Consider the following 114,777-nt stretch of genomic DNA (forward strand, 5'->3'; position numbering starts at 1 on the left):
TCACGGCATCACCTGCTCGATGAGCCGGTCCGGCAATGTCTGGGAGTTCAAGCCGATCCGCGACAGCGGACAAAACGATCCAGCGGATCGTTTTGAGGTGCAGAACGCGGCGATGGAGAGCTTCTTCTCCTCGCTCAAGACCGAACGCACCGCCCGCAAGGTCTATCGCACCAGGGACGATGCCAAGGCCGATGTGTTCGACTATATCGAGCGCTTCTACAACCCGAGGCGCCGACACTCGACACTGGGCTATCTCAGCCCCGTGGAATACGAAGAGCAAGCTAAGCTAGCCTAACTTCGTGTCCACCGAACCGGCAGCAGCTCATAATCCCGAAGCTCCCGGTCGATCTGCTCTTGCCTCTCAGCCTTATCTCTCTGAACGAGTAGCTGCGTTTGCTCAGCCATGAAGGCCACGTTGTTCCTTGCCTCTAGGACTTGAGCCTCAGCCACCTCTCGAGAGTCCTTGAGCTCCTGTCGCTGAGCGGCAAGTTCGCTTCGCTGTAGCAATACGGCGGTTACCAACCAGATGAACGCTACTGGCGCAAATGCACCGGCAGATGTGTCGCCAATCGCGTTAGGCTCGAGGCAAGCTAACCGATCTATGAGCTCTTGCCCGTCAGGGCAGGTAGAAGTTTGATTTAGCAACCATGCAAACGCGGTCAGTAGAATCAAAGTGAGCAATATTGCGATGATGATGAGCGCCCAAGCGCCCAAATTACCTTTATTAAGGTTTTTCATAAGCCGCTTCCCACGCGTGCTGCCGTCCGATCTGCGCTGGCAGACCGTGTCGATATTTTCTAAACTTTACCCATGAGAAAAGCACTCGAGTCGTTCTTTGGCACGATAGCGGTGAAATCCGTATTCGGCGTGCGTAGTCTAGTAACGTGGTGGCAGAGTGGTTGGCCTGTGGACAAAGCGGCAGTTGTTCAGAAAGTCGACTCTGACAAGCCATTTTCGACTTTGCGAACCATATACTGACGCTGGTTGGGTTGTGGGTAGCCGTGTTTCTCGGTTGGCGTTTTTTACCAAACACACCGGTAGTTCCATTCGCTCAGGACAATACATCGGTGACAATTGGGCTTTCGCTGCTGACAGCCTTCTCGGCCCTTGTCTCGATGAAGTTCTTTTGGACAACATCGGAGGTGCTGAGGATTGTTTCAGACGGTTGGTGGCGTTCACCTTGGTGGCCAGTCAGACTGTTGTCTTTGTTGCCTCGGGTGCTGATCATGTTCCTACTCTGGGGAGTGGTGGCGCTGGTCATCGCGGCCATTCAGTCTGCGTGAAAGTGCTATCCGACTGCTCCAAAAAGGTGGCCCACTTTGGCCCATTTTTTTGACGCCCACCTTGCTAATTCCTTGAACAAACTACACTACTCTCGACATTGGGAGTGTCCCGGTTCCCCAGCCAAAATTTCCTTAAATCAAATCAGCGGTGTAACTGGTCTGCGGTGGCGGAGATGTGGTCGCTCTCGTTGGCGGCACGCCTGTAGATCGTCATGTGTGCCGCCAGCCTTGATGGCTAGAGGCGTTCCACGCACATGGCTATGCCCATGCCGCCCCCTATACAGAGGGTAGCGAGGCCTTTGCTGAGGCGGTTGCGGTTCAGGTCGTGGAGCAAGGTGACGAGGATGCGGGCGCCCGAGGCACCGATGGGGTGGCCGAGGGCAATTGCTCCGCCGTTGACGTTGACGATGTCGCGATCCCACCCCATGCCGGCATTGACGGCGCAAGCCTGGGCCGCGAAGGCTTCGTTTGCTTCGATACGGTCGAGGTCGTCCAGAGACCAGCCGGCCTTGCGAAGCGCCTTTTGCGAAGCGGGAATCGGGCCGGTGCCCATGATCGCAGGATCAACGCCTGCGGTGGCCCAGCCGGCGATGCGCGCCAGTGGCGAGAGACCGCGGCGGGCGGCTTCGTCCTCGTGCATGAGCACCAATGCCGCCGCGCCATCATTGAGTCCCGAGGCATTGCCGGCGGTGACGCTGCCCTGCTTGTCGAAGGCGGGGCGCAGTTTTGCCAGGGCTTCGGCGCTGGTTTCGGGCCGCAGATGGTCATCCAGGTCGATCATGGTCGTGCCCTTGCGGGTCTCGATGCTGACCGGCGCGATCTCGGCGCCAAAATGCCCGGCGGCTTGCGCTGCCGCCGCCTTGCGCTGGCTCGCGAGGGCAAAATCGTCCTGTTGTTCGCGGGAGATGCCGAACTGGCGGGCGACGTTCTCGGCCGTGATGCCCATGTGATAGCCGCCAAAGGCGTCAATCAGCCCATCGACGACCATGGTGTCGACCAGACTGATATTGCCCATTTTGGCCCCGGCCCGCAGGGCCTGGCAATGCGGCGAGAGCGACATGGACTCCTGTCCGCCAGCCACGACGACATCGGCATCGCCGTTCATGATCTGTTGCATGCCCAGCGCCACGGCGCGCAGGCCGGAACCGCAGACCTGATTGATGCCGAAAGCCGTGGCGGACTTGGGAATGCCGGCTTTCACCGCGGCTTGCCGGGCCGGATTTTGGCCGGCGCCGGCGGTGAGCACCTGGCCCAGAATGACTTCATTGACGTCGTCAGGCGAAACACCGGCGCGCTGGAGGGCGGCGCTGATGGCCGTGGCGCCCAGATCATGGGCCGGGACGGCGCTCAATGGCCCGAGAAAGCTGCCGACGGGGGTGCGGGCGGCGCCGACAATGACGATGCTGCTCATGCGGCTTTCTCCTCCAAGGCAAGGGTAAACCGCGCTTCGGTCTTGGCGGTGATTTCATCAAGGCTGACGCCATCGGCCAGTTCAATCAGCCGCATGTCAGTCTCGCCGCGGCGGGCGATGGAAAACACGCCCAGATCGGTAATGACGAGATCGGCCACGCGCTTGCCGGTGAGCGGCAGATTGCATTCCCGCAGCAGTTTGGCCTGGCCCTTGGCCTCGTGCTCCATGACCACGACGACGCGCTTGACGCCGGCGACCAGGTCCATGGCGCCGCCCATGCCCTTGACCATCTTGCCCGGGATCATCCAATTGGCGAGATCGCCGTTCTCGGCCACCTGCATGGCGCCCAGGATGGAGAGGTCGATATGGCCGCCCCGGATCATGCCAAAACTGTCGGCGCTGGAGAAAAAGCTGGTTTCCGGCAGGGCAGTAATGGTTTGCTTGCCGGCATTGATGAGGTCGGCATCTTCCTCCCCGGCATAGGGGAATGGGCCCATGCCCAGCATGCCGTTTTCGCTCTGCAAGCGGACGTCCATGCCCTCGGGAATGAAATTGGCCACCAGCGTCGGGATGCCGATGCCGAGGTTGACGTAGAAACCGTCTTGAAGTTCGCGGGCGGCGCGGGCCGCCATCTGGTCTCGGGTCCAGGCCATTATGCCACCTCCTCGCCGCGCTGGCGCACGGTGCGCTGTTCGATGTGCTTGGTCGGGTTGGCGACATGGATCAGCCTGTCCACGAAGATGCCCGGCGTATGGATATGGTCGGGATCAAAGCTGCCGGTCTCGACCAGGTGCTCGACCTCGGCAATCGTCACCTTGCCGGCCGTCGCCATCATCGGATTGAAGTTCCGCGCCGTCATGCGGTAGACCAGATTGCCTTCCGGGTCGCCCTTCCAGGCGTGCACAATCGACACGTCGGCGACAAGGCCCGTTTCCATCACATAGTCATCCTCGCCGAAGCGGCGCACTTCCTTGCCCTCGGCAATCAGGGTGCCGACGCCGGTCTTGGTGAAAAAGGCCGGAATGCCGGCACCGCCGGCGCGGATGCGCTCGGCCAATGTTCCCTGCGGGTTGAATTCGAGCTCCAGTTCGCCCGAGAGATATTGCTCGGCAAAGAGCTTGTTCTCGCCCACATAGGAGGAAATCATCTTCCTAATCTGACGCGTGGCGAGCAGGCGGCCAAGACCGATGCCATCGACCCCCGCATTGTTGGAAATGACGGTCAACCCCTTGGCGCCCGAGGCCTCGATGCCCTCGATCAGCGCTTCGGGAATGCCGCAGAGGCCAAAGCCCCCCGACATGATTGTCATGCCGTCAGCCAGCACATCGGCCAGCGCCTCTGCGGCGTTTGATCGAACCTTGCGCATGCCGGGTCCTCCTCCCTTGGTGTTCTTTCGCCAACGCTAGGACTTGCCGGGCGGGAGTGGTTAGTCGTATTTCTACGACATGACTGCACCGGTTCAATTCGCTCTGGCCGACATTCCCGTGCCCATGGTTTTTGCCATGCATCGCATCATCCGCGACTGCAACGAGGAGTTCGCAGGGCTGTTTGGCTATCGCCGGGCTGACCTTGTGGACACAAGCTTCTCCCGGCTTTACCCGGCCATTGCCGACTTTGTTCGCACCGGCGAAATGTGGCGTCATCACCTTCCGGGCGGCGCCGTCTATTATGACGAGCGGATCATGGCCGGCGCGGATGGCAAGCGCTTCTGGTGCCAGGTCAATGGGCGCTCGCGCGACAAGAGCGATCCATTCGCGGCGGCGCTCTACTGCTTTGAACCGATGAGCCGGCCGGTGACGGAAACGACCCTGAAGCTGTCCGGGCGGCAGCGGCAAATCCTGACCCTGGTGGCCCAGGGCAAGACCAATGCGGTGATCGCCGAACAGATCGGGCTGTCCCAACGCACCGTGGAAGCGCATCGGCTTCGGCTGGCGCGATCGGTTGGGGTATCCAACTCGGCGCAGCTGGTCGCCTGGTTTTTGTCCCAGAAGGCCGTTTAGGACCAGTCGCCAGTCAGCTCAGGCTCGGCCGAGAATGTCGATTTTCGAGAACGGGAGCGTAGACATCAGTTTACTGGCGGTTGGTCCTGGTCTCCTACCCCGCAATCATGTCCAGCATGGCCTTGACCGCAGTGGCGTAGCCGCGCGCACCGAGCCCGGCGATGACGGCGTCGGCGCGCATCGAGACGTAGGAGCGATGGTAGATCTGCTCGCGCTTATGGATGTTGGAGATGTGCAGCTCGATGACGGGCGCCTCGACCATCTTGAGGGCATCGAGCAGGGCCAGGGACGTGAAGGTGAAGGCGGCAGGGTTGATGATGATGCCGCTCGCTTCATCGATGGCCTCATGCACCCAGTTGATCAGCGCCTCTTCGCTATTGGTCTGGTGGAAGACCACAGGGCAATCGCCCGCTGCCGCACGGCAATTGGCCTCAACCTCGGCCAGCGTGGTGCTGCCGTAGATGTGCGGCTCGCGCTTGCCCAGCCGATTGAGGTTGGGGCCATTGAGAACATAGATCGGCTTCACAGCAGCATCCCCTGATATCCGAACAGTTTGGGCAGCCAGAGAACGGTCTCGGGCACGAAGGTAAAGAGCGCCAAGGCCAGCAGCAGCCCGATCAGGAAGGGCATTACATCGCTGATCAGGGCCTTCATGGGCGAGCCGGAAATGCGGGTCATGATGAACAGCAATAGCCCATAGGGCGGCGTGATCAGCCCAAGCATGATGTTGACAACCACGACTACGCCGAAGTGCACGAGGTCGATGCCCAATGCCTGCGCGGTCGGGATGAGCACCGGCACGATAACCAGGAGGATCGTCGTTCCTTCGAGCACGCAGCCGAGCACCAGCAGGATGACGTTGACGATGATGAGGAACATCAACGGGTCAAGGTCCCAGGACAGCAGCAGCAGGGAAAGGCTGCGCGGGATATTCTCGATGGTCACCACATAGTTGAACACCAGCGCTCCGGCGATCAGCATGCCGATGGAGGCCGTGGTCTTGGCGCTCAGCAACAGCGAGCGATAGAAATCGCGGGCGCGGACACTACGATAGACGACGATGGAGACGACCAAGGCGTAGGCGGCGGCAACCGCAGCGGCCTCGGTGGGCGTGGTGACCCCGCCATAAATGCCCCACATCAAAACCACCGGCATCATCAACACCGGCAAGGCTTCCCAGGTCATCCTGGGCAGCTGACGCAGCGGTACGGGCGGCTCGACAGGGAATTTCTTGAGCCGGGCAGTGACGCCGATTTGCACCATGAGGAAGCCGGACATCAAGAGGCCCGGAACGACACCGCCGAGGAACAGGTAGCCGATGGAGGTATCGGCCACCAAAGCGTAGAGCACCATGGGAATGGAGGGCGGGATGATCGGGCCGATCACCGCCGTCGCGGCGGTCAGGGCGGCTGCATAGGAGGGCGTGTATTTGCCGTCCTTGGTCATCATGTGCTGCATCATCTTGCCCGAGCCAGCGGCGTCGGCCACGGCCGAACCGCTCATGCCGGCAAAGACGATGGACTGGAGCACATTAACCTGGGCGAGCCCGCCCCGGAAACGCCCGACCAGCGCATCGCACCACTTGAGGAGGCGATCCGAGAGCGAGCCGGAGTTCATGATTTCGGCGGCCAGAATGAACAGCGGCACGGCCAGCATGATATAGTTGGAATACATGCCGTTGAGAAACTGCTCAGCAGCAATCCCCATGTCCTGCCCCCGCATCAGCAGGTAGAGGATCGAGCCGGAAATCATCGCCAGGCCCATGGGCAGGCCGAAGAACGCGAGAAAGGTGATCAGCCCAAGGGCGACCATAAACGCCAGAGAAACAGTCATACGCCCGACCCTGACCTGGTTGGATCAAAGCTCTCTTCGTCCTTGCCCCAGACGGCGCGTCCCGTCAGCCAGAGTTGGCGCACGATCATGGCGAGGGCGAAAATACCGTAGATGGAATAGAGATAGTCGAAGCGGATATCGAGATAGGCGGTCTTTTCCACCTTCATGAAGGTGATGTAGTCCACCACCGCCGGCAGCGAGATGGAAAACAGCGCCACAAAAATCAGCCCAGTGGTCGCCACCATGGCGCGCCTCAACCGGCCGCGCGCGGCGCCATAGAGAATATCAAAGCGGATCTCTTCACTGTCGCGCACCACAAAGGCCGAGCCGAACAGCACCATCCATATCCACATGATGACACTGACCTCATGGGTCCAGCCGATGGGGAAATTCAGCAGGTAGCGAAAAACGATCTGCAGAATGAAGACGGTGAACATGATGCCGAGCATCAGCGCCAGCAGGTTTTCCGCCCTGGCGTGTAGCCAAGTGCCGATACGCACAAGAGAAGTGGGCATGAAGGACTCCGCATTTGGTCGGCCAGACAGGCCGAAAATGCCGTAAAAATGGCGACGGCGCCATGGGCGCCGCCGCCGTGTCAGAATGACAATCAGAGGGCGTTGATACGGTCGACCACGCCTTCGGGCCAGTCCTTGGCCAAGTCAGAGTCGAGATACATCTGCTGGGCGTGGGAGCGGAAGGCATCCTGGTCGGGTTCATAGACTTTGAGCCCGGCATCCTTGAACCGCTCGACCAGCTCGGCCTCGCGCTTGAGATGTTCTTCCTGGCTGAAGTCGATAGCCACATTGGCGGCTGCCTCGAACTCGGCCTGGTCTTCCGGGCTCATGGCGTCCCATGCGGCCTTGGAGATGACCAGGAGGTCATAGCCAACCAGGTGTGAGGTCAGAACGATCTGGTCCATGACTTCGTAGAACTTCATGTTCTCGACGTTGGGTAGCGGGTTGTCCTGGCCATCGATGGCGCCGGTCTGGAGGCCCGTGTACACCTCGGCATAGGCCATTGGCGTCGGATTGGCACCCAGCGACTGACCCAGGAACTGCCAGGCATCGCCGCCGGGCATGCGCAGCTTGACACCGGCCAGATCGGCCGGGGTGGTGATCTGCTTGTCGCCGCGCAGACCCACCTGACGGGCGCCGAAATAGGTCGGCCCCAGAATGTGGATGCCAAGCTGATCTTCAGCCATCTGCTTGAATTCGGCGCCAACATCGCTGTTGAAGAACGCACGCAGATGCGCGGCATCGCGGAAGAGATAGGCCGAGGTCAGAACCGACCAGGCCGGGATCTGGTTTGAGACGTCCTGCGGGGCGATATTGCCCATCTCGAGGTTACCGCGCTGGAGCGCGACAAGCTCGGTGCCCTGCTTGAACAGATTGCCACCCAGATAGGTCTCGATGGTGACATCCTCTGCGACCTGCGCAGAAAGCAGGTTCATCATCTCGGCGCGGATGTCCTGCTCGGAGAACACGGCAGAGAAGCGCAGAACCGGCTTGTCCTGTGCCATTGCCGGCAAGGCCGCCGCCAATAAAAGCCCACCCACCATGAGTGCGCGACGCGAAAGCGAAATGGTCATAAATGTTCCTCCCTGGAGTGCCCTGCACTCCATCTCCTGGTTGCGCATCAGCTGGTCCGAGACCGATCGGCTGGTGCCGGCCCGATGCCTTGGGGGCAACGGCCCCGCTCAGACCCCTGTGGCCTGAGGCCGATGACCTCCCGCCACCAGCTTGCGCTCACTTTGTACGAAACAGTTCGTTCATGTCAACGGCCTGCAAGAAGGAAAGATCGGCGCGCTTTCCTTTTCTCTCATTTTTTGATATTTAGCAGATAAATTTGATTTTGCCAGATGTAATCCATGAGTGACCTGAACGAAGCAGCCATCCCCACCGTGGGTGAGGCGACCTATCTCCGTATGCGCGAGGACATTATCGCGTGCCGGCTGGCGCCCGGGCATAAACTGCGTCTTGACGCGCTGCGGGAGCGCTATGACGTGGGGGTGAGCACGCTGCGCGAAATCCTCAACCGGCTTGCGAGCGAATCGCTGGTGGTGGCAGAGGGACAGAAGGGTTTTGCGGTTGCCCCGGTGACCGTGCAGGACCTGCGCGAGATTGCCGACCTTCGATTGCTGCTCGAAAGCCATGCCCTTGGTCTGTCACTGGCGGGTGGGGACCTCGAGTGGGAGGGGCGCATCGTGGCGGCGCACCACAAGCTGGCGGCGACCGAAAAGCGGCTGCTGGCGGGCCAGGAGCGGCATACCGTCAATTGGGTGCGCTATGACTTTGCCTTCCACAACGCGCTGATCTCGGCCTGCGGATCACAGGTGTTGCTGGACCTGCACGCCGCAATATTTGACCGGTTCCTGCGCTATCACACGCTGGCGGTGAGCTTTCGTGGCGCCGGGGTGGTCGAGGACCATCGGGCGCTGTTCGACATGGCCCTTAATCGCGATGTTCAGGGCGCCCTTGCCATGCTAGCCCGCCACGTCAATTCCGGCGTCGAGCATGTGCTTTCGACCGGGAAGCTTGCGCCTTAGGCATAGGCCGCGAAAGTCTTGCCCATTGCGGTGCTGTCGGGCTCGATGCCGGTGAAGAGGCGGAAGGCGCGGACGGCCTGATAGATGGCCATGCCGCCGCCGGGCAAGGTGCGGCAGCCGATTGCGGCGGCGCGGCGGAGCAATTCGGTCTCGCGGGGAAAATAGACCAGGTCAGCCACCCACTGCCGCCGGCGCAGCAGCGCCGGATCAAAGGGCAGGCCGGGGTGTTTTTCCATGCCCACGGGCGTCGCATTAACCACCCCGGCGGCGAGGCCAATGACTTCGCTGAGCTGATCGGGGGTGAGCGCCTGGGTTCGGGCGCTTGTGGTGCGCGCCACCTGGGCGGCGAGAGCCTCGGCCCTGCCGAGGTCGGCATCGACGATGTCAATGGACATGGTGCCCAGTTGCACCAGCGCATGGGCAATGGCGGCCCCTGCCCCGCCGGCGCCAACCTGCACCACATGGTCGAGTTGTACGGCGCCAAGGCCGGTGCGCATGCTTTGGGCAAAGCCCCAACAGTCGGTGTTGTGGCCCATGCAGGCGCCTTCGCGGAGGACGACGGTATTGACCGCGCCTATGGCATCGGCTTCGGGGGCCAGATCATCGAGAATTGGCACGATGGCCTGCTTGAACGGATAGGTGACGTTGAGGCCCCAGTAATTGCGAGCGCGGGCGCCATCAAGCACCGCTTCGAGATCCTCATCCAAGAGGCCCAGGCGGTCGAAATCGATAAGGTCGTAGCGGTAGGCAAGGCCGTGCCGGCGGCCCTCGGTCTCGTGCATGACCGGGGAGAGCGACGAGCCGATGCCCCGGCCCAGAAGACCGATGCGGACGGTGGTGGTGCCGTCGCTGACGATGGGCGGACGTTCGGCATCAATGTCCGCAAAAGCGTCACGGACGCGATCCTCTTGAGTTGACACAGCAAAGCTCCTCGGGGCGGCCGGTATCCGCCCTTGTTTTCGCCTACGACTGCCCGGTAAAAGAACGTCAGGCGATTTGCACCACAATGTACGAACTGGTTAGTTTGGTCAATTGCGGGCGGGACCAGGAAAGGCATTGTGCCCATGTCGGAGAGCGGGTCAGAGGTGCGCAAGGCGGCGCGAAAGGTTTCGACGCGCCAGCAGGACCCCGAGGGGACGCGGCAGAACATCATCGAAGTCGCCAGCCAGGAATTCGCGCTCAATGGCTTGTCGGGCGCGCGCATCGACGAAATCGCCGCCAAGACGCGCTCGTCCAAGCGCATGATCTATTATTATTTCGGCGACAAGGAAGGGCTCTATCTCAGCGCGCTGGAAAGCGCCTATGCCACGGTGCGCGAGGGCGAAGCCGAACTCGATATCGCGGGCCTTTCTGCCGTGGATGGGCTGCGGCGACTGGTTGAGTTCACCTTCACCCACCATCACCAGCACGAGGATTTCATCCGCATGGTGATGATCGAGAACATCCACCACGGACAATATCTGGAGCGCTCGAGCGTGGTGCGTGACCTCAATGTCACCGCCATCGCCCATATCAAGGACCTTTATGAGCGGGGCCTGGTCGAAGGGCAGTTCCGCCCCGGCCTCGATCCGCTGGAAATCCACTGGCAGATCAGTGCGCTGTGCTTTTTCAATGTGTCGAACCGCGCCACCTTCTCACGGCTCTTCGCCCGCGATTTCGGCGCGCCGGACATGCTGGAACGCTTGAAACAAAACACCGTGGAAATGGTGCTGCGCTATGTGGCCAAGCCGGGGGCGCTTGGCGAATAGGGCTTCCCGTCCGCACGGATGCCGCGTGTTATCGGCGGGAACGAGGGTGATCCGGGGAAAACCCGGTCACCTCGTTTTTGCCGCCGGGCCCAAACTAGATCATTTCACACTCAGGCGGACGCGGTTCCATCGCCTCCCGCCCCCTGGTGGGGAGGGACCGAGGGTGGGGGTGTCGGCATGCCCTCTTGCTCGCAGCCTTTGGAGGTCGCGTCACCCCCACCCCAGCTCTGCTATGGCCTGTCGGCCTAGCGTCGCTACCCTCCCCACAAGGGGGAGGGAGGAAAAAGGGCAGCGCGTTCAGCTAAACGTGAAACGGTCTAAGTTCTGGAGGCGAAGCGTTCGACCAGTTGGGTTTCGCCCAGGACGATGAGCAGATCGTCCTTCTGCACAACCGTATTTGCCTGAGCGTAGGTGAAGTCTTCGCCGGAGCGCTTGATGCCGACAATGGTCACACCGTATTCCTGCCTGACCTTGGCCTGTTCGAGTGTTTTGCCGACAAGATCGTGGGGCGCGCGCGTTTTGACCATGGCAAAATCGTTATCCAGGTCAACGAAGTCCATCATCTTGCCGGTGAGGATATGGGCCACCATCTGCCCCATGCGCGCCTCTGGATAGACAACGTTCTTGACCCCGATACTCTTGAGTATCTTGCCGTGCCGCTCGTTGTTGGCCTTGGCCCAGATGGTCGGAACGCCGGCCTCGATGACCGCCAGAGCGGTGAGAATGCTCGCCTCAAGGTCACCGCCGATGGCGATAACAACAGTCTTGAAGTCACCTATGCCGATCTGACGCAGGGACTCGGGATTGGCGCAGTCGGCCTGCACGACATGGGTAAGTTGGCTCGCCGCGTCCTGGACAATCGCCGCGTTCTCATCAACGCCGAGCACTTCGTGTCCCATGCGTACCAGCGAACTCGCGACCGAGCTTCCGAAACGACCGAGACCAATAACCAGGATTGTCTCGGCTTTGGTGCGATTGGAGAGTTTAACCAACGATAGGGCGCTCCTCTGGATAATGTAGTGCGCTTCGTCCTCTGCCGAGGGCAAGGGCCGTGGCTATGGTGATGGTTCCCACTCTGCCGATGAGCATCAGCACGATCAGGACCAGTTCGGCAACGGGTGGCAGTTGGCCGGTAATACCGGTCGAAAGCCCGACCGTAGCAAAGGCCGAAATCGTTTCGAACAGCACATCCACCAGCGGGTATTCAGTTACCGACAGAATGACCATGGTTCCCAAGGATATCAACGCCAGGGACAGCAGCACCACGCTCAGCGCCTGGCGTTCGATGGATGTGCTGATGCGCCTGCCGAACAGGGCCGCTTCTCGCTCGCCACGCGCCTCTGACCACACAACGATGGCGAGCACGAAGAAGGTGGTGATCTTGATCCCGCCGGCGGTTCCGGCACTGCCGCCACCGACGAACATCAGCAAATAGGTAACTGCCAGGGTTTCGTCGTTGAAAGCACCGATATCGAGCGCATTGAAGCCGGTGGTGCGGGTGGTGACGGATTGAAAGGCACTGTTGAGCAGTTTGCCACCCAGACCCATCGGGCCCAGCGTGTCTGGGTTATTCCATTCCACGGCCAGAACAGTCACAAATCCGACGACCAGGAAAATGGCGGTTCCGAGGAGCGTGATCTTGGTATGCAGCGTCCAGGGTCGACCATGGTCCGTGGTAGCCCGGGTCTGAAGCTCATGGATCACTGGAAACCCGAGGGAGCTGAAAACAATCGCGAGCATGATTGGCATCAGGAACAACCAATCGTTCTGAAACCCGATCAAGCTGTCGGAGTAGGTCGAAAAGCCGGCATTGTTGAACGCGGAGACGGCGTGAAAAAGTCCATGCCAGGCGGCCACCGCCCAGTCCTGGCCATAGGAAAAATGCAGGCGAAGGGTAAGCGCCAGGGCCAATGTCGCTTCGACGGTCACAGTGACCAGCAGAATCAAGCGGAGCACGCTCCGGGCGTCCACCATCTCAAAGAAGCTGCGTTCCACCTGTGTCCGCAGCCGGTCCTTCAACCGGAATCCCCGGCCAGCCAGCAGACCCAACAGGGTGGCGGCCGCCATAATCCCGAAGCCCCCGATCTGGAACAGGACGAGGATCACCACCTGGCCAAAGGTGGACCAATATACCGGAGTATCGACAACGATGAGGCCTGTGACGCAGACCGCCGAGGTCGCGGTAAACAGGGCTGTCAGGAAAGGTGCATAACCGGGTCCCTCATGAGACAGCGGCAGCATTAGCAGGGCTGTCCCAATCGCAATTGCGGCCATGAAGGCAATGGGCACCAGTCGTGTCGGGTGATTCACATTGGCAAGCACGCGGTGCTCCAATTTGTGGTTCCGAGCGTCCCAGGATGGTGATCCCGATCGGCACCGGATGACGGCGGCTGTATATTGGATGGCTCACGAAGGCGCAATGGCGTGGTCAAGCCAGCTGCATTGAGCGGTGCAAATCGCCTCTGTCAGGCCAACATCCGGGACAGTGGGCCCTCGCCAAAAGCTGCCGATCCACTTCCTGCCCATTGCTGCTTCTCCCTCTCTTTCTGCCTCTCTCTGCCTCTGCTCTCTCTGCCTCTGCTATCTCCGCCTCTGCCCTCCCTCCCACCTTCCCCTCATTGACCCCGGCCGCGCCACCATCTATTTTTGTACGAACTAGTTAGTTCGCTCCGGATAGGTGCCATGAAAACCTCTATTGCTACCGTTTCTATCAGCGGGGACCTGCGCGAGAAGCTCGAAGCGATTGCGGCGGCGGGGTTTGATGGGGTCGAGATTTTCGAGAACGACTTTTTGGCCTTTGACCGGAGCCCGGCCGAGGTGCGTGGGATGGTGGCGGACCTGGGGTTGGAGATTACGCTGTTCCAGCCGTTTCGGGACTTTGAGGGCCTACCCGAGCCGCAGCGGGGGCAGGCGTTTGATCGGGCGGAGCGCAAGTTTGACCTGATGGAGGAGCTGGGCGCGCCACTGGTGCTGGTGTGTTCGAGCGTGGCGCCGGCGGCGTTGGGAGGCATTGACCGGGCGGCGGCGGATTTTCGGGAATTGGGAGAGCGGGCGGCCAAGCGCGGGCTGAAAGTGGGCTATGAGGCGTTGGCCTGGGGGCGCCATGTGAACGACCATCGCGACAGCTGGGAGGTGGTGCGGCGGGCCGACCACCCCAATGTCGGGCTGATCCTTGACAGTTTTCATAGCCTGTCGCGGCGTATTTCGTCGGACACGATCCGTTCGATTCCGGGCGACAAGATTTTCATCGTGCAATTGGCCGATGCGCCGGCGCTGGACATGGACCTGCTCTACTGGAGCCGGCATTTCCGCAATATGCCGGGCGAAGGCGACCTGCCGGTGGTGGATTTTGCCCGCGCCGTGGCGGCCACCGGCTATAATGGACCACTGTCGCTCGAAATCTTCAACGACCAGTTCCGCTCCGGCTCGCCGCGCACCATTGCGCTCGACGGGCACCGGTCGCTGATTTTCCTGATGGACCAGGTGCGCGAGGCCGAGCCGGCCGTGGCGCCCAAGGTGCCCGCCCTGCCCCCGCGGGTTTCGGTAAAAGGTGTGTCCTTCGTTGAATTTACCGCCGACGAAACGGAGGCCGATACCCTCCGCGCCATGCTGGGAAAGCTCGGCTTTGCCCGCACCGGCAAGCACAAGAGCAAGAGCGTCGAGCGGTTCAGCCAGGGCGCGATCAATATCGTGGTCAATACCGAGCGCGAGGGGCTGGCGCATGCCGCTTACCTGACGCATGGCACATCGGCCTATGCCATGGGCCTCCTGGTGGACGACGCGCAGGCGACGCTGGCGCGGGCGAAGGCGCTGGATGCGCAACCCTTTGCCCAGCGTGTGGCGCCCGGCGAGCTGGCCATTCCCGCCGTGCGCGGCGTGGGTGGCGGGGTGATCTATTTCCTCGACGAGCACACCGACCTCAAGCGGGTGTGGGACGTGGAATTCGAGGCGGAGCCGGGCAGCGGCAATGACGCCGGACTGATGGGCTTCGACCACATCGCCCAGACCATGAACTACGAGGAAATGCTGACCTGGATCCTGTTTTACCGCGCCATTTTCGTGGTGGATAAAGGGCCCATGGTGGATGTGGTCGATCCCTCGGGGTTGGTGCGCAGCCAGGTGATCGAGAACAGCGCCGGCAGCCTGCGGCTGACACTGAACGGCGCGGAAAGCCACCGCACGCTGGCGGGTCATTTCATCGCCGAAACCTTCGGCTCCAGCGTCCAGCATATCGCTTTTTCGAGTGCTGATATTTTCGCGACGGCGCAGGCGCTCAAGGCCAATGGGCTGATACCGCTGCAGATTTCGGCAAATTACTATGACGATCTACAGGCACGCCTGAGCCTTGATGCTGATTTCGTGGCACGGCTGGCCGAATGCAATATTCTTTATGACCGCGACGCGGGGGGCGAGTTCTTCCAGCTCTATACGCCCAATTTTGGCGAAGGGTTCTTTTTCGAGATTGTCGAGCGCCGGGGCCGCTATGCCGGCTATGGCGCAGTCAATGCGCCGTTCCGCATCGCCGCCCAGAAGCGCTCGATCCGGCCGCCGACGATCCCTTCAAAATAGGAGAGGTCAGCGGTTCTGGTTGTCGGCCGCAGCGTGAGGCGCGGCCTGATTTTCGACGCCCATTTCCTTGAGTACCCACAAGGCTGCCGCCCTGCCCGGCCCCCGCGTAAACCATGCTGGCAGGCGTGTGCTGACAAGACCGACGCGCGCCGTTAAGGTTTCATCAACCATGATGGAGGCAGCCATGCGCGTACCCAATGCCGGTCAGCCGCTCGACGAGCGCCGCATCGTGCGCGAAGGCAAGCAATTGGCCGCGGCCATGCTGGCGAACCATGCCGATCCGTCGTGGTTCGAGCGCAATGGCTTTGCCCGTCAGGCGAGCCTTTGGGGACAGCAGCTGATGGGCGCACTGCGCAGGCTGCCGGTGAAAGACTAGGGTCTTTCTTGCTGCACTTATGAACCGCAAACACAGGGCAGTTTTGCGGGAAACGCCCTAGATGCGCTCTGAGACCATCGCCTTCCAGCACATGTCGGCCACCAGCGTCCGCTCCTCGTCTGACAGGGGCGCGGGATTGTAGCGGCGGCGCTTGAGCGCGTTGCGAATGGCGCCGCGCATGAAACTGGCCAGCATGGTGGGCGACCCAGCGCGGATATCCCCCGCCGCCTGCCCGTCGCTGATCATATCGATGGCATAATCGACAAAGGCGCCAAAGATGTCCTTGGCGTCGGCCAGGGTGATCAACGGGTTGTTTTCGAGATAATCGAACAGCCGGGCGCGCTGCGGGTCGATCCAGATGAAATCGACATATTCGGCGATGTAGTGCCGGACGCGCTCGGCGGGCGTTTTCGCCGGATCGGGCGGCACCGACAGGCGTTCGGTCATCTGCTCGGCCATGCGGCCATAGACGCCGCGCACCAGCGCTTCCTTGGATTCGAAATAATTGTAGAGCGAGCCGGTGGCAACGCCCGCCTCCTCGGCAATGGCGGCCATGGAGCACTGCAGGCCATTGCGCACGATCAGTCTTGAGGCGGCAGCGATGATGCGTTCGCGCTTGTCGGGGACTACGTCCATAAACTGAATGAACCTTCATTCACCTGTCATGTTGGAAGGCTAGCTAGGCATCAGTTCCGGCGCAAGAGGGAAATGTCCCAATTTAAGCCACCGGATCCAAAAATCGCCGAAAGTCATTGATTTTCAGCCTTAATGCCGCAGGAGAGCGCCATGTCCGACCTCGTCACTTTCGTCCACCTCACCGATCTGCACGTCGGCGACCCGAATGTCGCAGACGACCACCTTTATTCCGACACCAATGCGACCCTTGCCGCCATCCTGGCCGACGTAAAGAAGCTGGTGCCGCAGCCTAAATTCATCGTGGCCAGTGGCGACCTGACCAATCGCGGCGACGAAGCGAGCTATGAAGCCCTCAAGGCAATCTTTGCCGAGGCCGAGCTTTCGATGCCGGTGCTGTTTGCCCTGGGCAATCACGACAAGCGCGAGGGTTTCTACCCGGCCGTGCTCGGCAAGACCGACCATGAAATGGCGCCCTATGACCATGCGCAGGTGATCGACGGCGTGCATGTCATTGTCATCGACACCTCCGCGCCGAACAAGGTTGGCGGTTCGTTCGAGCCGGGCCAGCTGGAGTGGCTTGAGGCCGAACTGGCGAGCCACGACGACCTGCCCAAGCTGATCGTGATGCACCACGCCCCGGCGCTGGACGACAACCCGATGATGGAATGGGAATCACTCTCGATTGCCGACACCGAGGCGCTGCGCCTGGCCGTCCAGGGCAAGAATGTCATCGGCATGGTATCGGGTCATATTCACTATGACCGCGTGTCCAACTGGTACGGTATCCCCGTCGTGGTCGGTATCGGCCACCACGGCCCTACCGATGTGCTGTGGCTGCACGAAGGCCTGCGCATGCTCGAAGGCGCGTCCTTTGCCATCGGCACCCTGCGTCCATCCGGCCTGACCATTACCTTCGCCCCGCTGCGCAAGGACCCCAAGGAAGTCATGAGCTTCCGCTTCGCCGACTTCGCCGGAATGCTGAAGAAATACGAAGAGAACCAGGTCGTGGCCGCCGAATAGGCCCCGCAGTTTCCCCAATCGGGGCGCCGGCAATGGCGCCCCCTCACTATCCTCAACTGGAGTATTGCGATGAACCGCAAGTCCTTCCTGCTGGGCGCCCTGGCGCTCGCCGTGTCGACCCCGGTGCTGGCCCAGATGGCGCCCGCCATTGACCAGCCCGTCACCATCACTTTCTACAATTACAACCTCGCCAGCGCAGGTCTGGGCGGTCAGGCCACCCAGAACCTGATCGACGAGTTCATGGCAGCCAATCCCAATGTGACCGTTGAAGGTGTGCCCTATTCCAGCGCCGATGGCAGCCGCATCCAGGCTGACCTGGCCGCCGGCTTACCGGTGGATCTGGTGCAGACCGTGTTCAGCGATCTCGATTTCTCGGTGACCAATTTTGGCGCCAAGGCACTCGAAGACATCACCACCGATGGTGAACTTGAAGCCCATATGGCGGGTATGCACCCCAATGGCACCAAGCTGGGCGTGCTCAACGGCAAGACCTACGGCATGGCCTATACCTTCTCGACCCCGGTGCTGTTCTACAATGCCGACCTGTTCCGCGCCGCTGGGCTGGACCCCGATAATCCGCCCCAAACCTGGGCAGAGGTGAAGGAAGCGGCCCTCGCCATCGAGGAAAAGACCGACGCTGAAGGCTTCACCGGCGGCATTACCGGCCCGGGCGCCGTCGACTGGCTGTTCCAGGGCGTGGTCCGTTCCAATAATGGCGAAGTGATTTCGCGCGACCGCACGACGCTCAAGTTCGCCGAGCCGGAATCGGTGGAGGCCGTCGCCATGCTGCGCGATCTCTACGACGCCGGCGTCTATGAGAACTACGACTATAGCGGCGCAATGGAGGGCATGGCCTCGGGTCATCTGGGCATGTACCTGCAGACCAGCGCCCTGCAGGGTTCGCTGGTGTCTGGCGCCGAGGGCAATTACGAGCTGCGCGCCACCACCATGCCGCGCTTTGGCGACAAGCCGACCCGCCCGAACAATTCGGGTTCGGCCCTGACCATCCACACCGCCGACCCGCTCAAGCAGCGCGCCGCCTGGGAGCTGATGAAGTTCCTGACGTCCGAATACGGCTACACCATCATCACCTCGCAGATCGGCTACCTGCCGCTGCGTCCGGCCATCGTCGATGATCCGAAATACCTCAAGGACTGGATTGCCGAGCACCCGCTGGTCGAGCCCAACCTCGAGCAGCTTGATCGTCTCGAACCTTGGGACCCGATGCCCGGCCCGAACTATCGCCAGGTCGTCAAGACCATGATGGACGCCGTTGAAATGTCGATCTTCGGTGGCGCCGACATCGAGCCGACGCTGATCGATGCCCAGGCCAATGCCCAGGCGCTGATGCCCTAGGGCAACCGGGGTGAGAGCGACGACTGTTGCTCACCCCATCCTCATTCCCTCCCCTCAGGGGGAGCGAGACGACGAACCGCGGCGCCCCAGCCTTGCATCTCCCTTCCCTTGTGAGGGGAGATCATGGGTGGGGGCCTTCAACTCAAAAGGATCGGACAATGGCCATAGCCGCTTCCGCCCCAGTTCAGCGACGCCGGATCAATCAGGCCCGCTTCTCGCCCTGGCTCTATCTGGCGCCGGCGATTCTGACGCTGGTGGTCTGGATCTACTGGCCGCTGGTGGACGCGTTCCGCCTGAGCTTTTTCCAGTGGAACATGCTGCCCACCTCCCCCCAGACCTTTGTGGGCTGGGACAATTACCAGCGCATTTTCGCACTGCCCAAGTTCTGGCAGGCGCTGCGCAACACCGGCATCTATGTGCTGGGACTATTGCCGCTGGCGGTGCTGATCCCGCTGGCCCTGGCCATCTACACGCACGACCTGTCGCCGCGACTGCGCAATATCTACCGGGCCATCATCTTCGTGCCGATGATCATTGCGCCGGTGGTTGCTGCCGCCGTGTGGCGCTGGCTGCTCGATCCCAACTACGGCATGGTCAATGCGCTGATCGAGTGGTTCGGCGCCGAACCGGTCAAGTTCCTCAGCGATCCCAAGGTCGCCATCTGGACGATCATCGCCATCACGGGCTGGAAGCTGATCGGCTTTTCGACGCTGATCCTTTCGGCGGCCAATGCCAATATCAATCCGGCGCTACTGGAGGCTGCCCGCATGGATGGCGCCAGCAAGTGGGAGATCATCCGGGACATCCGCCTGCCGCTGCTCAGCTCTTCAGTGCTGTTCCTCGTGATGATGACGATCCTGCTCGGAGCGCAGTGGAGCTTTGGCTATATCAATGTGCTGACCGGCGGCGGTCCGCTCGGCGCCACCACGAACATCTATTACCTGCTGTGGGATTTCGGCTTCTCGACCATGTCGGTCGGCTGGGGCTCGGCTGCGGCGGTGATCCTGTTCCTCGGCTTTGGCGCCCTCGCCTTCGTGCTGTTCCGCCTCATCGACAGGTATTCGTTCCATGACAACTGATGCAATCAAGGCGCAGCTTACCCTGGCGCGTCCGCTCCGCCGCAAGGCCGCAGAGGGTATCGGGCTCAATAGCGCCGCCGGCCATCTGGTCATGGTGCTGCTCTCGATCGTCTGCCTGTTCCCGGTCTATTGGATGGTCGCCACCTCGCTGCGCCCGGCCAATGCCATTTTCGAAACGAGCCTCTGGCCGACCACGATGTCGCTCGAGAACTACACCTATGCGCTCGACAGCATTCCGATCCTGCGCATGTTGATCAATACGCTGGTGGTGTCGGCGCTCACGACCGTGGTGCAGCTGCTGACAGGACTTCTTGCCGCCTATGCTTTCGCCCGCTGGCGCTTTCGCTTCGATAGCCTGGTCTATACTGCCGTGGCGCTGACCTGGCTGGTGCCGTTCCAGGTGGTGATGATCCCCAATTATCTGCTGATCGCGCAGATGGGGCTGCTCGACACCATTTCGGCGCTGATCCTGCCCAACTTTGCTTCGGCGCTGGCGATCCTGCTGCTGGCCCAGGCCATGCGCAGCTTTCCCAAGGAAGTGGTGGAGGCCGCCCGCATGGACGGCGCCGGCAGCTGGCGCATCCTCTGGGGCGTTATGGTGCCCAATCTGCGCGGCACCATCGCCTCGTTGGCCATCCTCATCTTCATCTCGACCTGGAACGAGTATTTCTGGCCCCTGCTGCTGACCCGCACCGCGGACAACAGTGTGATCCAGATCGGTATCCAGATGTTCATGACCTCGGAAGGCAACCAGTGGGGGCCGCTGATGGCTGCCTCGACGCTGGCCAGCCTGCCGGTGCTGGTCATCTACATCGTGCTGCAGCGCCAGGTCATCCAGTCCTTCATGAAATCGGGAATCCGCTGATGAACATTCATCTCAACCGCCATCTGCCAGTCAAAGGCACTTTCAACGTCCGCGATCTGGGCGGCTATGCCACGCCCTCGGGCGAAACCCGCTGGCGGCGCGTGCTGCGGGCCGATGGGCTGCACCGTCTCGATGACGAGGGCATGGGCGCATTGGTGGCCGAAGGCGTTACCACGGTCATCGACCTGCGCCACCCCGGCGAACTCGAAACCCAGCCCAATCCGTTCCATGCCAATCCGGCCGTGCGCTACCACAATGTCTCGCTGTTCGACCAATTGGCGCCGACCCCAGTGCCGGGCCAGGACATCTTGCTCGAACTCTACAAGCTGGCGCTCGACAACCGGCAGAGTGCCGTGGCCGAAGTGCTGACCATTATTGCTGAGGCGCCCGAAGGCGCGGTGCTGTTCCATTGCACCGCCGGCAAGGATCGCACGGGTATTGTTTCGGCGCTGCTGCTGGCGGTTGCCGGCGTCGAGGCGACGCTGATCGTTGACGACTACGCCCTGACCGGGCCGATGATTGCCCCGATGGTCGAGGAAATCATCGCCCATGCGGTTGCCCGTGGGGCCGATATCGAAGCCTTCCGCCCGATGCTGGCCTCAGAACCGGCCACCATGCTGGCGACCATTGCCCATATCGAAACCAATTATGGCTCGGCCTCGGCTTACCTCGAACGCATCGGCATGGACGTCGCTGCCATCGAGCGTCTGCGCCAACGCCTTGTGGGAGACATCTGATGGCTGATCTGGTTCTCAAGCACCTGAAGAAGACCTATGACGCCAAGCAGGTTCTGCATGGCGTGGACGTGACCATTCCCGATGGCAGCTTCGTCGTGATGGTCGGACCCTCGGGCTGCGGCAAGTCCACGCTGCTGCGCATGATCGCTGGGCTCGAAGACATCAACGAGGGCACGCTGACCATTGGCGGCGTCACCATGAACGACATTGATCCGGCCGACCGGGGCTGTGCCATGGTGTTCCAGAACTATGCGCTCTATCCGCATATGACCGTGCGCCAGAACATCGGCTATCCGCTGAAAATTGCGAAAATGCCGGCGGCCGAGCGCGACAGGCGCATCCAGGAAGCGGCTGCCATCCTCAATCTCACCGATTATCTCGACCGCCGCCCGGCGCAGCTTTCAGGCGGGCAGAGGCAGCGCGTGGCCATGGGCCGGGCAATCGTGCGGGAGCCGGAGGTGTTTCTGTTCGACGAGCCACTGAGCAATCTCGACGCGCTGCTGCGGGTGCAGATGCGCATCGAGATCAAGCGGCTACACAAGCGCCTCAAGGCCACGTCGATCTTTGTGACCCACGATCAGGTCGAGGCGATGACCCTGGCCGATATGCTGATCGTCATGAATGCGGGGCGGATCGAACAGGTGGGAACACCCGCCGAAGTCTATCGCAAGCCTGCCTCGGTGTTCGTCGCCGGCTTCATGGGATCACCGGCCATGAACCTGATGGAGGCGACGATGGGTGCCGATGGCCAGGTCACGCTGGACGTAGCCGGGGGTCGCCCCATGCTGCGCCTCGCCGGGCTGGCGGAAGGTACCCCGCTGACCGTGGGCGTTCGCCCCGAAGCCATCACCCTTATGCCCGAAGGCGCCGATGGATTGCAGGCGACAGTCGAGCTGGTTGAGGAACTGGGCGGTTCGCGCATTGCCTATTGCGCGCTCAAGGGCAGCGAAATCGCGGTTGTGCTGCCACCCGGCGACGAACCCTATGAAGGCCGGCAGGTGACGCTGAGCTTTGACCAGCGCGATCTGCACCTTTTCGACCGGATCACTGGCCTCCGGGTCGAGATCGAACCGAGCAGGCTCGAAAAGCCTCAGCGGACCAAAGTCGCCGCGCACTGAGGCCATTCAAGGTTCCGGGCCGGGGCGGCGACGTCCCGGCCCTGTACATAGGCCGGAATTCCAACTCCCAACGCGCCGCCCAATGCTCTAGTGTCCTCACAGGAGGACGCATGCGGATATTGTTGGTGGAGGACAATGAGGACTTGGGCGAGGCCATTGAAAAGCGCCTGCGCTCGGCGGGACACTCGGTCGAATGGGTCAAGGATGGCGACGACGTGGTGCCCACGGCCGAGGCCGAACCGTTTGACGCGGTGGCACTGGACCTCATGTTGCCGCATCGCGATGGCATCAGCCTGATTGCCGAGCTGCGCAAGCGCAAGTTCAACGCGCCTATCCTGGTCATCACCGCCCGCTCGGAAATCGACGACAAGGTCAGCCTGCTCGATCTGGGCGCCGACGACTATCTGGTGAAGCCCTTTGACCTCAGGGAGCTGGAAGCGCGCTTGCGGGCGCTGTTGCGGCGCACCGGCGGGCAGGCGTCGAGCACGGTGGGCGTGGGCAATCTCGAACTGGACCTGGCGGGCCTCAATGCAGCGGTAAGCGGCAAGGCGCTGGAGCTGGGACGGCGCGAATTCCGGCTGCTGGAAATTCTCGTGGCCCATGCCGGCAAGGTGGTCGCCAAGGAACGACTGATGAACCAGCTGTTCAATTTCGACGAGAATGTCTCGGTCAATGCGCTGGAGCTGCACATCTCGCGGCTGCGCAAGAAGCTTGAGCACGCCAATGTGGAAATCGGCACGGTGCGTGGCGTGGGCTATGTGGTGCGGGTCAATGAGTGACTTTCGGTCGGCATTGATCCCCTGGCCGGCGAGGACCCGCGATTTGCGGCAAACGTCAACGCGGTGTGCGTGGCTCACCCCACCCTCGATCCCTCCCCATCAAGGGGTGGGAGGCGCAAGGCTGAGATGCCAGTGTTCATCGTCTCCCTCTCCTCTTTGGGGCGAGATCAAGGGTGGGGGCGCCTGTTCTTGACAACCAAATCCTTCTCCATTCGCCGCCGCATTTTTGCGCTGGCGGTGGCGCTGTTGCTGGCGGCGTCGGTGGTGCTGATCGTATTTATCCGCGACTATGCCGAGCGGGCGTCGGACCGGGCCTTTGACCGGCTGCTGGCGGCGTCGGCGCTGACCATTGCGGGGGCGGTGCAAGTGGAGAATGAGGCGGTGGTGGTGGAAATCCCCTTTGCCGCCTTCGCCATGTTCTCGGGGCAGGACCGGGTGTTTTATGCGGTAGAAGACCCGGATGCGCGCACCGTTACCGGCTATGAGGATCTTGCCGCGCAGATGGGCGAGACGCTATCAGCCGAACCGGCCTTCACCGACATGCTCTATCGCGGTGAGACTGTGCGAGTGGCCAGCGTCGGGCGGTTGATTTCGACGCCGAGCGACACCGGATGGGTCACTATTCATGTGGCGGAAACGCAGAACCAGCGCGAGGCGCTGTCCACTGAAATCCTGTCGAACGCGGTGCTGCCGGTGTTGGCACTGACGCTCCTGGCGGTGGCGCTGGTGTGGTTCGGCATTTCGCGCATGTTCGCGCCGCTGACGCAGCTTGAACACGAGTTGCGGGCGCGGGCGCCGGACGATCTTTCGCCCATCACGGTGCCGGTGCCAGAGGAGGTGGATCACCTGATCTCGGCGCTCAATGGCTTCATGGCGCGGCTGCAAAAGGCGATGGAGCGGGTGAGCGGGCTGGTGGCGGAGGCAGCGCATGAGGTGCGCACGCCGCTGGCTTCGCTGCGCGCCCAAGCCGAAGTAGCGATGGACGAGCACGACCCCGAGGCCCTGCGGCGGCGGGTGGGTCGTATCCATACCGGGGCCGTGCAGGCTAGCCAATTGGTCAGCCAGCTCCTGATGGAAGCGACGATTTCCCACCGCATGGAAAACCAGGAGCTGGACACAACGACCCTGATGGCAGTGATCGAGGAGGTACGGCAAAGGCTCGACCCGGATCAGGCGCGACGGCTCAATATCGACCTGGCTGCCGAGGCCGGGGATGCGCCACTGCGCGGCGACCGCGTTGCGCTGCGCGAGATGATGCGCAATGTGGTGGACAATGCGCTGGTCTATACGGATGGCGCGGTCGACATTGCCGGGCGGCTCGAGGGCGGGAGCCTTGTGATCACGGTAAGCGACCGGGGGCCGGGAATTGAGGAAGGGGAGAAGTCCAGCGTGCTGGAGCGGTTCAAGCGCGGCAAGGCGAGCACCGGCAAGATCGGCTCGGGGCTTGGTCTTTCCATCGTGGCCCGGGTTGCCGAGGCCCATCGCGGGCGGCTGGCCCTGCTGGATCGCGCCGGTGGCGGGTTGACGGTTTCCATCACCTTGCCTTCACCGAGGCGGGCGGGGGGCCAAGCGGGCATGCTGGGCATTGCCGCGGCGCTGGTGCTGAGCGGCGCGATGCTCCTTTCCGGCACGCCGGCGGAAGCGGCGACCACGACCTATCCCGCGCGGGATGGCTCGGACAGCACGGTGCTGACCATTCTGGGGGTGACGGATACGCCGCTCTTTGCCCATTTCATCGAGGCGTTCCAGACCCTGCGGAGCGATGTCACCGTCGTTTATGAGGAAACGGACTCGCTGCCGCTGTTCCAGGGGTTTCTGGCCGATGCGCTCGACAGCGACCCCGACCTCCTGATCAGTTCGGCCTCGGACCTGCAGCTGAAACTCGCCAATGACGGATATGCGCTGGCCTATGACAGTCCCTATCTGGGTGCCCTGCCCGACTGGGCGCATTGGCGCAATGAGGTGTTCGGCTTCACCTTCGAGCCGGCGGTGATCATCTATAATCGCGGGCTCATTGGCGACGATGAGGTGCCGCGCACCCATCTGACGCTGGCGGAGCTGCTGGAAACCCAGACCGAGCGCTTCCGAGGCAAGATTGCCACCTATGACATCGGGCTGTCCGGCGTGGGTTACCTGCTGGCGGCGCAGGACCAGACGATTTCCTCGACTTTCTGGCGGCTGGCCAGTGCCTTCGGGCGGGTCAATGCGCAGTTTTCGGGGTCCAGTCCGGCCATTCTGAACGGTGTTGCCGAGGGCACGCTGGCGCTGGGGTACAATGTGCTGGGCTCCTATGCCTTTGCCCGGCAGGCCGAGGGCGCGCCCATCGAAATCGTGGTGCCCGACGATTATGTGCTGGTGCTGACCCGCTCGATGCTGATCCCGCGCAATGCACCCAACGCAGAGCTGGCCAAGGCCTTCGTCGACTTTGCCTTGTCGCCCGCCGGTCAATCGGTTGCTTCTGGGCCAACAGCGCTGGGCTCGGTGGTACCGGAGGGCGCGGGCGAATGGACCAGCGAAGCCATCGCGGCGCGGGGGCGCGGTGTTATCCAGCCTATTCCGCTGGGCCCCGGCCTTCTGGTGGCGCTCGATACGCTGCGGCGGCAGCGCTTTCTCGACACCTGGCAGGAAATCGTTTCGCCCAAGCCATGACCTCTGGGCATGACCAGGTGACGGCGCGAGAAGATTTTCGCTCAGCGCATGGCTGGGGTGACCAATCAACCCCTACTGTTTTGGTCGGGTAAGGACCATCTTGTGTGCATGGAAACGACCCGGGCAGTCCGGGTTGAACTGGAAGGATTGAAAATGAGCACCCCGCGCAAGAACAAGTTCTTTGCGACCCTCGACACTTTTGCCACCGTGTTCGGCAGCGCTGCTGCTGTGTCGGCGGCAGTCGAAGCCGGACGGGCGCCCAAGGCCAAGCACCTGGACAACCTGGGCATCGACCCGGTCGCATTCCGCAACATCGGCAAGTTCTAATCTCCGCCTCGCGGCGTTGAGCGACCAGAACAAGCGCTGGGGCCAGGCTCCTCCCTCCCGGGCCCAGCGACAAAACCGATATGAAAAGCCCGGCACCAGTCCCTCCCTGGTTGCCGGGCTTTTTCGTGCACCGCGCCGTGAATGGCGCATGAATTTCGGGGTCAGCTTTGGTTCAAGCCCGCCCGGGCATCTTGCGGTCATCAAAAAACAGGTGGGGCGCGACCCCGCACTATTGAGGAGACCGACATGACCATCACCAATCTGCGGGCCACGGGCGCCACGCTACTGACCATTGGCACACTGCTTGCGCTGACTCCGCTGGCCCCGAGCATCGCCATGGCTGACGACAATGACCTGATCTGCTTTGAGTATCAGCTGCCGAACGGCGACGACGAACTGGAGTGCGACACACGTGGCAATTACAAGGCCGAATGCGCGCTGACTGACCCCGACAACACCACGGAGTTCTGCCAGGACATCAACTCGGCCTTCGAGGGACGGGACGAGGCGCCGCAGTCGCTTGTCGGTGGCGGTGGTGGAACGGTTGATCCGACCCCGCCTTCGCGTCCCCTGAGCCTCACCTTGCGCTAGAAAGCACTCGGTCCCGCCCCGCCACCAGGTGGCAAGGGCGAGACCGACTTGCGTCCGCAGGTTCTGGTCAGTCTTCGTCGGTTGCCAATTGGCTGAGCACGCCACCCTTGCCGCGCATGCGCATGATCACCGGCAGCCCCACGGCCACGATGGCAACGACATAGAGAACAATGGACACCGGCGATTGCACCAGCACCAGCAGGTCGCCCTGACTTATCGCCAGCGCCCGGCGCAATTGCTGCTCGGCCATGGGGCCAAGGATCAGCCCAACCACGACCGGGGCGATGGGATAGCCGAAGCGGCGCAGCAGATAGCCGAGCACACCGAAGGCGAGCAACAGCACCAGCTCGAAGGAAATCCGCACCGGCCCGAACCCCATGGACATGGCGCCATTGGCGCCCAAGGTGCCGAGCGTGGCAAAGGTCAGGATGCCGGCATAGAGCCAGTGCTTGGGAATGGTCAGCAGACGAACCCAAAGCCCAATCAGCGGCAGGTTGAGGACCAGCAGCATGAAATTGGCGACGAGCAAGCTGGCAATCAGAGCCCAGACAAGCGGCGCATTGTTGGCGAACAGCAGCGGGCCGGGTTGCAGACCGAACTGCTGGAAGCCCGCCAGCATGATCGCGGCGGTGGCCGTGGTCGGAAGGCCCAGCGTCAACAGCGGCACCAGCGTTCCGGCAGCAGAAGCATTGTTGGCCGCTTCGGGGCCGGCCACGCCTTCGATGGCGCCATGGCCGAACTCTTCGGGCTTTTTGGAAAAGCTCTTTTCGGCGCTGTAGGAGAGGAAGCTGGCCACATCAGCACCACCAGCCGGCATGGCGCCGATGGGAAAGCCGATGAAAGTGCCGCGCAGCCAGGCTGCCCAGGAGCGCTTCCAGTCCTCCAGGGTCATCCAGACCGAGCCTTTGACCGCCGTGACCTCGGCATTGACCTGGTCGCGGTCCGAGGCGGTCTTGAGCGTTTCGCCTATGGCAAAGAGGGCAACGGCCATGGTCGTGACTTCGATGCCGTCAAGCAGGTCCATGATCCCGAAGGCGAGGCGCGTCTGGCCCGTCTGCAAGTCAATGCCTATGAGGCCCAGGCCCAGGCCGATGAACAGGGCCGTCAACCCGCGCAGGGCAGAGTCGCCAAAGGCCGCTGAAACGGTGACGAAAGCCAGCACCATCAGTGCGAAGTAATCCCAAGGACCAAAGGCCAGGGCGAATTTCACGACGAAGGGGGCGATGAAGGCGAGGCCGAGCGTTGCCAGCAAACCGGCAACGAAGGAGCCGATGGCGGCGGTGGCGAGGGCCGGTCCGCCCCTGCCCTGCCGGGCCATCTTGTTGCCTTCGAGGGCGGTGACGATGGAGGCGCTTTCGCCCGGCGTATTGAGCAGGATCGAGGTGGTCGAGCCGCCATACATCCCGCCATAATAGATGCCGGCAAACATGATCAGCGAGCCGGCGGGGTCGAGCTTATAGGTGACCGGCAGCAGCAGGGCCACGGTCAGCGCCGGGCCGATGCCGGGCAGAACACCCACGGCAGTGCCCAGGGTCACGCCGATCAGCGCGTAAATGAGGTTGTGAACCTGCAGGGCCGAAATCAGGCCCTGGGCGAGGAGATCGAAGGTTTCCATCAGAAACTCCCCGTGGTCAGCAGGCGCTCAAGCGGACCGGCGGGCAATGACAATTGCAGGCCCTTGGCGAAGATGAACCAGACGACAAAGGAAAACACGGCGCCAATGAGTGCGGTCTGCCAGATAGGTCCGCGCCCGAATGCCTTTGCCGTGCAGGCAAAAAGCACGCCGGTGGCAATGGAGAAACCGGCCACCGAGAGCAGCATTATCTGCCCGACAAGCCCGCCGATGATCCAGAAGATCGGCGCGTAGTCATCCTTGCTGCGTTCTGGAAAGCTGCCGCGCATGGCTGAAACGACGGTGCCGATGGCAAGCAGGACAAGGCCGCTGGCGATCACATAGGGGAAGACCGTGGGGCCAACACGCTGTTGGAGCGGCGGCAGGCGCATCTGGCTGGTTTGCCAGAAAATCACCACAGCAAGGCCGGCGAGGATGGCCGCTATGACAAGCGCCGCCCCATCGGGGCGGCGCTCGCGGCTGGAGGAGCCAGTTGTCATTGGACGAGGCCAATGTCTTTCAGGATCGCTTCGGTCGCCTCGGTGTCGGCGGCCAGCTGAGCGGCAAAGGCGTCGCCATCGAGGTAGGTGTCAACCCAGCCCTTGGTTTCAAGCGCCGTCTTCCAGGTGGCGGACGTTGCCATGGCCTTCACGTCGGCAGTGATGGCAGCCTTCTGCTCGTCGGTGATGCCGGGAGCAGCGGCAACCATGCGCCAGTTCTGCACGGCCACATCGACGCCGGCTTCCATCAGCGTGGGGGCGTCAAAGCCCGGCACGCGGGTGTCGGTCGAAACCGCCAGCAGACGCAGTTCACCCGCTTCGATCTGCGAAGCGAATTCGCTGACGCCGGAGACGCCAACGGTCACCTGGCCACCCAGAATGGCGGCGAGCGCTTCACCGCCACCAGAATAGGCGATGTAGTTGACCTGGGTGGGGTCGAGACCAACTGCCTTGGCGATGAGGCCGGCGGCAATGTGGTCAACGCCGCCAGCCGAACCACCGGCCCAGGCAACGGCGCCGGTATCGGCCTTGAGCTTGGCGACCAGATCGTCGACGGTCATGATGTCGGAGTTGGCCGGAACCACCAGCGCCACGGCTTCACCGGTGAGGCGGGCGATGGGCGTGACATTGTCGAGCGAGACCGGCGACATATTGGTGAGGATGGCGCCGACCATCACATAGCCGCCAACGATCAGGGCGTTGGGGTTGCCATTTTCCTGGGTGGCAAACTGGGCCAGCCCGATTGTGCCGCCGGCGCCGGGGACATTGGTGACCTGCACATTGCCCGAAATGCCTTCAGTCTGCATGGCATCCTGCATGGTGCGGGCGGTCTGGTCCCAGCCGCCGCCGGGGCCGGCTGGCGCCATAATGGTGTAGTCGGCAGCCAATGCGGGGGTGAAAAGGGCGCCGGTAACCAGCGCCGCGAGAAGCAGCTTGTTCATAGATCCTCCCAAGAACAATTGCGAACGTCGTTGCGTTCGTGGGGAGGAGCTTAGGCCCGCTCCCTGTCACTGTCCTGTCAGGGAGGCTACGCCGGGTGATGGGGACGGGCAAGATGGGTTGGTGGGGGTGCCCAGCGTGTGCCCCACCCATCGCGCGACACCCCCACCCTAGTTTCGCTACGGCCCATCGGGCCGAGCTGCACTACCCTCCCCACAAGGGGGGGAGGCGCAAGACTGCGGCGCCTGAGTTCATCGTCTCCCTCCCCCTTGTGGGGAGAGATCAAAGGTGGGGGTCTAATCTGGCGACAAATTTCACCCGTAGCTGGGCAGGACCAGTCCGGGAGAGCTGGTGGAGAGGAATGCGCCAGCCTCGAATCGCTGGCGTTCGTTGGGGGCAATGGCGAAAGCGATGGATTGGCCGTCCCATTCCAGATTGCCCGATACCGTCCGGCTGGTGAGGCCGACGATTTCGACCAGCGCGCCAGTGCGGTCGGTGATGAGCCGGAGACCTGCGGGAAAGCGCGCAAGGAGCGTGCCATTGCGGTGGATTTCGCTGCTTTCAACAGTATTGAGCAATTCAAACTCAACCCCGTCTATTCGCCGGGCATAGGCGGTCTCCCAAAGCTCGTAGCGGTGGGTCGCGGGCTTGGGAATAAGGCCGGTGAACCAAATCGCGCCATCGGGACGTGGCAGGATGCCAGACAAGCGCTCGACGAAATCGAGGAGGCAGAGGATGGACGGCGCGTATTTTTCGGTGAACCCGGCGGCGCCGGTATAGGGGTTAAGCGTCTGCGGGAAACGGTCGGCGGTAAACAGCGCCGACAGCGTAGGTTGCATGATCCAGCTCAGTTCGACATCGCGCCCGTGATGCTCGAAGGCATGGGCAGCGCGGATGATGGACAGGAAATTGGACGGACCATCCCAGCTGTTCTGGCCGGCATTGGGGTCAAACCTGGGATCGTCCAGCGCAATCGAGGTCAGCGGGAATTTGGCGAAGAATTTGCGGGTGTTGAGCAGGTAGCGGTCCAGCGCCTCGGCAAATTTGCCGGCGTCGCCGATCTCGCAGGCAAGGACCCGCAGCAGATTGTCGGACTGGATGCGAACCAGACGACCATGGCGGTCGCGGTCGTAAAAGAAGGCGTCGTCGGGATCAAAGCACTGCGCATAAAGCGCGGTCCGGCTGGCTTCGGCCTTGTCGCGCCAGGCGTTGCCGTCGCCGCCAAGGTGATCGGCCATGGCGCCCAGATAATCGCGCTGGCAGGCGACATTGGCGGTCAGGTCCGGCGCGATGAACGGCAGGATGGGATTGTCGGGATCGTAGCGCGTCGGATCGTTTCCGAAGGGGCTGTCGGGCACATGCCAAAAACGAGACGACAGGTCGTGCCCGGTGTCATACGTGGAGAAGGCCTCCACCGCGCCGGTGCCCAGAGTGTCGCGATGGCGGGCGAGCCAGGCGTCGTAGCGGGCCATGGCGCCGAACATGTGGCTGAGCCAATCGGTATCGAGGCGGTTGAGCCGGAAGTGGTTCCACACCGAGCGGGCCAGCGGCGTGACCAGCTGGATCTGGTTGAAACCCGGACCCTGTGGGGTGATCTTGTAAGGGAACAGCCCATCGCTTCGCTGATAGCGGGCAAAGGCCGCGTAAGTCGCGGTGGTGATGGACGGCAGGAAGCGGCTGAGGAGTTCGGCATTGATAGTGCCGGTGCTTTCGAGCCAGCAGCCGTGATAGATGCCGCCTTCGTGCAGGATAGGCGTTTCGTCGGCAGCCGGGGCGATGCAATCGAACAGCTCACGCACCGCGTCATAATAGCGGCTGGTCAGTTGGTCGGCGCTTGAGACGAAGCGGACGCCGGAGCGTTGCCATTCGGCCAGCAGCGCCGTGTCGGCGGGTTTGGCCAATGGGCCGACCTTGTCGGCCACATCGAGAGCGCGGAGGGCAGTGAGTAGCGGGTGGCTCAACTCTGCGCCTCGATGCGAAGACCCTCGGCATTGAAGAAATGGGCATCGGCGGCACGGAAGCTGAGCATTACCGCCTCGCCACGCTTATGCTGGGCATTGCCCGGCGCCTGGGCCATCAGGGTCTGGCCTCCAGGCAGGGCGACATAGACGAAGAGTTCGCTGCCCAGATATTCGACCAGGGTGATGGTGCCCTCGACCGAGACATCGCCTGGCGCCCCGATGGCGAGGTGTTCGGGACGGATGCCGACGGTGACAACGCCGGTGGCGTCGAGCGTGACCGGCAATGTGCCCAAATCGGGTAGGTCGATCCCCTGCCCTCTCATCGTGCCGGTGAGCAGGTTCATCTTGGGCGAGCCGATGAAACTGGCGACAAAGAGATTGCGCGGATTGTTGTAGAGCTCGAAGGGCGTGCCAACCTGTTCGAGATTGCCCTTGTTGAGTACGGCGATGCGCGTGGCCATGGTCATGGCCTCGGTTTGGTCGTGCGTCACATAGATCATGGTGGTGCCCAGCCGGTTGTAAAGGCCGGCAAGTTCGACGCGCATCTGCACGCGCAATTCGGCATCGAGGTTGGACAGCGGCTCGTCGAAGAGAAACAGCTGGGGTTCGCGCACGATGGCGCGGCCGATGGCGACGCGCTGCTTCTGCCCGCCGGAGAGTTGGCGCGGCTTGCGGTCGAGCAGTTCCTCGATCTGCAGGATGCGGGCGGCGTCAGCGACGCGGCGGGCGATTTCGTCCTTGGGCATGCGCAGGTTGGACAGCCCAAAGGCGAGGTTCTTGCGCACGCTCATATGCGGATAGAGCGCATAGGACTGGAAGACCATGGAGAGATTGCGCTGGCTGGCCGGCAGGTCGTTGACGACACGGTCGCCAATCGAAATCGTGCCGTCGGTGATCTCTTCCAGACCGGCGATCATACGCAGGAGCGTGGACTTGCCGCAGCCGGATGGCCCGACCAGCACGAGAAATTCGCCCGACTGCACGTGCAGGTCGATGCCGTGAACGACCTCGAAACCGGCATAGGCCTTGCGAACTTCGGAAAGGGTAACGGATGCCATGACTACTCCGGTCGAACTGTCGTCTGTGTTGGGCACGGTTGGCTCCCTCTCCCTCTGGGGGAGAGGGTTGGGGTGAGGGGGCCTTTTGGCTGGCGCGGCGGCAAAGGCCCCCTCACCCGGCGCTGCGCGCCGACCCCCGGGTCGCGGCCCGAGGGCAGGCTCTCTCCCCCAGAGGGAGAGGTGAAGAATTGTGCCCTGCTCATCATTTCAGCCCACTCATCGCGATGCCGCGGATGATGAGCCGCTGGAAGATGAGGAAGAACAGCAGGATGGGCAGGATGGAGAGGATCGACATGGCGAACATGGGGCCATACTGGCTGACGCCGTCGGTGCTGATGAAACTGCGCAGCGCCAGGGGCACCGTGTAGTCCTTCATGTCGTTGAGATAGACCAACGGCCCCAGGAAATCCTCCCAAGTCCAGATGAAGGAAAAGATTGCCGCGGTGGCCATGGCCGGCAGGCTCAAGGGCATGATGATGGCCCAATAGATCTTGAATGGCGAGCAGCCGTCGATCATCGCCGCCTCGTCCAGTTCGCGCGGCAATTGGCGGAAAAACTGGATCATCAGGAAGATGAAGAAGGCGTCGCCGGCGAGGAACTTTGGCACGATCAGCGGCAGGTAACTGTCCACCCAGCCAAGATTGAGGAACAGGATGTACTGGGGGATCAGCACCACGTGATAGGGGATCATCAGGGTCATCATCATCAGCGCGAACCAGATGGTCTTGCCGGTGAATTCGAGACGCGCAAAGGCATAGGCCGCGAAGGAACAGGAAATGACATTGCCGATCACCGAGAGCACGGTGACGACGGTGGAATTCCAGAAGAAGGTGGTGAAACTGACCGGCAGGGCATTCCAGCCCTCCGAATAGTTCTCCCACTGGAATTGGCTGGGCCACAGGCCCAGATCGCCAAAAATCTGGTTGTCGGGCTTGAGCGAGGCGGCCAGCATCCAGATCAGCGGATAGACCATGACCAGAGAGGTCGCGATCAGGAAGATGTGCTTGAGCAAGCCAGCACGGCGGGCGCGGCGGGCTTTTTCTTGCCGGTACGCATGGGCGATGTCGGCGGTGGTTTGGGTGGGCATGGTGGTGGTCATGGCCAAACCTTCCTGACACTGTTGGTTCTTGCGCCTCCCTCCCCTCGATGGGGAGGGACCGAGGGTGGGGTGGAGCCACGCGCATCGAACTGCTGGTTGAGTGCCACCCCACCCAGCTCTGCTACGGCCTGACGGCCTAGCGCCGCTACCCTCCCCATCAAGGGGAGGGAGGTGCCCACGAAATGGGCCGATTCGGGACGGTATGATGATTTAAAGTCCATTCCCTCAGCCCCTCTCGTTTTCGTAGTGGACCCAGTATTTGCTGGTCCAGAAGGCGATGGCCGTGAAGGCGGCGATGATGAACAGCAGAACCCAGGCCAGCGCCGAGGCATAGCCCATGCGCAGGAAGCTGAAGGCCTCGTTGTAGAGATAGACGGTGAAGAACAGCAGGCTATCGAGCGGCGCGCCCGAGCCGCCGGAAATGATGAAAGCGCCTGAAAAGCTCTTGAAGGCCTCGATCATCTGGAGGACCAGATTGAAGAAAATGACCGGCGCCAGCAGCGGCACGGTGATGGCGAAGAACTTTTTCACCGGCCCGGCGGCATCGATCTCGGCGGCCTCGTAGAGTTCCTGCGGAATGGCGCGGAGGCCGGCGAGGAAGATCAGCATGGGCGACCCGAACTGCCAGACGGCGAGAACGATCAAGGTCCAGAGCGAAAACTTCGGGTCGGCCAGCCAATAAGGTCCGTCGCCACCAAAGAGGCGCAGGATGGAGTTAATGACCCCATCGTAGTTGAACAGCTGGCGCCAGAGGATGGCCACGGCAATCGAACCGCCGAGAATGGATGGCAGATAGAACAGAGCGCGATACCAGCCGATGGCGCGGATACCCTTGTCGAGCGCCATGGCGACGCCGAGCGCAAAGATCAGCTTGAGGGGCACCGAGATCACGACGAACTGGAAAGTGACCTGGAGCGCCTTGTAGAAGCGCTGGTCGAACTGGAACATGTAGACAAAGTTGTCGATGCCGATCCACTGCGGCGGGCGCACGACATTGTATTTGGTGAAGCTGAGATAGAGCGACGCCAGGATTGGCCCGATGGCCAGAAGGAAGAAACCGATCAGCCACGGCGATAGAAAGGCATAGCCGGCAAAGTTGCGGCGGAAGAATTTTTGCACGCGTGGCTCCAAAAAAGGTCGTCTCGCCCTGGCGAAACTATAACCGGATGCAGCACCTGCCGCGACCAATGGCAGGTGCCGCCTCATCCCGGGGAGATATCCGCCGCCCCGCGGGAGAGAGGGCGACGGACCGGGTTATCAGGACAGCGCCAATCCGCCTGGAGGCGACGCTGTCCCCTGGGGATCAGGCGCGGGCCAGGATGGCCTTGGCCTGAGCGAGGAAGTCGCTGGCGGTGTCGGAGATGGAGCGCTCGCCGAGCAACACGTTGACGGCCAGACGCTGGAAGGTCTGTTCCACTTCGTTCGAGCCGCTTGGGGGCGGCGGCGGCAGAACAGCCGTCTTGCCCTGAATCTTGTCGAAGAACTCGACCGAGCGGGCTTCGACATCGGTCAGCTTGGGCTGCAGGGCAGCGCGCACATCGCTCTGGCTGGGGATGCCACGTTCGAGGCCGAGGACCGCCGTCATGTCGAGATCGTTGACGAAGGCGCTCATATAGGCCGTGGCGGCCTCGGGATTGGCGCTGTCGCGGGTGAGGCAGACGAACTGGCTGGGCTGCACGATGGAGCCGGGCACCATGTCCGGGGTGTTGGGATACATTGCCGCGCCGAGCATGTCTTCGGTCAGGCCCTGCAAGCCAACCAACTGGTTGCTCCAGAGGTAGCTCATGGCCGATTTGCCCGTAACCACACCCATCTGGGCCAGATCGGAAACACCAGCGAGGCCGGCACTTTCCGGCGCCGGAGGCGTGCCGCCGGCGTTGCGGATCTTTTCCCAGGTCGACCAGTATTCCTCGACGATCTCCTGGGTCGGACCATAGGAGCCATCCTCGTTGTAGAGCATGGCGCCCTTTTGGACGACGAAGTCGGAGAAGTTCTGGTAGCCGGCGGTGTTGTCATCGGTGCCCGGAACGCCGGTGGCTTCCTTGATCGCGGCGGCAAATTCGGCCAGCTCGTCATAGGTGTAGCCATAGGGGTCGAAATCGGTGCCCGGGACAATGCCGGCTTCTTCGAACAGGCGCGTGTTGAACATGGCCATGTGGCTGTTGGCGCCAATGGAGAGGGCGTAGAACTTGCCATCCACGGTGCCGGCATCGATGGCGCTCTGGTCCATCTTGGAGATGTCGAGGCTCTTGCCGACATAATCGTCCAGCGGAACGACGGCGCCATTGGCGATATATTCGAACAGCACGCCGTAACCCTGCTGGATCACATCGGGCATGTTGCCGCCAGCGATCTGGGTCGTCAGCTTGGTGAAATAGTCACCAAAACCAAGGGTTTCGCCGGTGACTTTGATATCGGGATTCTTGGTGTTGAAAATGTCGATGACGGCAAAGGTGCGCTTGTCGCGCTCCGGGTTACCCCACCAGAAGTGACGGATTTCGGCGGCCTGGGCAAAAGCCGGGCGACCCATGGCCGCAAGCGCCAGCACCGATCCCGATGCACCCAGAAAAGTTCTTCTCGTCAGTTTGCTCATTGTGTTCCTCCCTTGAGCCTTCTTGGTCAGCTCGTCGCCGGGTCCTCAACCGGCGAACAGCCTTTTCATCCACTGACTTACGTACCTCTCGGCAGGGGTCAGCGAAATTCTTCTCCTCCCGACCACCTAACCGTTGGCGGCCAGAGGAGCCTTGTGGGGCATGACGATCCGTCGCCGCTCGGGCGTCAGCCGCGCCAGCAGCGCAGCGCTGGGGATCATGTCATGCCGGAAATAACCCCAGCTGGGGCCATAGCGATAAACGGTCATGCGGCGCTGGCCCGGATTGGTGCGGCGAGCCGAGCCGTGCATGATGGCATCGACGAACATCAGCGCGTCGCCGGCCTTCAAATGCACCTCGACCGCGCCGGCAATGCCATCCACCGAGGTCTGGGCGTCGCGCTTGTCAACCGGGACCGTCTGGGGGTGACGAAGATTGGATTTGTGGCTGCCGGGAATGACCATGGTGGCGCCGTCGCCGGGGCCGATGTCATTGAGGGCGATCAGAACATTGACCTGCCCGCAGTGAAATTTTCCCGCATGGAAGCGGTATTGCGTGCGGATGGTGCCGACATGGCCGCCTGAATGCAGGCGCAGCGCCTGGCCCGGTCCGCGCACCGAGGCGAAGCACTCGTCGATAAAAGCGGGGCCGTGGTGGCCATCGAAATTTTCAGGGTCGTCCGAGCCGATGAAATGCACCGCCTTGGCGAACCAGGACGGGTGATCGATGAGGCTTTCCCAGACCAGGCCGGCTTCATAGACCTGTTGCAGGACAAGACCTTCCTGACGGGAGGCATCGTTGTAGAGGCGGACATTGTCGTGCCAGCCGTCGCCGACGAAATCCTGATGCTGGTCGAGCGTGACATTACAGGCAGCCACCTCGGCGGGTGACAGCGCATTGGGAATGACCAGATAGCCCTGGAGGTCGAACAGATAGCGTTCGAGTTCGGTGCAAGCTGCACCGGGCACCGTCTCCATCCCTTACTCCCGCACTCTCATGCCCTGCATTGGGGCGAAGCTGGTGCGGTGCTGCTGGGAAGGTTCGTCCCGCCAACCGCGACCGCACGGTTGAGATCATTTTGCGGGCAACTCAGAAGGTCGATACGAGCAACTGTCCGTGGTTTAGCATCGGTCAGACAGCAGACGTACCGCGTAGCTCACGCTTTACCACATACCCTGGCTGGACCTCGAGGGGTCCATGACGTGTCTCCGGCCGTTCCTGAGAGGTTTTCCCCGCTCAGATTGGCCACAAGATTGTCCGATCTTCCATACAAGTCAATAGATTTGAAAGTGTCCGCGCTTGGCGGGCGCGGCCGTAAACGATACCGGTCAGGACTACCCGCCTCTTCGTCCCCCACGGCCCTGTGCATAAATGTCCCCGGAGGAAGCAATTTTTTGCGCAATGCCAGACAAGAACGCATTCGTGCGCTTTGAGCGGAATGGCGCCCGATGCTAGGGGAAGCGCCATGAGTGTCCTTGCCCGCTTTCTGCCCAATATGGTTGCCGTCAGTCCTCTCGAGCGGCTGCGTGCCGCCGTGGGCGCCTTCGTGGGCATTTTGGCGACCTCTGGCATCACTGCCCTGGCGCTGGGCCAGGGACCGGAATTGCCGCTGCTGATGGCGCCCATCGGGGCGTCGGCAGTGTTGCTGTTCGCGGTGCCGTCGAGCCCGCTGGCGCAGCCCTGGTCGATCCTTGTGGGCAATTGCCTGGCGGCCCTGGTCGGGGTTAGTTGCGCGTTGCTGCTAGGTGGTACCCCGGTGGCGGCCGCTCTGGCTGTTTCTGTCAGCATCGGGCTGATGCTGACCTTCAAATGCCTGCACCCGCCCAGCGGCGCGGTGGCGCTGACTGCCGTGATCGGCGGTCCGGCGATTGCTGAACTGGGCTATGGCTTTGTTGCCTGGCCCGTCGGCATCAATTCGGTGCTGCTGCTTCTGGCCGCCATGGCCTTCAACCGGCTGACCGGCAAGGACTATCCGCACAAACCCGTGGCCAGTCCCGCGGCCGACGCCAAGGTGGTGCCCTTCTCGCCCACGGTGAGCCTGGGGATTTCGGTCGACGACCTGAAATCGGCCATTCGTGAGCGCGACGAAGTGGTCAGTGTCGATCCGGTGGACCTTGAAGACATGCTGGAGCGGGCGGCACTGCTGGCCTTTGCCCGCCGCTCGGGCGGCATTACCGCCGCCATGGTGATGACCCGTGACGTTGCCCGGGTGCAGCCGGGCACTTCGTTGCGCGTGGCCTTGCGGACCCTACGTGGCCATGGGGTCAAGGCCTTGCCGGTGGTCGATACGGCTGGCCGGGTGGTGGGCATTCTCACCCAGACCGATCTCCTCGAGAAAGCGGAATGGGGTCCGGTGCATGCTTCATCGGGGCTTGGATGGCGCTTGCGCGCCATGACCAATTCTGACCGCCCGCTGCGCGGCAAGGTGCGTGACGTGATGACCACCCATGTGGCGACTGTCACCGAAGCCATGCCGATTGCGCTGGTGATGCGGCTGATGCTCGATTCCGGGCATCACCACCTGCCCGTATCGGCTGACAACGGCGTCCTGAGGGGCATGGTCACCCAGTCGGACCTGATCGCCGCGCTTTTTGGCAGTGAAGCCACCGAGCAGGCGCTGATCGCCTAGAGCAATCTAGCCCGCAGGATTGACCAGCACCCGGCCCTTCACTTCGCCGCGGAGGATTTGCCCGGCCTTTTCGGGCAGCGCCTCCAGGCCAACCTCCTCGACATTATCGGCATAGGCACCAAAATCGAAGAGCCCAGCCAGACGCGCCCAGGCGGCCTGTCGCGCCTCGAATGGCTGCATGACACTGTCGATGCCGGCGAGCGTCACGCCGCGCAACAGGAACGGCAGCACATTGGTGTTGAGGCCCATGCCTGCCGCATTGCCGAGGCTCGCCACAGCGCCGCCATAGGCGATCTGGCGCAGCAGCTTGCCCAGCACATCGCCGCCGACGCAGTCGATGGCGGCCGCATATTTTGCGGTTTCGAGCGGCTTGTCCGGCTGGGCCAGGAACTCGGCGCGATCCACAATGCTGGCGGCGCCCAGCGCCAAGAGCATGTCCGCATGTTGCGGGCGACCCGAAAGCGCCGCCACTGTGTAGCCAAGGCGCCTGAGGAGGGCCACGGCGATGGAGCCGACGCCGCCTGCGGCACCGGTCACCAGAACCTCGCCGCTGGCTGGAGAAATGCCGAGGGTTTCGAGACGATTGATGGCCAGCATGGCCGTGAGACCGGCGGTGCCCATGATCATGGCATCGCGTGTCGTCAGCGCTCCCGGCAGGGGCACCAGCCAATCGGCCCTGACCCGCGCCCGCTCGGCATAGCCGCCCCAATGGGCCTCGCCGACGCGCCAGCCGGTCAGCACGACGGGGTCACCAACGCGATAGCGGACGTCGCTGCTCTTACTCACCTTGCCGGCAAAATCGATGCCGGCGACATGGGGATAGGTTCGCACCAAACCGCCCTGCCCGGTCAGACACAGCCCGTCCTTGTAGTTGAGCCCCGCCCATTCGACATCGACTGTTACCTCGCCCTCGGGAAGCCGGTCATCGGAGAGCGTCTGGACAGTCGATGACACTGTGCCGTCTTCGGATTTTTCGGTCAGCAGAGCGCGGAATGACATGGGCTTTTCTCCTCTGGAACGCGTGTTTGTGACGACCATAGCGGAGCTTACGCGCCAGGCCAAAAGTTATCCCCGCACCCAAATCCTCCCCCATACTCCCACCCATCTCTCCCGTGAAAGGGCGGACTGCAGCGAACGGTTGCGGGAGGGAAAGCCGGGCGTGGGGCAGTCGCTTGCCGCCACGGTCCGGGAGGCACTGGATGATAGTCCGGATACTGTGGGCAGCACTTGGCTGCTGTCCCCGGAACAGTCCAGCAAGGCCCCCCCTAACGAGAAACTTCGCTCCGTCCCGCCGGGCAAATCTCTCCGGTGGAGAGATTTGAGGCGAGAAGGCCATAAGCGCTACGCGCGAATGGCTAGCGTCCCGAGACGGCTTTCGTTTCGCTTTTTTACCTATCCTTTGAGACGGAGGCCGTCTCGGGACCCCGCTCTACCCCCAATCCGCGAGGCCACCTGGCCGGGCGGCGCTTCAGCCTGCCTATCCCGCCGCCTCGGTTGCGGCGATTGCGGCCATATTGACGATACCGCGACTGGTGACCGTGGGCGCCAGAATGTGAGCCGGCTTGGCCGTACCCATGAGGATCGGGCCGATGTGGAGGCCGTTGTTGAGCTCCTTGAGCAGGGTCATCGACAGGTTCGCCGCTTCCAGATTGGGGAAAATCAGCAGGTTGGCTTCGCCCTTGAGCACCGAATCCGGGATGTAACGCTCGCGCAATTCGGAATTGACCGCCAGGTCGCCCTGCATTTCGCCCTCGACCACCAGATCGGGTGCGTCGCGCTTGAGACGGTCGTAGACCGCCCGCATCTTCTCGCTGCTCTCTCCATCGCGCGAGCCGAAGTTGGAATAGCTCAGCAGTGCTGCCTTGGCCTCGATGTTGAAGCGCTTGAGGTGATCGCGCGCCTGCAACGCGATGGACACCAGCTCGTCCTCGGTCGGGTCGATATTGGCGTAGGTGTCGGCCAGGAAGAACACGCCGCGATTGAGGATCAGCATGGAGAGCGCCGAGAGCTGGCGCGCGCCAGGCGCCACCCCGATAACGGAATGAATATCGCGGGCATGCTTGATGAAGCGCCCCTGCAAACCGCAGATCAGGGCATCGGCATCGCCGCGCCGCACACTGAGCGCGCCGATGACGGTGGTGTTGGTGCGCACAATGGTGCGGGCGGTATCGGGCGTTACGCCCTTGCGCCCCACCAGCGCATGGAACTCAGCGACATAGTCGCGATAGCGCGGATCGTCTTCGGGGTTGATGACCTCGAAATCCGTGCCGGGACGGATGGTTAGGCCGAAACGTTCCAATCGTGATTCAATCACCGAGGGTCGACCGATCAGGACGGGCTTGCCCAGACCATCTTCAAGGATCACCTGAGCCGCCCGCAGCACCCTCTCATCCTCGCCGTCGGCAAAGGCAATGCGCTTGCCCGACGACTGCGCCCGCTCGATCATCGGCTTCATGACGAGGCCGGAGCGGAAAACGAAGCGGCGGAGCTGATCGCGATAGGCATCGAAATCGGTGATCGGTCGGGCAGCGACGCCAGAGTCCATGGCCGCCTTGGCCACAGCCGGCGCAATGCGCAGGATCAGCCGCTGGTCGAATGGATTTGGTATCAGATAGTCCGGCCCGAAAATGGCCGGCACGCCGTGGCTGGTCGCCTCCAAGCCAGGTTCATGCGCCAGCTTGGCAATGGCGTGGGCCGCGGCGGCCTTCATTTCCTCGTTGATGATTGTAGCGCCGCAATCGAGGGCGCCGCGGAACAGAAAGGGGAAGCAGAGGACGTTGTTGACCTGGTTGGGATAGTCGCTGCGACCAGTGCAGACCAGCGCGTCGGGCCGCGCGGCCTTGGCCAGTTCGGGCATGATTTCGGGGATGGGATTGGAGAGCGCCAGGATTAGTGGATTAGCCGCCATGTCCTTCATCATCTCGGGCTTGAGCGCCCCGGCCTTGGAAAGGCCCACATAGATATCCGCCCCCGCCATAACCGCGCTAAGCTCGGTGGCGTCGGTGTCTTGTGCGAAGGCGCCCCGCCAGCGATCGACGGAGTTGTCGCGTTTTTTCGTCACGAGGCCCTTGCTATCGGCGATCCAGATATTTTCCCGCTTGGCCCCGACGGCGATCAGCATGTTCATGCAGGCAATAGCCGCCGCCCCTGCCCCAGAGGTGACGATCTTGACCTTGCCAATGTCCTTCTTGACCAGCCGCATGGCGTTGATCACGGCAGCGGCCACGATGATCGCGGTACCATGCTGATCATCATGGAACACCGGAATGTTCATCCGCTCGCGCAGCGCTTCCTCGATTTCGAAGCATTCGGGGGCCTTGATGTCCTCAAGGTTGATACCGCCGAAGCTGGGTTCGAGCGGCGCCACAATCTCGATGAAACGCTTGGGGTCCTGCTCGTTGACCTCAAGGTCGATGCTGTCGATGCCGGCGAACTTCTTGAACAGAACCGCCTTGCCTTCCATCACCGGCTTGCTCGCCAGAGCCCCGATATTGCCAAGCCCCAGCACCGCCGTGCCGTTGGAAATCACCGCCACCAGATTGCCCTTGGAGGTGTATTTGTAGGCATCAGCCGGATTGGCCGCGATCTCCTCGCAAGGGATGGCAACGCCCGGCGAATAGGCCAGCGACAGGTCGCGGGTATTGGCAAGCGGCTTGGTCGCCACGATCTCGAGCTTCCCGGGCTTGGGAAACTCATGAAAATGCAGTGCCGCTTCGCGCAGGCTGGTGGCCTTGTCGTCAGACATCGATCTCTCCCGTTGCGGCGGCGGTTCTTTCCGCACGCCAGGCCGCGTCCCCACGCGGCAAAAGTTTTCCAGACCAGTTCGGCCTTGCTAAGGGAAGTTATGCCTTAGTCGCATTCCGTGCATCTGGATTTCGGAATCACATCCACAAACCACCGCCCTCGGGTTGATTGGTTCAGAAATCCTGATAGACAATTTATTCATTCTCTTACGAGCAGCGTTGCATTCCTGTCATGAGCCGCAATTTTCTGGTTATCGACCCCGAAGAGGGTATTGACGTTCTCAAGGGGCTGGCTTCGCCTATTCGGGTGAAGATGCTCAAGCTGCTCCATATAGAGGGACCGCTCAACGGCAATGACATTGCCGAAAAGCTTGGCCTGCCACAGTCGACTGTGTCGACAAACCTGCAAATCCTGGAAGGCGCGGGGCTGATCCGCACCGAGACGCAGAAGGCCCGCAAGGGCAATCAGAAGATCTGCCACTCGACCTTTGACGAAGTGCTGGTGATGTTCAAGGACGACATCAAGCCGCTGCGCGCCAATACCATCGAAGTCTCGATGCCCCTGGGGCTTTACACAAGCTGTGAGATTTCATCGCCCTGCGGGCTGTGCTCTACAGAAGGCATTATCGGCCTGCTCGATGTGCCGGACACCTATCTCGAGCCGGATCGCATGAAGGCGGGGCTGATCTGGTTTACGCGGGGCTTCCTCGAATACCAGTTTCCCAACAATGCCAAGCTGGCGCAGAACACCATTGAATCCATGGAGTTTTCCATGGAACTGAGCTCGGAAGTGCCGGGCACCTCCGCCGACTGGCCCAGCGACATTACGCTCTCAGTCAACGGCACCGAAATCGGCACGTGGCTCTCCACCGGCGATTTTGGTGACAAGCGCGGCGTCTACACGCCGGATTGGTGGAAGCTGAAGGGGAGCCAGTACGGCAAGCTCAAGAGCTGGCGCGTCACCATGGACGGGACCTATGTGGACGGGATGAAAATCTCCCCCGTGTCGCTGCATGACCTGGATCTGGCGAACCATCATTCGATCCGGTTGCGCATCGCGGTGAAGCCCGACGCCAAGCATCCGGGCGGCATCAATATCTTTGGCCGCGGTTTTGGAAATTACGACCAGGACATCATCCTGCGCCTGCAGACCGCCCAATAGCCTTTTGGAAATTTACTTCTAAATCAAAGCGTTAAGCAGGTCCAAAACGCGGCATCTGTTGGATTTTGCACGCCTGGATCAAGCACGCAATAAATCACACAAATGATCTCGCGCACCCCTTGCGCGCCAATTCGACGCTCGCTAAAACAGCATCAATGATATAAATCAGAAAAACCGAATTAGTGGAGGGGCCAGTGAAAGCGTCCGTTGTCGCAAACAAGGATTACACGATCGCCAAAATTGATGATCGTGTCTATGGGGCATTTCTCGAGCATCTGGGCCGCGCTGTCTACGAAGGCATCTATGAGCCGGATCATCCGAGCGCCGACAAGGACGGCATGCGCGGCGACGTCGTCGAGCTGGTCAAGAAACTCAATGTGCCGGTGGTGCGCTATCCTGGCGGCAATTTCGTTTCGGCCTATAATTGGGAAGACGGCGTCGGCCCGCGCGAAGAACGTCCGACGCGACTGGACCTGGCCTGGCATACTTCCGAGAGCAATGCCGTTGGCGTGCATGAGTTCGCCGATTGGTGCGCCACGGTCGGCACCGAGATGATGCTGGCGGTGAACCTGGGTTCTCGCGGCGTCGATGATGCCCGCAATTTCCTCGAATATGTCAATCATCCGGGCGGCTCCTACTGGTCCGACTTGCGCATCAAGAACGGGCGCAAGGAGCCGTGGAATGTCAAAATGTGGTGTCTTGGCAATGAGATGGACGGGCCATGGCAGGTCGGTCACAAGGATGCCGACGAGTATGGCAAGCTGGCCGCCAACACGGCGCGGGCCATGCGCATGTTCGACAAGTCACTTGAGCTGATCGTTTGTGGCTCATCTCATTCCGACATGGCGAGCTTCCCCGATTGGGAGCGCATTGTGCTCGAGCACACCTATGAGCATGTCGACCACATCAGCCTGCACATGTATTTCGCCAATCGTGACGACAATACACCCAATTACCTTGGGCTGAGCCACAAACTGGACCGCTATATCGAGACGGTTGCCTCGACCATCAAGCAGGTCAAGCACAAGAAGCGCTCCAACAAAGACATCTATATTTCATTCGACGAATGGAATGTCTGGTATCACTCCAACAAGAAGGATCGTGAGATCCTTGATGGCAATGGCGGCTGGCCGCATGCACCGGGGTTGCTGGAAGATATCTACAATTTCGAAGACGTGCTGATGGTGGGACTGATCCTCAACACCTTCATCCGCCGTTCGGACGTGGTGAAAATCGCCTGCATTGCCCAGCTGGTGAACGTGATTGCCCCTATCATGACCGAAAAGGGCGGGCCGGCGTGGGCGCAGACAATCTACTATCCCTATTATTTTGCTTCGGTTTTTGGCCGCGGGACGGCTTTGCAGCTCAAGACCAGCTCGCCTGGTTATGAGACGACCCATGCCGCGGACACGCCGTTTGTCGACGTCTCGGGCGTTCACAATGAAGATGAGGGAACGCTGAGCTTCTTCCTGGTCAACCGCCACACCAGCGAGAGCATCGAGACCGAGGTCAGCCTGCAAGGCTTTGATAACGCAAGCATAATCGACCACCAGGTGATGACACACCCTGACCTCAAGGCCGTCAATACGGCCAAGAATCAGGACGAGGTGGCCCCGAAGAAGGGGAGCGGCGCGAAGGTCGATGGGGGCAAGCTCAGCGTCGTGTTGCCGCCGTATTCCTACCAGATGGTGCGGGTCAAGATCTGACGCCAGAGGCCTGAACACGGTCCCGGAACCCGTTGATGAACGGGTTCTGACACCAATTACTGCATGAGGCACGCCCTGACCGGGCGTGCCTCACTGCATTTTGTATCATGGTTATGGATTTACATCAGAAAACACATTGACAGTCGAAAACCCCTAGTTAAGTATGACTTATCGCAGGGTTGAGGAGCCCTGAGAAACGAAACGCCACAAGGCGCTTCACAAGGGAGGACATCGATGGATAGACGCAGTTTTCTGATCGGCACGACGGCCATTGGCGCGCTGATGGTAGCGGGCAAGGGACTGGCCCTGGCCCAGGAGGCCGAAGGCTCGGCACCCGACCTGACGCAGTTCCCGCGCAATGAAACGGTTATCGTTCACAACCCCGAGGGGATCATCCGTAATCCAGGTTGGTTCAACCTGTGGGCCGTGGGCGCCGGCAATGGCACCAGCAATGGCTTGCACAACCTGACCACCGATACGCTGTGGTTCATCGACCCTGATGCGGGCATCGAGGGCGCCAGCGAAAATGCGGTCTACAACTCGCTGGCAGACGATGTCTGGCAGTACAATGAAGACTTCTCGGAAATGACCGTGAAGCTCAAGCAGGGCATCTACTGGAGCGACGGCGTGGAATTCACCGCCGACGACGTGGTGTTCACCGTGCAGAAGCAGGCTTCCACCCCCGGCACACCCTACAATGGCGCCTTCTCGGTACAGGTTGCCGAAGTCACCGCGCCGGACAAGTACACGGTCCATTTCAAGCTCAACAAGCCGAACTCGCGTTTCCATACGCTGTTCTCGGTGCGTTGGACCGCCGCCTGGATCATGCCCAAGCATGTCTATGAAAACGTCGAAGACATTCTGAGCTACGACGCCAACCCCCCGGTCTCCATCGGCCCCTACACGCTGCATTCGTTCGACCCGAACGGCACCTGGTATATCTGGGAGAAGCGTGAGGACTGGGAACGCACGGCCATGGGCATGATCGCGGAGCCCAAGCCCAAGTACGTCATCTACCGGAACAATATTTCGACCGACAATCGCCTGATCGAGATCCGCAATGGCAATCTCGACATGGTGCATGACTTGACGCCGGAAGGCACGTTCTCGGTGGTCCAGCAGGATCCGCAAATCCAGGGCTGGTTCCCGGGCTTCCCCTATGCCCACCCCGATCCGACGCTGGTCATGGCGATCTTCAATCACCAGAACCCCAAGTTCCAGGACAAGCGCGTCCGCTGGGCCCTGGCCTTGATGCTCGATGCACGGGCGATGTCGATGGCGTCCTATCGCGGCGCGGCAACGCTCTCGGCAATCTCGGTGCCGCCAACAGGTACGCATCCGCGCGATTACCATGCACCCCTGCAGGAATTCCTGACCAATTACGAGATCGACACGGGCACCTCCAAGGTGAAGCCGTATGATCCCAATGTTGGCCTGCAGATCGCCGACATGGTGCGCCCGCAGTTCGGTGACTCGGTTCCGACCGACGAAGCCGCCGTGCGCAACGCCTTTGGCTATGGCTGGTGGAAGCAGAATATTCCAGCTGCCGAAGAACTGCTGACGGCTGCCGGTTTCACCAAGAATGGCAACCAGTGGATGATGCCGGACGGCCAGCCGTTTGAATTCTCGGTGATGGTGCCTCAGGAAGGCGTGGTCAACCGTCTCGGCGTGATCATTGCCCAAACCTGGGCCCAGAACGGCATCGGCGCCAGCGCCGAAGTGGATGCCGATACCTGGGGCCGCCAGCGCGTGGGTAATTACGAGTGTAATATTGCCTGGGCCGTGGAAACCTGGGGCGGTCACCCCGACCTCAGCTTCTTCATGGACAGCTATCACTCGGCCTATGTCGCCGCGCCGGGCGAATCCCAGCCGGATCGCAACTGGATGCGCTGGAAAGACCCGCGTCTCGACGAAATCATCGAGAAAATTCGCGGTATCGACTTCAACGATCCCAAGGGCGTGGAATATGGCCATGACTTCGTGAAGCTGCATCTCGAAGAAATGCCCAACATTCCGATCATGGCCTACAACGTGTTCTCCATTCAGTCGAACCGGTACTGGACCGGCTGGCCGGACGCGAACAACAACTATGCCAACCCGGTGACCAACTGGTCCAACGGCCGCTACATCTTCACCCAGATCAGCCCGGTGGCCAGCTAACTTCTCCCAGACGGCGCGGCTCCCAAGCCGCGTCGTCAAAAAGGGGGCGTGATGGCACATCACGCCCCTTCCGCCTTCTCTGGGCTCCTTCCGAATGGTGGAGGGGCATAGTGAGGACGGATCGAGAGGCCTAGCCAAAGCTCCTCCTCCATGCCGCGCGGCGTCGCGGAACTGTGTTTGCGGTCCGGCACCATTCTCGTGGTGACATTCCTGGCCGAGTTGAGGTGAAATCTCTGCCAGAGGCGTGGGCCAACCATGCACAGGACGGCAGAGGCCCGCGAGACCCATCGGCGGGCGTGAGGAGAATGAATGCAAAGCTATCTCTGGTTTGCGGGAAAGAGGGTGCTGCAACTTGTTGCGGTGATCTTCTTCGGTGTCTCCGCCATGTTCCTCGTGACGTATCTGTCACCGATCGATCCCGTAGAGCAGGTGCTCGGGCGACTGTCGGCGCGATCCAACCTCTCCCCTGAGGCCATCGCCTCCACCCGCATTGCGCTGACCGAAATGTTCGGCACCGGACAGCCGATGCACCAGCAATACTGGAATTTCTGGACACGCCTGTTGCGTGGCGACCTGGGCGCTTCGCTGATGGCGTTTCCCACCCCTGCGATGGAACTGGTCATGCGCGGCCTGCCCTGGACGCTGGGCCTGCTGCTGACCTCGACCTTCATCACCTTTATTGTCGGCAATCTCATGGGTGGGCTGGCCGGCTACTTTCAGAACAACCGGCTCTTCAAGGCCTTCGGCATCGTGACCATGGGCCTGCAGCCGATCCCCTATTACATCGTGGCCTTCGTCATTCTGATCATCTTCGGGTTTCTCTGGCCGGTACTGCCAATCTCGGGCGGCTTTGCCATGGATGTGCGCCCCGGCTGGACGCTGCCGTTCATGCTCTCGGTGCTGCAACACTCGCTGCTGCCGGCCCTGTCGCTGGTGCTTGTGGGTCTTGGCGGCTGGTTCATCGGCATGCGGGCGCTGGTGAGCAATATCGTCACCGAGGACTATGTGACCTATGCCGAACTCGCCGGCGTGCGGCGCGACACAATCGTGGGGGGCTATGTGATGCGCAATGCGCTGGTGCCCCAGATCACGGCCCTGGCCATGGTGATCGGCGGCGTCTTTTCGGGCACGATCATCACCGAGCAGGTTTTCAACTATCCCGGAATTGGCTCGCTTCTGGTCGATGCGGTGAACGCGGGTGACTATTCAACCGTGCTGGCCGTCTGCACCGTCTCAATCACCGCCGTCGCTACGGCAATCTTCATCGTGGACCTGCTGCATCCGCTGCTCGATCCACGCGTGCGGGCGGAGTAGTCGCCATGTTCTCCATTTTCCGCGATCTCGTTCGCTACAATGTCGAATTTGCCATCGGCCTGGTGCTGGTCGGCATCATGGTGGTGTTTGCCGGACTGTCGTTCTTCTCTCCGATAGACCCGAGCTTGATCTACATGACCATCCCCGACCAGCCGCCCTCGGCCCAGTTCTGGTTCGGCACCAATTCGCGCGGGCAGGACATGTTCTGGCAATTGTCCGCGGCCTTCAAAAACAGCCTGCAGTTCGGCATCACGGTGGCGGTGCTTAGCCGCATCATCTCGATCACCGTGGGGCTGGCCGCCGGCTATATCGGTGGCTGGGTCGACCGTGTGCTGATGTTCGTCAACGACATCTTCGTGGCCGTGCCAATCTTTCCCATCCTCGTGCTGTTCTATTTCGTGCTGCGCAACCACATGGACAGCTTCACCATGGCGCTGATCCTGGCCTGCTTCGGCTGGCCGTTCGACGCGCGGCTGATCCGCTCGGTGGCGCTGGGGCTCAAGCATCGCGAATTTACCCGCCATGCGGTGTTTGCCGGGATGAGCACGCGAAAGGTGCTGCTCGAAGAGCACCTGCCCTATGTGATGCCAATCGTATTTGCGACCTTCATGAACAACATGCTGTGGTCCATCGGCATGGAAGTGACGCTGGCCGTGCTGGGCTTCACCAATATCAATAACCCGACCATCGGCACGGTGCTCTATTGGGCCAACAGCCATTCGGCCATGGTGGTGGGCGTGTGGTGGTGGCTGGTCATTCCGGTGATCCTGATCGTCATCACGTTCCTGGGCCTGTTCCTACTGGCCATGAGCATGAACGAATATATCGACCCGCGCAGCCGGTTGCGCCGCATGGGAGCCTGAGCAATGACCCGGGAAAACGAAGTCATCCTCGAGGTCGAGAACCTCAAGGCCTATTACCAGATGAACTATTTCGGCGTGAGCCGGGAGGTTCGGGCGGTGGACGACATCACCGTGACCATGCGCAAGAATGAGGTCTATGGCATTGCCGGGGAAAGCTCCTCGGGCAAGACCAGCTTCATCAAGGTGCTGGCCGCCGCCATCCGCCCGCCGCTGCGGGTGGTGCAGGGCACGGTGAAGTACAATTTCAGCAATGGTCCGATCGATGTGGCGCATGCGACGCCCGAGCAGATCGAGACGGTGCGCTGGAAGCACCTGAGCTACATCATGCAGGGCTCGATGAGCGTGCTCAATCCGGTGCGGCGGATCGGCAAGACATTCCAGGATTTTGCGCAGCGGCCGCTGGGGCTGAAGGGCGAGGCGTTTGAAGAGCGGGTGGTGAACCATCTCGCCCGGCTGAAGCTGCCGCCGGACGTGCTGCGAGCCTATCCGCACGAGCTTTCGGGCGGCATGCGGCAGCGCGTGACCATCGGGCTGGCGACGGTGTGCCACCCCGAATTCATCATTGCCGACGAGCCGACGACGGCGCTGGACGTGGTGGTGCAGAAGGAAGTGCTGCAACTGATCCGCGACATCCAGACGGAAATGGGCGCCTCGGTGGTGTTCGTGACCCACGACATGAGCGTGCATGCCAATGTGGCCGACCGGGTGGGCATTATCTATGCGGGGCGGCTGGTCGAGGAAGGGCCGACGCGCGACATGTTCTTTGCGCCAAAGCATCCCTATACGGCGCATTTGGTGGCGAGCCTGCCGCGCATCGGTGACACGCAGCAGCGCCCGGCGCTGGAGGGACGGCCACCCAACCTGGCCGATCCACCGCAGGGATGCCGGTTCCACCCGCGTTGTCCGCTGGCCGTGGACAAGTGTCGCAAGGAGGTGCCGCCAATGGAAGTGGTGGGACCGGACCACCGCACTGCCTGCTGGCGCTGGAAGGATGTTGAACCACTGGTCAATACGACCGCACCGGCGGGGGTGATGGCATGAGTACGCTGCTTGATGTGCGCGATGTCTCCAAGCGCTTCACCATGGGCGGACTGTTTGGCCGCAAGACCATTGATGCGGTGATGGACGCCAATTTCTCGCTGAGCGCAGAGAACCCGGAAATCTTCACCATCATCGGGGAGAGTGGTTCGGGCAAGACAACGCTGGCCAGGATGATCCTGGGGCTGGAGGACCCGACAAGCGGGGAAATCCTGTTCCGCGGCGAAAAGGTGGACCGGCATGCAGGGCGCGCTGCGCGGCTCAAGTTCATGAGCCATGTGCAGCCGGTGTTCCAGAATCCGTTCGAGGCATTCAACCCGCTCAAGCAGATCGAGCGCTATCTCGAATCCACGGCGCGGCGGTTTCTGGACACCGGCGACAAGGCGGTGATCGATCGGGCGATGGACGAAGCGCTGCAGAAGGTGGGCCTCAGCCTGAAAGAAGTGCGCGGGCGGTTTCCACACGAGATGAGCGGCGGGCAATTGCAGCGCTGCGCCATTGCGCGGGCGCTGATCCCCAATCCGCCACTGCTGATTGCCGATGAGCCGGTCAGCATGGTGGATGCGAGCCTGAGGATGAGCATCGTCAACCTGCTCAAGAGCCTGCGCGACGATCTCAAGGTCTCGGTGATCTACATTACCCATGACCTGGCGACGGCCTATTACATTTCCAACCGGCTGATCATCATGCAGCGCGGGCGGATCGTGGAAATGGGCGATGCGCGCACGGTGCTGGACAATCCAGAGCATCCCTATTCGCGGCTGCTCAAGGCTTCGGTGCTGTCCACCGATGATGCGGGCGCCGGCAAGCTGATGACCGATGCGGGCATGCTCGATCTGGCCACCGACAGCGTGGGACAGGCCGGGCGGCTGGTGGACAGGGCTGACGGGCGCAGCGTGCGGGTCTATGAAGGGGTATGAGCGCACCCATATTTCGTGATCCAGTGGACGACGGCGCGGCGGACCCGGTGGTGGTGCGCCGCCAGGGCACCAATGAATGGTGGATGTTCTACACCAATCGCCGGCCCAGCGCGGAGGGTCCGAAATTCACCTGGATCCACGGCTCGCCCATCGGGCTGGCGATGAGCGTGGATGGCGGGGCAAGCTGGCATTATCGCGGTACTGTCGAGGGGCTGGATGCGCCGGGGGATGCACCGGGCGGCAACACGCATTGGGCGCCGGAGGTGATTTACGCGGAGGGGCAGTATCACATGTTCCTCAGCTATATCACCGGGGTGCCCGATGACTGGCGCGGCATAACGCGGACCATCACCCATTTCACCAGTGCCGACATGGCGCGCTGGGAGCGGATCGGGCCAATCCGGCTGTCCAGCCAACGGGTCATCGATGCCTGCGTGTATCGGTGTCCCGACGGGCTGTGGCGCATGTGGTACAAGGACGAAAGTGCCGGATCGAGCACATGGAGCGCGTCGAGCAAGGATCTGTTCGAGTGGCAGGTCGAAGGCCGGGTGCTGGCCGGATCGCCCTATGGCGACCCGCATGAGGGGCCGAATGTCTTCGAGCTGGGCGGCTATTACTGGCTGATCGTTGATGAATGGCACGGCCAGGGCGTCCATCGGTCCGATGATGCGCGGCTGTGGAAGCGGCAGGGCCTCATCGGAAACGAGCCAGGCGAGGACGAGGCCGACCGGCGCTTTGTGCGCCACGCCGATGTGGTCGCGTTCAAGGATTACGCGGTGCTGTTCTATTTCACCCATCCCGAATGGGACGAGCGGAGCCAGGCGGCAGGACCGCCCGATGTGGCGGCGCGACGCACTGCCGTTCATCAGGGGCGGCTGACCGTCGTGGACGGGGTGTTGGTGTTCGAGCGGGATATTCCGGCGGGGCTGGGGCTATTGGCCTAGCGTCCGGCTGTCGAAAATAGCGACCTTCGTTCGTCATAAGGGCAAGAACCGGAGGACAGCATGGACCGCGACTTTGCCGATGACGAGCTGACCCGCTTTGCGGCCGGGGGACCACCGCCGTTGCCGGGAGGCGGCGGAGTGCTGGAGCGGGACGGGGTTCGACTCTGGTTTGGCGATTACGGCGAGGGGCCGGCGGTGGTGCTGCTGCATGGCGGCATGGGCAATGCGGGCAATTTCGGGCATCAGGTGCCGCCGCTGATTGCGGCAGGCTATCGCGTCATCGCCATGGACAGCCGCGGCCAGGGGCGCAGCTCGTGGGACGGACGCCCGTTTTCCTATGAGCAATATGGGGAGGACGTCGCCGCCCTGCTCGACCATATCGGCGTCGAACGCGCCGTGATCGTGGGATGGAGCGACGGGGCCTGTACGGGGCTGGCGCTGGCCAGGGCGCATAAGGCCCGCGTGTCAGGCGTGTTTTTCTTTGCCTGCAATGTCGACGCGAGTGGAACCTGGCCATTCGAGATGACTGATGTCATCGGCAATTGCCTGGCGCGGCATCAGAAGGACTATGCGGTGCTCTCCCCCACCCCTGATGGCTTCGATGCGATGGGGCAGGCCCTGCAGGTGATGCAATCGAGCCAGCCGAACTATTCGGCCGCTGACCTTGCCAGCATCGATGTGCCGGTCTGTGTGGCCCAGGCTTCAGGTGACGAGTTCATTCGGCCCGAACACGCACGGTACATCGCCGAGACGATCCCTGGCGCGCGGCTTGTTGCGCTCGATGGGGTCAGCCATTTCGCACCCGTGCAAAGGCCGGCGCTGTTCAACGGCGCAGTGCTGGATTTTCTGGCGAGCCTGCCCGAATGGGGCTGATGCCGACAGACCATGCACCCCTCAGGCCGGCGGCTTCCAACTCGGGGATTCTTCACGCGGGAGCGGCGAGAGCCGGGTAATATCCTCGCCTCGGCGCATGGAGATATTCATGCGGAACGAATTGCCGATGCGCTCGGAGCGCTCGATGAAAAGGGCCGCCACATCGGGCGGACATGTCTCCTCAACCGTTTCGCGGAAAAGGCGCAGCCAGCGGATGAAGTGGGCATCGGCAAGTTCGGGAATGCCCATATGCTTGGGCATGGGGCGGCCGGAATAGCGCCCGGTGCCGAGCAGCATGGAGCTCCAGAAGTCGGTGATCTTGTCGAGATGGGCTGGCCATTCAGGATCGGGAATGACGCGGTTGAACACCGGACCGATGACATCGTCACGGCGCGCCCGGGCATAAAATTCATCGACGACAGCACGGATCATGGCTTCGTCCAGCCCTTCGGGCGTCTCCCAGCCGATGCGGTGCAATTGGGTGCCGACGGGCGGACGATCAGGTGGATGCATGGGTGATAGCCTTGATTGAATAGGTGCAGCGACGGCCACCGGAAACGATGTGCTCCTGGCGCTCAACCTCGACATCGGGGCCAAGTACGGATCGGAAGACTTCGAGTTCGGCTCGGCAGAATCCCTGGCAGGCGGTGGCGGCAGCGCAAATGGGGCAGTGATTTTCGATCAGCAGCAATGATCCGTCGGGCTGCTCGGTCCAGGCGGCCATATAGCCTTCCTGGCTGCGCAGATCGGCCAGCGCAGCGACCCGCGCCTTGAGGTCGGGCGCTGGCTCGACCGCTGCCACATAGGCGGAGCGGGTGTCGGCCTCGCGGACCGAAATGATGGCGTCGAGCGCCTCATCGCCAAGGCGCGTGCGGACAATGTCGAGCAGTTGCACCGTCAAGGCGGCATGGGTGTCGGGGAAACGGGACTGGGCCGCGGGAGTGAGGCCCCAGAGCTGGGTCGGCCGCCCAACGCCCGCCGAAGCGCTACGTGCTTCGACCAAGCCTTCCTCGGCCAAGCGAGCCAGTTGCTGGCGGGCCGCTTCGCTTGTCGTCCCCAGCCTGTCGCCGAGGGCTGTCGCAGAGAGGGAGCCCTGCATCTTGAGGGTCATGAGAATCCGCTCGGCCGGATTGCGTGGCGACCAGGCGGTATTTTCCAAGCTCGAGCTTGACATATCTGGCGAAAGAGTTTTCAAAGTCATCGCTTGGAAATTAACCCGCCTTGCACGATCTTGCAAGCCGGTGCCGAAAGGACCCCTCAGATGAGCTTCTCCCTGCCCGCCCTGCCCTATGCACCCGCCGCACTTGCCAATGCCGGCATGAGCCAGGAAACCCTGGAATTGCATCATGGTAAGCATCATCAGGCCTATGTGACGGCGCTCAATGGCTTTGTCGAGAAGAACACCGACCTGGCCGGCAAGTCGCTCGAAGAGATCATTGCCTTTGCCAAGGACAAGGCGGACCTCGCCCCGGTGTTCAACAATGCCGGGCAGCACTGGAACCATATTCACTTCTGGCAGGCGCTGAGCCCCAATGGCGGCAAACTGCCGGGCAAGCTGGAAAGCAAGCTTGTTGCCGATTTCGGCTCCGTGGATGCGTTCAAGGACAGCTTCAAGACCGCAGCGACCACCCAGTTCGGTTCAGGCTGGGCCTGGCTGGTGCTGGGCGAGGACGGCAAGCTCAAGACCACCAAGACCGCCAATGGCTCCAATCCGCTGGCGACCGGTGAAGGCAAGGTGCTGCTGGGGCTCGATGTGTGGGAGCACTCCTATTATGTCGATTTCCGCAATCGCCGCCCGGACTATGTGAGCAACTTCCTCGACAAGCTGGCCAATTATGAATTGGCCGAGGCCAACCTGGGGTGAGGACGCTTGGTGGGGGGCGTGCGCTCACCATTGAATCCTGACGCCGGCGGCTCACTCCCACCCTGCTCGATTCAGCGGACTTGGCTAAGTGCAAAGTCCTGTCGGGCTTCCCTCCCCGCAAGGTGGAGGGAGGCGCGGAGCTGAGGTGCCGGGGTCAACGTCTCCCTCCCCACTGGGGGAGGGATCAAGGGAGGGGGGTTCGGCACAGAACCGCCGGTCGCCCCTCCTGGTTTGCTCCGTTGAGTAAGTGAATGTAATGACTACCCTCATGCCCGATTTCGATCTTCCCGACAGTATGGCCATGCGGCCGCTTCGACGGCCTACCGTGAGCGACAGCGAGTTTCGCGCCGCAATGTCGGGGCTGGCGTCGAGTGTGCATGTGGTAACGGCGCGCAGAGGCACGGAACGCGTTGGGCGAACGGCGACTTCGGTGATGTCGCTATCGGCGCAACCGCCGGCCATCCTGATCTCGATTGATATTGTCAGCCGGCTCGCCGACCTGATCGCCAAGACGAGTGGTTTTTCGCTGGCCATGCTGGCGAGCGAGCAGCGGGAAATTGCCGATGCCTTTGCTGGCCAGGTGGTGCCCCAAAATCGCTTTGAGCTGGGCGCGTGGGACGCGTGGCCGTCGGGCCAGCCTTTGCTGCGCGGCGCGGTGACGGTGCTCGATTGCGAGGTGATCGGCGCGGTGGAAACCGGGACGCATGTGCTGTTCGTGGGCGCTATTGTCGAAGCGGAAACTGATGCCGAACGCAGCCCGCTGATGTGGAGCCGGCATGGCTACCGTGATCTGGACGGGGTCGACTGAACAGCGCCGCGGTGGCAGACTGGACACGTTTGAGACGCAGGCAACATTTCCTGCATCCTGACGTTGATCCCGGAGAACGGGGACTGAACTTGCCAAAGTACTATTTCCACTACCGCACCGAAGACGCCCTGATCCGCGATGACAAGGGCAGCGAACACCCCAATATCGAGGCCGCCGAGCAGACGGCTGCCGAAATGGGCCGGGCCATCATCGAGAAGGTGGCAGGGGAAGGCGGCGAAATGGACGCGCCGCGCTCCATCGAAATCACCGATGCCAGCGGCGAGGACCTGCTCTATGTGGTGTTCTGGGCCGGGCCCGATATCGGGGATGGATCGGCAAGTCCCATCGAGCCGGCCACAGTGCATTGAGCGAGGCCGTCCGCCGATGTGTATTTCGGCGAACGACTTAGAGCACGTCAGAAATTGCCTTCGAACACCTGATCGAAGATGCCGCCTTCATCAAAGAAGGTCTGCTGGACTTCGCGCCAGCCACCAAAATCATCAATGCGGGCCAAATTGAGCGTGGCAAAGCCAGCCAGCGCGGCGGGATCGACGCCTGTCGTGTCAGACGGCCGGAAGTAGTGGCTGGCGGCCAGAGACTGACCTTCGGGCGAATAGAGATATTGGAGATAGGCTTCGGCCAGATCGCGCGTGCCGCGGGCATCGACATTGGCATCGACTAGCGCCACTGAGGGCTCGGCCAGGATGGAGACAGAGGGGGTGACGATTTCGAACTGATCGGGCCCCAGTTCGGCCAGCGTCAGAAGGGCTTCGTTTTCCCATGCGATCAACACGTCGCCCAGCCCGCGCTGAGCAAAGGTGATGGTGGAAGCGCGCGCTCCGGTGTCGAGCACTGGCACATTGTGGAATAGCCGGGCCAGATAGTCCCGCGCCGTCTGCTCGTTGCCGCCGGGTTGGGCCAGCGCCCAAGCCCAGGCGGCCAGCACGTTCCAGCGCGCGCCGCCCGAAGTCTTTGGATTGGGCGTAATGACCGCGACGCCATCGGCAACCAGATCGTCCCAGTCGGCAATCTGCTTGGGGTTCCCCTTGCGGACCAGGAAGACGATTGTGGAGGTGTAGGGCGCATTGGCATTGGCGAGCGTACCGCGCCAGTCGTCACGCACCTTGCCGGTCTGATCGGCGATGGCATTGATGTCGCTTTCGAGCGCAAGCGTCACCACATCGGCGGGCAGTCCCTCAATGACGGAACGGGCCTGGGCGCCCGAGCCACCATGGGTGGCCTGGATGGCGACGGCCTCCCCTGTCTGCTGCAGCCAGTGCGCAGCGAAGAGCTGGTTGTAGTCCTCATAGAACTCCCGCGTGGGATCATAGCTGACATTGGTCAGGGTGCGGGACTGCGCCATGGTGGTGACGACGGCGCTGAACAGCAAGGCCGTGGCCAAGCCGGTATAGGCCAGAATGCGAGCGGCGGTTTTCATCTCAAACCCTCCTCGTTGATGACCTTAATACGCTACTTGATTGGTATAGTATCGCAAGGTTGGCGCGTGCGACGATCCGCGAGGCAGAGAAATATACATCGGGTGAAAATCAGAAGATTTGGAAATTCTTTTCCAGCGATCTGCGCCCTGCGGCTGAATATCAGAAACAGATCGTCGCCAACTTTCACACCGCCGCGCACATCAATACAAAAACGGCGCAGATTTCAATTTTAGAAAGAAAAAAGGCGACCCAATGGGCCGCCATTTAAACTTATGAGCAATATACGATGAGGATCAGAACGACATGCCGGCCATGACCGTAACGGCAAAACCGATAAACAGTGCGGCTGCGAGAGCCATATAGGAGGCGTACTGCGAAAGCTTTGGCATGGGTGCACCTGCGTTTGAACCGAGCCAAAGACTACCAGATTGATAGACTTTAACAAGTCGTAAACCTCTTGGTGGCCGGGGGAATCGCGAAACGCTTTACCTGATTGTGTCGGTTTTGCGAAAAAGGCTGCCTTTGCCGGGGAAAGTGGGGGCGCCGGACGTCGGCAGGAGACCGCTCTGGCGCTTGATGAGAGCTAGCCGGAAGGAGTGCAGACACTGTCATCCGCTGCGCCTAAGGTAGGCGGTGCGAGTCACGGGGAGCACGGCATGACGACTGCAGTTGAAGCGCAATATCAGGAACGCGCGCGAGCGAGGGCGGGCCAAAATGCGAGCCTGTTGCTGTTCCTTCGCTCTGCCATTGCAGCAATAGATCCCGACGACCTGAGCCGGCATGATGCGGGCGCGCTGATCGAGGCGCTGGCCACCAGCCATGAGCGGCTGATCGCAGGTCCCCTGGACGTGACCCGCGTCGTGGCGACCCCGCCAGCCGAAGCTGGCGCACCGCTGGTGCTCGATATTGTCTGTCCTGACATGCCCTTCATCGTCGACAGCACGCTGGCAGCGCTGCGCTCCATGGGTGGCGCGATCAGGCTATTTGCCCACCCCGTGTTGCATGTGTCCGGCGGACAGGTGGTTGCCGATGGCGGCACGGCCGTGAGCATGCTGCATATCCAGAGCGATCCGGTTGCGGACCCGCAGGCGCTGGTGGCCGAACTGGAGACGACGCTGCGCGATGCCGCCCATGCCGTCGCCGATTGGCAAGCCATGCTCGACCGGGTGCGCCGGGCCACAGCCGGCCTGTCGGCGCTAAAACCGAGCCAAAGGGACGAGGCCGGAAACTTCGTCGAATGGCTCACCGAGCATAATTTCACCTTCCTGGGGCTGCGCGAATATCGCCTGGAGGGCAACGAACTGGTGCCGGTCGAAGGCACCGGACTAGGCATACTGCGCGATGAAAACCTGCGGGTACTGCGCAGCGGGCCGCATTACGTAGAGAGCACCCCGCAACTGGTGGCCTTTGTGCAGGGGCCGGACCCGCTGCTGGTGACCAAGGCCAATGTGCGCTCGCGCGTGCATCGGCGGGCCCATATGGACTATGTGGGCATCAAGCTCTTTGGTGCCGACGGACAGGCCAATGGCGAATTGCGGGTGGTGGGGCTTTACACCGCCCAGGCGCTGGCGACGCCGCACACCGATGTGCCGATCATCCGCCGCAAGATTGCCGAGGTGATGCGCCAGTCCGGGTTCGATCCGCTGGGCCATGCGGGGCGCACGCTGTTGGGGGCGCTCGACAGCTATCCGCGCGACGAGCTGTTCCAGATCGAAACCACGCAGCTGGCAGAATTCGCGGAGGCGATTGCGGGGCTTTATGACCGGCCGCGGGTGCGGGTGTTGCCGCGCATCGACCGGTTCGACAACTTTGTCTCGATACTGGTTTATGTGCCGCGCGACCGGTATGACGGCGCGGTTCGGGCGCGGATCACGCGCTATCTGGCCGATCTCTATGATGGCCGGGTATCGGCCTATTACCCGCATTTCCCCGAGGGGGACCTGGTGCGGCTGCATGTGATCATCGGGCGCAATGGCGGGCCGACGCCGCAGCCGGAGCGGCGGGCGCTGGAGACCGGTGTGGAAGCGCTGACGCACGATTTCTCGGACATGCTGATGGCCGCAGCGCCGGAGCCCGGCGCGGTCAATGACTGGAAGCAGGCCTTTTCGGGCGCCTATCAGAGCCGCAATGATGCAGTGGATGCGCTGCGCGATATCGGCGTTTTCCAGGGTCTGGGCCAGGATGGTATCGCCATTCGGCTGGTGACCCGCAGCGGCACGGACGGCACGCTGGGCCTCAAGTTCTATCACGAAGGCACGGCCATTCCGCTGTCGGATCGCGTGCCGATGCTGGAGCATTTTGGGTTCCGGGTGATCGATGAGCGCACCTATACCATCGTGCCGCGCGACGGTGTCGAGCGCTATCTGCACGACATGGTGCTTGAGCTGAACGAGGAGGCCAGTGTCGATGTGCTGGCGCGGGGACCGGCCATCGAGGCCGGACTTTTGGCGGTGTGGGCCGGGCATGCAGAAAGCGACCAGCTCAATACGCTGGTGACGCTGGCCGGGCTCGAATGGGGCGATGCGGCACTGCTACGAGCGTTGTCGCGCTATCTGCGCCAGGTCGGCACGTCCTATTCGCAGCGCTATGTGGCGCAGGTGATGGTGACGCAGAACCAGGCGGCACGGGGACTGGTTGCGCTGTTCGCGGCGCTGCACGACCCGGCGCTGGTGGAGCGGGAGGCGGCAGCAGAAGCGGCGCGCGGGACTATCGCGGCCCAGCTTGAGCTGATTTCGTCGCTGGACGAGGACACCATCGTGCGCCGGTTCCAGAACCTGATCGAGGCTTCGGTGCGCACCAATGCCTGGCAGCGCGATGCCGATGGCAGGCGGCGACCGGCACTGGCGATCAAGTTCGACAGCGCCAAGGTCGATGGCATGGTGGCGCCCCGGCCGTATCGCGAGATCTCGGTTTATTCGCCGCGTGTCGAGGGTGTGCACCTGCGCTTTGGGGCGATTGCCCGTGGCGGCATTCGCTGGTCGGACCGCCCTGAGGATTTCCGTACCGAAGTGCTGGGGCTGGTGAAGGCCCAGCAGGTCAAGAACGCGGTTATCGTGCCGGTCGGCGCCAAGGGCGGGTTCGTGCCCAAGCGGCTGAGCGCCGGCATGGCGCGCGAGGCGTTCATGGCCGAGGGCACGGAAAGCTACAAGGTGTTCATCGGCGCGCTGCTCGATGTGACCGACAACCTGATGGCGGGCGATGTCGTTCCGCCGGCCAATACAGTGCGCCGGGACGGGCCCGACCCCTATCTCGTGGTGGCCGCCGACAAGGGCACGGCCAGCTTTTCGGACCTTGCTAATTCGATTGCCACGGGGCGCGGATTCTGGCTGGGGGATGCCTTCGCATCGGGCGGCTCGGCCGGATACGACCACAAGAAGATGGGCATTACCGCGCGCGGCGGCTGGGAAGCGGTGAAGCGGCATTTCCGCGAGCTGGATCGCGACATCCAGAAAGAGCCGTTCACGGTAGCCGGTGTGGGCGACATGAGCGGTGACGTCTTCGGCAATGGCATGCTGCTCTCGCCCGCAATCGAGCTGGTGGCGGCATTCGACCATCGCGACATCTTCATTGATCCAAAACCTGATGCACAGGCCAGTTTCGCCGAAAGGGAACGGCTTTTCGCCCTGCCCCGGTCCAGCTGGCAGGACTATGAGCGCGGTTTGATTTCGGCTGGCGGCGGCGTGTTCTCGCGTAGCCTCAAATCCATTCCGCTCAGCGCCGAAATGCGCGCGCTCCTCGGGATCGACAAGGATGCGGCGACGCCTTCCGAGGTGATGCGGGCGATCCTTATGGCACAGGTGGACTTGCTCTGGTTCGGCGGCATCGGCACCTATATCAAGGCGGCGGATGAAGATGACGCCAAGGTTGGTGACCGAGCCAATGACCTGATCCGCATCAGCGCTGATCAGGTACGAGCCAAGGTGGTGGGCGAAGGCGCCAACCTGGGCGTGACCCAGCGCGGGCGCGTGGCCTATGCGCTCAATGGCGGACGGATCAACACGGACGCTATCGACAATTCGGCAGGGGTCAATTCCTCCGACCTTGAGGTCAATATCAAGATTGCGCTGGCGCCGGTGGTGGCTTCAGGCCAGCTCGGCATGGAGGACAGAAACGCGTTCCTCGCCACCATGACGGACGAGGTCGCTGCGCTGTGCCTGCGGAACAATTACCTGCAGACGCTGGCGATTTCGCTGGCAGAGAGGGCCGGGCTGGCGGAGCTGCCAGACCACAGGGTTCTCATTGAGGGCCTTGAAAAGCGCGGCCTGCTCAACCGGGCAGTGGAATTCCTGCCCGCCGACGCGACACTGGACGCCAGAGCCGCCGAGGGCAAGGCGCTGACGCGGCCTGAGTTGGCCGTTATCCTCGCCTACGCGAAGCTGACGCTGTTCGATGACCTGCTCGGTGGTACCGCCATCGACGATCCCTACCTGGCCGGGGAACTGTTCCGCTATTTCCCCGAAACGCTGCACCGCGCCTATCCTGAGGCTGTGGAGACGCATCGGCTGAAGCGCGAAGTCATTGCGACGGTGCTGGCCAATGCGATGATCAACCGCGGCGGGCCGGCCTTTGTGTCAGAGCTGACTGCGGCGACCAGCGCCAGCGCTGGCGAGGTGGCACTGGCCTATGCGGCAGTGCGCGACGCCTATGGACTGACGTCGCTCAACAGCGCCATCGATGACCTCGACGGCCTCGTGCCGGGCGCGGTGCAGCTGGCGCTCTATGCCCAGGTCGAGGCACTGTTGCGGCAGGAGGCCCTGTGGTTCCTGCGCAATGGCGCAGTGACCGGGGGACTCGCCGGGCTTGTGGCGCGCCATCAGGCCGGCGTGGTGCAACTGGCCGCCGCCGAGGGCTTGCTGCCGGACGCGCAGCGCGAGGCGCTGGAGGAGCGTGTCAACGGGCTGATGGCTCATGGCGTGCCGGATGCACTGGCGCGGCGCATTGGCGAACTGCCCTTCCTCAGCCATGCCAGCGACATCGTGCTTGTTGCCGAGCGCGGCGGGGTCGACACGCTGGAGGCGGCGCGGGCCTATTTCGGGGTGGCAGGACTGTTCGACCTGTTCCGCATCATCGAAGATGGACGCGCCATCGTGCTGGGCGACCGGTTCGACCGCATGGCACTGGACCGGGCCTTGGCCAATCTGATGCGCGCGCTGCGGGACCTGACCTCGGATGTGCTGTCGACGGGCAGCCTCAAAGAGTTTGTCGCGCTCCACTCCGTCGCCGTGGCGCGCACTGTCGCCTCGGTCAAGGAATTGACCGAGGGCGGGATCACCGTGTCGAGGCTAACCGTCGCCGCCGGGCTGCTGACCGACCTGGCGCGGGAGGGATAGACCGAAAGTCGGCCTTGTATGGTTGATGCGATTGGGGCTTCTGGGAGCGACACAGGAGTATGCGCATGACCGACCTCGCCCAGTGGCTGACCACCCAGACCCATGACCATGCACTGGCCAGCGCCGTGACTTCGATGGCGGCGGCGGGGGCGGAAATTGCCGGGATATTGCAACTGGCGCCGATTGCCGGGCAGACCGGGCTGGCCGGCTCGGACAATGTGCAGGGCGAGGCGCAGAAGGCGCTCGACGTGATCACAAACGACATTGTTTTGAATCACTTGCGGACCAATACGGCCATCTCGATTCTGATTTCGGAAGAGCTGGATGAAGCCGTTGATGTGTCGAGTCAGGGGCGGTTCATTGTGGCCACCGACCCCTTGGACGGATCTTCAAATCTCGACGTAAATGCAACTGTGGGCACGATTTTTTCGATCCTGCCGAGCGCGGGCGGCCTGCTGCAGAAGGGAAGCGACCAATTGGCCGCCGGCTATGTGGCCTACGGGCCGGCGGCCAGCCTTGTGGTGCGGATCAGCGGGGCGACCAGCGTGTTCACACTCGACGCCGATGGGCGCTGGCAGCAGACGCTGGCAGAAGCAAAGGTGCCCCAGGCATCGGGCGAATTCGCCATCAATACCGCACGCGAGCGCTTCTGGGACGCGGCAACGACGGGCTATGTGAAGGAGAGCGTGGCCGGGGAAACCGGGCCCGCAGGCAAGCGCTACAATATGCGCTGGGTAGGCTCGATGGTCGCCGACATTCACCGCATCCTGATGCGCGGCGGCATCTTTCTCTATCCGCTCGATAGCGAGACCGCGAGCAAGGGAGGGCGGTTGCGGCTGCTCTATGAGGCCAATCCGATGGCCTGGCTGGTCGAAGGCGCCGGTGGACGCTCCACGACCGGCCGGCAGGGAATATTGGACATTATGCCGACCGACATTCACCAGCGGGTGCCGGTGATCCTGGGGTCGGCGGATGAGGTGAAGCGGGTCGAGGAGTGGTATAGGCGGGTTTGAGAGCAAGAACCTCCACCCACCCCCCTTGAGGAGGGGGAGGAGTCGCATCGCATCTGACAGAGCTCCGGGCCAATCGCGCCCAGCGCTCATGGCTTCCTCGCCTAAATTTGCTCCACTGGAGCAAATTTGCCTTTGGCACGGTTCGGAAATTGCAACGTTCTCATGTATTGGCTAGAACGCGTCGCGAGACATGCTGGCGACCGCGCGTCGCCGGACGGGAGAGATCATGAGCAACGACCGCATCACCCTGCCAGAAACAAACTGGGGCGCTTGGCAGCAGCGCCCGTTTCACCGGCAGTATCTGATGACGCAGGCCAGCCGGTTGTTCGATTTTTTCGAGGCAGCATCGATCAATCCCAAAGGTGGTTTTTTTGAACTCACCGATGACGGACAGCCGGTGACGCCGGACAATGCGGTGCGGCAAATCCACGTCACGGCGCGCATGATCCATTGCGCCACTATTGGCAGCCTGATCGGGCGGCCGGGTTCGGACGAGATCGTCGATCATGGCATGCGCTACCTGTGGGAGAAGCACCGGGACCAGCGGCATGGCGGCTATGTGTGGTCGCTCGATGACGATGGCCATGTCGATGACAGCAAGCAGGCCTATGGCCACGCCTTTGTGCTGCTGGCGGGGGCCAGCGCCAAGCTGGTAGGGCATCCGCTGGCCGACCAGGTGATCGCCGACGCAACCGAGGTGATCGAGACGCGCTTCTGGGACAAGAAGGTCGGCGCGGTGCGCGAGGAATTTGCCAATGACTGGCGGCCGATCAGCACCTATCGCGGCCAGAACTCCAACATGCACCTGACCGAGGCGCTGATGGCCGCCTTTGAGGCCACCGGCGAGAAGGAATATCTCAATAAAGCGACGCGGATCGCCGACTTGATCATCAACCGCAATGCGGCAAGGCTCGACTATCGCGTGGCCGAGCATTTCCATGAGGACTGGACGCTCGACAAGAATTACGTGGGATCGGAAATGTTCCGCCCATCGGGCACGACGCCGGGTCACGCGCTGGAATGGGCGCGGTTGCTGTTCCAACTGTTCGTGCTGTGCCGCAAGGAACACAGCTGGATGACGGAATCGGCGCGCGGCCTGTTCCGCCAGGCCATCGCGCTGGGCTGGGACAAGCAGCATGGCGGGTTTTTCTATACGCTCGACTGGGACAACCAGCCGATCATGCGCGAAAAGCTGTGGTGGCCGGTGGCCGAGGCCATTGGGGCCGCTGCCTATATCGGCGCCTATGACCATGATGACTATTATCAGATCTGGTATCGCAAGCTCTGGGATTTTGCCGAGAACCACGTGATTGACCACGAGCGGGGCGGCTGGCGGAGCGAATTGACCGAGCAATTGGTGCCAACCTCGCGGCTGTTCGTGGGCAAGCCTGACCTCTACCACGCGCTGCAAGCGTGCCTGATCCCGCTTTATCCAGTGATCGGCAGCCTGACGCGTGGCATTATCGAGGCCGACCACCCCAAGCGCCTGTAGCAATCCGCACAAGTATCGGGTCAACCATTATCCGGGTTTGGCGTTTGCCCCAGGCAACACGGAGGACGGGCAATGGCATTTCTGGACGGCAAGGTGGCGCTGGTCACCGGCGCGGGATCGGGCATCGGCAAGGCGACGGCGCTGAAGCTGGGGCGCGAGGGCGCCATAGTGGTAGCGATGAGCCGGACGCGCGCGGAAGTCGAGGCGACGGCGCGCGAAATCGAAGCAGCCGGGGGCACGGCCCACCCTGCGGTGGCAGATGTCACCGATGATGCGGCGATGAAGGCGCTGGTGTCCGACACGCTCGGGCAATTTGGAAAGCTCGATATTGTCGTGGCCAATGCGGGGATCAACGGTGTCTGGGCGCCGATTGAGGATCTGACGCCGGAGGAATGGGACAAGACCATCGCCGTTAACCTGCGCGGCACTTATCTCACCATTCATCATGCGGTGCCGGCGCTGGTGGCCGCGGGTGGCGGGGCCATTGTGGTGGTGTCATCGATCAATGGCACGCGCACCTTCACCACACCGGGCGCCAGTGCCTATTCGGCAACCAAGGCGGCGCAGCTGGCAATGGTGCAGCAGCTGGCGCTGGAATTGGGGCGGCGCAAAATCCGCATCAACGCGGTCTGCCCCGGCGCCATTGAAAGCGAGATTGAAGACAGCACCGTGCGTCGGCACGCCGACAAGACACGCATTCCGGTCAATTTCCCCGAGGGGGATATTCCGCTGACCGGCGGGGCCAAGGGCAAGGCGGCAGATGTTGCCGATGTCATTGCGTTTCTGGTTTCGGATGCCGCACGGCACGTGACCGGCAGCCCGGTGTGGATCGACGGGGGGCAGAGTTTGCTGCGCTAGGCGGCAGACGCACAAAACCATGCCCCTGCCCGCGGTTGTCAGCGCCGGGCGCGCAGCGTAAATCACGCCGAGATCGAATAATCCGGTGAGCCCAGATGACCGCCCTGCCCGCACAATTGCCGCGCCTGACCGTCGAGCGCGCCGTTGCCGCCGCGCTGGAGGAAGATCTGGGACTGGCAGGTGACCTGACCAGCCAGGCGACATTGGCGCCCGATGCCTGGGCCAGTGCGACACTGTCGGCGCGCGAGGCCGGGGTGATTGCAGGGCTCGACCTGGCGGCGGCCGCGTTTCGATTGGTGGGCGACGGGGTCAGTTTTGTACCCAGGCTGGCCGATGGCGACCGGGTGGAAATTGGAGGACTGGTTGCCGAGGTGTCGGGGCCGGCGCGGCTGGTAATGTCGGCAGAGCGGGTGGCGCTTAATTTTCTCAACCATTTGAGCGGCATTGCGACGCTGACGCGGACCTATGCCGACGCCCTCGCCGGAACGGGCACGCGCATTTGCGACACCCGCAAGACCACGCCGGGGCTGCGCGCTTTCGAGAAATATGCGGTGCGGTGTGGCGGCGGGTCCAACCACCGCTATGCGCTGGGCGATGCCATCCTGATCAAGGACAACCACATTGCGGTGGCCGGAGGCGTCGGCGCGGCCTATGCGGCAGCCGAGGCGTTTGCCGGGCATCTGGTGGCCATCGAGATCGAGGTGACGACGCTGGCCGAACTGGAAGAGGCGCTGGCGGCCGGGGCACGGATCATCATGCTCGACAATATGGACAACGACACCCTGCGCGACGCTGTGGCCATCAACGCCGGTCGCGCCCGGCTGGAGGCTTCGGGCGGCGTCAAGCTCGAGCGGGTGCGCTCGATTGCCGAAACGGGGGTCGATTATATATCCACCAGCCAGATCACCATGGGCGCAAAGCCGCTGGACCTGGGCCTTGACGTGATGATCGGCGGGACGAAATGAGCCTTCAGACCCAAGCCCCTGCCCTGTCGCTGACCGACCTGGCCGTCGAGGCTGCCATTGCGGCGTCGGCAGTGATTTGCGCGGTCTATGATCGCCCCATCCATGTGGTGACCAAGGACGATGGCTCGCCGGTGACGGAGGCAGATGCCGCCGCCGAGGCGGTGATCATCGAGCATCTGCAAGGGACAGGACTGCCGGTGCTGGGCGAAGAGAGTGTGGCGGCAGGGATCATCCCGGTGCTGGGCGCGCGGTATTTCGTGGTCGACCCTCTTGATGGCACCAAGGAATTCATCAAGCGCAATGGCGAATTCACCGTCAATATTGCGCTGGTGGAAGACGGCCGCCCGATCATGGGCGTGGTGCTGGCGCCGGCCAGCGGCGAGATATTTGTGGGCGACGAGAGCGGCGCCTGGACGGGCAAGGTGGTCGAGGGGGTCGTCGTTGATCGTCGCGCCATCATGGTGGGGCTGCTGCCGCGCCCGCGCATCGTGGCCAGCCGCAGCCATGGGCACGCGGCGCTTGAACAATTGTGCCAGACGCTGGACGTGGAAAGTGACGTGTCGGTCGGCTCGTCGCTGAAATTCTGCCTTCTGGCGCGAGGCGATGCGCAGCTTTACCCGCGCTTTACCCCAACTTGCGAATGGGATACCGCCGCTGGGCAGGCCGTGCTTGAAGCGGCCGGTGGTGCGGTCGTGACACTGGATGGTGCACCGATGAGCTATGGCAAGGGGGACTTGAAGTTCCTCAACCCCTATTTCGTCGCTGCGGCGAGCCTGGCCCTTGCCGAAACGGGTGCGGCGGAAATGCGGCGACTGCTGGGATCGTGACGTTTGGCCGCGTTTTCAGCGCGGCAATAGAGAATTCTATTGGTTCACACGGGCTTGCGGCGGGATATGCAATGCCTGCTTAACTGATCTGCGCGGTTGTTTCTTCCGTTAAGCTTGCAGCAGGCGGTTCATCCATATATACGCCCGGCATATATCGGACCAGAATATGGCCGAAGGACCCAAGCCTATGAACGTCAGGACATTGTGCCTTTCCATTCTCTATAACGGGGATGCGAGTGGCTATGACATCCGCCGGATGTGCACGGAAGGCAATTTCGCCTATTTCGTCGAGGCCAGCTATGGCTCGATCTATCCTGCGCTGGCCAAGCTCGAAGATGAAGCGCTGGTCAGCAGCCGCACCGAACAGCAGGACGGCAAGCCGGCCCGCAAGGTTTATACCATCACCGATGCCGGGCGCGCCGCCTTTGCCGACGAACTGAGCGAGCCGCTGGGCGAGGACATGTTCCGCAGCCCCTTCCTGATGTTTGCCCGGTTTGCGCACATTCTGCCGCGCGAACTGGTGGAGCAGCGGTGCAACGAATTCCTGCAGCGGTCGATCGATGGCCGCAAGCAACTTGACGAGGCAACTGCCGAACACGAGTGCAATGCAGCAGACAAGTGGGTCATCAACTACGGCCGTGCAGTATTGGAGGTTGCGGAACAGCATTTTCGCACCCATATGCACGAACTGATCACAATGGCGCGAGCCGAGCCACGAAAAGACGCGGCTGAATAAGGGGCGAATTCAACTATGCGTGCACTATTTTCCTATGGCTTGGCCTTTGTCCTCCTGCTTCTGGCGGGTGGTTGGCTGGCAACCGGAACCCTTGTCCAAGGTGGTCAAGGACCTGGCAATGGTGAGACCCCGATCATTTCGGTGATCGAGGGCGAAGAGCATGGACCTGTTGCCACCGCGCTCGCCGACGCGGGCGTGCTGGCGGACCACCACGAGCCAGCCGTCGACCCGACATTGACCATTGCCCAGCGCAATGAAGCCACGACCGGCGCCAATGCACCGCTACAGAGCGTGCGGACCCAGCGTTTTGTCGCCGAAGCCATGCCGATTGAAGTGCCGCTGCGCGGCCGCACGCAGGCCAAGGCAACGGTTACTGCTGTCGCGGAAACGGCGGGCGCGGTCGATGTGGTGCATGTGAGCAAGGGCCAGCGCGTCGAAGTGGGCGATGCCCTGTGCACGCTTGACCAGGGCACGCGCGCTGCAGCCGTTGCCCAGGCCGAAGCCGGTGTTGCGCAGGCCGAGGCCGCATTGGCGCAGGCCCAATTGAGCTTTGACACCAACGCCGGGCTGCGCGAGCGCGGGCTGGCGGCGGTCAACACTGCAAACGCGGTGGAAGTGGCACTGGCCCAGGCCAAGGCCGGCGTCAGCCAGGCGACTGCGGCACTCGACAATGCCAAGGCAGAACTCGACCGCACCGAAATCGTCGCCAAGGTCGCCGGACTGGTGCAGGACCCTGTGGCAACCGAAGGGGCGATGCTGAACGCCGGCTCGCCCTGCGCGACCATCGTGCAGCTCAACCCGATCCTCTTCATCGGCATGGTCCCAGAAGCCCATATCGGCCTGGCCCGCACGGGACTGGACGCCACGATCAAGACCGTGACCGGCCAGAGCGTCGAGGGCACGGTGACCTATATCTCGTCGGTTGCGGACAATGCCACCCGCGCATTCCCGGCCGAAATCGAAATTCCCAATGAGAACTTCGCCATCCGCGACGGCGTGACCGCAGAAGCCATCGTGACCATCGGCAGCGCGCCGGGCCACCTGCTGCCGCAGTCGGTGCTGACCCTGAATGACGAGGGCGTGCTGGGTGTGCGGACGGTTGAAGATGGCGTGGTAGCGTTCCACTCGGTCACCATCGTGAGCGATGCGCGCGAGGGCGTGTGGGTGACCGGGCTGCCAGCGATTTCGGACGTGATCACGATCGGCCAGGAAAATGTGAATGCCGGACAGGCTGTTGAAGCCAGCCCGGCTGCTGAAACCGCTGCCAGCTAGGGACACCAGCCATGCTCGACCTCATCGAAAAAATCCTCAGGATGCCGCGTGTCGTCCTGACGATCATGGCTATCGTCCTTGTTGCCGGGGCGACCGCCTATACCTCGATGCCGAAGGAAAGCTTCCCGGCCATCGACGTGCCCTATCTCTATGTCTCGATCAGCCAGTCAGGCGTTTCGCCGCGTGACGCGGAAAACCTGCTCGCCAAGCCGGCCGAGGAAGAACTGTCGGGCCTGCCGGGCCTCAACAACATCAGTTCGACCTCAACGACCGGCCATGCCTCGGTGTTCCTTGAGTTCGACATCAATACCGACAAGGATCAGGCGCTGGCCGACACCCGCGCCCGTATCGACGCGATCAAGGGCAAGCTGCCTGACGATGCCAATGACCCCGTGGTCAGCGAAATCGACCTGGTCGGCATGCCGATCATCTCGGTCGCCGTTTATGGCAATGCCCCTGAAAAGGAACTGGTGCGGCGCGCAGAACTGCTGCAGGACGCGCTTGAAGGCATTCCCGAGGTGCGTGAAGCGGTGCTTTCGGGCGCCCGCAAGGAGCAGCTCGAAGTCCGCATCGACCTGCTGCGCCTTGAAACCTATGGCCTGACCGCAAGCCAGCTGTTCGATGCCCTGTCGCGCAATAATATGGTTGTTGCCGGGGGCACGCTCAACACCGGACAAGGCTCGTTCAATGTCGAAGTGCCGGGCCTTATCACCACGGCCGAGGACGTGTTCAGCCTGCCGCTCAAGACCGATGGGGACACCATTGTCACATTTGGCGATGTGGCAACGATTACCCGCACGCTGGCCGACGCCACTGAATATACCCAGGTAAACGGTTCCCCTGCCCTGATCCTGGGCATTGCCAAGAAGCTGGGCACCAATATCATCGACGTTTCCGACAAGGTGCGCGCGGTGACTGAGGAAGTGGCCAAGGACTGGCCGTCCGGGGTGACTTATTCGTTCTTCCTTGACCAGGCCGAGACGACCACGGCGCTGTTCCGCTCGCTGGAAGCCGCCGTTCTGACCGCCGTGGCGCTGGTGCTGATTACCTGCGTCGCGACCCTGGGCGTGCGCCCAGCGATCATGATCGGCATGTCTATCCCGCTCTCGTTCATGATGGCCTTTCTCGTTGCCCAGGGCCTGGGCATGACCATCAACATGATGGTGATGTTTGGCCTGGTGATCGCGGTGGGCGTGCTGGTGGACGACCCCGTGGTGGTGGTGGAATACGCCGAGCGAAAACTGATGGAGGGTATTCCCAAGAAGGAAGCCTTCATCATGGCCATGCGCAAGATGTTCGTGCCGGTGGTGGGCGCAACCGCGACCACACTGGGCGCCTTCATTCCGCTGCTGTTCTGGCCGGGCATCATCGGCAAGTTCATGAGCTATCTGCCGATGATCGTGATCATCGTGATGGTCGCATCCTTCATTTCGGCGCTGATCTTCATGCCGGTGATCGGCTCGATCATCGCCTCGACCCATGTGGACGAGAAGGAAAAGGCCAAGGCCGACATCGTCATGTACCCAGACAAGTTCGACGCCAAAAAGGTCGGCGGACTGACGGGCCTGTATGTGCGGATGATGGAAAAGCTGCTGCATTGGCCACTGCCGACATTGGCCGTGGGCTTTGGCATCATCATCACGATCTTTGTGGCCTATGCGACCAATCCGACCGGCTCGGAAGCCTTCCCGGCATCCGAACCCGAGTTCGCGACCGTGGCCGTGGTTGGCCGTGGCAATTATTCGCCCGAAGAAATCCGCGATATGTTGGTGGAAATCGAAAGCGAGCTGATCCAGGTGCATGGCGTCCAGGACGTGATCATGCAGTTCGGTTCGACTGGCGCATTCAGCACCACACCGCCCGACACCATCGGCAATTTCCAGCTGCAGCTGACCAATTGGAACCACCGCGTTCCAGCCACGGAAATCTTTGCCGAAATTCGGGAGCGCGTGGCGGGCTTTGCCGGTCTCGATATCCAGTTGCTGGCGGCCGAAAATGGCCCGCCTGCCGGCAAGGACATCAATATGCGGGTGGAAAGCACGATTTATGACGACCTGGTTCCGGTCGTCACCGCGATCCATGAGCATCTGGACAGCTGGCCCGAAGTGGTCGACCTCGAAGATGGTCGCCCCTCCCCCGGCATTGACTGGCAGATTACCATCGACCGTGCCGAAGCGGGCAAATATGGCATCGGCGTGCGCGAGCTGGCGCCCTATGTGCAGCTGGTGACATCGGGTGTGAAGCTGGGCGCCTATCGTGATGAGGCGACCGGCGACGAACTGGATATCCGCGTTCGCCTGCCCGAGGACGAGCGCACGTTCGACGCCCTGGATTCCATGCGGATCGCAACGGCGCAGGGGCTGATCCCGGTCAGCAACTTCATCGAGCGCGTCGCTGTGCCCAAGGTCGCCAATATCCAGCGCCGCAACCAGGTCTATACGATGGCGGTGGCTGCGGGCCTGACCAACCTGCCTGAAGGCGTCTATGCCGCCGACAAGGTGGCCGAGCTGCAGGCCTGGATTGACGAACAGAACTTCCCCGAAACCATTTCGGTGGAGTTCGGCGGCGCCGAGGAGCAGATGGGCGATGCCAATGCCTTTATCGGCCAGGCGCTGATGATGGCCATGGCAATCATCTTCTTCGTGCTGCTGCTCGAGTACAACAGCTTCTACCAGGTGCTGGTGACGCTCACGACCGTGGTGATGTCGGTGGCCGGCGTGCTCCTGGGCATGCTGGTGACCGGAATGACCTTCTCGGCCATCATGACGGGTCTCGGTATCGTGGCCCTTGCGGGCATCGTGGTGAAGAACGGCATCGTGCTGATCGACACCTATAACGACTATCACCGCCACGAGAATGTGGAAGCAGTGAAGGCCATGCTGCTGACCGTGAGCCAGCGCGTGCGCCCGGTGTTGCTGACGGCGTTCCTGACGGCGCTGGGCGTGATCCCGATGTGGGCCAATGTCGAGTTCGACTTCATCCGCCGCGAAGTGGTGGTGGGTGGCCTTGCCGGCTCGTGGTTCATCCACCTGTCGGCGGCGCTGGTCTCGGGCCTGTTCTTCTCGACGGCCCTGACGCTGATCATGGTGCCGGTGATGATCACCGCCCCCACCGTGATGTGGAGCCAGATCCGCTGGTTCGGCTCCCTGTTTGGCGCTCTTGGCAACTGGGTTGCCAGCCCCTTCCGCCGCGGCCAGGCCGTCGCGGTGCCTGCGGGGTTCGATGGCATGGCGCTGGAAGTGCCCGAGGACGCGGACAGCGCCAAGCGCTATATCGTCTCCAAGGACGCCGGGCTGAAGGAAAAGGAAGCCAACGGCGTGACCGTGGTCAGCCGCCAGGACGCAGCGGAGTAAGGCTCCGCCCCCACACAGAACAACAGAGGCCCGCAGCGATGCGGGCCTTCTGCTTTTCAGGCCCCGAATGCGTACAGCGACCAGTCGTCGCCGTCGAAGTGGATATCGCGCGGGGGCACTGACCTGTCGGCAAGCGTCCTGCCCCAGAAAGCCTGCGCTGCGCCGTTGGCATGGGGGACGGCAATGTGCCAGGGGCCTGGATGAGCGGCCAGGGCAAGGTCGAGCGCTGCCTTGCCGACGCCCTGTTTCCGATTGGCCTTCAGGACGAAGAACTCGGCCATGAACCAGCACGGGGCCCTGCCTGTCAGCGGGCACTCGTCCACAACCAGGGCCATGCCAGCGATCTCCCTGCCCTGCATGATGAAATACGGATGACTCCAGAAACGATCGAGAAAGCCGTATTCAAACCGGCCGTCCGCACCAACGGGAAACGGCATGAACTCGGTCATGTCATAGAGGTAGAGCTGGATGAGGTTGGCGATGACCGGCTTGTCGCTATCGGCCGCCGGAAGCAAGGAAACGCTCATGGCCTCGCCTCTTCGCTAAAAGCCTCAAACAGCGCCCTGATGCGGGCGGTCTGGCGCAGTTCCATGGGGGTCAGTAGCCAGATGGAAATGGCGAAGGCAGGCGCGTCGGAGAGGCGGACCAGGCCCGGCGACTGTTCAGCCAGGGCCGAAGGGACAAGGCCAGCGCCGAGGCCTGATTCTACGGCGCGATGCATCATCAAAGGGGTCGGTACGCTGGCCTCGGGGCGCACGGACGGATGGTGGCGGCGGAGCCAGCGCGAGGCGGGCTGGCTGCAATCGCGATTGCCGTATTCGAGCCAGGGCATCATGTCGTCACCCGCGATATCGGCCCGAGCGTAGGCGAAGAACTCCAGCTGGCCCACTTCGCGGCCATAGAGGTGGTCGTCGGGCGCGTTGGTGGCGCGCAGGGCGACTTCGGCCTCGCGCCGGGAGAGATTGCGCAGTTCCGAACCGACCTCGAGCGCCAGGTCGATCTGCGGATGACGGGCCCGGAACCGGCCCAGGACGGGCATATAAAGCCAGGCCAGCGCATCGACCGTGGTGAGCTTGATGTGTCCGGTCAGCCGGTGATCGCGACCGGTGATGTCGCGCTCGAGCCCGGCCAGTTCGGCCTCGATACGCCGGGCACTTTCGAGCAGGCGTTCACCCTCGGCGGTGAGGATGACGCCATCGTCGCGGCGGTCGGCAAGACGCGCGCCGTAGTGGGCTTCGAGATCCTTGAGCTTTCGCGACACGGTGGTGTGGGCGACGCCCAGCAGGCGGGCGGCGCCGGTGAAGGTGCCAGCGGTTTCGAGGGCGGCGACAATGGTGAGATCAGCTGGCTGCATTGAACATTTCTGCACAATCGGCGCATTTTTCTGCGCGTTGACGGTGCATCATTGAACCACAATATTCCCCGCACAACCAGCCAGGAATAGTCCCATGAATGCCTCGATTGCCCTTCTCGCCGCCGGCGCCCTTGTTTTCCTGTCGGCCGCGGTGCAGCACCTCAACACGGTCGGCTCGAAAGGGCTGGCGTTTATCTTTACTGACCGGGCAACGCCGCTGAGCCGCGAGGGCTTTGCCGGACGGGCAGCACGCACCTTGCAGAACAACCTGGAATCGGCGGGCATGGTGGTGCCGGCCGCCATGGTGCTGCTGGTGGCAGGCGTGGACAGTGTGGTCGTGACCGGCGCCGCGCTCATCTATGCCGTCACACGGGCCGGCTTCACGCTGAGCTATTGGGCCGGCATCAGCAAGCTGCGGTCGTTCTTTTGGGGGCTTGGCATGGCAATGATCGGCGTGCTCACCGTCAATGCCATGCTCACAGTGCTCGCGCGCTGACCTATTCGGCCGCTGGCATGCCGCGCTTGACGAAGCCGTCCGGGTCTTCCTGCGTGCGTGCCAGCAGTTCGGCGGCCTCGCTGGCCTCGCGCTGACGGTTCCACATCTGGGCGTAGAGGCCATCCTGCTTAAGCAAGGCCTGGTGATTGCCGCGCTCGGCAATCCGGCCTTCGCGCAGCACCAGGATTTCGTCGGCATTGACGACCGTGGACAGGCGGTGGGCGATGACGACAGTGGTGCGATTGCGCGAAACCTCGTCGAGCGCCGCCTGGATGTCGCGCTCGGTCTTGGTATCGAGGGCCGAAGTGGCCTCGTCGAGGATGAGGATCGAGGGAGCCTTGAGGATGGTCCGGGCGATAGCGACGCGTTGTTTCTCGCCGCCGGAGAGTTTGAGGCCGCGTTCGCCGACCGGGGTTTGATAGCCCTTGGGCAGGGTGTCGATGAAGGCACCGACCTGCGCCATCCCAGCGGCCTCGCGTACATCGTCCTGAGACGCGCCGGGGCGGCCATACTCGATGTTGTATCCGATGGTGTCGTTGAACAGCACAGTGTCCTGCGGCACCATGCCGATGGCCGAGCGCAGGCTTTCCTGGGTGACGTCGCGCAGGTCTTGCCCATCGATGGTGATGCGGCCGCCAGTGACATCATAGAAGCGGAACAGCAGCCGCGAGATGGTCGATTTGCCGGCGCCGGTCGGGCCAACAATGGCAACGGTCTTGCCGGCCGGGACTTCGAAGCTGACGCCTTTGAGGATCGGGCGATCTGCATCGTAGTGGAAGCTCACATCCTCAAAACGCACCACGGGACCGGTGACAGCCAAGGGCGCTGCCTCGGGCCGGTCGGTGATTTCGGGGTCCTGGTCGAGGAGCTTGAACATTTCCTCGATGTCGGTGAGACCCTGGCGCAGTTCGCGATAGACGAAGCCGATGAAGTTGAGCGGGCGGTAGATCTGCATCAGGAAAGTGTTGAGCAGAACGAAATCGCCCAGCGTCAGCGTGCGGTTCATGACGCCGATGATGGCCATGATCGAAATGATCAGGAAGCCGCCATAGAAAATGACCGCCTGGCCGAAATTGAGGAAGCCGAGCGAGGTCCAGATGCGGATGGCCGACCGCTCATAGCCCGCCATGGCCTTGTCGAAGCGCTGGGCTTCCATCTGCTCGTTGGCGAAGTATTTGACCGTCTCGAAATTGAGCAGGCTGTCGATGGCCTTGCCATTGGCGTCGGTGTCGCTGTCGTTCATGTCGCGACGGATGGCGATGCGCCAATTGGAGGCCTTGATTGTGAAGTAGAGGTAGGCCCAGATCATCACCACCAGAACGCCGAGATAGCTTACCCCGAACAGCCAGACGAAGATGACCGCCACGACGATGAATTCGACGATGGTGGGCACGATGTTGAGCATGGCGAAACGCACAATGGTTTCGATGCCCTTGGTGCCACGCTCGATGACGCGGGACAGGCCGCCAGTGCGCCGCTGCAGATGGAAGCGCAGCGACAGGCGGTGCATGTGGTGGAAAGTCTGGAGCGCGAGCTTGCGCACGGCGTGCTGGCCGACGCTGGCGAACAGGACGTCGCGCAATTGCTGGAAGCCGGCGTCGATGATGTTGCCCAGCACATAGGCAATGACCAGAACCAGCGGGACGGCGAGTCCCAGGATCAGCGTGGAATCCGGCGTGGTGCCGTCAAGGCTGTCGATAATGCCCTTATAGGCGAAAGGAATGAAGGTGGTGGCGACCTTGCTGGCCAGTAGCGCCGACAGCGCCAGGACCACTCGCAGCTTCAAGTCAGGCCGGTTTTCCGGCCACATATAGGACCAGAGATTTCGGATGGTAGAGAATACCGATCCTTCCTCCGCGCTAACGGAGGGCTTCTTTTCAGTGCTGTTGTCAGCCATCAGGCCAGTTCCGTTTCCGTGTTGGCGGCGACAGGCGCCAGCCCCGTGAGGAGGCCGCCAAAGGCCAGATTCAATTCGGCAAGCCGATCATGGCGGATGCAATAGCGATTGCGCGTGCCATGCGGCTTGCGTTCGATCAGGCCTGCGTCATGCAGCACCTTGATGTGCTGGCTGACGGTGGATTGGGCCAGGGTGAGGCTGTCTGTGACATCGGCGCAGCAACACTGGCCTTGCTGCTGCGTAGCCAGAATGCGCAGAATCTCGAGGCGAACGGGATGGCCGAGGGCCCGCATGATATTGGCAATGTCATCGTCATGCATGGGCAACACTCGTTTGCTCGTCAGCACGCCGGTGCGAACCGGCATGCGCAATTCCGATTGATCGGTGGATTGCGATGGAAGATGGGGTTTCTCGCAAGGAAAATCAATAGGCACACAGAAACGGCGCCCGAAGGCGCCGTTTTTTCGTGGATTACTGTGCCAGCACGCCTTCAGGCAGATCGAAGACCTGGCCCGGGTAGATGCGATCCGGGTTGCGGATCTGGCCGGTATTGGCTTCGTAGATCGTCGTATACTTCAACCCTTCGCCATAAACCCGGCGGGCAATGGTCCAAAGATTGTCGCCACGGCGAATGATGGCCTTGCCGGAAACGAACCGCTGGGCCTCGGGATCACCGAGCGAGACCGCGACCATGGTGGGCACGGCCGGTTGACTTGGCGCGGCGTCCGGCGTCGGGGCCACTTCGGCAACTGCCGCCGGTTCGGCCGCCGGTGCCGTAACCGGTTCCGGCGTGGACGTCGCAACCGGTTCGGCAGCAGGCGCGGGAGCGGGTTCATCCGCAGGCGCTGCTTCGGCAACCGCCATAGCGGGTTCTTCGGCAGGCTGGGCAACTGGCGCAGGCTCTGCCGCTGGTGCAGCAGCAGCGGCCGGCTCTGTTGTCGCAGCGACAACGGGTTCTGCCGGGGGCGTGACCGGAGCGATAGCGGGTTCAACAGCGGTTTGTGGCTCAGCCGGTGCTGGCGTTGCCTCGGGCGCTGCAGGCGCTGAAGTCGCCTCAGGTTCGGTGACCGCTGCGGGAGCCTCTGGCGCCGTCTCGACGGGCGCCGGCACGTCTGCAACGACCACCGGCTCTTCGACTGAGGGAACATCGACGACGAAGTCCACCTCAGCGCGGGCGACCACATCGGCCGAATTGGGTTGCAACAAATCGACACGGACGCGCTGGCTTGGCTTATCGAGTACGGGGCCGGCCTCGACTAGCCAACGGCCGCCCTCAATGGTCGCGTCGGCGACGAAGGCATCCTCGACATAGAGACGAATGATGCCACCATCCGGGCCTGCACCAGCAAAGAAGGTGCGGTCCGTTTCAATTTCGATGGCGTCAATGGTGGGCGCCACATCGGCAAGCTGAGCGGGGGGCGAATCGGGTGTCGGCGCAGGCTCTGGGGTAGCTGGTGCAGCAGCGGCATCCGGGGCGGCGGGCTCATCCGGCGTCGTGGTCACTGGTTCAGCCGGCTGTTCTGCCACAGGCGGTGTGTCAGGCGTTGTTGCCTGAGCGGGCGCCGTTGCTGGCGCATCGGCTGCCGGCGCAGGTGGCGTGGTCGGCTCGGGCAGGTCTGCGACCTCCGTGGCGGGTTCGTCTGCCGTCTCGGTTGCAGTCTCTTCCGCAGGTTGCGGCGCTGGCGCTGCCGGCTCAGTGGCCGCCATCATGGCCGAAGGTTCGGCAACGGGCTCGGCTTCGGCTTCAGCCACGGCAGTTTCCGGCGCGACGGCCGGCGTTGCGGGTTCGGTGGCAGGCTCGACCGGCGTGGCCGGTTCGGGCGCGGCGGCAATCTGGGTGGGGGCGGTCAGTCCCTGGAGCACTTCACTGGCCTCGCCCGGCTTGCTGGCAACAACAAGCGGCTGGGAGGTCTTGTCCTCATTGATGACAACGATGAAGGAATCTTCGGCGGTGCCGGGCTTGCCTTCTTCACCCAAGGTGATTTCGAGGCCACCCACGGGCAAGGGCGCATCAGGCACGAACACCCAGTCGCCGCTCGCCTCAACCTCAACGGTGCCGAGCAATTCGCCATTGGCGAAAACCTGGACCTTGCTGCCAGGAGCACCGCTACCGGCAATAACCACCGACCCGTCGGGCTCGGCGCGTAGCAGGCCAAAGGTGGCCGCCACCAGCTGATCGACATTGGCCGCAGCGTCAGCCGGCGGGGTCACATCCAGCGCGGGTTCGGGCGGAATGGCCACTTCAACCGAAGCGGCGGAGCCGTCAGTAGGGGTCTCAACCTCAGCGACCGCTGGCGCAGGCGCGGCCGGAATGAGACCGACTTCGGTCATCTTGCCGCGCAGGCACTGCCCCATGCCATCGGCACTATTGAAACACGATACTATGGACGGGCCGGACAGCACGCCGAGTATGACGAGAAGAGTGACTGCCGCAGCTCCGATAGTCAGAGCCAAAGGTCGTTTCGGAGCAGTTTCGGCCAGTTTGCCCTCCCGGGAAATTCGTTCAGCCGGCGATCATCTCGCCGGGCCATGTCTTGAAAAGGAGATTGATCATTGCGGAAAACAGATAGCAAGTTTTCCGATCACGCCCCTTTTGCCCCCTATGCCGAATCCTGCGCCGCTTCAGTCTTCAACAGCTTGTATGTGATTGATTCATACAGAGCTTCAAACGAGGCATCAATGATATTGGGCGAAACGCCGATGGTTACCCAGCGTTCGCCGCTGCCGTCGCGGCTTTCGACCAGTACACGGGTGACCGCGCCCGTGCCGCCGTCGAGGATACGCACCTTGAAGTCAGCCAATTCCAGATCTTCGATTCGGGACGAATACTTGCCCAGGTCCTTGCGCAGAGCCTGATCCAACGCGTTGACCGGGCCATTGCCCTCGGCCACGGACATCAGCAGCTCGCCATCGACGCGGATCTTGACCACGGCCTCGGTGACAGTGATCTCGTCGCCCATGGCATTGTGTCGGCGCTCGACCATGGTGCGGTAGTGTTCGACGTCGAAAAAGTCGGGCAGCGTGCCGAGCACGCGGCGGGCCAAGACCGCAAAGGAGGCGTCAGCACCATCATAGGAATAGCCGCGGGATTCGCGGTCCTTGACGGTAGCGAGCAGCTTTTCGAGACGCGGGTCGTCCTTTTCGAGTTCGATATTGTGGCGCGCCAAGGCCGTCAGCAGGTTGGATTTGCCGGCCTGCTGGCTGACCATGATGGCGCGCTCATTGCCGACGCTTTCGGGCGGCACGTGCTCGTAGGTGGAAAAATCCTTGAGCAGCGCCGAGGCGTGGATGCCGGCCTTGGTGGCAAAGGCCGAAGCGCCGACATAGGGCGCCTGCCGCGCGGGGGCCCGGTTGAGGCGATCATCGAAGGCGCGCGAAATGTGGGTGAGGCGCGCGAGGTGTTCGGGGGTGATGCCCGTTTCGAAGCGCTCGGCATAATAGGGCTTGAGCACCAGCGTGGGGATTAGCGTCACCAGATTGGCATTGCCGCAGCGCTCGCCCAGGCCATTGAGTGTGCCCTGGATCTGCCGAACCCCGGTTTCGAGGGCCGCCAGGGCATTGGCCACGGCCTGACCGGTATCGTCATGCGGGTGGATGCCGAGCCGGTCGCCGGGGGCGATGGTCATCACATCCTTGATGATATCCCTGATCTCGGATGGCATGGTGCCGCCATTGGTATCGCAGAGGACCACCCAGCGGGCGCCGGCCTCGAGCGCGGTATGGACACAGGCCAGCGCATAAGTGCGGTTGGCCTTATAGCCATCGAAGAAATGCTCGAGGTCGATCAGCGCTTCCTTGCCGGCGGCAACCGCGGCGCGAACGGTATCGGCAAGGCCTTCAAGGTGTTCGTCGGTGGTGGAGCCCAGCGCCAGCTCGACCTGATAATCCCAGGCCTTGGCCACAAAGCAGGTGGCGCTGGCTGCCGAATTGATGATGCCCTGCACGCCCGGATCATTGGCGGCAGACCGCCCTGCCCGCTTGGTCATGCCAAAGGCGGTGAAAATGGACTTCCTGGTCCGCGGCTTGTCGAAGAAGGCAGTATCGACCGGATTGGCGCCGGGATAGCCGCCCTCGACATAGTCGACGCCAATCTCTTCGAGCATGCCGGCAATGGCGATCTTGTCCTCGAGCGAGAACTCGATGCCGGCAGTCTGCGCGCCATCGCGCAGGGTGGTGTCGAAGAGATAGAGACGTTCACGGGACATGGTAGGGCCTTACTCGAAACTCAGTCGGACGATTTGGGTGGCCAGGTGGCCGTGTCGTGGTCGGGATGCTGGTGATTGGTGGCCAGAATTGCGCTGGCCCATTCCTCGCGGTCGTCCTCGGTGGCACCACCATGTTCGATGGTGGGCAAGGTATCGAACCAGGGCACGCGGCCTTCATTGCCGGTATTGGCATGGGGCGGGAACAGTTCCGGGTGGTCGAGTGAGCCAATGGTGAAATTGACGCGATTGCCGGTGACATCCTCGTAGAACAGGGGGGTGCCGCATTGAGCGCAGAAGCCGCGGTCGACATGTTCGGAGCTGCGGAACCGGGCAGGCGTGCCGCGGGTCCAGGTGATTGCCTCGCGCGGGGCGGCCACCAGCGCGGCAAAGATATTGCCCACCGCTTTCTGGCACATGCGGCAGTGGCAGATGTGGGAATTGTCCATCATTTCAGTGGCGTGATAGCGCACGGCGCCGCATTGGCAGCCGCCGCTGACCTCGGCCTTGTAGCGATCCATCAGGTGTCCTCCCGGGGTGGCCAGTCGTTGGTATCGTGATCGGGGTGCTGGTTGGAATGAATGCCAGCCATGAAGTCGCGCCACTCGTCGCTGACATCGTGGCGTTCCGGCAGGCTCGTCAGTCCATGGAAGAAGGGCTGCCTATCGGCCAGGTTGACCTGGATTTGCGGCGCGGCGACCGTCGGATCGTCGAAGGCGCCGATGGCCAGTTCGAGCCCGAAGCGGGTTTCATAGGCCAGTGGAGTGCCGCAATCGCCACAGAACGCACGGCGCGCGGCATTGGACGACTGGAACCACTTGGGCTCGCCGCGGGTCCAGGTGGCATTATGCGCGGTGACCAGTGGCCCGAAAAAGCCGCCAAAGGCCTTCTGGCACATGCGGCAATGGCAGATAGAGGGGCGGCCGAGCCGGGTGACGCGGAATCGCACCGCGCCACACTGGCAGCCACCGGTATGGGCTTCACCCTGGGGCATGACACACAGCTTCTATGTTGTTGCCATCGGGATCGATGACAAAGGCACCGTAATAGGTGGGATGATAGTGTTCGCGCAGGCCCGGCGCGCCATTGTCCTGGCCGCCAGCGGCCATGGCGGCTGCATGGAAAGCATCGACTTCGGCGCGCGACTTTGCCGCAAAGGCGTAGTGGCGGCCGGGGCCGGTTTGGGCCGCTTCGGTCAGCCAGAAATCGGGCGAGGTGGCGCCATAGCCGCCGACCCTGACGCCGCCGGTATATTCAACCGGCACTTGGTTGAGCATGGTGATGCCGAGGGGGGCGAAGGCGGCATCGTAAAAGGCACGCGCCCTGGTCCAGTCCGCGACGAGAATTCCAACGTGATCAAGCATGATTGCTGCTCCGGTTTGAGGAGCGGCGATTTGCGCCGGGGTGCGTGACAGGTCGTGGCAGGAGGGTCACCGCTTGACCTCCCACTTGGTCTGGCGGGCGCCCGTCTCGTCTTTATAGTCCATAAGGGCGATGCCTTGGGCGGCGAGGTCGTTACGGATGCGGTCGGCTTCGGCGAAGTCCTTGGCGTTGAGGGCGGCTAATCGGGCAGAAACCTGGGTGGCGACGGCGCCATCGACCTGCACGTCACGCTTGACGGTTATGCCCATCAGTCCGGCGAGTGCGAGGCCATCGGCGGCGCGGCCTTCGTCCATGATCAGGGCGTGGATACGGGCAATGGCGCCAGACGTGTCGAGATCGTCGGCCAGGCGCTCGACAAGATCAGGTGAGACTTCGGTTGCCGGTTCAGCATCTGCGGCAGCCCGTTCCCACTTTTCGAGGAGGTTCACTGCCTCTTCCAGCCGCCGCTGCGAGAAATCAATCGGCTCACGGTAGTGCGTCATCAGCATGGCCAGCCGGAGGACTTCGCCCGGCCACTTTCTCCCGCCAAAGGCCTCGGTTTCGAGGAGGTCGTGAATGGTGAAGAAGTTGCCCAGGGACTTGCTCATCTTCTGGCCTTCAACCTGAAGGAAGCCGTTGTGCATCCAGACGTTGGCCATGGCGTGGGAGCCGTGGGCGCAGCGGGATTGGGCGATTTCGTTTTCGTGGTGCGGAAAGATCAGGTCGAGGCCGCCGCCGTGGATGTCGAAGGTTTCTCCCAGATAGCGTTCGGACATGGCCGAGCATTCGATATGCCAGCCGGGGCGGCCGCGGCCCCAGGGACTGTCCCAGCCGGGTTCTTCAGCGCTGGAAAGTTTCCAGAGGACGAAATCGGCGGGATTGCGCTTGTGGGTTTCCACGGCGACGCGGGCGCCGGCGAGGTTGTCTTCGAGATTGCGCCCCGATAGCTGGCCATAGTCGGGCATGGAATCCACGGCAAATAGCACTTCGCCGCCGGCTTCGTAGGCATGGCCGCGCTGGAGCAATGAGCCGATCAGCTTCTGCATCTCGTCGATGTTTTCGGTTGCTCTTGGCTGGATGGTCGGCTCCAGGCACCCCAGCGCGGCAGTGTCCTTCTGGTATTGCGCGGCGGTGGTTTCGGTGACCTTGCGGATGGCCGCGTTGAGCGGCAGATCGGGGTGGTCGCGCAGGGCGCGGGCGTTGATCTTGTCGTCGACGTCAGTGATGTTGCGGACATAGGTAACGTGATCGGCGCCGTAGGTGTGGCGCAGCACGCGGAACAGCAGATCGAACACGATTGCGGCGCGACCATTGCCGATATGGGCGAAGTCATAGACCGTCGGGCCGCAGGCGTAGAGCCGCACATTGTTCGCATCCTCGGGCACGAAGAGCACTTTGGAGCGAGTGAGCGTGTTGTAGAGAGAAAGCTGCGGCTTTGCCGTGGTCATGGAAGGTCCTGTGGGCCAGACAATATCGATTGCTCTGGCGGGAGCCTCTATCCATTGCAAGAATTCAGGATGAAGAAGACCGCTCCGCCAACGCTTGGGTTAGCAGGTAATAATGCAGCAGGTAATGGTGCATGTGGTCTTCATGGCGCGGAGATTGGCCGCGCAGCCCAAGGAAATCAAGTCCGAAAACGTTCGGAACAAAAAGAGGGCGGCCCGAAGGCCGCCCAATCGCTTTGGAGGCGATGGAAACTTTGCTCTAGGAGCGGAACTGCTGGTGGCACTGGCCACAGGTGCCCATGAGGGTCTGCACGGCGCCAGTGTAGCCGGCTGCGTCTCCAGCCTGGGCAGCCGCAATGCCGGCCTCGGCAGCGGCGACACCGGTGTCGACGATGGCGGTGAAGGCTTCCCAGTTTTCCCAGATGGCGGGAAGCGCATCGGTATCACCGACAATCGAGCCTTCAGGGAACAGTGCCGGGATATGGCTGTAATTGTCGCGAATGGTGGTCATGGCGGCGACGGCTTCAGCACCGGACAAATTACCCAGACTGCGCAAAATGCCGCCATCCTCGCGCATCAGCGCCTGACGCGTGGAGACAGCCTCTTCGGGCGTGGCGGGCGGAACAAATGCGTCCTGCGCGAAGACGGCAGCGGCACCAGCCGCCAGAACAATGGCAATGGAAAGCACTGAGGCCATTCGGAAATGCATCAAGTAAGTCCCTCGAGGATTGATGTGTACCGGAGCGGGCCCCTCGTCCCACTGGGCAACAGTTACATGGGTTTGTGACAAGCCCAACGGGCACACGTGAAAGTTATCTATCCGTGAGCCAGGAGCGTGACAGGCTGATCAATCGTCCCGAAAAGCGACTGGCCGGAGGCGGCAACGGCGCCGATGCGGACCTTGTCGCCGGGCTTGAGGAATGGCGTGCGGGCGCGGCCATATTTGGCCTTTTCAGCCGTGCGGGCTTCGGCGATGCAGGCAAAGCCGATGCCGTCGGGTTTGAGCGGCAGGGTCTGGTCGTGTGGATTGGACACGGTGCCGCCGCCGATGATGGTGCCCGCAGCAAGCTTGCGGGTGCGGGCAGCCTCGACGATGAGATCGGCAAAGTCGAAGTGCATGCCAATGCCGGCATTGGGCTGGCCGTAAAGTGTGCCATTGACCTCGATGCGGATGGGCAGATGCAAGCGATTGTCGGCCCATGCCGCGCCCAGGCTTTGAGGCGTGATGACCACCGGCGCGAAGCTGGTGGAGGGCTTGGAATGGAAGAAACCGAAGCCGTTCTGCAGGTCGTCGGCCACCAGCTTGCGCAGAGACACGTCGTTGAGCACGGTGACCAGCCGGATGGCCGCGGCCGCTTCGCTACGGGTGGCGCCCATGGGCACCGGCCCGAGAATGACGCCGACTTCAGCTTCAAAGTCGAGCGCAAGATCGTCGCTTGGGATGATGATGGGCGCGTGGGCGGCCGACAGCGAATCAGAGCCGCCCTGGTAGAGCAGCGGTCGGATGGATTGCAGCTCATGGTCACGGCTGCCCTTGAGGGAGCGGACACGTTCGAGATGGCTCATATAGGCTGAGCCATCGATCCACTGAAAAGCGCGCGGCAGCGGCGCTTCGGCTGTGGCGGGGTCGAAAGGCTGGCCGGTGATTTCACTGGCATCGAGCTGGCGGGAAAGCTCGGAAAGGGCCGGAACGGTGCGGTCCCAGTCATCCAGCGCAGCCTGCAGCGTTGGGGCAATTCGACCGGCGGAGACATAGCGTGCCAGGTCCGTGGAGACGACCACAAGCTGACCATCGGGGCGATCATTGCGCAGCGTGGCGAGTTTCATGTGGAGGTCTCCTTGGCGGGTGTTGCCCGGACGCGCTACCGCCCGACCGCAGCGACCGCTATAATGTTGCCACGGACCTTAGTGATATCCTAAGGGCCAGAGGGCTCAAGCGGTTGCGGCCCTAAAACGGGAATATGGCGTGAATTTCACTTCGACCGGGTTTCGGCCCCTTGTCTTGCTTGTCCTGGCGACAATCGTACTGGCGCTGGACGTCGAGGCCGCCCATGCGCAGGCAGCACAGTGCGCCCAATTGCAAGGCGCCCTCGCCCAGTTCGACCGCAATAGCGAATTTCGCCAGATGGGCAGCAATTCCAACGCGGCCCGGCAATTGCAACGCCAGGTTCAGCAGGCCGAAAGCCGCTATATTCGCGACGGGTGCAATGACGATGCGCGGGCCGGTCGACAGTTGACGCGTGCCTGCCAGCTGATTGCCCGCGACGTGCTCGCTCTGCGTGACCAATATGCGCAGGTGAGCCAGTCGGTGGAAACGGCCAATGCCGTGGGCCAGCAACGCGAGGCAATCTTGCAGGAGATGGCGCGTTTTGGCTGTAATTCAGGGTCGAGCGCGACGTTCACCCAGGACCGGCAGAATGTGTTCGACCGGATCTTCGGCACCACCTCCGAGGATGACTTCACCAATGGTGATTTCGTCGATGGCGGGGATTATTGGGGCTATCAGGGGTACAATACGGTGCGCACCGTCTGCGTCCGCCTGAGCGACGGCTATTTCTGGCCTATCAGCTACGCCACGCTGCCCGATTATATCGGCAATGACGCCATGACCTGCCAGCAGATGTGCCCCAATACAGCGGTGGAGCTCTACTATTACGCCAACCCAGGCGAAGAGCCGGAGCAAATGCGCAATATGAACGGGGTGTCTTATACCAGCCTGCCCAATGCCTTTGCTTATCGCAATGCGTTCGACAAATCGGCCAGCTGCAAGGCCACGCCCGTTGCCGACGGTTCGGTGACGATTACCAGCGCGGCCGACGGCAGCGGACGCGCGATGCTCAACATCAATGGTGAGCGCATTCCCTTGCCCGTCCGCGACCCGCGCGGCGTTGTACCGGTGCAGACGGCTTCGGTGGAGCCTGTTGCAAGCGTGGCACTGGTGGACGTTCCCCTGCCCCGTCCGCGACCGGCAGGCCCGGGCGAGGTGGCGCGGCAGCCGACCGCTCAGGCAGAGCCTGAGCTGCGGATCGTCCAGTTCGGGGAAAAAACCGTCAGGGTAGTCGGTCCAGACACACCTTACGCCCAAGCAGGACGAGCAGGGACTTAAGTTCCGGCCCGTCATGGCGGCCGGTCAGTGCCATGCGCAGCGGCAAAAACAGGGCCTTGCCCTTGCGACCGGTCGAGGTCTTTAGCGCATTGGTCCAATGGCCCCAGGTGGTCTCGTCCCAGGGTTCGGGCGGCAGCAGGGCCTTGGCAAGCGCCAGGAAGTCGCGGTCCTCATCGGCTACGACGGGCTCGACAGGACCTGTGACCAGCTTGGCCCATTCGGCGATTTCGGGGAATTTCGCAAGATTTTCGCGCAGGAGCAACCACATGGCCTCGCCTTCGAGACCACGTGCCGACAATCGCGGCGCGGCGACGTCATAGGGCATGGTGTGCAGGAGGCGGGCATTGAGCGTGTCGAGCTCGGCCGGATCGAAGCGCGCCGAGCCATGCGAAACCATGGAGAAATCGAGCTTTTCAGCGATGGCGTCGAGGCTTTCATAGGGCTCGATGGCCAGGCTGGTGCCGGTCAGCGTCGCGACGATGGCAATGGCCAGCGGCTCGTAGCCTTCGGCGCGGAAATCGCTGATCGACTGACTGCCCAGACGTTTGGAAAAGCCCTGGCCCAAAGCGTCGGTAAGGAGATTGTGGTGCCCGAAGACCGGCACGTTGCCGCCCAGCGCCTCGAAGATCTCGATCTGCGTGCCGGTGTTGGACACGTGGTCCTCGCCGCGAATGACATGGCTGATGCCCAGGTCGATATCATCGACCACCGAGGGCAGCGTATAGAGATAGGTGCCATCGCCGCGGATCAGCACCGGGTCGGACATCGACGCCGTATTGACCGTCTGCGGACCCTTGATGAGGTCGTCGAAATGGACCGGGCGGCCATCGAGACGGAAGCGCCAATGCGGCGTCCGGCCCTCGGCTTCGAGCCGGGCGCGGTCTTCGGCGGTGAGCTCGAGCGCAGCGCGATCATAGATCGGCGGCTTGCCAAGGAGACGGGCGCGGGCCCGCTTGCGATCAAGCTCTTCCTCGGTCTCGTAGCAGGGATAGAGGCGGCCGGCGGCAATGAGCTGATCGCGGGCGGCATCGTAAAGGGCATTGCGGTCGGACTGGCGCACCAGCAGGTCCGGCTCGACGCCCAGCCACTGCAGATCCGCCTCGATGCCATCGGCAAATTCGCGACTGGATCGTGCCAGATCGGTGTCGTCCATGCGTAGCACATAGCGACCACCGTGGCGACGGGCGAAGAACCAGTTGAGCAGTGCCGGACGGGCGTTGCCCAAGTGAATTTTGCCGGTAGGGGACGGCGCCCAGCGAACGGTGACGCTCATCCGACGGTTCCGTCCCTGTAGCCATTGGTGATGGGATATTTGCGACCCTGACCGAAGGCGCGAGGGGTGATCTTGGGACCGGGCGCCGACTGGCGGCGCTTGTATTCGGCAATGTTGAGCAGGCGTTCGATGCGCTTGACCAGCGCCGCATCGTGACCGCGCGCGACGATGTCGGCCAGGGCCATTTCGTCCTCGACGATGCAGGTGAGGATATCGTCCAGCACCGGATAGGGTGGAAGGCTGTCCTGATCGGTCTGGTCAGGCCGGAGTTCTGCGCTCGGGGCCTTGTCGATGATGGCCTGGGGGATGACCTCCCCTGCCCGGCCAAGGCAATCGCCCGGCATATTCTGGTTGCGCCAGGCCGCCAGGGCATAGACGTCCATCTTGAACATGTCCTTGAGCGGATTATAGCCGCCGTTCATGTCGCCATAGATGGTGGCGTAGCCGACGCCCATTTCGCTCTTGTTGCCAGTGGTCAACAGCATGGACCCCAGCTTGTTGGACACAGCCATGAGGATGGTGCCACGCATGCGCGACTGAATGTTTTCCTCGGCGGTGTCGATGGGCCGGTTGCCGAAGATCGGCTGCAACTGATTGAGGGCGCCGTCAACCGGATCGCCAATGGCGACGACGTCGTAGCGCACGCCGAGCCGGTCCGCACACTCTCGGGCGTCGCGGATGCTCGCCTCGGAGGTGTAGCGATAGGGCAGCATGATAGCGTGGACCTTTTCCGGCCCGAAGGCGTCGGCGGCCATGGCCGCAACCACGGCGCTGTCGATGCCGCCCGAAAGACCCAGCACCACATGGGAAAAGCCATTCTTGAGCACATAGTCTCGCAGGCCGAGCACGCAGGCGCGCCAGGGAGCTTCCTCGACTGAGGTCAGCTCTTCAATCCGGCCATTGTCACAGGTCCAGCCGGCGTCGGTGCGGGTCCAGTCAGTGACGATGAAATCGGGTTCGAAGGATTTGCCCTGCATCACCAGCTTGTCGCCCGGTTGCATGGCAAAGGAGGCGCCATCGAACACCAGTTCGTCCTGCCCGCCGACCTGGTTGAGATAGAGCATGGGCACGCCATCTTCGGCGACGCGGGCGCGCACCAGATCCTTGCGGATATGTTGCTTATTGGTCCAATACGGAGAGCCATTGGGACAGAGCATGATTTCGGCGCCGCGCATTGCGAGGTGCTCGCAGACAGCGGTGTGCCAGACATCCTCGCAGATCGGGATACCCACCGACACGCCCTTGATGGTTACCGGCAAGGGCAAGGGGCCAGCTTCGAAATAGCGCTTTTCGTAGAAGACGTCGCTATTGGGCAGCTCACGCTTGTAGCGGATGGCGGTGATTTCTCCGTGCTCGGCTACGAGGACGGCATTGTGCATGCCGGTGACGTCGATCCAAATGGTGGGCAGGATGAGCACGACATCCGTGCCAGCCGTATCGGCCACCAGCGCCCGGGCCGCCGCGATAGCATCCTTGACGAATTGCGGCTTGAACAGCAGGTCGTCGGGGAAATAGCCGGTCAGGAACAGCTCGGAGAGCATCAGGATATCGGCCTTGGCCGATTTTGCATCGTCCAGCGCCTTGCGGGCCAGCGCAAGGTTTCCCGGCAGATCGCCGACTTTGGGATTGAGCTGGGCGAGCGCGATGCGGAGCTGGTCGGTCAATTTATGCCTGGCCTGGTGCGAGGAACATGGCCACCCGACAATGCGCCGGATGCGGCGCCAGACTTAGCCGCTCACCCCCATGAGGGCAAGCGGCAGAGACGGGACGCTGGATTGCAGACCGGCAGGTTTATTCGCCTGCGGCCAGCTGCCGGCGCGGCGGCTTTTGCGCATGCACTTCCTCTGCAACGAGGAAGGCCAGCTCAAGGGCCTGACTGGCATTGAGGCGGGGGTCGCAATAGGTGTTGTAACGGTCCGAAAGGGTTGCTTCGGTCACCGCCGAAACGCCACCAACGCATTCTGTGACGTCGTCTCCGGTCATCTCGATATGCACGCCGCCGGCATAGGTGCCCATGTCGCGGTGGATTTCGAAGAAGGACTTCACTTCGGATAGGACCCGCTCGAATGGACGGGTCTTGAAGCCGGTGGAGGCCTTGACGGTGTTGCCGTGCATTGGATCGGAACACCAGACGACGGTGCGACCGGCCTCCTGCACGGTCTCGATGTGACGTGGCAGGTGATCGGCAATCTTGTCGGAGCCGTAGCGGCTGATCAGCGTAATGCGACCGGCCTCGTCGGTCGGGTTCAGACGGTCGAGCAGACGCAGCAGGTCGTCGCTGCTGAGCGAGGGGCCGCATTTGACCCCGATGGGGTTCTTGATGCCGGCGAAATATTCGACGTGAGCTGCGTCGGGCTGGCGGGTGCGGTCGCCAATCCAGAGCATGTGGCCCGAAGTGGCGTACCAGTCATTGGAGATGGAGTCGCGGCGTGTCAGCGCCTCCTCGTAGCCGAGAAGCAAAGCTTCGTGGCTGGTGAAGAAGCTGGTCTGCCGGAGAGCCGGAGTATTTTCCGGCGTCAGACCCAGCGCACCCATGAAGGTGATAGCATCGTCGATCTTGCGAGCGACTTCCTCGTAGCGCGGGTACCAGTTGGAGCCCTTCATGAAACCCACGGTCCACTCGTGGATGCGGGTCAGCTCGGCATAGCCGCCCATGGAGAAGGCGCGCAGCAGATTGAGGGTGGCGGCCGACTGGCGATAGGCCTGGAGCATGCGGTCGGGATCGGGAACGCGCGACTTTTCGGTGAAGCTGATATCGTTGATGATATCGCCGCGATAGGAGGGCAGCTCGACGCCATCGATGGTCTCTGTATCGGCAGAGCGTGGCTTGGCGAACTGGCCTGCGACGCGGCCGACCTTGACCACGGGCTTGGAAGCGCCGTGGGTCAACACAACCGCCATCTGCAGGAATACGCGGAAGAAGTCGCGAATGTGGTCGGCGCCGTGCTCGGCAAAGCTTTCGGCGCAGTCGCCACCCTGCAGCAGGAAGGCTTCGCCACGCGCCACGGCCGCCAGACGGGTCTTTAGGTCGCGGGCTTCGCCTGCGAAGACCAGCGGCGGGAATGTCGCGAGCTGGCGCTCGGCTTCGGCCAAGGCCAGAGGATCGGGGTAAGCCGGCACCTGGGAAATGGGCTTTGCGCGCCAGCTATCGGGGGTCCAGGTGGTCATCGTCTGTCTCGCTCAGGCCATGCAGGAAGGGTGCGGGCGATCTACCAAGCCAGAGCGCCCGTGCCAAGGAGAAAGGCTCAAACCCGCTTGCCTTCGCGGTAGACATAAGTCGGGGCCTTGAAGGTTACCAGTTCCTCGGCGGCCGATGGGTGCAGCGCAATGGTGCGGTCGAAATCGGCCTTGGTGGCGCCCATGGCGACGGCAATGCCGACGAGCTGAATCATTTCGGCAGCGCCAGGCCCAAGAATATGAACGCCCAGAACCTTGCCTTCATCCTTGTCGGTGATCAGCTTGAGGATCATCCGCTCGGTGCGATTGGACAGCGTGTTCTGCATGGGGCGGAAGCGGGAGACATAGACGTCGATGTCGCCGTGGGTGGCCGCTTCGACTTCGGTCAGTCCCACAGTGCCGATTTCGGGCTCGGCAAAGACCGCCGTGGGAATGACCGAGTGGTCCACCTTGAGTGGATTGTTGTTGAACACCGTTTCGGCAAAATACCAGCCTTCGCGGATGGCCACGGGGGTCAGCTGGGCGCGGCCGGTGACGTCGCCCACCGCATAGATGGAAGGCACCGACGTCTGGGAATATTCATCGACAGCCACGGAGCCGCCGTCGGTAAGGGCGACGCCGGCGGTTTCGAGGCCCAGTCCAGTGATATTGGGACGGCGACCGGTGGCAAACATGACGGCGCCATAGGGCGCCGAAACGCCATCACTGAAGGTAGCTGTGACATCGGCGCCGGTCTGTGCGAGCGACTTGATGGTCGTCTGATAGATGATGCGGATGCCGCGATCGATGAGGCCCGCTTCAAGGCCTCGACGCATGTCGTCGTCGAAGCTGCGCAGGATGCAGTCGCCGCGATAAATCAGCGTGGTGTTGACGCCAAGGCCAGCGAAAATGGTCGCAAACTCAACAGCAATATAGCCGCCGCCCTCGATCAGGATCGAATGAGGCAGGGCCGGCAGATCGAACGCTTCGTTGGAGGTGATGCCGAGTTCGGCGCCGGGAATGTCGGGCACAAAGGGATGCGCGCCAGTAGCCACCAGCAGATATTTGGCGCTCAGTTCGCGACCATCTCGCACCAGGCGAATGCCGTTCGGTCCGGTGACTACAGCCCGGTCACGGATGATCTCTACGCCTGGCTTTTCGAGATTGCTGGCATAGGCGTGCTCAAGCCGGGTGATTTCCTTTTCCTTGGCGGCAACCAGGGTCGGCCAATCGAAACTGGCGTCCACATGCCAGCCAAAGCTTTCGGCAATGTCGAACTGATCCTTGAAGCGGGACGCATAGACATAGAGCTTCTTGGGGACACAGCCGCGGATGACGCAGGTGCCGCCGACGCGGAATTCTTCGACAATGGCGACCTTTGCGCCGTAGGTAGCGGCCATGCGCGCAGCTCGTACCCCGCCCGAGCCGGCCCCAATGACGATCAGGTCGTAGTCGAAGTTCATAGAAGCCCCCTGCTCCAGCTTGATGCGGCACTCGCCGTTCATCGTCTAATGACGATGGATATAGTGTCCGCTTCGCATAAAAAAAGACCCCGCACAAGGCGGGGTCCGTATTCAGTCGACCGGAGCGATCAGAGCTCGACGCCCTGTTCGCGCAGCCCGGCGCGCACCTTGGCGAAGAATTCAGTTCGCAGATTGTTGGTATAGACCTGCAGTACGCGACGGATATCGGTGTTGAGGTCCGAATTGGCCTGCGCCAGCTTCTGGCCGGTGGGAGATTCGTAGAAGGCAACGATCTCGGTCAGTTCCTCGAGCGAGAAAGAGATCGCGTAGACCCGCGCAAACTGGTCGAGCAGTTCGCCCTTGCGGCCATTGTAGCCCTTGATCACTTCGCCGATAACCGCATTGGTCTGATCGGAAATCTCAGGATTCTGGGTAATGATCTGGCGCATGGTGTCGATGCCGATTTCGACCACGGTGGTCTCAAAGACGGCGCCACGGTCAGTCAGGTCGATATATTTGCGCGCCAGCGCGAGCTGTTCGGGCGCCACTTCCTGCGCAATGACCGGGGCGGCCACGCTGACACTACCCGCAACCATGGCAGCCATGGCCACGATCCTGGCGCCACGCGCCCAATTTCCAATATTCCAGATTGCCATCTTGTCCCGTTCCACCCTGGTCATTCGCCCGTGAGAAGTGTTTCTACGCCATTCGGCGTCGCCACATAAGCCTTGCGGCACATTTTGAGGAACAGTCCATGCTGGACGACGCCCGGAATGTCCAAAAGCTCGCGCGAGAGCGCTTCTGGCTGCGAAATGCGGCCAAAAAAAGCATCGAGGATCAGGTGTCCACCGTCGGTCACAAAAGGAATGCCATCCGCAGTGGTGCGCAACTTGAGCTCGCCCTGGGCCTTATGACGCTCCATGATCATGGCGACCGAACGACGCGTGGCGCCCAGCCCGAAGCGGTTCACCTCAACCGGCAACGGAAAGCGGCCGAGCGTCTCCACAATCTTGGAGCTATCGGCAATGACAATCATGGCGTCCGAGGATGCCGCCACGATCTTTTCGCGCAGCAAAGCTCCGCCGCCGCCCTTAATCAAGTTCAGGTGGGCGTCAATTTCGTCGGCACCGTCGACGGTGACGTCCAGCCGGTCCAATTGATCGAGGTCCGACAGAGGGATGCCGCATTGACGGGCCTGTTGGGCGGTGGCCTCGGAGGTAGGAACGCCGACCACATCAAGTCCCTGAGCAACCCGTTCGCCCAGCAGTTCGACGAAATGGCGCGCGGTTGATCCCGTGCCCAGGCCAACCTTCATGCCGGACGCGATTTCCGCCACGGCCCGAGCCGCCGCCTCGCGCTTGAGCGCTTCACTCATGACGCCACTCCTGTTGCATTCCGGCGGGGTTTGGCAGGCCCCCGCGCCCGCTGTCAAGCCGACCTTGGTCGCGTGATCGCGCATTGGTGAGTAACAGGTGTAACCGCCTAGCAACACAATAAGGCGATGATGCCGCACATGTGGCCGAAACCGGGCACATCTCTTTCGAGAACTTTGCATTCGAAGTAAACAGCGCAAATAGTCGCGGGCACGAATCAAGCCAGCGCATTCAGAGGCCAAGTGGAAGCATGAGCATCATTAGAATTGCATTGGCGATTGGCATGGCCGTCTTGCTGTCGATCAGCACTGTCCTGCCATCCAGCGCAGCATTGTGGTATAATCCCGATACCAACCAGTTCGAGGAACGCTCGGCAACCGCCAGCCGCGGCGGCAGCCCAATCCGCAAGCAGGTGGTCAATTATGAAACCACCCAGAAGCCCGGCACGATCATCATCGAGACCGGCGAACGTCGCCTGTATCTCGTGCTTGAGGACGGCAAGGCCATGAAATACGGCATCGGCGTTGGCCGTGACGGTTTCACCTGGTCCGGCACCCACCGCATCACCCGCAAGGCAGAATGGCCCGGCTGGACCCCGCCCCCGGCCATGCGCAAGCGCGTTCCAGACCTACCGGCCTATATGCCCGGCGGCCCGAACAACCCGCTTGGCGCCCGCGCCCTCTATATTGGCTCCACTCTCTATCGCGTGCACGGCACATCGGAGCCCTGGTCCATCGGCCAGGCCGTCTCGTCGGGCTGTATCCGCCTGACCAATGAAGACATCACCGATCTCTACGAGCGCGTCCAGGTCGGCGCCCGGATCGTGGTCAACCACTGATCCGAACAAAGTTTCCTGCAGGGGCCGCCATTTTGGCGGCCCTTTGCTTTTGTGGCGCTTTGCGCCGGTGTCCATCGTGGCTAGACTAGGCCCATGACTGTTTTGCCCCAATCGCACCGCCCCCTGATCGACAGCTTCGGCCGACGCATTTCCTATTTGCGCATTTCGGTGACCGACCGCTGTGACTTCCGCTGTGTCTATTGCATGGCCGAAGACATGACCTTCCTGCCCAAGAAGGATGTGCTGAGTTTTGAAGAAGTGGAGGCGATTGCCGGCGCTTTCATCGCGCGGGGCACAACCAAGATCCGCCTCACCGGCGGCGAGCCGCTGGTACGCCGCGATATCATGGCGCTGGTGCGCAGCCTGGGCCAGAAAATCGGCAGCGGTCTCGATGAACTGACCGTGACGACCAATGGCAGCCAGCTCGCCAAACACGCCGCCGGGCTATACGAGGCCGGAGTGCGCCGGATCAATGTGTCGCTCGATACGCTCGACGCCGAACGATTCCGCCAGATCACCCGACGGGGATGGATCGAGGATGTGCTTGACGGGATAAGTGCGGCGCAGGCTGCGGGCATTGCGATCAAGATCAACATGGTCGCGATGCGCGGCGTCAATGACGACGAGATCGAGCCGATGCTGGCCTGGGCCCATGGCAAGAGCATGGGGCTGACGCTGATCGAGGGCATGCCGCTGGGCGAAGTGGGCATCGACCGGGTCGATACCTACCTGCCGCTGCGCGAACTGCATGAGCGGCTGGCGCGACGCTATACGTTCACCAAGCTCGACAAGCGCACCGGTGGCCCGGCCCGCTATGTGCACGTCGCCGAAACCGGCGGCACGCTGGGCTTCATCACCCCGATGAGCCACAATTTCTGCGAGAGCTGCAATCGGGTGCGGCTGACCGCGACCGGGCAACTCTATCTGTGCCTGGGGCAGGACGATCAGGTCAATCTGCGCGACGCCTGGCGTGAGGGCGGCGCTGCAGCGCTCGACGCGGCACTGGACCACGCCATGATCATCAAGCCCAAGGGCCATGACTTCGTGCTGGACCGCACGCATGAGGCGCCGGCGGTCGCGCGGCATATGAGCGTGACGGGTGGGTAGTGATTGAAAAACCCAACTACTTGGGTTATTCCTGTTGGTGACCATCCGTCGTGAGGGTGGGATGCGCTTCGTGATCTATCTCAACGATCATGAGCCGGCCCATGTCCACGTCTGACGGAGAAGCCCGCATCGATATGCTGAACCTGCGCGTTCTTTCCATTAGAGGCATGAGCAAGCGAGACGCTGCGCGAGCATTGATGGTGGTTGCCCTCAATCGCGCCGATTTCCTGGAGCGCTGGACAAAAATTCATGGGTGAGATCGAGTTTGAAGACCGACATTATTCGGAAGCCGTGGAACGCGGCGCTGCAGAACGCCTGAGCCAGCCGGTTCCGGTGTCGGTCCGATATGACGCGGCCTCGGGCCGAATTGTCATCGAGATGGACACGGGCGCGGCCTTCATGGCTCCAGCCACCATGCTTGAAGGGTTGGAAAACGCATCGGTTGACGACCTGTCCAAAGTCGAACTGGTCGGCGAGACCGGCCTTCACTGGCCGACACTGGATATCGACTACACCGTCGCCGGTCTGATGCAAGGCATCTTTGGCACTGCCAAGTTCATGGACGCTAGACGCAGAGGCGGCCAGTCTCGCTCCGTGGCAAAGGCGGACGCAGCGCGGCGTAACGGGCTCCGAGGCGGTCGGCCACGCAAGTCGTCCTAGCGCCCCGGCGCCCGCTCGATCAGTTCGACAAGCACGCCGTCGGGATCTCGCACAAAAGCGACGCGGCGGATCATTTCGGGGTTGTGGGCGTCGCGGGGGCGCTCGGCGATTTCGACGCCTGCGGCTTCCAGCTTTTCGATCATGGCATCGACATTGTCATAGGCCAGCGTCAGGTGACGCATGCCGGCTTCGGACATTGGCACGTCGCGAAAGCGCCCGACCCCGGCGGCGGGCGCGACGATTTCGAGCATGCCGCCACCGGCGTCAAGAAAGGCTAGCTCGCTCCCACTGCCATTGGGCTTGCGCAGGGCCAGACGCAGGCCAAGCAGATCGCAATAAAAGGCCACCGCGCGATCCATATCGCTGGTGGTCATGCCGACATGCTCGAAACCGACAAGCATGGCGCTATTTGTCGTCGTCGGAGATGATCGCGAAATCAAGCGGCAGGGCGGTTGTGTATTTGATCTGCCCCATGGCGAAAGCGGAGCTGACATCGGTGAGATTGATCTTGCCGATCAGCCGCTTATAGAAGGTGTCATATGCGCCAATGTCGGGCACGACGACGCGCATGAGATAGTCGACATCCCCGCTCATGCGATAGAATTCAACGACTTCGGGGAATTCATCGACAACTCCGGCGAATTTTCGCATCCAGGCGTCGTTGTGCTCATTGGTCTTGACCGAGACAAAAACGGTGACGCCAACATTGACCTTGCCCGGGTCGAGCACGGCAACGCGCCGCTGGATGACGCCGTCCTCTTCCATTTTCTGGATGCGGCGCCAGCAAGGGGTGGTCGACAGACCAACTTTGCGCCCGATTTCGGCCACCGGCATGGTCGCATCCTTTTGCAGGAGCGTCAGGATTTTACGGTCAATCTTGTCCAATGCCATTCCCGTCCCTAGAAATCAGATTTTGTCTGAGGCCCGATCTGCTCAGTTCGGCGACGAGTTTAGTGCCATAGCGACCGATCTGACGCAATAAAATTGCCCGTTGCAATGTATCGGAACGGGCAAGATCATCTTAACCCTAGCAAATGACGGGCCGCCAGCGCTTTCTGGGGGCTGATCCGCCCGAATGGCGCCGCTGCGTTTCACCCCCTGTTAACCACGGCCCCCATAAGGTCTCTCTTGAGCGTAGCGAGCGCGTTTTTGTTCGCATCATCGAGTAACGAGTACGACGTCCATGCCGGTTCCCGACGCCGATTCCCGCGCCAAATCCGGGCGTGACGGCAAGCGAGCAGCACAAAAAACGGTGCTAGAGGCGCGGCAGCGGCTGACCTCAAGCTCCGGCACGCGCGCTGATTTCGATTTCGAGCTGATGCATGACTATGCCGATTCACGGATTGGCGCAGCGCTGCCCATGGCGGCCATCGTTTCCATACTGGCCATCGTGGCAAGCTTCTGGGTGCCGGTCACTGCGACGGCGATCTGGGCGGGGCTGGTGATTGCCAGCCTCCTCGTCGTGGTGCTGACCGCGCGCCGCTTCAAAACCTCTGACCCGGCCAAGTTCAACGCGGCACGCTGGACCACCAGTTTCGTGGCGGCCGAAAGCGTTGGCGGCCTGGCCCTATCCCTGCTGGCCCTGTTTACGCTTGTCACCGACCCGGAAGCTCTTGCCCCGGTCATGTTTGCCATGGTGCTGGTCAGTATCGCCAGTAATGCGGTGGCGACCCACACCCTGCCCCCCGCCACGCTGATGAGCACCTTGCCGGTGACGACGACGGTGTCGATATCGCTGGCGGCACTGGGCGGCACGCTCAATATCACGCTGGCGGCGGTCGCCATCTGCGGCGAGATATTCTTCCTCTATCTGGCACGCCAGCTGCACAGCTCTGAGCTCGAGACCATCTCGCACCAGGCCGAGAAGGACACGCTGATCTATGAGCTGGAAGAAGCGCGCAATATGTCGGATGAAGCACGGCGGCATGCCGAGCAGGCCAACATCGCCAAGAGCCAGTTTCTCGCGACCATGAGCCACGAACTGCGTACGCCGCTCAATGCCATCATCGGCTTTTCCGAAGTGCTGAAATCGGAGCTGCTGGGGCCGCACCAGGTGCCGCAGTACAAGGAATATGCTGGCGACATTCATTCGAGCGGCCAGCACCTGCTCAATCTCATCAATGAATTGCTTGATCTCAGCCGCATCGAAGCGGGCAAATATGAGCTCAATGAAGAGGTGGTGTCGCTGGTGGACATTGCCGCCGACTGCCGCCGCATGATGGAGCTGCGTGCCAAATCCAAGAGCATCGAGCTGGTGTTCAGCATTGGCGACAACCTGCCCAAGCTATGGGGCGACGAACGCGCTATCCGCCAGGTGGTGCTGAACCTTCTGAGCAATGCCATCAAGTTCACACCGCAGCAGGGCAAGATCGTGCTGGTGGTGCAGCGCAGTGGCGATGGCGGACAGCTGATTTCGGTCAAGGACAATGGTCCGGGCATTCCCGAAAACGAGATCGAAACCGTGCTCTCGTCCTTTGGCCAGGGCTCGCTGGCCCAGAAGACCGCCGAGCAGGGCGCAGGCCTCGGGCTGCCCATCGTCCAGAAGATCATGGACTTGCACCAGGGCCGGTTCGACCTGTTCTCCAAACTCCGCTTCGGCACGGAAGTGATCGCAACCTTCCCGCGGGCCCGGGTCATGGACGCCCTGGCCCCGGTCGTGGAAAAGCGGAACAGGCTGGAAATCTACTCGGAAGCGGGTTGATTGGCCGGGGGCGGGTCGGGCAGCATCCCAATGTTGCCGCTTTCGCCGCGACAATCTGCGGCTGGAGTGCCCAATGAACAAACGATCAATTGCCGCCGCCCTGTTCGTGCTGCTGACGCCGCTGGCCGTTTCGGCCCAGGATGTTGAGCCGGCAGGGACGGAAACCGTGGTTACCGCCAGTGCGCGTGATGCGGCGGAATTCGACACCAGCTATCGCCCCTCGCCCACCGTGTCCCTGCGTTTGCAGCGCAGCTTTCTCGACAATATCCGCTGGTCGGCAGGCGTTGAGGCCAGAGATCGACTAAGCGCCGCATTTGCCGAACGGGCACCGGTGGATATCTGGCTTGAGCTGGTGAGCGCTGACGGGCTGAAAGCTAATAATGTCGCGGACGCGTTGACCGCCTATTGGGTGCTCAACTGGGTGGCCGCCAATGGTGCCTACACCGCCAAGATCGATAGCGCGCCGGTGCAGCGGCAATTGCGCGCCGCCTTTGCTAACGACCCCAACTTTCTCAAGATGGGCGACCAGCAGCGACAGGAACTGGCGGAGGGATATATCCTCGATTTCCTCGTCGAGCACGCAGCGCTCAACGCTGCCGTCGAACAGCGCGACATCGACACGCTGAACCGGCTGGCCGCATCAGCCGTCCTGCGGTTCCGGCAGAAAATGAAGGTGGACCTACTCTCGGTGGTGCCGGGGCCGGACGGATTTGGCGGCCGCCCGGCGGTCGCAGACTAGTCCGACTTGCCGCTGACGGCGGCGCTTTCAAAGGTCGCCATATTGTCGTGCAGGTGCAGGGCCGTTTTAGCCATGACGGCGGCCAGCGCTGCTCCACTGCCTTCACCCAGCCGCATACCCAGATCAAGCAGGCCGGTCTGGCCCATTTCCTGGAGCGCGCGCGCATGGGCACTTTCTGCCGAAACATGGGCGAACAGGCAATGATTGATCGACGCCGGGTTGACGGCATGGGCGATAGCGGCCGCGGCCGTGGCCACATAGCCATCCACGATGACCGGCACCTTCTGGTGGCGGGCCGCCACCAGCGCCCCAAGCATGGCGCAAATTTCGCGCCCCCCGAGGCGGGCGAGAATGGCGAGGGGGTGGTCGAGTTCACCGGCATGATGGGCCAGGGCGCGATCCACAGCGTCTGCCTTGCGCTTAAGTCCCGCATCGTCGACGCCGGTGCCGCGACCAACCCAGTCGGCGCCGGTGCCTCCGTAAAGCGCGGCGTTGATGGCTGCGGCGATGGTGGTATTGCCGATGCCCATTTCGCCAATGCAGATCAGGTCCGGCTTGCCGGCCACCGCTTCCATGCCATAGGCGATGGTCGCGGCGCACATCTGGTCGTCCAGGGCCGCTTCGCGGGTGATATCGCCGGTGGGCAATTCGAGCGCCAGTTCAAAGACGCGCAGGTTGATTTCGTGCAGGGCGCAAATCTGCGAAATGGCGGCCCCGCCATTGGTGAAATTGGCGACCATCTGCGCCGTGACTTCGCGCGGGAAGCTCGACACGCCCTGATCAGTGACGCCGTGATTGCCGGCGAAAATGGTGACCATGGGATTATCGAGGCGCGGCTTGGAGCGGTGCTGCCAGCGAGCCAAGAATTCAACCAGCTCTTCGAGCCGGCCGAGCGAGCCTGGCGGCTTGGTTAACTGAGCATCGCGCTCGCGCACGGCGGCCACGGCCTTCTCATCGCCATCGGGCACGGCCACGAGCAATTCAACGATGTCGGAAAAGGCGGGATTGAGTGGCATGGCAGGTCCGGCGCGATATGTTAGGAAGGCGGGGTCTTGTTGCCCATAACGGAGCGAAAAGCAATTGACGGACGGGGCACAAGAAACCAGCGCCAAGGACGATATCGCGGCTGAGAGCCGGGACGCCTATCGCCCCGAGCCCGCCCGCGGCGGGCTTGGCCTCAAGGACGACCTGGTGATGGCGCTGCGGTTTTTTTCGCGGCTGCCGACCGGCGATGCGCCGCATGAAAGCCCCGACCTCGGACGCATCGCGATGGCCCTGCCCTTTGCCTCGGTGATCATGGGAATCGTGCCGATTCTGCTCGTGGGCAGTGTGTGGCTCGGACTGCCGGGCTATTTTGCCGCGGCGCTTGCCGTGGGGGCCATGGTGGTCGTCGGTGGCGGGATGATGGAAGATTCGCTGGCCGACGCGGCCGACGGATTGTTCGGCGGCGCGACGCGCGAAAGACGGCTCGAAATTCTCAAGGACAGCCGCCATGGCACCTATGGCGTGGCGGCGCTTTGCCTGTTCCTGGTGCTGCGCGTGACTGCCATCGGCGGCGTGGCGGCGGTCAACCCACTGGCAGCGGCGGCGTTGTGGCTTGCCGCCAATGTTGCAGGGCGATCCGGCGCGCTCTGGATTGCGGTGGCCCTCCCGCCGGCACGGGTGGATGGCGCTTCGGCGACGGCAGGCATGTTGCCCGCATCGCGGTTTGCGGTTGGGGCACTGCTGGCGGCACTGCTGGTGTTTGTGATCGGTGCGCCGGCATCGAGCCTTTTGGGCGTAGTCGTCGCGCTGCTGGCGGTGGGACTGGTAGCGTTGGGATGGGCAGCGCTGTGCCGCAGACTGGTTGGCGGACAGACTGGAGACCTCATCGGCGCGGCGGCCGGGTTGAGCGAAGTGGCGGCGCTGGCCATCCTACTGATCTTTGCCTGACGCCTTGAAAATGCCGCGTGCTCACCCCTTATCCTTGGAAACGTGTCGCGAAAGGGCCAACACAGCATGATCTTCATCGGCATCGCCCTTGTCGTTGCAGCGGGCCTTGTTTTCCTCATCAGTTCCGATGCCGGCAGCCTTGTCGGGCTTTCCCAGATGCAGACCGCGCAATTGCTGCCACTGGTCATCCTGCTCATCATTTTCGCCGGCGGCCTGTTCACCCGCCGCCACAAGGCGTCCGAACTGGTCGGCGGCCTGCTTTTGTGGGCAGGGTTGTTTGGCGTAGCCATGGTCACCTATGCCTATCGTGACGAACTGGTGGGGATTGCCGGACGGGTGGCGGGAGAATTCCAGCCGGGTGTGGCGCTCGTCGACACTGACGCAGGCACAGCCACCTTCCGGCGTGGGGGCGGCGGGCATTTCGAGGTCAATGCCACCATCAATGGCCATACGACACCGATGATCTTCGATACCGGCGCCAGTGCCGTGGTGCTGACCATCGCCGATGCGCGTGCAGCGGGGGTCAACGTCGAAGGACTGCGCTATACGGTGCCGGTTTCCACGGCCAATGGGCAGGGGCTGGCGGCGCGGACGCGGCTCGACAGTATTGAGGTGGGCGGCATCCTGCGGCGCAATCTCACCGCCTTTGTCACTGAGCCGGGCGCCTTGGAAACCAGCCTGCTCGGCATGACATTCCTCGAAACGCTCAGCAGCTACAGCGTGACGCAGAATTCGCTCGAGCTCGTGGATTAGGGTCTTTGTGGTGCCGCGTTTCCGCACCGCAAAATCGTGGCCAGTTTTGCGGGAAACGCTCTAACCCGCCAGCGCCCGATCTTGGACCACTGCAAGGGCGCGGAAGAAGACTTCCGGACCGGCATTGGGGCGGCAGGCATCGACGCTCATGATCTGGCGGAACTGGCGGGCGCCCGGACGGCCATTGGCGAGACCCAGCATGTGGCGGGCAATGCCATTGAGGCGCGCACCTTGGGCAAGCTGGGTTTCAGCATAGTCGGCCATCTTCTGCATGATTTCGGACAAGTCCGGCACTGCATGGGCATCGCCAAAGATGCGGGCATCGACCTCAGTCAACAGCATGGGATCGTGATAGGCGGCGCGGCCCAACATCACCCCATCCATATGGGCCAGATGTTCTTCGGCCTGTTCAAGCGTCTCGATGCCGCCATTGATCATGGTGGGCAAAGGCGCCAGGCGCGCACCAAGTCGATAGACGCGCGGATAATCGAGCGGCGGAATGGTGCGGTTTTCCTTGGGGCTCAGCCCCTGCAGCCAGGCCTTGCGCGCATGCACGTAAAGCGCATCGACGCCTGCGGCGACCATGGTGTCGGCAAAGCGGTCGAGGCTTTCCTCAGTGTCCTGATCATCAATGCCAATGCGGCATTTCACAGTGACGGCCCGGTCGGTCGCATCGCGCATGGCCCGGACGCAATCGGCGACCAGATCCGGTTCGGCCATCAGGCAGGCGCCGAAACGCCCCGACTGCACGCGGTCAGAGGGGCAGCCGACATTGAGGTTGATTTCATCATAGCCAAAGGTCGTGGCGATACGTGTCGCTTCGGCCAGCTCGACGGGGTTTGAGCCGCCCAATTGCAGGGCGATGGGATGCTCTACCGCCTCGTAGCGCAGGTGGCGTTCTGCGTCGCCATGGACGATGGCGCCGGAGTTGACCATTTCGGTGAAGAGCAGGCTGTGGCGCGTCAGCAGGCGATGGAGGAACCGGCAGTGCCGATCCGTCCAGTCCATCATCGGTGCAACCGAGAAGCGGCGGGCGCCCTCCAGCGGGGTCGCAATGTCTGTGGCAGCCTGCGTCAAAGGGGCTTTTGCTCCAAAATCGTATCAAAGCCAGCGCCGGGTGGTTGCCGCATAGTCGCGGAAAGCTGGCCCGACGGCGCACTCAAGGCGGCGTTCCTCTACCGGAATGACCAACTGGTCAAGACCCAGCCAGAACAGCAGCAAGAAAACCACGCCCGAATTGAGGCCCAATCCGAGCAGCGGCGATGACTGGGCCATGACTTTGAGATAGGTTGAAGGGCAGAACGTTGCAACGCTGGCCTGATCTGGATCAAAGAGTTTTGCGGCTCATTGGTCCAGAGTGTGAACATGAAGGGGCAAAGGAGTTCGCCATGTATGCCAATATCATCTGCGCCATCGACGGTTCTGATCTCAGCACCAAGGCGTTGCGTCATGCGATTGCGTTTGCCGCTAAAGCCGGCGGCAAGGTAACCGCGGTCACTGTTACCGAACCGTCCGTCATCGTGGCGCCCGGCGCCGAGATCATGATGGTCGATACCAGCTCGATCATCGAGGACCTGGAAGCGGCCAAGGCCGAGTCTGCCAAAAAGATCCTGGCTGATGCCCATGCGGTGGCCGCGGAAGCGGGAACGACAATTGCGGGCATGCACATTGCCAATAGTCCCGCCGCCGAGGGCATCCTGCATGCCGGCAAGGAGATCGGGGCGGACCTGGTGGTCATGGGTTCGCATGGCCGTCGGGGCCTGGGGCGCCTGCTGCTTGGGAGCCAGACTGCCGAGGTGCTGGCGCATACCGATATCCCGGTGCTGGTGATCAAGTAGTGCACTAACATGTCAGCTGTGGCGCGATGGGGTGAAATGGGCTAAAGCCCCAGCACTGTCACCTCATCGGGCCCGGCCATGACCACCACACCTCGCCACGTCGCCGTCATCGACATCGGCAAGACCAATGCCAAGGTGGTGCTGATCGACAGCGCGACGCGTGCCCAGCTTGCTGCAGAGGGTACGCCCAACAGGGTGCTACGCGATGGCCCCTATCCGCATGCCGATGTGGAGCGGCTCTGGGCGTTTATCGCAGGGTGTCTGCGCACTTTCCACGCCGCGCATGGGATCGACGGTATTTCCATCACCACCCATGGCGCGACCGGGGCATTGCTCGCAGGTGAGGAACTAGCGCTGCCGGTGCTCGACTATGAGAGTGATGCACCCGAGGCGTCCGAAGAGGCATATGCGCGCATGCGACCGGGCTTTGCCGAGACGCTTTCGCCCCGCTTGCCCAACGGCCTCAACTGGGGCGCACAGATCTTCTGGCAGTCCCGGGCGTTCCCCGAGGATTTTGCCCGGGTGACGGCCATTATCCCCTATCCCCAATATTGGGCCTGGCGGCTGACCGGCACGCTGGCGAGCGAAGTGACATCGCTCGGGTGCCATACGGATCTGTGGGCGCCGGACAAGGGTGATTTCTCAAGCCTGGTGGACACCATGGGCTGGCGGCAGCTGTTCCCAGGGGTGCAGCCGGCCGCCTCGGTTATTGGGACGCTGCGGCCCGCGATTGCCGCCGAGACCGGGTTGCCGGAGACGACGCCGGTGACCTGCGGCATCCACGATTCCAACGCGTCGCTGCTACCGCACCTTGGGCATCAGGACGCACCCTTCACCATTGTCTCGACCGGCACCTGGACCATTCTGATGACGGTGGGCGGCGATACTGCAGGGCTCGATCCTGCGCGGGACAGTCTCGCCAATGTCGACGCTTTCGGTCGTCCGGTGCCAACAGCACGGTTCATGGGCGGGCGAGAGTTTGACGTGCTGGTGCCCGAGATCGCCGAACCGAGCGCCGCGGACGTTGCCCATGTGATTGCCAATGACGTGCAGGCGCTGCCAAGTTTCGCGCCTGGGGTTGGCCCCTTTGGCGGGAATGCCGGGCGCTGGACGGTTGATCCCGCAAGCCTGAGTGCCGGGCAGCGGACGGCGGCGGCCTCGCTCTATCTGGCACTGGTGGCGCGAGCCTGCCTCGATCTTTGCGGGCTGGGCCGCAGCATTACCCTGGAGGGGCCGCTGGCGCGCAATGGCTTGTTCGGCGCAGCACTGGCCCGGCTATCGGGTGTTCCCGTCCATGCCTCGGGCGATGCGACCGGAACCAGCCTGGGCGCCAGCCTGTTGTTCGGCGGAACGATGCCCGAGGCCGGCAGCAGCCATGCAATTGGCGACCTGCAGGTGGACGGGTTCGATACCTATGTTGCAAACTGGCGCGCCCGCCTGAGTCCCTAGCCAGCGACCAGGCCCGCTGCAGCTCGCGCCAGCAGGGAGATCGCATGGCAGAGCGCAAGGACAGGGTCGTCATCGTGGGTGGCGGATTTGGTGGACTGGCGGCGGCCAAGGCACTCAAGGGCGCCGACATTGACCTCACCCTGATCGACCGGCGCAACCATCACCTGTTCCAGCCGCTACTTTACCAGGTCGCCACCGCCGCGCTCAGCCCTTCGGAAGTGGCTTGGCCGATCCGGCATTTGCTGCGCCAGCAGGACAATGCCCGCGTGTTGATGGCAACGGTCATCGGCGTGGACAAGGCCGCGCGCGAAGTGCTGCTCGAAGACGGCACCAGCCAGCCCTATGACACGTTGGTGCTCGCGACCGGCGCCCAGCATGCCTATTTCGGTCACGATGAATGGGAGGCCTTCGCGCCCGGCCTCAAGACGGTTGAGGACGCGACCGCTATCCGCCGCAAGCTGTTGCTGGCGCTGGAGGCGGCGGAGCGCGAGAGCGATGCCGAGCGTCGCCGGGCCCTCCTGACGTTTGCGATCATCGGTGCTGGTCCGACCGGTGTCGAAATGGCCGGCGCCATTGTCGAACTCGGGCGCGCCAGTATTCGCGGTCAGTTCCACACCATCCGCCCCGAGGATTTGCGCGTGTTGCTGATCGAGGGCGGCGACCGGGTGCTGCCGACATTCCGGGACGCGCTGTCGCGCTATACGCTCAAGTCACTGCTGGGGAGCGGCGTCGAAGTCGAACTGGGGCAGATGGTGAGCGGCATCGACGCCGAGGGCGTCAGCTTTGGCGACAAGCGGATCGAAACGCGGACGGTGATCTGGGCAGCCGGCGTTGCCGCATCACCGGTGGCGAAGTGGCTGGGGATTGAGGGCGACAAGGCGGGGCGCATCAAGGTAGGGCCAGACCTCTCGGTACCAGAGCATGCCGAGATATTTGTAATCGGCGACGTCGCCAGCATTGCGCAGGACAGTGGCAAACCCGTGCCGGGAGTAGCGCCGGCTGCCAAGCAGGCGGGGCAGCATGTGGCAAAAGTTATCCGGCGCCGGCAGTCGGGTAATCGGTCACCCCTACCCTTTCGGTACAAGCATGCCGGGGACCTTGCCACTATTGGCAAGTGTGCCGCGGTGATCGACTTCGGCGCGTTCACCCTCAAGGGTTGGTTTGCGTGGTGGATATGGGGCCTGGCTCATATCTATTTCCTCGTCGAAACGCGTACGCGCATCATCATCGCCATGAGCTGGCTATGGATTTACCTGACCGGGCAGCGCAGTGCCCGGCTAATCACCCACGGCGAGGCCGCCAAGACGGCCCCGCTCGACGAGGTGGACGAAGATTAGCGCTCAGTCGCTACAACGGTTTCCGGCTTGGCCAACTTGCGCTCACGCAGCCAGATATAGAGGCCGGAGCCGATGACGATGGGCGCGCCGACATAGAGCCAGAAATCGGGTGGCTGGTTGAAGATTATCCAGCTGGCAGTCGCGAGGTAGAATATCTGGAAATAGGAGAACGGCGCGATGACCGTGGCCGGGGCGCGGCTGGAGGCAACAGTGATCAACTGGTGCCCAAGAAAGCCGAAAATGCCAATCGCAAAGAAGGCGAACCACCCATCGGGCGAGGACGGCAGGCTCCAGAAAAATGGCACGATCGGCAGCAGCGCCAGCGTGGCGAAGATGCCGACATAGAACTGGCTGGTGGCGGCGCTGTCGTGGGCCGATACCTTGCGGGTGAGCAGCATGTAGAAGGCCGTACTGAGCGCCGCGGCCAGGCACAGCAGGGTCGCAGGATGAAAGGCGTCGGTGCCGGGACGGACGATAACCAGCACGCCGAGGAACCCGACACCAATGGCGCTCCAGCGGCGCCAGCCAACCTGCTCGCCCAAGAGCGGCACGGAAAGCGCGCAGATCAGCAGCGGAACGGTGAAGGCAATCGAGCCGGTGACGGTCAATGGCAGATATTGCACGGCCAGGAAATTGCACAGCGTGGCACCGAGCAGGGCCAGCGCCCTAAAGAGCTGCAGCTTGAGATTGCCGGAGCGGACCATGCCGCGGCCATGGCGCGGCAGGAGGATGGTCGCGACCAAAACCATATGGATCGCGTAGCGCAGGAAGACGATCTGGACGAAGGAAATGCCAACCAGGCCGAGCCACTTGGCCGAAGAGTCGATGCCGGTGAACATCAGATAAGCGGCCAACGCCAGGCCGATACCGAGCAAACGGTGCTCGGCAGGTGGGGAGTACGGGTCAGACATGAAAAGTTCCAGCGCCCGGAGGGAATAAGGCCGCTGGCAAGCCTTAGCCAGTGTCCGCCCCAAGTCAATGACTGGAGGCAAAACTCGTATGGAAGAGCGACGGATTTACAGAATGGCGCTCTTTTCACCCGCCTCCACACCTTGGCCGGAGGAGATGCCGATACCCTCGCCCTCGGCCCCGCCCCACAAGGGGCGGGAGGCCTGCAACAGCATCGACCTGCGGTCAAAAGACCTAAAACGTCTCCGCCAGATGCCGGACCTTGAGCGACGCCGCCAGTTGCTCTGACGTGACGCTAGCCCCATGGCGGGGAATGAAGGTCAGTTCGATCGGCCGGCCGGGCAGCAGGGTGATCGCGTTGTCGGAGAAATAGCCCGGGACATCGACCGTAGCAGTCGCGAAGAAAGCCGGAGAGCTGGCCTCCAGGGTCAGGACGGGTTTGCCATCCCGGTCGGTCCAGGTAGCGCTGATGGTGGAGGCGGCCAGCTCGTAGGCCTTGTAGGGCATTGGGAAATAGTCGTTTGCGCCCAGCACGTTGCCCTGTGCATCCTTCCAGGTGAAGTAAAGGAACTCATCAGCGGCGATATCGGGAATGGCGATGGTGCTGACGGTGATGGCGGCATCGGCGCCCACGGCGCAATTGCCCGAAAAGACGGTGCGGCTCTCGCCGCTTACCTTGACCGCCAGCACTTCGAGCGCAATCGACACCGGCCTGCCCGTGTCGTTGATGGCCCTGAGCGCAATCTGGGTGTTTTCGGCATCGGGCACCGCGACGACGTTGACGAGATTGTAGAAGCGGCGCGCCATGTAGTGCATCAGCTTCCACTGGCCGCCATAATCGAGGCTCGACCAGCTGGCCACCGGCCAGATGTCGTTGATCTGCCAATAGAGCGTGCCCATGCAGCGGGGCTTGGTGGAGCGCCAGTATTCAATGGCCGTCTTGATAGCGAGACCCTGCTGGATCTGGGAAAGGAACACCATCTGCTCGAAGTCGCGCGGGAAGCGGAAATAGCGGTTCATCGTCTCGATGATGCGCGCATTGCCGCCATTGTTGCGCTGGTGGTTTTCCATCACCGGCGAAGAGGGGTTGCGATCCTTGGGTTCGGCGAAAGTCTCGATGACATTCATCGAGGTAAACGACTGGAAGCCGAATTCGGAGGCGAAGCGCGGATTGATGCTGCGGTAGGCATCAAAGCTCTTGGCCGAGTGCCACACGTCCCAATAGTGCAGATCCCCACGCGTGTCCGAATGCCAACCATCGGAGAAATCGAGGTAGCCCAGTGAAGGCGACGATGGCCAGAAGCGGCGCGCCGGGTCTTCGTCTTCAACAATGCGGTGCAGCAGGGAATTGAGCCGGTCGTAGTTGGCAATGTAGCGGCCCGGGTCGGCCTTGGTTTCAGGGTACCAGCCGAGAGAGCCGATGACTTCGTTATCGCCACACCAGAGCGCAATCGAGGCATGGTGGGAAAGGCGCCGGACCTGCTGGGTAATTTCGGTTTCAACCGAGGCGAGGAAGGCGCGGTCCGACGGATAGCTCATGCAGGAGAACATGAAGTCGTGCCAGATGAGAATGCCCAGCTCGTCGCAGAGGTCGTAGAACCAATCGGGCTCATACTGGCCGCCGCCCCAGATGCGAAGCATATTCATGTTGGCGGCCCGGGCACTCTCCAGGAGGTCGCGGATGACCGATGGATTAACGCGTGACGGAATGGCGTCGGCGGGAATCCAGTTGGCGCCCATCATGGTGATGTCGCGGCCGTTGATGCGGCACTTGAAGGAGTGGTCGATCTCGTCCTTCTCGATCACCCAGTCGAGCTGGCGGAGGCCGATCTGGCGGGTGGTGATTTCGCCTTCGAGATTGGTGCTCAGCGTGTAGAGCGGCTGATCCCCCTGCCCCGCCGGCCACCAGATGCGCGGGTTATGGATGGTGATGTTGTGGGTGAAGACGTTTTCGCCCTTTTGCACCACGAGTTTGTCGGTGACGACCTGGCCATCAATGGTGTGCTCGAGTTCAACCTCTCCGTGAGCAAAGGCGAAAAGCCGAGTCTTTACCGAGAGTTCGACGCTATTCTGGCCATGGGCCTGATCGACCTGGACGCTGTCCTGGCGAGCCAGGCGCGCCTTGCGCAGGGCCATGGTGCCATAGACGCCGATGGGCATGAGGCAGATGCCCCAGTCCCAACCCGCATGGCAGGCGGCCTTGCGGATGAAGTTCATGTGGATGCCCTTCAACCCATTGGTCTGGTAATTATAGGTGAAGGGGATTGGGAAGGGATGAGCATCGGCGCGGGCCTTGGCGATGTCGGGCGCGACGGCAAAGTCGATGCGCAGTGTGTTCTCGCCAGCATTGACCTTGCCCGTCACATCGAAGTCGTGGCGCACGAAGCTGTTGTCCGTGCGGGCGATCTCTTCGCCATTGAGAATGATGGTGGCGATGCAGTCGACCTCGGAAAGGGTCAGCGTCAGAAAACCATCAATGTCGGTGGCGGAAGCGGTGAACCGGCGTTCGACGGACCAGGCCGTCTCGTTGACCCACATCACCACCTTTTCGTTTTCACCGAAATAGGGATCGGGGATCAGGCCGGCGGCCAGGAGCGCATGATGCACGTCGCCGGGCAGCGCCATCGTCGTTGCGATCTCGCGCCCTGGCGCGGACAGGTTGAATTCGCCACTCAGGGCGAGGGCCGAATTGTGGGCAACGATGGCCATGAATTATTCCTCCGGGATCGACGTCAGCCGATATGCGCTGGCCAATACCAGCCTCTGCAATCGATTTCAATGCAACGTTACAATGTCGTTCAATGTGAAATGGCGACGGCGGACCAGATCGTTCATCGGGTGCCGTGGCGTCAGTCGTCCGTCGGCAGAACGCGCGGAATCCGTAAACGTTTTTTCCGATAAATTAGTATTTCCGCGGATAGGTTGGCCTGATGAGGGGCCGTTTCATGTCCGCATTCCGGCGCATCACCAGTATCATTTCGGCGCCGGCCGACACGCCAGATCTTGCCCTTGCACAATGGAGCGCCCTCAGACGGCAGGTTCCGTTGTTGTACGCCATGCTGGTGACGAACACGCTGATCGTCGCTTGGACGCATTTTCGCGTCGCCCCGATTGAACTGACTGTCTATATCCCGGCCGCGCTGGTCCTGCTCAGCGCCGTGCGCACGGCGATGTGGTGGTTCACACGAAGCTACGCGATTGGAGCCGCCGAAGCGCGGAGCAACCTCAATGCGATGATCTGGGTCGGCTCGGCCATGGCGCTCGGCTTTACGGCCTGGAGCTTCAGCATTTTTCCCTATGGCGACGCCTATCTGAAATCGCAGATCGCGTTCTACATGGGGATCACCGCCATCGGCTGCATGTTCTGCCTGATGCATGTCAGGGCAGCGGCGCTAGCAGTCGGCATTTGCGTGCTGGGTCCCTTCACCGCCTTCTTCATGGCATCCGGCCAGGAAACGCTGATGGCCATCGCGGTGAACCTGGCGCTTGTGATTGCCGTGCTGCTGATCATTCTGCTCGGCAATAATCGGGATTTTGCCGATCTGGTGGCCTCGCGCAGCGCGATGGCGCAGCGCCAGATCGACACGCAACGGCTGCTCGACGAAAATCATCGGCTGGCCAATATAGACAGCCTGACGGGCATTCCCAATCGTCGCAGCTTCGAGCGCAAGCTGAGAGAGTTCCTGGCCAGCGCCGCCGAACAAGGCCGGTCGGTCACCGTGGCCCGCATCGACATCGACAATTTCAAATCGGTCAACGAAATCTATGGCCAGATTACTGGCGACCTGGTGCTTGTCGAGGTCGCACAACGGCTGAGCCAGGCCCTGTGCGAAGGGACGGTGCTGGCGCGGCTCGACGGCGACAATTTTGCCCTGGTCACCGAGGAACAGGGCGATGAGGCCGCGCATTTGCGCTACGGGCAGGCTATTGCCGAAGCCTTCAAGCCATCGTTCAACATGCCCCTCGGCGTCGTGCGCATCAGTGCGTCCGTCGGGATGGCGGCATCCGGCCCAGACGAAACAGCGGAAACCCTGTTCGACCATGCCGATTATGCGACGTGGGTGGCCAAGCGCGACAAGCGTGGCGGATGCGTGTTGTTCAACGACCGGCACCTGCAGGATCTGCGGCAGACCCGGCATATGGAACATCTGCTGGACACGGCCAACCTGGACGATGAGATCTACATTCTGGTGCAGCCTCAGTTTGATGTTTCGGTGGGTGAAACGACGGGCTTTGAGGTGCTGGCGCGCTGGCGCAGCCCCATATTGGGCGAAGTTTCGCCGGTGGATTTCATTCCGCTGGCCGAGCGCACCGGCCAGATCAACCGGGTGACCCAGGTGGTCCTGCGCAAGGCGCTGGTGGCGTGTGCCGGCCTCCCCCGTGGCATCCGGCTTTCGGTCAACCTTTCGGCCAATGACATTGGCTCGCCTACGGCGATGGAACAGATCGTTGCCTTGTTCGGGGCGCATAAATCAGCATGCCGCATCGATTTCGAGATCACCGAGACGGCGGTGATGCGCGACCTCCGGCAAGCCAACCAGTCGCTGCTGACGCTGCTGGGCCTAGGCGCCCGCATCGCGCTCGACGATTTCGGCACTGGCCATTCCAGCCTGACGCATGTGCAGAAACTGCCGCTGCACCGGATCAAGATCGACCGCAGCTTCGTGGCCGAGGTGACCAATGATCCGGCGAGCCGCGCCATCGTCAAGACCATGGTAGATCTTTGCCGAAACCTGGGCATTTCCTGCGTCTTTGAAGGGATCGAGACGGAGCAGCAGCTGCGGGCACTGGTGTCGCTGGGCGGCACCGTCATGCAGGGCTATCTGTTCGGACGCCCGATGAAGCCGGATCAGCTCGATGAGTATTTCAAGCGCGAGCGGGCGCTGCGGCACATCGAAGGTCGCGAAGCAGGATAGCCAAGGGGCGGAAACAGGTTCCGCCCCAGTATTTCGTGCGCCGCCATTCGGGCGTAGCCCACATGGCCTTATCGGCTTCAATCGCGCCACCGGCGCGATTGGCCTTTCAGGACGCCCCGCCATTCGGGCGTAGCCCTCATGGCCTTGTCGGCTTCATGCGCGCCACTGGCGCGATTGGCCGTTCAGGACGCCCCGCCTTTCGGGCGTAGCCCTCAGCGCCTTATCGGATTCAATCGCGCCACAGGCGCGATTGGCCTTTCAGTACGCCCCGCCATTCGGGCGTAGCCCTCAAGGCCTTGTCGGCTTCAAGCGCCCCACTGGCGCGATTGGCCCTTCCGGACGCCCCGCCATTCGGGCGGAGCCCTCATGGCCTTGTCGGCTTCAATCGCGCCACTGGCGCGATTGGCCCTTCAGGACGCCTCCAAGTCCAAGAAGCCACCAGACTGACGCTCCCAGAGCATGGCATAGTGCCCGCCCGAG

106 protein-coding genes (1 of these 106 only partly in view) are annotated in these 114,777 nt (G+C 62.3%); 53 read left to right on the forward strand and 53 right to left on the reverse strand.

Annotation, left to right across the window (positions count from 1 at the left end; translation table 11 throughout):
• Positions 1–295: IS3 family transposase (locus NIM87_RS11445; RefSeq protein ID WP_254674820.1), on the forward strand; the 295-nt coding region annotated here is incomplete at its 5' end.
• Here NIM87_RS11445 and NIM87_RS11450 read toward each other — a convergent pair.
• From NIM87_RS11450 to NIM87_RS11465, 4 genes are all read right to left on the reverse strand, one after another.
• Entirely contained in the window at positions 292–738 is a 447-nt protein-coding gene (locus NIM87_RS11450; RefSeq protein ID WP_254674821.1) for a hypothetical protein, read from the reverse strand. The two genes, NIM87_RS11445 and NIM87_RS11450, sit on opposite strands and share 4 nt — an antisense overlap.
• Positions 739–1,518: 780 nt before the next feature.
• Complete coding sequence (locus tag NIM87_RS11455; protein ID WP_254674822.1) at positions 1,519–2,694, reverse strand: acetyl-CoA C-acetyltransferase; 1,176 nt, start codon at positions 2,692–2,694, stop codon at positions 1,519–1,521.
• Positions 2,691–3,347: a 3-oxoacid CoA-transferase subunit B gene (locus tag NIM87_RS11460; RefSeq protein WP_254674823.1), complete on the reverse strand. Its 657-nt coding sequence runs from the start codon at positions 3,345–3,347 to the stop codon at positions 2,691–2,693. The genes NIM87_RS11455 and NIM87_RS11460 overlap by 4 nt, the downstream gene beginning before the upstream one ends.
• A complete protein-coding gene (locus NIM87_RS11465; protein WP_254674824.1) occupies positions 3,347–4,060 on the reverse strand; it encodes a CoA transferase subunit A in 714 nt (237 codons plus the stop codon). The genes NIM87_RS11460 and NIM87_RS11465 overlap by 1 nt, the downstream gene beginning before the upstream one ends.
• Positions 4,061–4,139: 79 nt before the next feature.
• On the opposite strand from NIM87_RS11465, the gene NIM87_RS11470 reads away from it, so the two are divergent.
• The gene (locus NIM87_RS11470) at positions 4,140–4,694 is read left to right on the forward strand and encodes a helix-turn-helix transcriptional regulator (RefSeq protein WP_254674825.1); all 555 of its coding nucleotides are present in this window, start codon (positions 4,140–4,142) and stop codon (positions 4,692–4,694) included.
• 94 nt (positions 4,695–4,788) lie between these two features.
• On the opposite strand, the gene NIM87_RS11475 is transcribed toward NIM87_RS11470, so the two are convergent.
• The 4 genes from NIM87_RS11475 to dctP form a co-directional block, all read right to left on the reverse strand.
• Positions 4,789–5,220, reverse strand: a complete 432-nt coding sequence (locus tag NIM87_RS11475) for a type II 3-dehydroquinate dehydratase (protein WP_254674826.1) — start codon at positions 5,218–5,220, stop codon at positions 4,789–4,791.
• Complete coding sequence (locus NIM87_RS11480; protein WP_254674827.1) at positions 5,217–6,527, reverse strand: TRAP transporter large permease; 1,311 nt, start codon at positions 6,525–6,527, stop codon at positions 5,217–5,219. Before NIM87_RS11480 ends, NIM87_RS11475 begins: the two co-directional genes overlap by 4 nt.
• Positions 6,524–7,042, reverse strand: a complete 519-nt coding sequence (locus NIM87_RS11485) for a TRAP transporter small permease (RefSeq protein ID WP_254674828.1) — start codon at positions 7,040–7,042, stop codon at positions 6,524–6,526. Before NIM87_RS11485 ends, NIM87_RS11480 begins: the two co-directional genes overlap by 4 nt.
• Positions 7,043–7,134: 92 nt before the next feature.
• Entirely contained in the window at positions 7,135–8,115 is a 981-nt protein-coding gene (dctP, locus tag NIM87_RS11490) for a TRAP transporter substrate-binding protein DctP (RefSeq protein WP_254674829.1), read from the reverse strand.
• Positions 8,116–8,394: 279 nt separating this feature from the next.
• On the opposite strand from dctP, the gene NIM87_RS11495 reads away from it, so the two are divergent.
• Positions 8,395–9,072 carry a GntR family transcriptional regulator gene (locus tag NIM87_RS11495; RefSeq protein WP_254674830.1) on the forward strand — a complete coding sequence of 226 codons (678 nt, stop codon included), beginning with the start codon at positions 8,395–8,397 and terminating at the stop codon, positions 9,070–9,072.
• Here the strand turns inward: NIM87_RS11495 and NIM87_RS11500 are convergent.
• Positions 9,069–9,929, reverse strand: coding sequence for a shikimate dehydrogenase (locus NIM87_RS11500; RefSeq protein ID WP_254675167.1), 861 nt, complete (start codon positions 9,927–9,929; stop codon positions 9,069–9,071). The two genes, NIM87_RS11495 and NIM87_RS11500, sit on opposite strands and share 4 nt — an antisense overlap.
• Before the next feature lie 207 nt (positions 9,930–10,136).
• Here NIM87_RS11500 and NIM87_RS11505 point away from each other — a divergent pair, with 207 nt between their 5' ends.
• The gene (locus NIM87_RS11505; RefSeq protein WP_254675168.1) at positions 10,137–10,820 is read left to right on the forward strand and encodes a TetR/AcrR family transcriptional regulator; all 684 of its coding nucleotides are present in this window, start codon (positions 10,137–10,139) and stop codon (positions 10,818–10,820) included.
• A 317-nt stretch (positions 10,821–11,137) separates the two neighbouring features.
• Here the strand turns inward: NIM87_RS11505 and NIM87_RS11510 are convergent, their stop codons facing one another.
• A complete protein-coding gene (locus NIM87_RS11510) occupies positions 11,138–11,812 on the reverse strand; it encodes a potassium channel family protein (protein ID WP_254674831.1) in 675 nt (224 codons plus the stop codon).
• Positions 11,805–13,142, reverse strand: a complete 1,338-nt coding sequence (locus tag NIM87_RS11515) for a TrkH family potassium uptake protein (RefSeq protein ID WP_254674832.1) — start codon at positions 13,140–13,142, stop codon at positions 11,805–11,807. Before NIM87_RS11515 ends, NIM87_RS11510 begins: the two co-directional genes overlap by 8 nt.
• A 360-nt stretch (positions 13,143–13,502) precedes the next feature.
• On the opposite strand from NIM87_RS11515, the gene NIM87_RS11520 reads away from it, so the two are divergent.
• Positions 13,503–15,389 (forward strand): bifunctional sugar phosphate isomerase/epimerase/4-hydroxyphenylpyruvate dioxygenase family protein, encoded by a 1,887-nt coding sequence (locus tag NIM87_RS11520; protein ID WP_254674833.1) that lies wholly within the window; start codon positions 13,503–13,505, stop codon positions 15,387–15,389.
• 6 nt (positions 15,390–15,395) lie between these two features.
• Here NIM87_RS11520 and NIM87_RS11525 read toward each other — a convergent pair whose 3' ends face one another.
• Positions 15,396–15,575: a hypothetical protein gene (locus NIM87_RS11525; RefSeq protein ID WP_254674834.1), complete on the reverse strand. Its 180-nt coding sequence runs from the start codon at positions 15,573–15,575 to the stop codon at positions 15,396–15,398.
• Here NIM87_RS11525 and NIM87_RS11530 point away from each other — a divergent pair.
• Complete coding sequence (locus tag NIM87_RS11530) at positions 15,574–15,765, forward strand: hypothetical protein (protein ID WP_254674835.1); 192 nt, start codon at positions 15,574–15,576, stop codon at positions 15,763–15,765. The genes NIM87_RS11525 and NIM87_RS11530 overlap by 2 nt on opposite strands.
• 57 nt (positions 15,766–15,822) lie before the next feature.
• On the opposite strand, the gene NIM87_RS11535 is transcribed toward NIM87_RS11530, so the two are convergent.
• Positions 15,823–16,401, reverse strand: a complete 579-nt coding sequence (locus NIM87_RS11535) for a TetR/AcrR family transcriptional regulator (RefSeq protein WP_254674836.1) — start codon at positions 16,399–16,401, stop codon at positions 15,823–15,825.
• 150 nt (positions 16,402–16,551) lie between these two features.
• Here NIM87_RS11535 and NIM87_RS11540 point away from each other — a divergent pair, with 150 nt between their 5' ends.
• The 10 genes from NIM87_RS11540 (at position 16,552) to NIM87_RS11585 (ending at position 26,922) form a co-directional block, all read left to right on the forward strand.
• Positions 16,552–17,421, forward strand: coding sequence for a metallophosphoesterase (locus NIM87_RS11540; protein WP_254674837.1), 870 nt, complete (start codon positions 16,552–16,554; stop codon positions 17,419–17,421).
• A 69-nt stretch (positions 17,422–17,490) separates the two neighbouring features.
• Positions 17,491–18,777: an ABC transporter substrate-binding protein gene (locus tag NIM87_RS11545; protein WP_254674838.1), complete on the forward strand. Its 1,287-nt coding sequence runs from the start codon at positions 17,491–17,493 to the stop codon at positions 18,775–18,777.
• A 158-nt stretch (positions 18,778–18,935) separates the two neighbouring features.
• Positions 18,936–19,856 carry a carbohydrate ABC transporter permease gene (locus NIM87_RS11550; protein ID WP_254674839.1) on the forward strand — a complete coding sequence of 307 codons (921 nt, stop codon included), beginning with the start codon at positions 18,936–18,938 and terminating at the stop codon, positions 19,854–19,856.
• Positions 19,846–20,721, forward strand: a complete 876-nt coding sequence (locus NIM87_RS11555; protein WP_254674840.1) for a carbohydrate ABC transporter permease — start codon at positions 19,846–19,848, stop codon at positions 20,719–20,721. Before NIM87_RS11550 ends, NIM87_RS11555 begins: the two co-directional genes overlap by 11 nt.
• Positions 20,721–21,458, forward strand: a complete 738-nt coding sequence (locus tag NIM87_RS11560; protein ID WP_254674841.1) for a tyrosine-protein phosphatase — start codon at positions 20,721–20,723, stop codon at positions 21,456–21,458. The genes NIM87_RS11555 and NIM87_RS11560 overlap by 1 nt, the downstream gene beginning before the upstream one ends.
• Complete coding sequence (locus NIM87_RS11565) at positions 21,458–22,576, forward strand: ABC transporter ATP-binding protein (protein WP_254674842.1); 1,119 nt, start codon at positions 21,458–21,460, stop codon at positions 22,574–22,576. Before NIM87_RS11560 ends, NIM87_RS11565 begins: the two co-directional genes overlap by 1 nt.
• A gap of 110 nt (positions 22,577–22,686) precedes the next feature.
• On the forward strand, positions 22,687–23,355 hold the full coding sequence (locus NIM87_RS11570; protein WP_254674843.1) for a response regulator transcription factor: 669 nt from the start codon (positions 22,687–22,689) through the stop codon (positions 23,353–23,355).
• 189 nt (positions 23,356–23,544) lie between these two features.
• Positions 23,545–26,004, forward strand: a complete 2,460-nt coding sequence (locus tag NIM87_RS11575) for a sensor histidine kinase (RefSeq protein WP_254674844.1) — start codon at positions 23,545–23,547, stop codon at positions 26,002–26,004.
• A 153-nt stretch (positions 26,005–26,157) separates the two neighbouring features.
• Positions 26,158–26,331, forward strand: coding sequence for a hypothetical protein (locus NIM87_RS11580; RefSeq protein WP_254674845.1), 174 nt, complete (start codon positions 26,158–26,160; stop codon positions 26,329–26,331).
• Positions 26,332–26,577: 246 nt separating this feature from the next.
• Positions 26,578–26,922: a hypothetical protein gene (locus tag NIM87_RS11585; RefSeq protein WP_254674846.1), complete on the forward strand. Its 345-nt coding sequence runs from the start codon at positions 26,578–26,580 to the stop codon at positions 26,920–26,922.
• A gap of 67 nt (positions 26,923–26,989) precedes the next feature.
• Here the strand turns inward: NIM87_RS11585 and NIM87_RS11590 are convergent, their stop codons facing one another.
• From NIM87_RS11590 to NIM87_RS11630, 9 genes are all read right to left on the reverse strand, one after another.
• The gene (locus tag NIM87_RS11590) at positions 26,990–28,537 is read right to left on the reverse strand and encodes a tripartite tricarboxylate transporter permease (RefSeq protein ID WP_254674847.1); all 1,548 of its coding nucleotides are present in this window, start codon (positions 28,535–28,537) and stop codon (positions 26,990–26,992) included.
• The gene (locus tag NIM87_RS11595) at positions 28,537–29,034 is read right to left on the reverse strand and encodes a tripartite tricarboxylate transporter TctB family protein (RefSeq protein WP_254674848.1); all 498 of its coding nucleotides are present in this window, start codon (positions 29,032–29,034) and stop codon (positions 28,537–28,539) included. Before NIM87_RS11595 ends, NIM87_RS11590 begins: the two co-directional genes overlap by 1 nt.
• Positions 29,031–29,975: a Bug family tripartite tricarboxylate transporter substrate binding protein gene (locus NIM87_RS11600; protein ID WP_254674849.1), complete on the reverse strand. Its 945-nt coding sequence runs from the start codon at positions 29,973–29,975 to the stop codon at positions 29,031–29,033. The genes NIM87_RS11595 and NIM87_RS11600 overlap by 4 nt, the downstream gene beginning before the upstream one ends.
• A gap of 312 nt (positions 29,976–30,287) precedes the next feature.
• Complete coding sequence (locus NIM87_RS11605; protein ID WP_254674850.1) at positions 30,288–31,934, reverse strand: MGH1-like glycoside hydrolase domain-containing protein; 1,647 nt, start codon at positions 31,932–31,934, stop codon at positions 30,288–30,290.
• Entirely contained in the window at positions 31,931–32,992 is a 1,062-nt protein-coding gene (locus tag NIM87_RS11610; protein ID WP_254674851.1) for an ABC transporter ATP-binding protein, read from the reverse strand. Before NIM87_RS11610 ends, NIM87_RS11605 begins: the two co-directional genes overlap by 4 nt.
• Before the next feature lie 202 nt (positions 32,993–33,194).
• Positions 33,195–34,079, reverse strand: a complete 885-nt coding sequence (locus NIM87_RS11615) for a carbohydrate ABC transporter permease (protein ID WP_254675169.1) — start codon at positions 34,077–34,079, stop codon at positions 33,195–33,197.
• Positions 34,080–34,316: 237 nt separating this feature from the next.
• Complete coding sequence (locus tag NIM87_RS11620) at positions 34,317–35,210, reverse strand: carbohydrate ABC transporter permease (RefSeq protein ID WP_254674852.1); 894 nt, start codon at positions 35,208–35,210, stop codon at positions 34,317–34,319.
• Between the two features lie 184 nt (positions 35,211–35,394).
• Entirely contained in the window at positions 35,395–36,684 is a 1,290-nt protein-coding gene (locus NIM87_RS11625) for an ABC transporter substrate-binding protein (RefSeq protein ID WP_254674853.1), read from the reverse strand.
• A 126-nt stretch (positions 36,685–36,810) separates the two neighbouring features.
• A complete protein-coding gene (locus NIM87_RS11630) occupies positions 36,811–37,659 on the reverse strand; it encodes a phytanoyl-CoA dioxygenase family protein (protein ID WP_254674854.1) in 849 nt (282 codons plus the stop codon).
• Positions 37,660–38,147: 488 nt separating this feature from the next.
• Here NIM87_RS11630 and NIM87_RS11635 point away from each other — a divergent pair, with 488 nt between their 5' ends.
• Positions 38,148–39,311 (forward strand): HPP family protein, encoded by a 1,164-nt coding sequence (locus tag NIM87_RS11635; protein ID WP_254674855.1) that lies wholly within the window; start codon positions 38,148–38,150, stop codon positions 39,309–39,311.
• 6 nt (positions 39,312–39,317) lie between these two features.
• Here NIM87_RS11635 and NIM87_RS11640 read toward each other — a convergent pair whose 3' ends face one another.
• Both NIM87_RS11640 and NIM87_RS11645 read right to left on the reverse strand, forming a co-directional pair.
• Positions 39,318–40,310, reverse strand: coding sequence for an acrylyl-CoA reductase family protein (locus NIM87_RS11640; RefSeq protein ID WP_254674856.1), 993 nt, complete (start codon positions 40,308–40,310; stop codon positions 39,318–39,320).
• Positions 40,311–40,788: 478 nt separating this feature from the next.
• Positions 40,789–43,056, reverse strand: a complete 2,268-nt coding sequence (locus NIM87_RS11645; protein ID WP_254674857.1) for an NADP-dependent malic enzyme — start codon at positions 43,054–43,056, stop codon at positions 40,789–40,791.
• Positions 43,057–43,286: 230 nt separating this feature from the next.
• On the opposite strand from NIM87_RS11645, the gene NIM87_RS11650 reads away from it, so the two are divergent.
• The 9 genes from NIM87_RS11650 (at position 43,287) to NIM87_RS11690 (ending at position 54,034) form a co-directional block, all read left to right on the forward strand.
• Positions 43,287–44,216, forward strand: coding sequence for an ArsR/SmtB family transcription factor (locus tag NIM87_RS11650; protein WP_254674858.1), 930 nt, complete (start codon positions 43,287–43,289; stop codon positions 44,214–44,216).
• A 194-nt stretch (positions 44,217–44,410) separates the two neighbouring features.
• Positions 44,411–45,922, forward strand: a complete 1,512-nt coding sequence (gene arfA, locus NIM87_RS11655; protein WP_254674859.1) for an arabinosylfuranosidase ArfA — start codon at positions 44,411–44,413, stop codon at positions 45,920–45,922.
• Between the two features lie 282 nt (positions 45,923–46,204).
• Positions 46,205–48,082: an ABC transporter substrate-binding protein gene (locus NIM87_RS11660; RefSeq protein WP_408640073.1), complete on the forward strand. Its 1,878-nt coding sequence runs from the start codon at positions 46,205–46,207 to the stop codon at positions 48,080–48,082.
• A 309-nt stretch (positions 48,083–48,391) separates the two neighbouring features.
• Positions 48,392–49,396, forward strand: coding sequence for an ABC transporter permease (locus NIM87_RS11665; protein ID WP_254674861.1), 1,005 nt, complete (start codon positions 48,392–48,394; stop codon positions 49,394–49,396).
• 5 nt (positions 49,397–49,401) lie between these two features.
• Positions 49,402–50,259 carry an ABC transporter permease gene (locus NIM87_RS11670; RefSeq protein WP_254674862.1) on the forward strand — a complete coding sequence of 286 codons (858 nt, stop codon included), beginning with the start codon at positions 49,402–49,404 and terminating at the stop codon, positions 50,257–50,259.
• A 3-nt stretch (positions 50,260–50,262) separates the two neighbouring features.
• Positions 50,263–51,300: an ABC transporter ATP-binding protein gene (locus NIM87_RS11675; RefSeq protein WP_254674863.1), complete on the forward strand. Its 1,038-nt coding sequence runs from the start codon at positions 50,263–50,265 to the stop codon at positions 51,298–51,300.
• Positions 51,297–52,217: an ABC transporter ATP-binding protein gene (locus NIM87_RS11680; RefSeq protein ID WP_254674864.1), complete on the forward strand. Its 921-nt coding sequence runs from the start codon at positions 51,297–51,299 to the stop codon at positions 52,215–52,217. The genes NIM87_RS11675 and NIM87_RS11680 overlap by 4 nt, the downstream gene beginning before the upstream one ends.
• Positions 52,214–53,161, forward strand: a complete 948-nt coding sequence (locus tag NIM87_RS11685) for a glycoside hydrolase family protein (RefSeq protein WP_254674865.1) — start codon at positions 52,214–52,216, stop codon at positions 53,159–53,161. The genes NIM87_RS11680 and NIM87_RS11685 overlap by 4 nt, the downstream gene beginning before the upstream one ends.
• Before the next feature lie 60 nt (positions 53,162–53,221).
• Positions 53,222–54,034 (forward strand): alpha/beta fold hydrolase, encoded by an 813-nt coding sequence (locus NIM87_RS11690; RefSeq protein WP_254674866.1) that lies wholly within the window; start codon positions 53,222–53,224, stop codon positions 54,032–54,034.
• Positions 54,035–54,055: 21 nt separating this feature from the next.
• Here the strand turns inward: NIM87_RS11690 and NIM87_RS11695 are convergent, their stop codons facing one another.
• Together NIM87_RS11695 and NIM87_RS11700 are read right to left on the reverse strand one after the other, a co-directional pair.
• Positions 54,056–54,547, reverse strand: a complete 492-nt coding sequence (locus tag NIM87_RS11695; RefSeq protein ID WP_254674867.1) for a group III truncated hemoglobin — start codon at positions 54,545–54,547, stop codon at positions 54,056–54,058.
• A complete protein-coding gene (locus NIM87_RS11700) occupies positions 54,534–55,208 on the reverse strand; it encodes a helix-turn-helix transcriptional regulator (RefSeq protein WP_254674868.1) in 675 nt (224 codons plus the stop codon). Before NIM87_RS11700 ends, NIM87_RS11695 begins: the two co-directional genes overlap by 14 nt.
• Positions 55,209–55,295: 87 nt before the next feature.
• On the opposite strand from NIM87_RS11700, the gene NIM87_RS11705 reads away from it, so the two are divergent.
• The 3 genes from NIM87_RS11705 to NIM87_RS11715 all read left to right on the forward strand — a co-directional run bounded on the left by NIM87_RS11705 (position 55,296) and on the right by NIM87_RS11715 (position 57,074).
• Complete coding sequence (locus NIM87_RS11705) at positions 55,296–55,898, forward strand: superoxide dismutase (protein ID WP_254674869.1); 603 nt, start codon at positions 55,296–55,298, stop codon at positions 55,896–55,898.
• Positions 55,899–56,154: 256 nt separating this feature from the next.
• Positions 56,155–56,706, forward strand: coding sequence for a flavin reductase family protein (locus NIM87_RS11710; RefSeq protein ID WP_254674870.1), 552 nt, complete (start codon positions 56,155–56,157; stop codon positions 56,704–56,706).
• 89 nt (positions 56,707–56,795) lie between these two features.
• On the forward strand, positions 56,796–57,074 hold the full coding sequence (locus NIM87_RS11715; RefSeq protein WP_254674871.1) for a DUF6894 family protein: 279 nt from the start codon (positions 56,796–56,798) through the stop codon (positions 57,072–57,074).
• A gap of 47 nt (positions 57,075–57,121) precedes the next feature.
• Here the strand turns inward: NIM87_RS11715 and NIM87_RS11720 are convergent, their stop codons facing one another.
• Complete coding sequence (locus NIM87_RS11720) at positions 57,122–58,144, reverse strand: sulfate ABC transporter substrate-binding protein (RefSeq protein ID WP_269468034.1); 1,023 nt, start codon at positions 58,142–58,144, stop codon at positions 57,122–57,124.
• 59 nt (positions 58,145–58,203) lie between these two features.
• On the opposite strand from NIM87_RS11720, the gene NIM87_RS11725 reads away from it, so the two are divergent.
• The 10 genes from NIM87_RS11725 to NIM87_RS11770 all read left to right on the forward strand — a co-directional run bounded on the left by NIM87_RS11725 (position 58,204) and on the right by NIM87_RS11770 (position 73,991).
• Positions 58,204–58,413, forward strand: a complete 210-nt coding sequence (locus tag NIM87_RS11725; protein WP_254674872.1) for a hypothetical protein — start codon at positions 58,204–58,206, stop codon at positions 58,411–58,413.
• A gap of 388 nt (positions 58,414–58,801) precedes the next feature.
• The gene (locus NIM87_RS11730; protein ID WP_254674873.1) at positions 58,802–63,475 is read left to right on the forward strand and encodes an NAD-glutamate dehydrogenase; all 4,674 of its coding nucleotides are present in this window, start codon (positions 58,802–58,804) and stop codon (positions 63,473–63,475) included.
• A gap of 65 nt (positions 63,476–63,540) precedes the next feature.
• On the forward strand, positions 63,541–64,488 hold the full coding sequence (locus NIM87_RS11735) for a class 1 fructose-bisphosphatase (protein WP_254674874.1): 948 nt from the start codon (positions 63,541–63,543) through the stop codon (positions 64,486–64,488).
• A 226-nt stretch (positions 64,489–64,714) separates the two neighbouring features.
• Positions 64,715–65,980: an AGE family epimerase/isomerase gene (locus NIM87_RS11740; RefSeq protein WP_254674875.1), complete on the forward strand. Its 1,266-nt coding sequence runs from the start codon at positions 64,715–64,717 to the stop codon at positions 65,978–65,980.
• A 72-nt stretch (positions 65,981–66,052) separates the two neighbouring features.
• On the forward strand, positions 66,053–66,838 hold the full coding sequence (locus tag NIM87_RS11745; protein ID WP_254674876.1) for an SDR family oxidoreductase: 786 nt from the start codon (positions 66,053–66,055) through the stop codon (positions 66,836–66,838).
• A 95-nt stretch (positions 66,839–66,933) separates the two neighbouring features.
• Positions 66,934–67,803 (forward strand): carboxylating nicotinate-nucleotide diphosphorylase, encoded by an 870-nt coding sequence (gene nadC / locus NIM87_RS11750; RefSeq protein ID WP_254674877.1) that lies wholly within the window; start codon positions 66,934–66,936, stop codon positions 67,801–67,803.
• The gene (gene cysQ / locus NIM87_RS11755) at positions 67,800–68,630 is read left to right on the forward strand and encodes a 3'(2'),5'-bisphosphate nucleotidase CysQ (protein WP_254674878.1); all 831 of its coding nucleotides are present in this window, start codon (positions 67,800–67,802) and stop codon (positions 68,628–68,630) included. The genes nadC and cysQ overlap by 4 nt, the downstream gene beginning before the upstream one ends.
• Before the next feature lie 187 nt (positions 68,631–68,817).
• A complete protein-coding gene (locus NIM87_RS11760; RefSeq protein WP_254674879.1) occupies positions 68,818–69,366 on the forward strand; it encodes a PadR family transcriptional regulator in 549 nt (182 codons plus the stop codon).
• 15 nt (positions 69,367–69,381) lie between these two features.
• Positions 69,382–70,638, forward strand: coding sequence for an efflux RND transporter periplasmic adaptor subunit (locus NIM87_RS11765; protein WP_254674880.1), 1,257 nt, complete (start codon positions 69,382–69,384; stop codon positions 70,636–70,638).
• A gap of 11 nt (positions 70,639–70,649) precedes the next feature.
• Positions 70,650–73,991, forward strand: coding sequence for an efflux RND transporter permease subunit (locus tag NIM87_RS11770; protein WP_254674881.1), 3,342 nt, complete (start codon positions 70,650–70,652; stop codon positions 73,989–73,991).
• Between the two features lie 56 nt (positions 73,992–74,047).
• Here the strand turns inward: NIM87_RS11770 and NIM87_RS11775 are convergent, their stop codons facing one another.
• Together NIM87_RS11775 and NIM87_RS11780 are read right to left on the reverse strand one after the other, a co-directional pair.
• A complete protein-coding gene (locus NIM87_RS11775; protein WP_254674882.1) occupies positions 74,048–74,518 on the reverse strand; it encodes a GNAT family N-acetyltransferase in 471 nt (156 codons plus the stop codon).
• Positions 74,515–75,345, reverse strand: coding sequence for a LysR family transcriptional regulator (locus tag NIM87_RS11780; protein WP_254674883.1), 831 nt, complete (start codon positions 75,343–75,345; stop codon positions 74,515–74,517). The genes NIM87_RS11775 and NIM87_RS11780 overlap by 4 nt, the downstream gene beginning before the upstream one ends.
• Before the next feature lie 94 nt (positions 75,346–75,439).
• On the opposite strand from NIM87_RS11780, the gene NIM87_RS11785 reads away from it, so the two are divergent.
• Complete coding sequence (locus NIM87_RS11785; protein ID WP_254674884.1) at positions 75,440–75,841, forward strand: MAPEG family protein; 402 nt, start codon at positions 75,440–75,442, stop codon at positions 75,839–75,841.
• A gap of 1 nt (position 75,842) precedes the next feature.
• On the opposite strand, the gene NIM87_RS11790 is transcribed toward NIM87_RS11785, so the two are convergent.
• From NIM87_RS11790 to NIM87_RS11835, 10 genes are all read right to left on the reverse strand, one after another.
• A complete protein-coding gene (locus NIM87_RS11790) occupies positions 75,843–77,738 on the reverse strand; it encodes an ABCB family ABC transporter ATP-binding protein/permease (protein WP_254674885.1) in 1,896 nt (631 codons plus the stop codon).
• On the reverse strand, positions 77,738–78,103 hold the full coding sequence (locus tag NIM87_RS11795) for an ArsR/SmtB family transcription factor (protein WP_254674886.1): 366 nt from the start codon (positions 78,101–78,103) through the stop codon (positions 77,738–77,740). The genes NIM87_RS11790 and NIM87_RS11795 overlap by 1 nt, the downstream gene beginning before the upstream one ends.
• A gap of 106 nt (positions 78,104–78,209) precedes the next feature.
• On the reverse strand, positions 78,210–80,192 hold the full coding sequence (locus NIM87_RS11800) for a LysM peptidoglycan-binding domain-containing protein (RefSeq protein WP_254674887.1): 1,983 nt from the start codon (positions 80,190–80,192) through the stop codon (positions 78,210–78,212).
• A 146-nt stretch (positions 80,193–80,338) separates the two neighbouring features.
• Positions 80,339–81,943: a citramalate synthase gene (gene cimA / locus NIM87_RS11805; protein WP_254674888.1), complete on the reverse strand. Its 1,605-nt coding sequence runs from the start codon at positions 81,941–81,943 to the stop codon at positions 80,339–80,341.
• Positions 81,944–81,963: 20 nt separating this feature from the next.
• Positions 81,964–82,461: a GFA family protein gene (locus NIM87_RS11810; RefSeq protein ID WP_254674889.1), complete on the reverse strand. Its 498-nt coding sequence runs from the start codon at positions 82,459–82,461 to the stop codon at positions 81,964–81,966.
• Positions 82,461–82,934: a GFA family protein gene (locus NIM87_RS11815; RefSeq protein ID WP_254674890.1), complete on the reverse strand. Its 474-nt coding sequence runs from the start codon at positions 82,932–82,934 to the stop codon at positions 82,461–82,463. Before NIM87_RS11815 ends, NIM87_RS11810 begins: the two co-directional genes overlap by 1 nt.
• Positions 82,921–83,304 (reverse strand): VOC family protein, encoded by a 384-nt coding sequence (locus tag NIM87_RS11820; protein ID WP_254674891.1) that lies wholly within the window; start codon positions 83,302–83,304, stop codon positions 82,921–82,923. Before NIM87_RS11820 ends, NIM87_RS11815 begins: the two co-directional genes overlap by 14 nt.
• A 66-nt stretch (positions 83,305–83,370) precedes the next feature.
• On the reverse strand, positions 83,371–84,750 hold the full coding sequence (cysS, locus tag NIM87_RS11825) for a cysteine--tRNA ligase (protein WP_254674892.1): 1,380 nt from the start codon (positions 84,748–84,750) through the stop codon (positions 83,371–83,373).
• 256 nt (positions 84,751–85,006) lie between these two features.
• The gene (locus tag NIM87_RS11830; RefSeq protein WP_254674893.1) at positions 85,007–85,444 is read right to left on the reverse strand and encodes a c-type cytochrome; all 438 of its coding nucleotides are present in this window, start codon (positions 85,442–85,444) and stop codon (positions 85,007–85,009) included.
• Positions 85,445–85,563: 119 nt separating this feature from the next.
• Complete coding sequence (locus NIM87_RS11835; protein WP_254674894.1) at positions 85,564–86,574, reverse strand: fumarylacetoacetate hydrolase family protein; 1,011 nt, start codon at positions 86,572–86,574, stop codon at positions 85,564–85,566.
• 139 nt (positions 86,575–86,713) lie between these two features.
• On the opposite strand from NIM87_RS11835, the gene NIM87_RS11840 reads away from it, so the two are divergent.
• Entirely contained in the window at positions 86,714–87,853 is a 1,140-nt protein-coding gene (locus NIM87_RS11840) for a DUF2865 domain-containing protein (RefSeq protein ID WP_254674895.1), read from the forward strand.
• Here the strand turns inward: NIM87_RS11840 and gltX are convergent.
• The 6 genes from gltX to rpiA all read right to left on the reverse strand — a co-directional run bounded on the left by gltX (position 87,798) and on the right by rpiA (position 95,120).
• Positions 87,798–89,126, reverse strand: coding sequence for a glutamate--tRNA ligase (gene gltX, locus NIM87_RS11845; RefSeq protein WP_254674896.1), 1,329 nt, complete (start codon positions 89,124–89,126; stop codon positions 87,798–87,800). The genes NIM87_RS11840 and gltX overlap by 56 nt on opposite strands.
• Entirely contained in the window at positions 89,123–90,790 is a 1,668-nt protein-coding gene (locus NIM87_RS11850; protein ID WP_254674897.1) for an NAD+ synthase, read from the reverse strand. The genes gltX and NIM87_RS11850 overlap by 4 nt, the downstream gene beginning before the upstream one ends.
• Before the next feature lie 127 nt (positions 90,791–90,917).
• Entirely contained in the window at positions 90,918–92,294 is a 1,377-nt protein-coding gene (locus NIM87_RS11855) for a class II 3-deoxy-7-phosphoheptulonate synthase (RefSeq protein ID WP_254674898.1), read from the reverse strand.
• A gap of 77 nt (positions 92,295–92,371) precedes the next feature.
• Positions 92,372–93,745, reverse strand: a complete 1,374-nt coding sequence (gene gor / locus NIM87_RS11860) for a glutathione-disulfide reductase (RefSeq protein WP_254674899.1) — start codon at positions 93,743–93,745, stop codon at positions 92,372–92,374.
• A gap of 128 nt (positions 93,746–93,873) precedes the next feature.
• Positions 93,874–94,350 carry a DUF2059 domain-containing protein gene (locus NIM87_RS11865; RefSeq protein ID WP_254674900.1) on the reverse strand — a complete coding sequence of 159 codons (477 nt, stop codon included), beginning with the start codon at positions 94,348–94,350 and terminating at the stop codon, positions 93,874–93,876.
• A 71-nt stretch (positions 94,351–94,421) separates the two neighbouring features.
• Positions 94,422–95,120, reverse strand: a complete 699-nt coding sequence (gene rpiA / locus NIM87_RS11870) for a ribose-5-phosphate isomerase RpiA (RefSeq protein ID WP_254675171.1) — start codon at positions 95,118–95,120, stop codon at positions 94,422–94,424.
• A gap of 248 nt (positions 95,121–95,368) precedes the next feature.
• Here rpiA and NIM87_RS11875 point away from each other — a divergent pair, with 248 nt between their 5' ends.
• From NIM87_RS11875 to NIM87_RS11890, 4 genes are all read left to right on the forward strand, one after another.
• Positions 95,369–95,956, forward strand: coding sequence for a L,D-transpeptidase (locus tag NIM87_RS11875; protein WP_254674901.1), 588 nt, complete (start codon positions 95,369–95,371; stop codon positions 95,954–95,956).
• A gap of 93 nt (positions 95,957–96,049) precedes the next feature.
• Positions 96,050–97,063, forward strand: coding sequence for a GTP 3',8-cyclase MoaA (moaA, locus tag NIM87_RS11880; protein ID WP_254674902.1), 1,014 nt, complete (start codon positions 96,050–96,052; stop codon positions 97,061–97,063).
• A gap of 101 nt (positions 97,064–97,164) precedes the next feature.
• Positions 97,165–97,320: a hypothetical protein gene (locus NIM87_RS11885; protein ID WP_254674903.1), complete on the forward strand. Its 156-nt coding sequence runs from the start codon at positions 97,165–97,167 to the stop codon at positions 97,318–97,320.
• The gene (locus tag NIM87_RS11890) at positions 97,313–97,723 is read left to right on the forward strand and encodes a DUF2442 domain-containing protein (RefSeq protein ID WP_254674904.1); all 411 of its coding nucleotides are present in this window, start codon (positions 97,313–97,315) and stop codon (positions 97,721–97,723) included. Before NIM87_RS11885 ends, NIM87_RS11890 begins: the two co-directional genes overlap by 8 nt.
• Here NIM87_RS11890 and NIM87_RS11895 read toward each other — a convergent pair.
• Entirely contained in the window at positions 97,720–98,124 is a 405-nt protein-coding gene (locus tag NIM87_RS11895; RefSeq protein WP_254674905.1) for a VOC family protein, read from the reverse strand. The two genes, NIM87_RS11890 and NIM87_RS11895, sit on opposite strands and share 4 nt — an antisense overlap.
• A gap of 4 nt (positions 98,125–98,128) precedes the next feature.
• Positions 98,129–98,608 carry an Lrp/AsnC family transcriptional regulator gene (locus NIM87_RS11900; RefSeq protein ID WP_254675172.1) on the reverse strand — a complete coding sequence of 160 codons (480 nt, stop codon included), beginning with the start codon at positions 98,606–98,608 and terminating at the stop codon, positions 98,129–98,131.
• A 298-nt stretch (positions 98,609–98,906) separates the two neighbouring features.
• Here NIM87_RS11900 and NIM87_RS11905 point away from each other — a divergent pair, with 298 nt between their 5' ends.
• Positions 98,907–100,424, forward strand: a complete 1,518-nt coding sequence (locus NIM87_RS11905; protein WP_254674906.1) for a sensor histidine kinase — start codon at positions 98,907–98,909, stop codon at positions 100,422–100,424.
• Positions 100,425–100,497: 73 nt separating this feature from the next.
• Positions 100,498–101,163 carry a DUF6683 family protein gene (locus NIM87_RS11910; RefSeq protein WP_254674907.1) on the forward strand — a complete coding sequence of 222 codons (666 nt, stop codon included), beginning with the start codon at positions 100,498–100,500 and terminating at the stop codon, positions 101,161–101,163.
• Here the strand turns inward: NIM87_RS11910 and cobT are convergent.
• Positions 101,160–102,179: a nicotinate-nucleotide--dimethylbenzimidazole phosphoribosyltransferase gene (gene cobT, locus NIM87_RS11915; RefSeq protein WP_254674908.1), complete on the reverse strand. Its 1,020-nt coding sequence runs from the start codon at positions 102,177–102,179 to the stop codon at positions 101,160–101,162. The two genes, NIM87_RS11910 and cobT, sit on opposite strands and share 4 nt — an antisense overlap.
• 64 nt (positions 102,180–102,243) lie before the next feature.
• On the opposite strand from cobT, the gene NIM87_RS11920 reads away from it, so the two are divergent.
• On the forward strand, positions 102,244–103,095 hold the full coding sequence (locus NIM87_RS11920) for an adenosylcobinamide-GDP ribazoletransferase (protein ID WP_254674909.1): 852 nt from the start codon (positions 102,244–102,246) through the stop codon (positions 103,093–103,095).
• Positions 103,096–103,161: 66 nt separating this feature from the next.
• Entirely contained in the window at positions 103,162–103,848 is a 687-nt protein-coding gene (locus NIM87_RS11925) for a retropepsin-like aspartic protease family protein (RefSeq protein ID WP_254674910.1), read from the forward strand.
• Between the two features lie 60 nt (positions 103,849–103,908).
• Here the strand turns inward: NIM87_RS11925 and dusA are convergent, their stop codons facing one another.
• Positions 103,909–104,925 carry a tRNA dihydrouridine(20/20a) synthase DusA gene (dusA, locus tag NIM87_RS11930; protein WP_269468035.1) on the reverse strand — a complete coding sequence of 339 codons (1,017 nt, stop codon included), beginning with the start codon at positions 104,923–104,925 and terminating at the stop codon, positions 103,909–103,911.
• 24 nt (positions 104,926–104,949) lie between these two features.
• Entirely contained in the window at positions 104,950–105,123 is a 174-nt protein-coding gene (locus NIM87_RS11935) for a hypothetical protein (RefSeq protein WP_254674911.1), read from the reverse strand.
• Positions 105,124–105,236: 113 nt separating this feature from the next.
• Here NIM87_RS11935 and NIM87_RS11940 point away from each other — a divergent pair, with 113 nt between their 5' ends.
• The 3 genes from NIM87_RS11940 to NIM87_RS11950 all read left to right on the forward strand — a co-directional run bounded on the left by NIM87_RS11940 (position 105,237) and on the right by NIM87_RS11950 (position 108,472).
• Positions 105,237–105,686 (forward strand): universal stress protein, encoded by a 450-nt coding sequence (locus NIM87_RS11940; RefSeq protein WP_254674912.1) that lies wholly within the window; start codon positions 105,237–105,239, stop codon positions 105,684–105,686.
• A 78-nt stretch (positions 105,687–105,764) separates the two neighbouring features.
• Positions 105,765–107,135 carry an FGGY-family carbohydrate kinase gene (locus NIM87_RS11945; RefSeq protein WP_254674913.1) on the forward strand — a complete coding sequence of 457 codons (1,371 nt, stop codon included), beginning with the start codon at positions 105,765–105,767 and terminating at the stop codon, positions 107,133–107,135.
• A 44-nt stretch (positions 107,136–107,179) separates the two neighbouring features.
• Positions 107,180–108,472 carry an NAD(P)/FAD-dependent oxidoreductase gene (locus tag NIM87_RS11950; protein ID WP_254674914.1) on the forward strand — a complete coding sequence of 431 codons (1,293 nt, stop codon included), beginning with the start codon at positions 107,180–107,182 and terminating at the stop codon, positions 108,470–108,472.
• On the opposite strand, the gene NIM87_RS11955 is transcribed toward NIM87_RS11950, so the two are convergent.
• Both NIM87_RS11955 and NIM87_RS11960 read right to left on the reverse strand, forming a co-directional pair.
• On the reverse strand, positions 108,469–109,383 hold the full coding sequence (locus NIM87_RS11955; RefSeq protein WP_254674915.1) for a DMT family transporter: 915 nt from the start codon (positions 109,381–109,383) through the stop codon (positions 108,469–108,471). The two genes, NIM87_RS11950 and NIM87_RS11955, sit on opposite strands and share 4 nt — an antisense overlap.
• Positions 109,384–109,615: 232 nt before the next feature.
• Positions 109,616–112,090 carry a beta-mannosidase gene (locus NIM87_RS11960; RefSeq protein ID WP_254674916.1) on the reverse strand — a complete coding sequence of 825 codons (2,475 nt, stop codon included), beginning with the start codon at positions 112,088–112,090 and terminating at the stop codon, positions 109,616–109,618.
• A gap of 236 nt (positions 112,091–112,326) precedes the next feature.
• Here NIM87_RS11960 and NIM87_RS11965 point away from each other — a divergent pair, with 236 nt between their 5' ends.
• Entirely contained in the window at positions 112,327–114,297 is a 1,971-nt protein-coding gene (locus tag NIM87_RS11965; protein ID WP_254674917.1) for a putative bifunctional diguanylate cyclase/phosphodiesterase, read from the forward strand.
• A gap of 410 nt (positions 114,298–114,707) precedes the next feature.
• Here NIM87_RS11965 and NIM87_RS11970 read toward each other — a convergent pair whose 3' ends face one another.
• Positions 114,708–114,777, reverse strand: partial view of an ABC transporter ATP-binding protein gene (locus tag NIM87_RS11970; protein ID WP_254674918.1) — the final stretch only. It continues 1,784 nt past the right edge of the window; 70 of the gene's 1,854 nt are visible here — the last part of the coding sequence; its start codon lies beyond the right edge, outside the window — the gene reads right to left on this strand; the stop codon is at positions 114,708–114,710.

Origin of the sequence: Devosia ureilytica, assembly GCF_024273195.1 — a bacterium.
Classification (GTDB): domain Bacteria; phylum Pseudomonadota; class Alphaproteobacteria; order Rhizobiales; family Devosiaceae; genus Devosia; species Devosia ureilytica.

Bases quoted from the DNA above. Each gene is read 5' to 3' on its own strand.
- NIM87_RS11450 (WP_254674821.1), bottom strand. From the start codon at position 738: ATGAAAAACCTTAATAAAGGTAATTTGGGCGCTTGGGCGCTCATCATC.
- NIM87_RS11455 (WP_254674822.1), bottom strand. From the start codon at position 2,694: ATGAGCAGCATCGTCATTGTCGGCGCCGCCCGCACCCCCGTCGGCAGC.
- NIM87_RS11460 (WP_254674823.1), bottom strand. From the start codon at position 3,347: ATGGCCTGGACCCGAGACCAGATGGCGGCCCGCGCCGCCCGCGAACTT.
- NIM87_RS11465 (WP_254674824.1), bottom strand. From the start codon at position 4,060: ATGCGCAAGGTTCGATCAAACGCCGCAGAGGCGCTGGCCGATGTGCTG.
- NIM87_RS11470 (WP_254674825.1), top strand. From the start codon at position 4,140: ATGACTGCACCGGTTCAATTCGCTCTGGCCGACATTCCCGTGCCCATG.
- NIM87_RS11480 (WP_254674827.1), bottom strand. From the start codon at position 6,527: ATGACTGTTTCTCTGGCGTTTATGGTCGCCCTTGGGCTGATCACCTTT.
- NIM87_RS11485 (WP_254674828.1), bottom strand. From the start codon at position 7,042: ATGCCCACTTCTCTTGTGCGTATCGGCACTTGGCTACACGCCAGGGCG.
- dctP (WP_254674829.1), bottom strand. From the start codon at position 8,115: ATGACCATTTCGCTTTCGCGTCGCGCACTCATGGTGGGTGGGCTTTTA.
- NIM87_RS11495 (WP_254674830.1), top strand. From the start codon at position 8,395: ATGAGTGACCTGAACGAAGCAGCCATCCCCACCGTGGGTGAGGCGACC.
- NIM87_RS11505 (WP_254675168.1), top strand. From the start codon at position 10,137: ATGTCGGAGAGCGGGTCAGAGGTGCGCAAGGCGGCGCGAAAGGTTTCG.
- NIM87_RS11520 (WP_254674833.1), top strand. From the start codon at position 13,503: ATGAAAACCTCTATTGCTACCGTTTCTATCAGCGGGGACCTGCGCGAG.
- NIM87_RS11530 (WP_254674835.1), top strand. From the start codon at position 15,574: ATGCGCGTACCCAATGCCGGTCAGCCGCTCGACGAGCGCCGCATCGTG.
- NIM87_RS11525 (WP_254674834.1), bottom strand. From the start codon at position 15,575: ATGGCTGCCTCCATCATGGTTGATGAAACCTTAACGGCGCGCGTCGGT.
- NIM87_RS11535 (WP_254674836.1), bottom strand. From the start codon at position 16,401: ATGGACGTAGTCCCCGACAAGCGCGAACGCATCATCGCTGCCGCCTCA.
- NIM87_RS11540 (WP_254674837.1), top strand. From the start codon at position 16,552: ATGTCCGACCTCGTCACTTTCGTCCACCTCACCGATCTGCACGTCGGC.
- NIM87_RS11545 (WP_254674838.1), top strand. From the start codon at position 17,491: ATGAACCGCAAGTCCTTCCTGCTGGGCGCCCTGGCGCTCGCCGTGTCG.
- NIM87_RS11550 (WP_254674839.1), top strand. From the start codon at position 18,936: ATGGCCATAGCCGCTTCCGCCCCAGTTCAGCGACGCCGGATCAATCAG.
- NIM87_RS11555 (WP_254674840.1), top strand. From the start codon at position 19,846: ATGACAACTGATGCAATCAAGGCGCAGCTTACCCTGGCGCGTCCGCTC.
- NIM87_RS11560 (WP_254674841.1), top strand. From the start codon at position 20,721: ATGAACATTCATCTCAACCGCCATCTGCCAGTCAAAGGCACTTTCAAC.
- NIM87_RS11565 (WP_254674842.1), top strand. From the start codon at position 21,458: ATGGCTGATCTGGTTCTCAAGCACCTGAAGAAGACCTATGACGCCAAG.
- NIM87_RS11570 (WP_254674843.1), top strand. From the start codon at position 22,687: ATGCGGATATTGTTGGTGGAGGACAATGAGGACTTGGGCGAGGCCATT.
- NIM87_RS11580 (WP_254674845.1), top strand. From the start codon at position 26,158: ATGAGCACCCCGCGCAAGAACAAGTTCTTTGCGACCCTCGACACTTTT.
- NIM87_RS11585 (WP_254674846.1), top strand. From the start codon at position 26,578: ATGACCATCACCAATCTGCGGGCCACGGGCGCCACGCTACTGACCATT.
- NIM87_RS11590 (WP_254674847.1), bottom strand. From the start codon at position 28,537: ATGGAAACCTTCGATCTCCTCGCCCAGGGCCTGATTTCGGCCCTGCAG.
- NIM87_RS11595 (WP_254674848.1), bottom strand. From the start codon at position 29,034: ATGACAACTGGCTCCTCCAGCCGCGAGCGCCGCCCCGATGGGGCGGCG.
- NIM87_RS11600 (WP_254674849.1), bottom strand. From the start codon at position 29,975: ATGAACAAGCTGCTTCTCGCGGCGCTGGTTACCGGCGCCCTTTTCACC.
- NIM87_RS11610 (WP_254674851.1), bottom strand. From the start codon at position 32,992: ATGGCATCCGTTACCCTTTCCGAAGTTCGCAAGGCCTATGCCGGTTTC.
- NIM87_RS11615 (WP_254675169.1), bottom strand. From the start codon at position 34,079: ATGCCCACCCAAACCACCGCCGACATCGCCCATGCGTACCGGCAAGAA.
- NIM87_RS11625 (WP_254674853.1), bottom strand. From the start codon at position 36,684: ATGAGCAAACTGACGAGAAGAACTTTTCTGGGTGCATCGGGATCGGTG.
- NIM87_RS11630 (WP_254674854.1), bottom strand. From the start codon at position 37,659: ATGGAGACGGTGCCCGGTGCAGCTTGCACCGAACTCGAACGCTATCTG.
- NIM87_RS11635 (WP_254674855.1), top strand. From the start codon at position 38,148: ATGAGTGTCCTTGCCCGCTTTCTGCCCAATATGGTTGCCGTCAGTCCT.
- NIM87_RS11640 (WP_254674856.1), bottom strand. From the start codon at position 40,310: ATGTCATTCCGCGCTCTGCTGACCGAAAAATCCGAAGACGGCACAGTG.
- NIM87_RS11645 (WP_254674857.1), bottom strand. From the start codon at position 43,056: ATGTCTGACGACAAGGCCACCAGCCTGCGCGAAGCGGCACTGCATTTT.
- NIM87_RS11650 (WP_254674858.1), top strand. From the start codon at position 43,287: ATGAGCCGCAATTTTCTGGTTATCGACCCCGAAGAGGGTATTGACGTT.
- NIM87_RS11660 (WP_408640073.1), top strand. From the start codon at position 46,205: ATGGTAGCGGGCAAGGGACTGGCCCTGGCCCAGGAGGCCGAAGGCTCG.
- NIM87_RS11665 (WP_254674861.1), top strand. From the start codon at position 48,392: ATGCAAAGCTATCTCTGGTTTGCGGGAAAGAGGGTGCTGCAACTTGTT.
- NIM87_RS11670 (WP_254674862.1), top strand. From the start codon at position 49,402: ATGTTCTCCATTTTCCGCGATCTCGTTCGCTACAATGTCGAATTTGCC.
- NIM87_RS11675 (WP_254674863.1), top strand. From the start codon at position 50,263: ATGACCCGGGAAAACGAAGTCATCCTCGAGGTCGAGAACCTCAAGGCC.
- NIM87_RS11680 (WP_254674864.1), top strand. From the start codon at position 51,297: ATGAGTACGCTGCTTGATGTGCGCGATGTCTCCAAGCGCTTCACCATG.
- NIM87_RS11685 (WP_254674865.1), top strand. From the start codon at position 52,214: ATGAGCGCACCCATATTTCGTGATCCAGTGGACGACGGCGCGGCGGAC.
- NIM87_RS11690 (WP_254674866.1), top strand. From the start codon at position 53,222: ATGGACCGCGACTTTGCCGATGACGAGCTGACCCGCTTTGCGGCCGGG.
- NIM87_RS11695 (WP_254674867.1), bottom strand. From the start codon at position 54,547: ATGCATCCACCTGATCGTCCGCCCGTCGGCACCCAATTGCACCGCATC.
- NIM87_RS11700 (WP_254674868.1), bottom strand. From the start codon at position 55,208: ATGTCAAGCTCGAGCTTGGAAAATACCGCCTGGTCGCCACGCAATCCG.
- NIM87_RS11705 (WP_254674869.1), top strand. From the start codon at position 55,296: ATGAGCTTCTCCCTGCCCGCCCTGCCCTATGCACCCGCCGCACTTGCC.
- NIM87_RS11710 (WP_254674870.1), top strand. From the start codon at position 56,155: ATGACTACCCTCATGCCCGATTTCGATCTTCCCGACAGTATGGCCATG.
- NIM87_RS11720 (WP_269468034.1), bottom strand. From the start codon at position 58,144: ATGAAAACCGCCGCTCGCATTCTGGCCTATACCGGCTTGGCCACGGCC.
- NIM87_RS11730 (WP_254674873.1), top strand. From the start codon at position 58,802: ATGACGACTGCAGTTGAAGCGCAATATCAGGAACGCGCGCGAGCGAGG.
- NIM87_RS11735 (WP_254674874.1), top strand. From the start codon at position 63,541: ATGACCGACCTCGCCCAGTGGCTGACCACCCAGACCCATGACCATGCA.
- NIM87_RS11740 (WP_254674875.1), top strand. From the start codon at position 64,715: ATGAGCAACGACCGCATCACCCTGCCAGAAACAAACTGGGGCGCTTGG.
- NIM87_RS11745 (WP_254674876.1), top strand. From the start codon at position 66,053: ATGGCATTTCTGGACGGCAAGGTGGCGCTGGTCACCGGCGCGGGATCG.
- nadC (WP_254674877.1), top strand. From the start codon at position 66,934: ATGACCGCCCTGCCCGCACAATTGCCGCGCCTGACCGTCGAGCGCGCC.
- cysQ (WP_254674878.1), top strand. From the start codon at position 67,800: ATGAGCCTTCAGACCCAAGCCCCTGCCCTGTCGCTGACCGACCTGGCC.
- NIM87_RS11760 (WP_254674879.1), top strand. From the start codon at position 68,818: ATGAACGTCAGGACATTGTGCCTTTCCATTCTCTATAACGGGGATGCG.
- NIM87_RS11765 (WP_254674880.1), top strand. From the start codon at position 69,382: ATGCGTGCACTATTTTCCTATGGCTTGGCCTTTGTCCTCCTGCTTCTG.
- NIM87_RS11770 (WP_254674881.1), top strand. From the start codon at position 70,650: ATGCTCGACCTCATCGAAAAAATCCTCAGGATGCCGCGTGTCGTCCTG.
- NIM87_RS11775 (WP_254674882.1), bottom strand. From the start codon at position 74,518: ATGAGCGTTTCCTTGCTTCCGGCGGCCGATAGCGACAAGCCGGTCATC.
- NIM87_RS11780 (WP_254674883.1), bottom strand. From the start codon at position 75,345: ATGCAGCCAGCTGATCTCACCATTGTCGCCGCCCTCGAAACCGCTGGC.
- NIM87_RS11785 (WP_254674884.1), top strand. From the start codon at position 75,440: ATGAATGCCTCGATTGCCCTTCTCGCCGCCGGCGCCCTTGTTTTCCTG.
- NIM87_RS11790 (WP_254674885.1), bottom strand. From the start codon at position 77,738: ATGGCTGACAACAGCACTGAAAAGAAGCCCTCCGTTAGCGCGGAGGAA.
- NIM87_RS11795 (WP_254674886.1), bottom strand. From the start codon at position 78,103: ATGCCGGTTCGCACCGGCGTGCTGACGAGCAAACGAGTGTTGCCCATG.
- cimA (WP_254674888.1), bottom strand. From the start codon at position 81,943: ATGTCCCGTGAACGTCTCTATCTCTTCGACACCACCCTGCGCGATGGC.
- NIM87_RS11810 (WP_254674889.1), bottom strand. From the start codon at position 82,461: ATGGATCGCTACAAGGCCGAGGTCAGCGGCGGCTGCCAATGCGGCGCC.
- NIM87_RS11815 (WP_254674890.1), bottom strand. From the start codon at position 82,934: ATGCCCCAGGGTGAAGCCCATACCGGTGGCTGCCAGTGTGGCGCGGTG.
- NIM87_RS11820 (WP_254674891.1), bottom strand. From the start codon at position 83,304: ATGCTTGATCACGTTGGAATTCTCGTCGCGGACTGGACCAGGGCGCGT.
- cysS (WP_254674892.1), bottom strand. From the start codon at position 84,750: ATGACCACGGCAAAGCCGCAGCTTTCTCTCTACAACACGCTCACTCGC.
- NIM87_RS11830 (WP_254674893.1), bottom strand. From the start codon at position 85,444: ATGGCCTCAGTGCTTTCCATTGCCATTGTTCTGGCGGCTGGTGCCGCT.
- NIM87_RS11835 (WP_254674894.1), bottom strand. From the start codon at position 86,574: ATGAAACTCGCCACGCTGCGCAATGATCGCCCCGATGGTCAGCTTGTG.
- gltX (WP_254674896.1), bottom strand. From the start codon at position 89,126: ATGAGCGTCACCGTTCGCTGGGCGCCGTCCCCTACCGGCAAAATTCAC.
- NIM87_RS11855 (WP_254674898.1), bottom strand. From the start codon at position 92,294: ATGACCACCTGGACCCCCGATAGCTGGCGCGCAAAGCCCATTTCCCAG.
- gor (WP_254674899.1), bottom strand. From the start codon at position 93,745: ATGAACTTCGACTACGACCTGATCGTCATTGGGGCCGGCTCGGGCGGG.
- NIM87_RS11865 (WP_254674900.1), bottom strand. From the start codon at position 94,350: ATGGCTGCCATGGTTGCGGGTAGTGTCAGCGTGGCCGCCCCGGTCATT.
- rpiA (WP_254675171.1), bottom strand. From the start codon at position 95,120: ATGAGTGAAGCGCTCAAGCGCGAGGCGGCGGCTCGGGCCGTGGCGGAA.
- NIM87_RS11875 (WP_254674901.1), top strand. From the start codon at position 95,369: ATGAGCATCATTAGAATTGCATTGGCGATTGGCATGGCCGTCTTGCTG.
- moaA (WP_254674902.1), top strand. From the start codon at position 96,050: ATGACTGTTTTGCCCCAATCGCACCGCCCCCTGATCGACAGCTTCGGC.
- NIM87_RS11885 (WP_254674903.1), top strand. From the start codon at position 97,165: ATGTCCACGTCTGACGGAGAAGCCCGCATCGATATGCTGAACCTGCGC.
- NIM87_RS11890 (WP_254674904.1), top strand. From the start codon at position 97,313: ATGGGTGAGATCGAGTTTGAAGACCGACATTATTCGGAAGCCGTGGAA.
- NIM87_RS11895 (WP_254674905.1), bottom strand. From the start codon at position 98,124: ATGCTTGTCGGTTTCGAGCATGTCGGCATGACCACCAGCGATATGGAT.
- NIM87_RS11905 (WP_254674906.1), top strand. From the start codon at position 98,907: ATGCCGGTTCCCGACGCCGATTCCCGCGCCAAATCCGGGCGTGACGGC.
- NIM87_RS11910 (WP_254674907.1), top strand. From the start codon at position 100,498: ATGAACAAACGATCAATTGCCGCCGCCCTGTTCGTGCTGCTGACGCCG.
- cobT (WP_254674908.1), bottom strand. From the start codon at position 102,179: ATGCCACTCAATCCCGCCTTTTCCGACATCGTTGAATTGCTCGTGGCC.
- NIM87_RS11925 (WP_254674910.1), top strand. From the start codon at position 103,162: ATGATCTTCATCGGCATCGCCCTTGTCGTTGCAGCGGGCCTTGTTTTC.
- NIM87_RS11935 (WP_254674911.1), bottom strand. From the start codon at position 105,123: ATGGCCCAGTCATCGCCGCTGCTCGGATTGGGCCTCAATTCGGGCGTG.
- NIM87_RS11940 (WP_254674912.1), top strand. From the start codon at position 105,237: ATGTATGCCAATATCATCTGCGCCATCGACGGTTCTGATCTCAGCACC.
- NIM87_RS11945 (WP_254674913.1), top strand. From the start codon at position 105,765: ATGACCACCACACCTCGCCACGTCGCCGTCATCGACATCGGCAAGACC.
- NIM87_RS11950 (WP_254674914.1), top strand. From the start codon at position 107,180: ATGGCAGAGCGCAAGGACAGGGTCGTCATCGTGGGTGGCGGATTTGGT.
- NIM87_RS11955 (WP_254674915.1), bottom strand. From the start codon at position 109,383: ATGTCTGACCCGTACTCCCCACCTGCCGAGCACCGTTTGCTCGGTATC.
- NIM87_RS11960 (WP_254674916.1), bottom strand. From the start codon at position 112,090: ATGGCCATCGTTGCCCACAATTCGGCCCTCGCCCTGAGTGGCGAATTC.
- NIM87_RS11965 (WP_254674917.1), top strand. From the start codon at position 112,327: ATGTCCGCATTCCGGCGCATCACCAGTATCATTTCGGCGCCGGCCGAC.